The organism is Cohnella ginsengisoli, assembly GCF_029525555.1.
Lineage (GTDB): Bacteria > Bacillota > Bacilli > Paenibacillales > Paenibacillaceae > Cohnella > Cohnella ginsengisoli.
Genome location: NZ_JAPDHZ010000003.1, coordinates 741441 through 855236, shown reverse-complemented (window position 1 = coordinate 855236; position 113796 = coordinate 741441). Strand labels below are relative to the sequence as shown.

General features: G+C 59.6%; 106 protein-coding genes, 8 pseudogenes and 1 riboswitch (1 of these 115 cut by a window edge). Of the genes and pseudogenes, 76 read left to right on the top strand and 38 right to left on the bottom strand.

What is annotated here, in order from left to right:
* Together OMP38_RS15355 and OMP38_RS15350 are read right to left on the bottom strand one after the other, a co-directional pair.
* A protein-coding gene (locus OMP38_RS15355; protein WP_277565917.1) for a cyclodeaminase/cyclohydrolase family protein crosses the window boundary here: on the bottom strand, window positions 1-33 show its beginning. It extends 627 nt beyond the left edge of the window; 33 of the gene's 660 nt are visible here — the first part of the coding sequence; the start codon lies at window positions 31-33; its stop codon lies off the left edge, out of view.
* Window positions 30-890, bottom strand: coding sequence for a bifunctional 5,10-methylenetetrahydrofolate dehydrogenase/5,10-methenyltetrahydrofolate cyclohydrolase (locus tag OMP38_RS15350; protein ID WP_277565916.1), 861 nt, complete (start codon window positions 888-890; stop codon window positions 30-32). The genes OMP38_RS15355 and OMP38_RS15350 overlap by 4 nt, the downstream gene beginning before the upstream one ends.
* A 91-nt stretch (window positions 891-981) precedes the next feature.
* A riboswitch (ZMP/ZTP riboswitch) is annotated at window positions 982-1066 on the bottom strand.
* Window positions 1067-1178: 112 nt separating this feature from the next.
* Here OMP38_RS15350 and OMP38_RS15345 point away from each other — a divergent pair.
* Together OMP38_RS15345 and hflX are read left to right on the top strand one after the other, a co-directional pair.
* Complete coding sequence (locus tag OMP38_RS15345) at window positions 1179-1610, top strand: DUF1801 domain-containing protein (RefSeq protein ID WP_277565915.1); 432 nt, start codon at window positions 1179-1181, stop codon at window positions 1608-1610.
* A gap of 404 nt (window positions 1611-2014) precedes the next feature.
* Window positions 2015-3301 carry a GTPase HflX gene (gene hflX / locus OMP38_RS15340; protein ID WP_277565914.1) on the top strand — a complete coding sequence of 429 codons (1287 nt, stop codon included), beginning with the start codon at window positions 2015-2017 and terminating at the stop codon, window positions 3299-3301.
* 76 nt (window positions 3302-3377) lie between these two features.
* Here the strand turns inward: hflX and OMP38_RS15335 are convergent.
* Window positions 3378-3734, bottom strand: a pseudogene (locus OMP38_RS15335) (MmcQ/YjbR family DNA-binding protein); the annotation flags it as partial.
* A 545-nt stretch (window positions 3735-4279) separates the two neighbouring features.
* Between OMP38_RS15335 and OMP38_RS15330 the strand changes: the two are divergent.
* Entirely contained in the window at window positions 4280-5134 is an 855-nt protein-coding gene (locus tag OMP38_RS15330) for an AAC(3) family N-acetyltransferase (RefSeq protein ID WP_277565913.1), read from the top strand.
* A complete protein-coding gene (locus OMP38_RS15325) occupies window positions 5124-5978 on the top strand; it encodes a hypothetical protein (RefSeq protein WP_277565912.1) in 855 nt (284 codons plus the stop codon). Before OMP38_RS15330 ends, OMP38_RS15325 begins: the two co-directional genes overlap by 11 nt.
* Window positions 5979-5988: 10 nt before the next feature.
* Here OMP38_RS15325 and OMP38_RS15320 read toward each other — a convergent pair whose 3' ends face one another.
* A complete protein-coding gene (locus OMP38_RS15320; protein WP_277565911.1) occupies window positions 5989-6456 on the bottom strand; it encodes a DUF4385 domain-containing protein in 468 nt (155 codons plus the stop codon).
* A gap of 235 nt (window positions 6457-6691) precedes the next feature.
* On the opposite strand from OMP38_RS15320, the gene OMP38_RS15315 reads away from it, so the two are divergent.
* From OMP38_RS15315 to OMP38_RS15275, 8 genes and pseudogenes are all read left to right on the top strand, one after another.
* Window positions 6692-8458 (top strand): sensor histidine kinase, encoded by a 1767-nt coding sequence (locus tag OMP38_RS15315; protein WP_277565910.1) that lies wholly within the window; start codon window positions 6692-6694, stop codon window positions 8456-8458.
* A complete protein-coding gene (locus OMP38_RS15310) occupies window positions 8445-10079 on the top strand; it encodes a response regulator (RefSeq protein ID WP_277565909.1) in 1635 nt (544 codons plus the stop codon). Before OMP38_RS15315 ends, OMP38_RS15310 begins: the two co-directional genes overlap by 14 nt.
* 104 nt (window positions 10080-10183) lie before the next feature.
* Window positions 10184-11609 (top strand): annotated as a pseudogene (locus OMP38_RS15300) (ABC transporter substrate-binding protein).
* Between the two features lie 97 nt (window positions 11610-11706).
* Entirely contained in the window at window positions 11707-12606 is a 900-nt protein-coding gene (locus tag OMP38_RS15295; protein WP_277565906.1) for a carbohydrate ABC transporter permease, read from the top strand.
* Between the two features lie 13 nt (window positions 12607-12619).
* Entirely contained in the window at window positions 12620-13534 is a 915-nt protein-coding gene (locus OMP38_RS15290; RefSeq protein WP_277565905.1) for a carbohydrate ABC transporter permease, read from the top strand.
* Between the two features lie 28 nt (window positions 13535-13562).
* Window positions 13563-14588, top strand: coding sequence for a glycoside hydrolase family 130 protein (locus OMP38_RS15285; RefSeq protein WP_277565904.1), 1026 nt, complete (start codon window positions 13563-13565; stop codon window positions 14586-14588).
* On the top strand, window positions 14585-15970 hold the full coding sequence (locus OMP38_RS15280) for an FAD-dependent oxidoreductase (protein ID WP_277565903.1): 1386 nt from the start codon (window positions 14585-14587) through the stop codon (window positions 15968-15970). The genes OMP38_RS15285 and OMP38_RS15280 overlap by 4 nt, the downstream gene beginning before the upstream one ends.
* Before the next feature lie 34 nt (window positions 15971-16004).
* Window positions 16005-16610, top strand: coding sequence for an SGNH/GDSL hydrolase family protein (locus OMP38_RS15275; protein WP_277565902.1), 606 nt, complete (start codon window positions 16005-16007; stop codon window positions 16608-16610).
* A 102-nt stretch (window positions 16611-16712) separates the two neighbouring features.
* Here OMP38_RS15275 and OMP38_RS15270 read toward each other — a convergent pair whose 3' ends face one another.
* Window positions 16713-17354, bottom strand: coding sequence for a DNA-3-methyladenine glycosylase family protein (locus OMP38_RS15270; protein ID WP_277565901.1), 642 nt, complete (start codon window positions 17352-17354; stop codon window positions 16713-16715).
* Complete coding sequence (locus tag OMP38_RS15265; protein ID WP_277565900.1) at window positions 17351-17725, bottom strand: hypothetical protein; 375 nt, start codon at window positions 17723-17725, stop codon at window positions 17351-17353. Before OMP38_RS15265 ends, OMP38_RS15270 begins: the two co-directional genes overlap by 4 nt.
* Before the next feature lie 203 nt (window positions 17726-17928).
* Between OMP38_RS15265 and OMP38_RS15260 the strand changes: the two genes are divergently transcribed.
* Window positions 17929-19560: a DEAD/DEAH box helicase gene (locus tag OMP38_RS15260; RefSeq protein WP_277565899.1), complete on the top strand. Its 1632-nt coding sequence runs from the start codon at window positions 17929-17931 to the stop codon at window positions 19558-19560.
* A gap of 366 nt (window positions 19561-19926) precedes the next feature.
* On the opposite strand, the gene OMP38_RS15255 is transcribed toward OMP38_RS15260, so the two are convergent.
* Window positions 19927-20220, bottom strand: coding sequence for a hypothetical protein (locus OMP38_RS15255; RefSeq protein ID WP_277565898.1), 294 nt, complete (start codon window positions 20218-20220; stop codon window positions 19927-19929).
* Window positions 20221-20338: 118 nt separating this feature from the next.
* Between OMP38_RS15255 and OMP38_RS15250 the strand changes: the two genes are divergently transcribed.
* Together OMP38_RS15250 and OMP38_RS15245 are read left to right on the top strand one after the other, a co-directional pair.
* Window positions 20339-21541 (top strand): IS256 family transposase, encoded by a 1203-nt coding sequence (locus OMP38_RS15250; protein WP_277564084.1) that lies wholly within the window; start codon window positions 20339-20341, stop codon window positions 21539-21541.
* Window positions 21542-21817: 276 nt separating this feature from the next.
* Window positions 21818-22987: a phosphodiester glycosidase family protein gene (locus tag OMP38_RS15245; RefSeq protein WP_277565897.1), complete on the top strand. Its 1170-nt coding sequence runs from the start codon at window positions 21818-21820 to the stop codon at window positions 22985-22987.
* Between the two features lie 57 nt (window positions 22988-23044).
* On the opposite strand, the gene OMP38_RS15240 is transcribed toward OMP38_RS15245, so the two are convergent.
* From OMP38_RS15240 to OMP38_RS15225, 5 genes and pseudogenes are all read right to left on the bottom strand, one after another.
* Window positions 23045-23617 carry a ferric reductase-like transmembrane domain-containing protein gene (locus tag OMP38_RS15240; protein WP_277565896.1) on the bottom strand — a complete coding sequence of 191 codons (573 nt, stop codon included), beginning with the start codon at window positions 23615-23617 and terminating at the stop codon, window positions 23045-23047.
* Window positions 23601-23723, bottom strand: a complete 123-nt coding sequence (locus OMP38_RS15235; protein WP_277565895.1) for a hypothetical protein — start codon at window positions 23721-23723, stop codon at window positions 23601-23603. Before OMP38_RS15235 ends, OMP38_RS15240 begins: the two co-directional genes overlap by 17 nt.
* A gap of 49 nt (window positions 23724-23772) precedes the next feature.
* A pseudogene (locus OMP38_RS35890) lies at window positions 23773-24135 on the bottom strand (FAD:protein FMN transferase); the annotation flags it as partial.
* A gap of 208 nt (window positions 24136-24343) precedes the next feature.
* Window positions 24344-24628: pseudogene (locus OMP38_RS35885) on the bottom strand (FAD:protein FMN transferase); the annotation flags it as partial.
* A gap of 56 nt (window positions 24629-24684) precedes the next feature.
* On the bottom strand, window positions 24685-25023 hold the full coding sequence (locus OMP38_RS15225; protein WP_277565893.1) for a hypothetical protein: 339 nt from the start codon (window positions 25021-25023) through the stop codon (window positions 24685-24687).
* Between the two features lie 255 nt (window positions 25024-25278).
* Here OMP38_RS15225 and OMP38_RS35880 point away from each other — a divergent pair.
* Both OMP38_RS35880 and OMP38_RS15220 read left to right on the top strand, forming a co-directional pair.
* Window positions 25279-25413, top strand: a pseudogene (locus tag OMP38_RS35880) (nucleotidyltransferase domain-containing protein); the annotation flags it as partial.
* Between the two features lie 415 nt (window positions 25414-25828).
* On the top strand, window positions 25829-26725 hold the full coding sequence (locus OMP38_RS15220; protein WP_277565892.1) for an ATP-grasp domain-containing protein: 897 nt from the start codon (window positions 25829-25831) through the stop codon (window positions 26723-26725).
* A gap of 85 nt (window positions 26726-26810) precedes the next feature.
* On the opposite strand, the gene OMP38_RS15215 is transcribed toward OMP38_RS15220, so the two are convergent.
* Window positions 26811-27200 carry a hypothetical protein gene (locus OMP38_RS15215; protein ID WP_277565891.1) on the bottom strand — a complete coding sequence of 130 codons (390 nt, stop codon included), beginning with the start codon at window positions 27198-27200 and terminating at the stop codon, window positions 26811-26813.
* A gap of 242 nt (window positions 27201-27442) precedes the next feature.
* On the opposite strand from OMP38_RS15215, the gene OMP38_RS15210 reads away from it, so the two are divergent.
* The 14 genes from OMP38_RS15210 to OMP38_RS15150 all read left to right on the top strand — a co-directional run bounded on the left by OMP38_RS15210 (window position 27443) and on the right by OMP38_RS15150 (window position 49668).
* Window positions 27443-30499, top strand: a complete 3057-nt coding sequence (locus OMP38_RS15210) for a PA14 domain-containing protein (protein ID WP_277565890.1) — start codon at window positions 27443-27445, stop codon at window positions 30497-30499.
* A complete protein-coding gene (locus OMP38_RS15205; RefSeq protein ID WP_277565889.1) occupies window positions 30496-32154 on the top strand; it encodes an S-layer homology domain-containing protein in 1659 nt (552 codons plus the stop codon). Before OMP38_RS15210 ends, OMP38_RS15205 begins: the two co-directional genes overlap by 4 nt.
* Window positions 32155-32208: 54 nt before the next feature.
* Window positions 32209-32481 carry a hypothetical protein gene (locus OMP38_RS15200; RefSeq protein ID WP_277565888.1) on the top strand — a complete coding sequence of 91 codons (273 nt, stop codon included), beginning with the start codon at window positions 32209-32211 and terminating at the stop codon, window positions 32479-32481.
* Window positions 32369-37948, top strand: coding sequence for a GH92 family glycosyl hydrolase (locus OMP38_RS15195; RefSeq protein ID WP_338130572.1), 5580 nt, complete (start codon window positions 32369-32371; stop codon window positions 37946-37948). The genes OMP38_RS15200 and OMP38_RS15195 overlap by 113 nt, the downstream gene beginning before the upstream one ends.
* Before the next feature lie 140 nt (window positions 37949-38088).
* Window positions 38089-38343, top strand: a complete 255-nt coding sequence (locus OMP38_RS35875; RefSeq protein ID WP_420869656.1) for an SMODS domain-containing nucleotidyltransferase — start codon at window positions 38089-38091, stop codon at window positions 38341-38343.
* Window positions 38344-38901: 558 nt separating this feature from the next.
* A complete protein-coding gene (locus OMP38_RS15190; protein ID WP_277565887.1) occupies window positions 38902-39546 on the top strand; it encodes a hypothetical protein in 645 nt (214 codons plus the stop codon).
* 114 nt (window positions 39547-39660) lie between these two features.
* Window positions 39661-41130 carry a type I restriction-modification system subunit M gene (locus OMP38_RS15185; RefSeq protein ID WP_277565886.1) on the top strand — a complete coding sequence of 490 codons (1470 nt, stop codon included), beginning with the start codon at window positions 39661-39663 and terminating at the stop codon, window positions 41128-41130.
* A gap of 213 nt (window positions 41131-41343) precedes the next feature.
* Window positions 41344-41745, top strand: coding sequence for a restriction endonuclease subunit S (locus tag OMP38_RS15180; RefSeq protein ID WP_277565885.1), 402 nt, complete (start codon window positions 41344-41346; stop codon window positions 41743-41745).
* Window positions 41732-42277 (top strand): restriction endonuclease subunit S, encoded by a 546-nt coding sequence (locus OMP38_RS15175; RefSeq protein WP_277565884.1) that lies wholly within the window; start codon window positions 41732-41734, stop codon window positions 42275-42277. Before OMP38_RS15180 ends, OMP38_RS15175 begins: the two co-directional genes overlap by 14 nt.
* A 39-nt stretch (window positions 42278-42316) precedes the next feature.
* On the top strand, window positions 42317-43930 hold the full coding sequence (locus OMP38_RS15170) for a DEAD/DEAH box helicase family protein (RefSeq protein WP_277565883.1): 1614 nt from the start codon (window positions 42317-42319) through the stop codon (window positions 43928-43930).
* A gap of 106 nt (window positions 43931-44036) precedes the next feature.
* Entirely contained in the window at window positions 44037-45668 is a 1632-nt protein-coding gene (locus OMP38_RS15165; protein WP_338130571.1) for a type I restriction-modification enzyme R subunit C-terminal domain-containing protein, read from the top strand.
* A gap of 226 nt (window positions 45669-45894) precedes the next feature.
* Window positions 45895-47262 carry a hypothetical protein gene (locus OMP38_RS15160; RefSeq protein WP_277565882.1) on the top strand — a complete coding sequence of 456 codons (1368 nt, stop codon included), beginning with the start codon at window positions 45895-45897 and terminating at the stop codon, window positions 47260-47262.
* Window positions 47259-48158, top strand: coding sequence for an McrB family protein (locus tag OMP38_RS15155; RefSeq protein ID WP_277565881.1), 900 nt, complete (start codon window positions 47259-47261; stop codon window positions 48156-48158). Before OMP38_RS15160 ends, OMP38_RS15155 begins: the two co-directional genes overlap by 4 nt.
* A complete protein-coding gene (locus tag OMP38_RS15150; protein ID WP_277565880.1) occupies window positions 48133-49668 on the top strand; it encodes a DUF2357 domain-containing protein in 1536 nt (511 codons plus the stop codon). Before OMP38_RS15155 ends, OMP38_RS15150 begins: the two co-directional genes overlap by 26 nt.
* Before the next feature lie 561 nt (window positions 49669-50229).
* Here OMP38_RS15150 and OMP38_RS15145 read toward each other — a convergent pair.
* Window positions 50230-51771 carry a bifunctional folylpolyglutamate synthase/dihydrofolate synthase gene (locus tag OMP38_RS15145; protein ID WP_277565879.1) on the bottom strand — a complete coding sequence of 514 codons (1542 nt, stop codon included), beginning with the start codon at window positions 51769-51771 and terminating at the stop codon, window positions 50230-50232.
* 305 nt (window positions 51772-52076) lie between these two features.
* Window positions 52077-53226: pseudogene (locus OMP38_RS15140) on the bottom strand (zinc-dependent alcohol dehydrogenase).
* A gap of 143 nt (window positions 53227-53369) precedes the next feature.
* Here OMP38_RS15140 and OMP38_RS15135 point away from each other — a divergent pair.
* The 4 genes from OMP38_RS15135 to OMP38_RS15120 all read left to right on the top strand — a co-directional run bounded on the left by OMP38_RS15135 (window position 53370) and on the right by OMP38_RS15120 (window position 55492).
* Window positions 53370-53858: a general stress protein gene (locus OMP38_RS15135; RefSeq protein ID WP_277565878.1), complete on the top strand. Its 489-nt coding sequence runs from the start codon at window positions 53370-53372 to the stop codon at window positions 53856-53858.
* 158 nt (window positions 53859-54016) lie between these two features.
* Window positions 54017-54235: a hypothetical protein gene (locus OMP38_RS15130; protein ID WP_277565877.1), complete on the top strand. Its 219-nt coding sequence runs from the start codon at window positions 54017-54019 to the stop codon at window positions 54233-54235.
* Between the two features lie 80 nt (window positions 54236-54315).
* On the top strand, window positions 54316-55053 hold the full coding sequence (locus OMP38_RS15125) for a hypothetical protein (RefSeq protein ID WP_277565876.1): 738 nt from the start codon (window positions 54316-54318) through the stop codon (window positions 55051-55053).
* Complete coding sequence (locus OMP38_RS15120) at window positions 54938-55492, top strand: SEC-C metal-binding domain-containing protein (RefSeq protein WP_277565875.1); 555 nt, start codon at window positions 54938-54940, stop codon at window positions 55490-55492. The genes OMP38_RS15125 and OMP38_RS15120 overlap by 116 nt, the downstream gene beginning before the upstream one ends.
* A 106-nt stretch (window positions 55493-55598) precedes the next feature.
* Here OMP38_RS15120 and OMP38_RS15115 read toward each other — a convergent pair whose 3' ends face one another.
* Window positions 55599-56972: an FAD-dependent oxidoreductase gene (locus tag OMP38_RS15115; protein ID WP_277565874.1), complete on the bottom strand. Its 1374-nt coding sequence runs from the start codon at window positions 56970-56972 to the stop codon at window positions 55599-55601.
* A gap of 680 nt (window positions 56973-57652) precedes the next feature.
* On the bottom strand, window positions 57653-57865 hold the full coding sequence (locus OMP38_RS15110) for a hypothetical protein (protein ID WP_277565873.1): 213 nt from the start codon (window positions 57863-57865) through the stop codon (window positions 57653-57655).
* A 163-nt stretch (window positions 57866-58028) separates the two neighbouring features.
* Between OMP38_RS15110 and OMP38_RS15105 the strand changes: the two genes are divergently transcribed.
* The 10 genes and pseudogenes from OMP38_RS15105 (at window position 58029) to OMP38_RS15060 (ending at window position 68912) form a co-directional block, all read left to right on the top strand.
* On the top strand, window positions 58029-58325 hold the full coding sequence (locus OMP38_RS15105) for a late competence development ComFB family protein (protein ID WP_277565872.1): 297 nt from the start codon (window positions 58029-58031) through the stop codon (window positions 58323-58325).
* A gap of 189 nt (window positions 58326-58514) precedes the next feature.
* Window positions 58515-59321, top strand: a complete 807-nt coding sequence (gene speD / locus OMP38_RS15100) for an adenosylmethionine decarboxylase (RefSeq protein WP_277565871.1) — start codon at window positions 58515-58517, stop codon at window positions 59319-59321.
* A gap of 27 nt (window positions 59322-59348) precedes the next feature.
* Complete coding sequence (locus tag OMP38_RS15095) at window positions 59349-60392, top strand: GTPase (RefSeq protein WP_277565870.1); 1044 nt, start codon at window positions 59349-59351, stop codon at window positions 60390-60392.
* Window positions 60389-61054, top strand: a complete 666-nt coding sequence (locus tag OMP38_RS15090) for a GTPase domain-containing protein (RefSeq protein WP_277565869.1) — start codon at window positions 60389-60391, stop codon at window positions 61052-61054. The genes OMP38_RS15095 and OMP38_RS15090 overlap by 4 nt, the downstream gene beginning before the upstream one ends.
* 404 nt (window positions 61055-61458) lie before the next feature.
* Window positions 61459-62913 (top strand): nicotinate phosphoribosyltransferase, encoded by a 1455-nt coding sequence (locus OMP38_RS15085; protein WP_277565868.1) that lies wholly within the window; start codon window positions 61459-61461, stop codon window positions 62911-62913.
* Between the two features lie 325 nt (window positions 62914-63238).
* Entirely contained in the window at window positions 63239-64939 is a 1701-nt protein-coding gene (locus OMP38_RS15080; RefSeq protein WP_277565867.1) for a peptide ABC transporter substrate-binding protein, read from the top strand.
* 130 nt (window positions 64940-65069) lie between these two features.
* Window positions 65070-65996: pseudogene (locus tag OMP38_RS15075) on the top strand (ABC transporter permease); the annotation flags it as partial.
* A 7-nt stretch (window positions 65997-66003) separates the two neighbouring features.
* Window positions 66004-66918 (top strand): ABC transporter permease, encoded by a 915-nt coding sequence (locus OMP38_RS15070; protein WP_277565866.1) that lies wholly within the window; start codon window positions 66004-66006, stop codon window positions 66916-66918.
* 13 nt (window positions 66919-66931) lie between these two features.
* A complete protein-coding gene (locus tag OMP38_RS15065; protein WP_277565865.1) occupies window positions 66932-67963 on the top strand; it encodes an ABC transporter ATP-binding protein in 1032 nt (343 codons plus the stop codon).
* Entirely contained in the window at window positions 67956-68912 is a 957-nt protein-coding gene (locus OMP38_RS15060; RefSeq protein ID WP_277565864.1) for an ABC transporter ATP-binding protein, read from the top strand. Before OMP38_RS15065 ends, OMP38_RS15060 begins: the two co-directional genes overlap by 8 nt.
* A gap of 566 nt (window positions 68913-69478) precedes the next feature.
* Here the strand turns inward: OMP38_RS15060 and OMP38_RS15055 are convergent.
* Window positions 69479-70147, bottom strand: a complete 669-nt coding sequence (locus OMP38_RS15055; RefSeq protein WP_277565863.1) for a DUF559 domain-containing protein — start codon at window positions 70145-70147, stop codon at window positions 69479-69481.
* A 164-nt stretch (window positions 70148-70311) separates the two neighbouring features.
* On the bottom strand, window positions 70312-71229 hold the full coding sequence (locus OMP38_RS15050) for an aldo/keto reductase (protein ID WP_277565862.1): 918 nt from the start codon (window positions 71227-71229) through the stop codon (window positions 70312-70314).
* A 334-nt stretch (window positions 71230-71563) separates the two neighbouring features.
* On the opposite strand from OMP38_RS15050, the gene trhA reads away from it, so the two are divergent.
* The 8 genes from trhA to OMP38_RS15010 all read left to right on the top strand — a co-directional run bounded on the left by trhA (window position 71564) and on the right by OMP38_RS15010 (window position 79803).
* Window positions 71564-72211, top strand: coding sequence for a PAQR family membrane homeostasis protein TrhA (gene trhA, locus OMP38_RS15045; RefSeq protein WP_277565861.1), 648 nt, complete (start codon window positions 71564-71566; stop codon window positions 72209-72211).
* Between the two features lie 60 nt (window positions 72212-72271).
* Window positions 72272-73846, top strand: coding sequence for a diguanylate cyclase domain-containing protein (locus OMP38_RS15040; protein WP_277565860.1), 1575 nt, complete (start codon window positions 72272-72274; stop codon window positions 73844-73846).
* 98 nt (window positions 73847-73944) lie between these two features.
* On the top strand, window positions 73945-74784 hold the full coding sequence (locus OMP38_RS15035) for a sugar phosphate isomerase/epimerase family protein (protein WP_277565859.1): 840 nt from the start codon (window positions 73945-73947) through the stop codon (window positions 74782-74784).
* A 171-nt stretch (window positions 74785-74955) separates the two neighbouring features.
* Window positions 74956-76260, top strand: coding sequence for an AAA family ATPase (locus OMP38_RS15030; RefSeq protein ID WP_277565858.1), 1305 nt, complete (start codon window positions 74956-74958; stop codon window positions 76258-76260).
* Between the two features lie 99 nt (window positions 76261-76359).
* Window positions 76360-77649, top strand: a complete 1290-nt coding sequence (locus OMP38_RS15025) for a homocysteine synthase (RefSeq protein ID WP_277565857.1) — start codon at window positions 76360-76362, stop codon at window positions 77647-77649.
* Between the two features lie 133 nt (window positions 77650-77782).
* Window positions 77783-78718 (top strand): metallophosphoesterase family protein, encoded by a 936-nt coding sequence (locus tag OMP38_RS15020; protein ID WP_277565856.1) that lies wholly within the window; start codon window positions 77783-77785, stop codon window positions 78716-78718.
* A gap of 336 nt (window positions 78719-79054) precedes the next feature.
* Entirely contained in the window at window positions 79055-79522 is a 468-nt protein-coding gene (locus OMP38_RS15015) for a DUF1904 family protein (protein ID WP_277565855.1), read from the top strand.
* A 20-nt stretch (window positions 79523-79542) separates the two neighbouring features.
* Window positions 79543-79803: a DUF1294 domain-containing protein gene (locus OMP38_RS15010; protein WP_277565854.1), complete on the top strand. Its 261-nt coding sequence runs from the start codon at window positions 79543-79545 to the stop codon at window positions 79801-79803.
* A gap of 18 nt (window positions 79804-79821) precedes the next feature.
* Here the strand turns inward: OMP38_RS15010 and OMP38_RS15005 are convergent, their stop codons facing one another.
* A complete protein-coding gene (locus OMP38_RS15005) occupies window positions 79822-80916 on the bottom strand; it encodes an LCP family protein (RefSeq protein WP_277565853.1) in 1095 nt (364 codons plus the stop codon).
* Window positions 80917-81140: 224 nt separating this feature from the next.
* On the opposite strand from OMP38_RS15005, the gene OMP38_RS15000 reads away from it, so the two are divergent.
* The 3 genes from OMP38_RS15000 (at window position 81141) to OMP38_RS14990 (ending at window position 83034) form a co-directional block, all read left to right on the top strand.
* Complete coding sequence (locus tag OMP38_RS15000) at window positions 81141-81488, top strand: Dabb family protein (RefSeq protein ID WP_277565852.1); 348 nt, start codon at window positions 81141-81143, stop codon at window positions 81486-81488.
* On the top strand, window positions 81478-82239 hold the full coding sequence (locus tag OMP38_RS14995) for an SDR family NAD(P)-dependent oxidoreductase (RefSeq protein WP_277565851.1): 762 nt from the start codon (window positions 81478-81480) through the stop codon (window positions 82237-82239). The genes OMP38_RS15000 and OMP38_RS14995 overlap by 11 nt, the downstream gene beginning before the upstream one ends.
* A 156-nt stretch (window positions 82240-82395) precedes the next feature.
* Window positions 82396-83034, top strand: coding sequence for a TVP38/TMEM64 family protein (locus tag OMP38_RS14990; protein ID WP_277565850.1), 639 nt, complete (start codon window positions 82396-82398; stop codon window positions 83032-83034).
* A gap of 1051 nt (window positions 83035-84085) precedes the next feature.
* Here the strand turns inward: OMP38_RS14990 and nagA are convergent.
* The 3 genes and pseudogenes from nagA to OMP38_RS14975 form a co-directional block, all read right to left on the bottom strand.
* Entirely contained in the window at window positions 84086-85288 is a 1203-nt protein-coding gene (gene nagA, locus OMP38_RS14985) for an N-acetylglucosamine-6-phosphate deacetylase (protein ID WP_277565849.1), read from the bottom strand.
* Entirely contained in the window at window positions 85285-86013 is a 729-nt protein-coding gene (gene nagB, locus OMP38_RS14980) for a glucosamine-6-phosphate deaminase (protein ID WP_277565848.1), read from the bottom strand. The genes nagA and nagB overlap by 4 nt, the downstream gene beginning before the upstream one ends.
* Window positions 86010-86874 (bottom strand): annotated as a pseudogene (locus OMP38_RS14975) (MurR/RpiR family transcriptional regulator). The gene nagB and the pseudogene OMP38_RS14975 overlap by 4 nt, the downstream one beginning before the upstream one ends.
* Window positions 86875-87151: 277 nt before the next feature.
* Here OMP38_RS14975 and OMP38_RS14970 point away from each other — a divergent pair.
* On the top strand, window positions 87152-87493 hold the full coding sequence (locus tag OMP38_RS14970) for a hypothetical protein (RefSeq protein ID WP_277565847.1): 342 nt from the start codon (window positions 87152-87154) through the stop codon (window positions 87491-87493).
* Window positions 87494-87781: 288 nt separating this feature from the next.
* On the opposite strand, the gene OMP38_RS14965 is transcribed toward OMP38_RS14970, so the two are convergent.
* Window positions 87782-88735 carry a D-2-hydroxyacid dehydrogenase gene (locus OMP38_RS14965; RefSeq protein WP_277565846.1) on the bottom strand — a complete coding sequence of 318 codons (954 nt, stop codon included), beginning with the start codon at window positions 88733-88735 and terminating at the stop codon, window positions 87782-87784.
* Between the two features lie 131 nt (window positions 88736-88866).
* Window positions 88867-89445: a hypothetical protein gene (locus OMP38_RS14960; RefSeq protein WP_277565845.1), complete on the bottom strand. Its 579-nt coding sequence runs from the start codon at window positions 89443-89445 to the stop codon at window positions 88867-88869.
* A gap of 190 nt (window positions 89446-89635) precedes the next feature.
* Here OMP38_RS14960 and OMP38_RS34710 point away from each other — a divergent pair, with 190 nt between their 5' ends.
* The 3 genes from OMP38_RS34710 (at window position 89636) to OMP38_RS14950 (ending at window position 93047) form a co-directional block, all read left to right on the top strand.
* On the top strand, window positions 89636-90349 hold the full coding sequence (locus tag OMP38_RS34710) for a DEAD/DEAH box helicase (RefSeq protein WP_338130518.1): 714 nt from the start codon (window positions 89636-89638) through the stop codon (window positions 90347-90349).
* Window positions 90255-92195, top strand: a complete 1941-nt coding sequence (gene hrpB / locus OMP38_RS14955) for an ATP-dependent helicase HrpB (protein ID WP_338130517.1) — start codon at window positions 90255-90257, stop codon at window positions 92193-92195. Before OMP38_RS34710 ends, hrpB begins: the two co-directional genes overlap by 95 nt.
* 93 nt (window positions 92196-92288) lie before the next feature.
* Window positions 92289-93047: a tetratricopeptide repeat protein gene (locus OMP38_RS14950; RefSeq protein ID WP_338130516.1), complete on the top strand. Its 759-nt coding sequence runs from the start codon at window positions 92289-92291 to the stop codon at window positions 93045-93047.
* On the opposite strand, the gene OMP38_RS14945 is transcribed toward OMP38_RS14950, so the two are convergent.
* Entirely contained in the window at window positions 93044-93370 is a 327-nt protein-coding gene (locus OMP38_RS14945) for a hypothetical protein (RefSeq protein ID WP_277565844.1), read from the bottom strand. The genes OMP38_RS14950 and OMP38_RS14945 overlap by 4 nt on opposite strands.
* A gap of 492 nt (window positions 93371-93862) precedes the next feature.
* Between OMP38_RS14945 and OMP38_RS14940 the strand changes: the two genes are divergently transcribed.
* Window positions 93863-94111 (top strand): hypothetical protein, encoded by a 249-nt coding sequence (locus tag OMP38_RS14940; protein ID WP_277565843.1) that lies wholly within the window; start codon window positions 93863-93865, stop codon window positions 94109-94111.
* A gap of 207 nt (window positions 94112-94318) precedes the next feature.
* Window positions 94319-94987 (top strand): RluA family pseudouridine synthase, encoded by a 669-nt coding sequence (locus OMP38_RS14935; RefSeq protein WP_277565842.1) that lies wholly within the window; start codon window positions 94319-94321, stop codon window positions 94985-94987.
* A 16-nt stretch (window positions 94988-95003) separates the two neighbouring features.
* On the opposite strand, the gene OMP38_RS14930 is transcribed toward OMP38_RS14935, so the two are convergent.
* From OMP38_RS14930 to OMP38_RS14910, 5 genes are all read right to left on the bottom strand, one after another.
* The gene (locus OMP38_RS14930) at window positions 95004-95357 is read right to left on the bottom strand and encodes a hypothetical protein (RefSeq protein ID WP_277565841.1); all 354 of its coding nucleotides are present in this window, start codon (window positions 95355-95357) and stop codon (window positions 95004-95006) included.
* 486 nt (window positions 95358-95843) lie between these two features.
* Window positions 95844-97184 (bottom strand): hypothetical protein, encoded by a 1341-nt coding sequence (locus OMP38_RS14925; RefSeq protein WP_277565840.1) that lies wholly within the window; start codon window positions 97182-97184, stop codon window positions 95844-95846.
* Entirely contained in the window at window positions 97174-98355 is a 1182-nt protein-coding gene (locus tag OMP38_RS14920; RefSeq protein ID WP_277565839.1) for a glycosyltransferase family 4 protein, read from the bottom strand. Before OMP38_RS14920 ends, OMP38_RS14925 begins: the two co-directional genes overlap by 11 nt.
* 43 nt (window positions 98356-98398) lie before the next feature.
* Window positions 98399-99385 carry a nucleotidyltransferase family protein gene (locus OMP38_RS14915; protein WP_277565838.1) on the bottom strand — a complete coding sequence of 329 codons (987 nt, stop codon included), beginning with the start codon at window positions 99383-99385 and terminating at the stop codon, window positions 98399-98401.
* A 300-nt stretch (window positions 99386-99685) separates the two neighbouring features.
* Window positions 99686-99850: a DUF1328 domain-containing protein gene (locus OMP38_RS14910; RefSeq protein WP_277532899.1), complete on the bottom strand. Its 165-nt coding sequence runs from the start codon at window positions 99848-99850 to the stop codon at window positions 99686-99688.
* A 383-nt stretch (window positions 99851-100233) separates the two neighbouring features.
* Between OMP38_RS14910 and OMP38_RS14905 the strand changes: the two genes are divergently transcribed.
* The 6 genes from OMP38_RS14905 to OMP38_RS14880 all read left to right on the top strand — a co-directional run bounded on the left by OMP38_RS14905 (window position 100234) and on the right by OMP38_RS14880 (window position 104157).
* On the top strand, window positions 100234-100809 hold the full coding sequence (locus OMP38_RS14905; protein WP_277565837.1) for a DUF948 domain-containing protein: 576 nt from the start codon (window positions 100234-100236) through the stop codon (window positions 100807-100809).
* A gap of 77 nt (window positions 100810-100886) precedes the next feature.
* Window positions 100887-101213, top strand: coding sequence for a YflT domain-containing protein (locus tag OMP38_RS14900; RefSeq protein WP_090108540.1), 327 nt, complete (start codon window positions 100887-100889; stop codon window positions 101211-101213).
* A gap of 183 nt (window positions 101214-101396) precedes the next feature.
* Window positions 101397-102545: a PP2C family protein-serine/threonine phosphatase gene (locus OMP38_RS14895; protein WP_277565836.1), complete on the top strand. Its 1149-nt coding sequence runs from the start codon at window positions 101397-101399 to the stop codon at window positions 102543-102545.
* Between the two features lie 146 nt (window positions 102546-102691).
* The gene (locus OMP38_RS14890; protein WP_277565835.1) at window positions 102692-103279 is read left to right on the top strand and encodes a CheR family methyltransferase; all 588 of its coding nucleotides are present in this window, start codon (window positions 102692-102694) and stop codon (window positions 103277-103279) included.
* Window positions 103225-103500 carry a CheR family methyltransferase gene (locus OMP38_RS14885; RefSeq protein WP_277565834.1) on the top strand — a complete coding sequence of 92 codons (276 nt, stop codon included), beginning with the start codon at window positions 103225-103227 and terminating at the stop codon, window positions 103498-103500. Before OMP38_RS14890 ends, OMP38_RS14885 begins: the two co-directional genes overlap by 55 nt.
* Window positions 103501-103605: 105 nt before the next feature.
* Entirely contained in the window at window positions 103606-104157 is a 552-nt protein-coding gene (locus OMP38_RS14880; RefSeq protein WP_277565833.1) for a hypothetical protein, read from the top strand.
* Between the two features lie 35 nt (window positions 104158-104192).
* Here OMP38_RS14880 and OMP38_RS14875 read toward each other — a convergent pair whose 3' ends face one another.
* On the bottom strand, window positions 104193-105263 hold the full coding sequence (locus OMP38_RS14875) for an NAD(P)/FAD-dependent oxidoreductase (protein ID WP_277566820.1): 1071 nt from the start codon (window positions 105261-105263) through the stop codon (window positions 104193-104195).
* On the opposite strand from OMP38_RS14875, the gene OMP38_RS14870 reads away from it, so the two are divergent.
* Window positions 105175-105414, top strand: a complete 240-nt coding sequence (locus OMP38_RS14870; protein WP_277566896.1) for a hypothetical protein — start codon at window positions 105175-105177, stop codon at window positions 105412-105414. The two genes, OMP38_RS14875 and OMP38_RS14870, sit on opposite strands and share 89 nt — an antisense overlap.
* Before the next feature lie 63 nt (window positions 105415-105477).
* On the opposite strand, the gene OMP38_RS14865 is transcribed toward OMP38_RS14870, so the two are convergent.
* Window positions 105478-105630: a hypothetical protein gene (locus OMP38_RS14865; protein ID WP_177244169.1), complete on the bottom strand. Its 153-nt coding sequence runs from the start codon at window positions 105628-105630 to the stop codon at window positions 105478-105480.
* Between the two features lie 159 nt (window positions 105631-105789).
* Between OMP38_RS14865 and OMP38_RS14860 the strand changes: the two genes are divergently transcribed.
* From OMP38_RS14860 to OMP38_RS14845, 4 genes are all read left to right on the top strand, one after another.
* On the top strand, window positions 105790-106116 hold the full coding sequence (locus tag OMP38_RS14860) for an STAS domain-containing protein (protein ID WP_277565832.1): 327 nt from the start codon (window positions 105790-105792) through the stop codon (window positions 106114-106116).
* 46 nt (window positions 106117-106162) lie between these two features.
* Window positions 106163-106606: an anti-sigma B factor RsbW gene (rsbW, locus tag OMP38_RS14855; protein WP_277565831.1), complete on the top strand. Its 444-nt coding sequence runs from the start codon at window positions 106163-106165 to the stop codon at window positions 106604-106606.
* Entirely contained in the window at window positions 106603-107385 is a 783-nt protein-coding gene (locus tag OMP38_RS14850; protein WP_277565830.1) for a sigma-70 family RNA polymerase sigma factor, read from the top strand. Before rsbW ends, OMP38_RS14850 begins: the two co-directional genes overlap by 4 nt.
* An 86-nt stretch (window positions 107386-107471) precedes the next feature.
* The gene (locus tag OMP38_RS14845) at window positions 107472-107822 is read left to right on the top strand and encodes a hypothetical protein (RefSeq protein WP_277565829.1); all 351 of its coding nucleotides are present in this window, start codon (window positions 107472-107474) and stop codon (window positions 107820-107822) included.
* Between the two features lie 84 nt (window positions 107823-107906).
* Here OMP38_RS14845 and OMP38_RS14840 read toward each other — a convergent pair whose 3' ends face one another.
* Window positions 107907-108191 carry a hypothetical protein gene (locus OMP38_RS14840; RefSeq protein ID WP_277565828.1) on the bottom strand — a complete coding sequence of 95 codons (285 nt, stop codon included), beginning with the start codon at window positions 108189-108191 and terminating at the stop codon, window positions 107907-107909.
* 78 nt (window positions 108192-108269) lie between these two features.
* Complete coding sequence (locus OMP38_RS14835; protein WP_277565827.1) at window positions 108270-108581, bottom strand: YtxH domain-containing protein; 312 nt, start codon at window positions 108579-108581, stop codon at window positions 108270-108272.
* Between the two features lie 164 nt (window positions 108582-108745).
* Between OMP38_RS14835 and OMP38_RS14830 the strand changes: the two genes are divergently transcribed.
* From OMP38_RS14830 to OMP38_RS14820, 3 genes are all read left to right on the top strand, one after another.
* Window positions 108746-109888, top strand: coding sequence for a glycosyltransferase family 39 protein (locus tag OMP38_RS14830; protein WP_277565826.1), 1143 nt, complete (start codon window positions 108746-108748; stop codon window positions 109886-109888).
* A gap of 145 nt (window positions 109889-110033) precedes the next feature.
* Window positions 110034-110540 (top strand): dolichyl-phosphate-mannose--protein mannosyltransferase, encoded by a 507-nt coding sequence (locus tag OMP38_RS14825; RefSeq protein ID WP_338130570.1) that lies wholly within the window; start codon window positions 110034-110036, stop codon window positions 110538-110540.
* Window positions 110541-110585: 45 nt separating this feature from the next.
* Complete coding sequence (locus OMP38_RS14820; RefSeq protein ID WP_277565825.1) at window positions 110586-111581, top strand: glycosyltransferase family 2 protein; 996 nt, start codon at window positions 110586-110588, stop codon at window positions 111579-111581.
* 76 nt (window positions 111582-111657) lie between these two features.
* Here OMP38_RS14820 and OMP38_RS14815 read toward each other — a convergent pair whose 3' ends face one another.
* The 3 genes from OMP38_RS14815 to OMP38_RS14805 all read right to left on the bottom strand — a co-directional run bounded on the left by OMP38_RS14815 (window position 111658) and on the right by OMP38_RS14805 (window position 113738).
* Window positions 111658-112569 carry a LysR family transcriptional regulator gene (locus OMP38_RS14815; protein WP_277565824.1) on the bottom strand — a complete coding sequence of 304 codons (912 nt, stop codon included), beginning with the start codon at window positions 112567-112569 and terminating at the stop codon, window positions 111658-111660.
* A gap of 27 nt (window positions 112570-112596) precedes the next feature.
* Complete coding sequence (locus tag OMP38_RS14810; protein WP_277565823.1) at window positions 112597-112764, bottom strand: hypothetical protein; 168 nt, start codon at window positions 112762-112764, stop codon at window positions 112597-112599.
* A 149-nt stretch (window positions 112765-112913) separates the two neighbouring features.
* Window positions 112914-113738 (bottom strand): AraC family transcriptional regulator, encoded by an 825-nt coding sequence (locus OMP38_RS14805; protein WP_420869696.1) that lies wholly within the window; start codon window positions 113736-113738, stop codon window positions 112914-112916.
* Between the last annotated feature and the right edge of the window lie 58 nt (window positions 113739-113796).

Here is a 113796-nt window from a genome sequence, read left to right as displayed (position 1 = left end):
CCGAATCGATTGATCCCACGAGATGTCGCTCATTCGCCGGTCGCCTCCTTTTGCTGCCAATCGATCGCGTCCATCAAGTTCCTGAACACGATCGCGGTCGTCAGCGTACCGACGCCGCCGGGCACCGGCGAGTAGGCGGCAGCGCGATCGCCCGCGCCAGCGGCGACGTCGCCGGCGATGCTGCCGTCCGCGAGCTCGTTGATGCCGGCGTCCACCAGGACGAGGCCGGGATGGACCATGTCCGCCGTCACCGTATCCGGACGGCCCACGGCCACGAAAGCGAACGCCGCGCGAGTCAGATGAGCCGCGATATCCCGCGTGCGGGAGTGGCAGACGGTGACGGTCGCCTGCTCCCGCTGCAGCAGATGGAAGAGCGGCAGCCCGACGGTCTGGCCGCGACCGACCAGCGTGACGTCGGCGCCTTCAAGCGCGTAGCCGAAATGCTTGACGAGCGCGATGCAGGCCTGGGGCGTGGCCGGGTAGAGGCCGGCTTCGCCCGTGACGACGGCGAGCTTGTTGGCGGGCGTGACGCCATCGACGTCCTTGGCCGGCGCGATCGCCCGCTCGATACGGTGCGCGGACAAATGGGCGGGCAGCGGCAGCTCCAGCAGGATGCCTTGAACGGCGGGATCCGCATTGCAATCGGCGATCAGCTGCACAAGGGACGCTTCGGTCGCGTTGGCCGGGAGCTCATGAAGGCGGTAGGCGATGCCGAGCCGTTCCGCGATTTTGCGTTTCGCCTGGGCGTAATATGCGGAAGCGGGGTCCCCCTCGACTAGAATAACGGCCAGCTGCGGCTGCGTGCCGGCTTCCTTCAACCTGTGTACACGCGATCGGATATCGTCGTAGATGCGTTCCGCCGCTTCCTTGGCTTTCATAATCGTCGTCATACCGTGGTCCTCCTTGAATGGGAATGCCGATTTTTAAACGAAAAAGGACCCGCGGCAGGCTCGTATGCGCATACGAGTCCTGCTCGCGGATCCTTTTCTCCCAGGCGAACGGAAGGGTCCCGCCGCATGCTCCCTCGTGGTCGATTCCACTGATCTCGCCAGTCGCATGCGGCTCTATTGCCTCCATAGTACCAGACCGGGCTGCCATTGAAAACCGTTGAGGAGGCGAAGATTGATGTCGGGATTAGGAAGCGGATGGTAAAATAGGGCGTGAGCAGGCTATTGCGAATGAAAAGGAGAGCGGAGCGGATGCAGGAGGAAAAGGTAACGGCGGCGGCGGCGGCGGAGGTAGCCGACTTCATGGACAAGCTCGAGCATCCGATGAAGCGGGAGATCGAGGCGCTGCGCGCGATTGTGCGCGACGCGGACGCCCGGCTCGCCGAGGGCATCAAGTGGAACGCGCCCAGCTATAGCGTTGACGGCGAGGATCGGATTACGTTCAATCTGCGGGGCAAGGGGATGATCCGGCTCGTCTTCCATGCCGGCGCGAAGAAAAAGAATTTGAATATCCGCGCGGCGTGGGGCGAGGACAAGTCCGGACTGCTTGAATGGGCGGCCGACGACCGGGCGATCGTCAAGCTCGCGGGCATGGACGACGTCCGGGAAAAAGAGGACAGGCTGGCGAACGCCATTCGGCGTTGGCTTGAAGCGACGAGCTGAGGGCTGCCGCCGTTCGCTAACCTTTCCCGAGGAAGCGTTTGCCATCTCGAGACGACGTGTGTTAGAATCGAGGTACTTTACGGAACGGAGGGTTGCCGTGTGATAGACTACATCCGAGTTCGCACTTTGGTCGGCTAATGATTAGCGCCCAAGCTCTGCCTGCAGGCAGGGGACTCAGATGAAGTCTGTCTACATTCGAAGGCAACCCGCGCGGGAGCTGCGCCGGTTCGCTTGTTCGCGGATGTTTTGTCGTCCGCCGGCGGCCGGCCTTTGGATAGGCACGATTTCGAGCGCGATTTTCCCATGTCGGGGGGAATCGTGTTTCCTCGATCTGATCACCCTGAACGCAGGCGGACGATGCCTGTGTTTTTTTGTTTTACCGATCATGAGAGGATGATGAGTATATGGAACGAGAAGATATCGAACCGAACGGCCTGGCGCGCGCGATCGTCGTCGGCGTTCAACTGAACAACGCGCCCGGATTCGAATACGCCATGCAAGAGCTGCGCAACCTGGCCGACGCGTGCGGCATCGAGACGGTCGGCGAGCTGACGCAGAAGGCGGAACGGGTGAATTCAGCCCACTATATCGGCAGCGGCAAGGTGGAGGAGCTGAAGGCGATCGCCGCGGAGCTGAACGCTTCGACGGTCATTTTTAACGACGAGCTGTCGCCTTCCCAGATCCGCAATCTGGAGTCCGCGCTGGAGCGCCGGGTCATCGACCGCACGATTCTGATCCTCGACATCTTCGCCGAGCGCGCGCAGACGAAGGAGGCGCAGCTGCAGGTCGAGGTGGCAAAACTCCAGTACATGCTGCCTCGGCTGGTGGGCTTGCGCGAATCGCTCGGACGCCAAGGCGGCGGGTCCGGACTCAAGAACCGGGGCGCGGGGGAGACGAAGCTGGAGCTCGACCGCCGGCGGATCGAGGAACGCATCTCGCATATGCAGCAGGACCTCGAGAAGCTCGTCGCCCGCCGCCAGGTCCAGCGCAAGCAGCGCCAGAAAAACGAGGTGCCTGTCGTCGCCCTCGTCGGCTACACGAATGCGGGCAAGTCGAGCCTCATGAACGCTTTGCTCGCCGCCTACGAGCCCGAATCCGGCAAGCGCGTGCTGGCCAAGGATATGCTGTTCGCCACGCTGGAGACTGCCGTCAGAAGCATCTCGCTGCCGGACCGCAAAACGTTTCTGATCGCGGACACGGTCGGCTTCGTCAGCCAGCTGCCTCACCATCTCGTGAAGGCGTTCCGCTCCACGCTCGAGGAAGTGTCCGAGGCCGATCTGCTCATTCACGTCGTCGATGCGGCCAATCCCGAATTCGAGCAGCATATCGCCGTCACCCGGGAGACGCTGAAGGATCTGGGGGCGGACGGGATTCCGGCGATCTATGCGTACAACAAGGCGGATCTGCTGCCGGACAGCGACTTCCCGCGCGTTGACGGCGACATCGTCTATCTGTCCGCGGCAAGCGGCCAAGGCGTCGAGGAGCTCGTGCAGGTGATCCGGGATTGCGTCTTTGGCGACTATGTCGAGGGAGAAGTGCTCATCCCTTACGATCAAGGCCGGCTCGTCGCTTACTTCAACGAGCATGCAGACGTACGAAGCACGGAGTACGAGGAGACGGGCACGCGCCTCTCGCTAAGCTGCCGGGCGGCGGACTACGAGCGGTACCGCGATTTGTTCGTGGAGCGCTAGAAAAAAGGACGGACCGCCTGACGGCGGTCCGCTTTTCGATCCAGCGGAAGCAAAAGCTCGCATAGCGCATACGGACTTAACGACGGGCGTCCCCGTCCTTTGGAAAAGGGGCGAGTCGCATCTGGAGCGCTTCGCGATCCGCTTTTTTCAGCTTGCTCACGACTGCGTCGTAGGAATGATCGACCATGGCCTTCAGGTCCGCGTCCGGCACGGTGCCGTCGAGGCGAACGGTGTTCCAATGCATCTTGTTCAAGTGGTAGCCGGGGATGACGGCGGCGTATTGCTGCCGGAGGCTTTCTGCGAGCACAGGGTCGCACTTCAAGCTGACGGAGGCCGGCTCGCCGCGCTCGTCCACCAGCGCGAACACTTTGCCCGACACCTTCAGCACGAGCGGCTGGTCGCCGAACGGATAATCTTTAACAGCGCCTTTTTTTGGTCAGGATGTACTTGACCAGCGACGGTACGTTCAAAGGGAGTCCTCCATTTCGAAAACGCATTTATCCTTCAGATATACCACGCCGGGCGGCAAAAGTTAAGTCTTTCCGGTTCGCAAATGGAAGCTTGCTGGGTGCGAAATGCCTGTCGACGGCACGGTACGCTTTCGCGGGGTACGCTTTGCCGTAAAGCTTGCAAATATACATCTCATTCCGCCGATGGCGGCCCTTTTAAACAGGATACCTGCATATGCGCATTTATTTTTTACATCGGCCCCGTTTTCGGCTTTTGCCTTTAAGTTTGCCTGCACATTTGCAGGTTTTTCGTCCGGTGTCGCTGGTCGACAGAAAATACATGTACGGATGCAGGTTTCAACCCGCAAAGCATCGAAAAACGCCGGCACGCACCGAAGTTGCGCTTGCCGTCAATAATCGCCGCCAAACCGGCGCCAAACCTGACGTCACACCTGCCGCCAATCGCCACCGGAGTTGTGATGTCCGACTTCTCTATGCTTTCTAATTCGTAAGAAGGAGCTGTTACGCGATGAGCGAAAAAGACATCGTCGACCGCACGAGGCGGCCGAACACGATCTCGACAATGGCGACGCAGATGGGGCAGCTCGGCGTTCGGCACGGCGACACGCTGCTCGTTCATTCCTCCCTGTCCCGCATGGGCTGGGTATGCGGCGGTCCGCAAGCCGTGATCCTGGCGCTCCTGCAGGCTGTCGGCGAGAAGGGCACGATCGTCATGCCTGCGCAGAGCGGCGACTGGAGCGATCCGGCCGAATGGCAGCATCCGGCCGTGCCGGCGGACTGGCTCGAGACGATCTATCGCGAGATGCCCGCGTTCGATCCGGCGCTGACGCCGACGCGGGGGATGGGGCGGATCGCCGAGCTGTTCCGGACCTGGCCGGGCACGCTGCGCTCCGACCATCCGCAAGTCTCCTTCACGGCCAACGGCAGGCACGCCTCCTGCATCGTATCCGAGCATCCGCTGACGCCGCAGTTCGGGGAGTCCTCGCCGCTCGGCAAGCTCTGCGGGCTGGATGCGAAGGTGCTGCTGCTCGGCGCCGGATACGATTCGTGCACCTGCATGCATCTGGCGGAAGCCCGGCTCCCCGGCATGCCGAAGAAACGCATGGGGACCGCCGTCCTGTCGGATGGGGAGCGGTCGTGGCATTGGTTCGAGGACTATGCGTACGACGCAGACGATTTCGAACGGATCGGCATCCCCTTCGACAAGAGCGGGCATGTCGCGTCCGGCCGAATCGGAGAGGCCGAGTGCCGGCTGTTCGGGGCCAAAGAGGCGGTCGACGCCGCGGCGTCATGGCTGCGCGCGAACCGAATTCCTGGCAGCGACTTGTCAAAAAACGGGAGGGAGGGCAGTCATGACGCTTAAGGAAAGGCTGTTCGACGTCTATATCGGCGTCGACTACTCGGGAGCGGGGCTTCCCGACAAAGCGATCTCCGGGCTCGCGGTCGTAAGCGCCGTTGGCGACGAGCGGGCCACCGTCGTGCGCAATCCCCGTCACCCGCAGGGAAGGTGGTCGCGGTCCGCGCTGCACGGGTACCTGATGTCGGAGCTGGCGCAGACGGACCGGCGCGTGTTCGTCGGCATTGATCACGGCTTTTCGTATCCGCTCTCCGAGCTGGATTATTACGGGCTGCAAACGTGGGACGAATTTCTCGGTTGGCTCTCTCTTCATTGGGACACGCGCCAATCGTCCGTCGACGCATGCAAGAAGGGCGGGGCGCCCTACCGCAACGCCGATCTGCTGCGTCTGACGGAGGCGCGTTACGCCGTCGGGGCCAGCAGCGTGCTGGACCTGGATCGTACATTCGGGCACATGACGAAAACCGTCTCCTACTCGACGCACGCGGGTCTGCCCTGGTTGGCCGAACTCAGGGCTCGCTCGGACCGCAGCAAGGTTCAATGCTGGCCCTACGATCATATTTTCGCGCCCGCTGGCGGGGAGCCCGAGGTCCGGCCGATCGGCGGGCATATTGTGGCGGAGGTTTATCCGAAAATATGCAAGGAACGTCTCGCATACAAGGCCTCGCCTCCGTCCGCGCGGTACGGCAAGGCGCTGTCGGACCACGAGACCGACGCCTTCGCCGTCGCGGAATGGGCGCAGGGGCGCGACCGGGAAGGCGCATTCGCGCCGTATTTCCGACTGGAGACGCTGACGCCAGACGAGCTTCGGACGGCCGCGCTGGAAGGCTGGGTGCTGGGCTGTCTGTAAGCGGGACGGCTCAGGACGGCCCGTCGCGTTCGTACCGCTCGCGATGACGCTTCTTCATCGCCAAATAGTCGGGATCGGTGCGCGCCTCGTCCCACTTCTTTTTGAAGATCGCGGCGGACGCCGCCTTGACCGCGTCGTACCGGTCGGGCAGCTCGGCGCCCCCGTCTGCCGCGTACTTCCGGCCGCTCTTGTGGTTCGCGTAGCGGCGGGCACGGGTGAAGCCCATTTGCAAAAACTTGCGGGCCATGTCCATGCCGACGAAGTCGTACGCGGCTTTGTAGGCCAGGAACATCTCGTAAATTTTCTCCGACGATGCCGCAGCTTCCTCCGGCGTCTTGAATCGCCAATGCGGCAATATCTCGCTTTTGTACGGCTCCACCATCAGCACGCCCTGCTCGCCGCGGCCCACCGCGTACAGCTCGGGATGCGCGCGCAGGTCGAGGCTGGCGTAGTCCAGCGAATAGTCGAACGGTTTCATGCGTTCGCTCCTCCTTCCGGCGGCTCCATGCCGCGCTGCACTTCCTATTCTTTACCTATGCTTTACCCCGTCGGCATCCTTCTCCTCGACTCCGTCGAATCGTATCCCTTTACCGTACGTTCACCGCTCCCGTCCATCGGCAGGCTTGTTTATACTTGTTTATATTTGTAGGTACCCGTTCACAGTGACATAATCGGAGATACAACCGACTTCATTCGCGAGGCGTGATCCATCGATGAACATCTCCAAGCTCTCCTTTCGCAACAAGCTCAAGTCGGCCTTCCTGGTCATCTCGATTTTGTCGATTCTGATCACCGGCCTGTTCTCCTACACGACGACCGCGCGCATCCTGGAGGACAAGGCGCTGACGCTGACCCAGGACACGGTCGCCAAGTCGGCGCAGGTCGTCGACGAGAAGCTGAACAATCTGATGATCGTCATGATGACGTTCATGATCAGCAATTCGTTCCAGACCATGCTGAAGGACGCGGCGAGCGGCAATACGAACGCCTACTTCACGCATCTGTCCAATATGGACAATGTATTCTCCCAGGCCCGCATCGCCGAGCCGCTCATTCAATCCATCTACATCTCCACGCCGATCGGCGACTTCTATCCGTTGTCGATGAACTTGAACCGGTCCGTCGCGTTCAAGGACACGGCGCTCTATGCGCGCGCCGCAAAGGCGAAGCGCAACATCTGGATCGAAGGGCACGAGGACCCGCTGTTCAAGGGCAATCCGCGCGTCGTGTCCCTGATCTTGCTGCCGATCGCCGAATTCTCGACGCGCGACGTCTATGTCGTCGTCAACATCCGCGAGAGCGGTCTGCGCCAGATCGTCGGTTCGCCGGCATCGAGCGGCTCCGAGCGGTTCCTGCTCAATGCGGACGGCGGACTCGTCTACGCCGACGACGATCCGCTTGCCGGACAGACGGCGCACAGCGGCCGCGCGTCGGCATTTCTCAAGAGCGAAGCGGAAGCGGGGTACACGACGGTCCGGCTCGGCCGCGCGGACTATCTGCTCAACTACGCGCGTCTCGGGCTTAACGACTGGACGATCGTGGCGGTGCAGTCCAAGAGCGAGGTGCTGAAGGATCTGGACGCGGTCAAATGGGCGATCCTGCTCATCACCGCGCTCAGCTTCTTCGTTACCTTTCTGCTGTCCGGCTGGTTCACCCGCTATCTGCTCCGCCCGCTCAAGGGACTGCAGCTCGTCATGAAGCGGGTCGAGGGCAACGATCTGACCGCGCGCTTCGAGAGCGACCGCGAGGACGATCTGGCGCAGGTGGGCTACCGCTTCAACCGCATGCTGGAGCAGATCGTCGTGCTGATCGACGAGGTCAAGGCGGCCGAGGCGAGCAAGCGTAACGCCGAGATCAAGTCGCTGTCCGCGCAGATGGATCCGCACTTTTTGTACAACACGCTGAACACGATTTATTGGAAATTGAATCTGGGTCAAATCGAGCCTTCGCAGCGGATGGTCGTGGCGCTGTCCCGCTTGTTCCAGCTGGGCCTGAACAAAGGGCGGGAAATGACGACGCTGGACAAAGAGCTGGATCATGTCCGCAAATATCTGGAGCTGCAAAGCTGGTGCTACGAAAATCTGTTCGACTTTGCCATGGACGTCGAGGACGGCGCGCTGCTCGCCCGTTCCGTTCCCCGGCTTATTTTGCAGCCGCTCGTGGAGAATGCGATTTTGCACGGCTTCAAGGACATGGAGGAGGGCGGCCGCATCGTCATCGAGGTACGGCGCGATCCGGGCGGGGAGGCATGGATCCTCGAGGTCAGGGACAACGGTCGCGGCATGGACGCGGTCGACGTCAAGCAGCTCAGCCGCGCAGAAGGCGAGAGCGGCGGCTACGCGTTGGACAATCTGGTCAGCCGCCTGCAGCTCGTATACGGCGACGAGGCGCGGCTCTCCATCGAGAGCGCGCCGGACAGCGGCACGAAGATCGCGCTGCGCATACCGCTGAGAGGAGAGAGTAGCGATGAAAGACGCTGAACAAGTACGCATGATCGTCATCGACGATATCCGCAGCGTCGTCGCGGGCCTGACCGCGATCGACTGGGCGTCCCGCGGCATCGAACTGGCCGGCTCCGCCTACAACGGCGAGGAGGGAATCGCGCTCGTCGAACGGACGAAGCCCGATATCGTCGTGACCGACATCCGGATGCCCCGGATGGACGGGCTGGCGATGCTGAAGGCGGTTCTCGCGCTGAAGCCTTCGTGCAAGGTCGTGCTGATCACGGGGTACGCGGAGTTCGACTATGCGCAGCAGGCCGTGCAGCTGGGCGCGTTCGACTTCGTCCTGAAGCCTTTCACCGAAACGGAGATCGCGGACGCTGTGCTGCGGGCGAAGGAGAAAGCGCTCGAGGAGCGAACGCAGTCCCTCGGACGCAAGGAGCTGGAGCGCAAGGTGCGCGAGAGCATGCCGCTGCTCCGGCAGGAATACTTTTCGCTGCTCGTCCGCCATCGCACGCCCTGGGAGAGGGCGGAGCCGCGCTGGACGTTTCTGGGCGTTGAGCTTGCGCCCCGGGGCTTCACGGTCATGCTGATGAAGATCGACGGCTTCCCCGAGCAGGTGGCGGACTTGTCCATCCGCGAGGTGGAGCTCATCCGCTTCTCCCTGCAAAATATCGCGGAGGAGACGATCGCGAGGCATGCGGGGTGCGTCGTCTTCCGCGCGGGCGACGACCGGTTCGCCGCCGTGCTGAACGACCCCGGCCTTTTCGGGGCGGACGAGATCGGGGAGCGCGTCTGCCAGAACGTGGAGCGGTACACGAAGTTCACTGTGTCGATCGGCACCGGCGGACGCGTCGAGGAGGTGGCCGAGCTGCCGGACTCTTACCGGCAGGCGGAGACCGCGCTCGCCTACCATTTATATACGGAGGGCAACGGAGCGATCGGCTACGGCAGCCTGCCGAAGAACGATCGGCAGGAGCCGGTCGCCCTCGAGCACAAGGACGAGCTGCTGCTCGTCCTGCGCGCCGGCGGCGCCGACCGCGCGACCGCGCTGCTGGCGGATATGGCGCAGGCGCTCGGGCGCCTTGAGCCGCAGCCGAACCCCGACTATCTGCTCGGCCTGTACGAGGAGCTGGCCGCCGCGGCGATCCGTACGCTGTACGAGCTGGTGCCGCAGCCGGAGCTGCAGCCGCTCGTCGACCGTTACAAGACGCAGCGCGCCTCCGCCGGCGCGACGCTTGCGGGTCTGCAGCAGCAGCTGCGCCTGCTGTGCGCGAGCGGCGCCGAACTGGTGCGCAGCCATGCGCGTTCGGAGGGAGAGGCGGTCATTTACAAGTCCCTCGAGTATGTGCAGACCCGTCTGGACCGCAACGTGACGGTGAGCGAGTGCGCTTCGCGCGCGCACTTAAGCGTCAGCTACTATTCCAGCCTGTTCAAGCGCGTCACCGGCCTGACCTTCACGCAATATGTGACCGGCGAAAAAATAAACCGCGCCAAGCAGCTCATCCTGAGCGGCAAGCCCGTGCAGGACGTCGCGGCCGAGGTCGGCTACGAGGAACGGCGGTACTTCAGCGAGACGTTCAAGCGGGTGACGGGGATGACGCCGTCCGAATTCCGCGACAGCTACGTCTCCGGCGGCGATAGGCCGCCAAGACCGTAAGATTGTCGCCCTGGACAGTCGACTCGCCGTACGTTGCCGCAGCCGGTCCGCGCCTATAATGAACACGTAGCGACAATATACGATCTCAAAAGGGGTAGTTACACATGTGGAAAAAGAGCCTGGGTCTCGGCTTGACGGCCGTACTCGCGATCGGCACGGCAGCGTGCGGCAATTCCTCGAACAACGGTGGCGCAAGTTCCTCCGCTCCGGCTTCGTCCGCGTCTTCATCGTCGCCCGCCGCATCGTCCGCCGCGCCTTCCAAGGCGGCTTCCGGCGACAAGGCGGTCATCACGTACTGGACCGACGACCGTCACGACCAAGAGTATATCAAGTCGCTCATCGAGAAGTTCAATGCCGAAAATTCGGACAACATCGAGGTCGAGCTCACCGTGCTCTCCGAGAATTACAACCAGAGCGTGGACATCGCCTTCTCGAGCAACAAGGCGCCAGACGTTCTTCGTCTGAAGAGCGCCAACACGGAAACGTTCGTCAAAAAAAGGCTATTTGGCGCCGATCGATGAATACGTCGCGGACGACATGAAGACGAAGTTCTCCTCGCTGCTGCTCGACGGCGTCAACATTTTCGGCGGCAAGCTGTACAGCCTCCCGAACTCGGGGCAGACGCTCCGTCTCGTCTACAACAAAGACCTGTTCGACAAGGCCGGCATCGCCAATCCGCCGCAATCGCTGCAGGAGATGGTCGACGACGCCAAGAAGATCACCGCTGCGGGCAAGAGCGAGGGCGCCTACGGCTTTGCGCTCAACTTCAAAAATCCGAAAAGCGCGTTCGACCGTTCCATGCGCGAAATTTTGTCGCTCAGCGGCTATCAGGGTCTCGGCTACGACCTGAAAACCGCGCAGTTCGACTTCAAGCCTTACAGCCAGGTCGTCGAATACTTCAAGCAAATGTGGGACGACGGCAGCGTGCTGCCCGGCGCGGAGACGCTCGACATCGATCCGATGCGCGCCCAGTTCGCGGCCGGCAAGATCGGCATGTACCTCTCGTTCGCCACGGAGCCCGGCGTGTACAAGGATCAATTCCCGACGACGATCAACTGGGGCGCCGCGCTCGCGCCGACGCTCGAGGGCAAGCAGGTCGGCACGTCGGAGATCGTCTCCGCCGGTACCTGGCTCGGCATCAGCGACAAGTCGAAGCATAAGGACGCTGCCTGGAAGTTCATGGAATACATGTATCAGGACGATATCTTAACCGCTTATCACGAGCAGGGCTTCGGCATTTCGGTCGTCCCGAGCATCGCGGAGAAGGCCAAAAACCCGGACATCCCCGGCATGGAAGGCTTCCTGGTGGGCGAGCACGATTCGATCTGGCCGGTCTCTCCGAGCGTGACGCCCGAAGGCGCGAACTATGCCGACGCGTTCTTCAAATACATGCTGAGCGGCGGCGACGTGAGCAAGATCGTAACGGATCTGAATACGCGCTACAACGACGCCTTGGCCAAAGCGGTCGAGAAGGGCGACGTCAAGACGCAGCCGAATCCGTCCTTCGATCCGTCGAAGCTGGGGTCGTAATCTCTAAACTGTAATCGCAAAACTATAGAGAAGGAAGCGGGGGCTTTCGTGCGCGATCGGCGAAGGCCCTTCGTTATCCCCGGAAGGAGTGGAAGACATGACGCGCTGGACCCGTCTGAGAGAAAACTCGCTGCTGCTGCTCCCCAGCGTCATCCTGACCGTCGCGCTTGGCATTTATCCGTTGATCTGGGTGTTGCGCTATATGTTTTACGACTATCCCGGCTACGGCGCGGAGACGTTCGTCGGGCTGGACAACTTCAGGCGGCTGCTGCGCGATGCGGCATTCTGGGAATCGGTGCGCAATACGTTCGTATTCGCGGGCGGCAAGCTGCTCATCACGGTGCCGCTGTCGCTGCTGCTGGCGGTCATCCTGAACGGCAGGCTTCGCGGGCGCCATTTCCTGCGCGCGGTATTTTTTATGCCGACGGTCATCAGCACCGCGGTTATCGCCGTCGTGTTCTACCTGATCTTCAACTCGTACAACGGCATGGTCAACCAGCTGCTCATGAAGTATCACCTCATCGGCAGTCCGTTCGAATGGCTCGGTCCGAAGCATGCGATGCTGACCGTCATTCTGGCGGCCGCGTGGGGCGCGGTCGGCAACTACATGCTGCTGTTCCTGGCGGGACTGCAGAGCATTCCGCACGACCTGTACGAGGCGGCGTCGATCGACGGTGCGGGCCCCGCGCAGCGCTTCTGGCGCATCACGGTGCCGATGCTCGGGCCGGTCATGCAGATCATCATCATGCTGGCCATCATCGCTTCGCTCAAAGGCTACGAGAGCATCATGGTCATGACGGAAGGCGGCCCGATCGGCAAGACCGAGGTCATGTATCTGTATTTGTACAAGCTGCTGTTCCCGGTCGCTACGTCAGGCGCGGTCGTCGACCAGCAGTTCGGCTACGGCAGCGCGGTCGGCTTTACGACGGCCGTCATCGTCGGCATCATCACGGCGGCGTATTACGCGATGAGCCGGAAAATGAACAAGGTGTTCTAAGGAGGCGATTCGCATGAATGAACAAACGGCTGCCATGGGCAAGCCGGTCCCGCACAAGCGCCGGGACGGCGCCGCCTCCGGCCTGGCAGGCGCCCGGCTCGCGGCTGTCGCGGGCCGGACGGTTCTCTGGCTATTTCTGCTGATCGTCGCCGCCCTGACCTTGTTCCCGATCCTGATGACGGTGACGGGCTCGTTGATGACCAACTCGGAGCTGATGGGCGGCGGACATATCCTGCCGAGCGATTTGCAATTTCAAAACTACGCGGAGGCGTGGCGCCAGAGCAACTTCGCCCGCTTCACCTGGAACAGCGTCTATATGAGCGTCGCGGCGACGATCGGCACGTTGCTTGTCGCGGCCGCGGCCGCTTACGTCGTCGACCGCCGGAGCTTTCCCGGCAAGACGCTGTACATCGGGCTTCAGGCGTCGACGATGTTCATCTCGGTCGGGGCGGTCGTGTTGCGGCCGCAGTTCGACCTGATGGTTAAGCTGCACCTGAATTCCTCGCTGTGGGGCGTCATTCTAATCCTCATCAGCGCGCACGCGAGCACCTTTTTTATCCTGCTCGGGTTCTTCAAGGCGATCCCGCGCGAGCTCGACGAGTCGGCGATGCTGGACGGCTCCGGCTTCATCCGCACCTTCTACCGGATCATCCTGCCGCTGCTCGCGCCGGGACTCGGCGTATCGGGCCTGTTCGCCTTCCGCCACGCGTGGAACGAATACATCCTGCCACTCGTGTTCACGCTGACCGATCCGCATCTGCAGACGCTCACCGTCGGCCTTGCCAATCTCCGATACGGCTCCTCGGCGGCCATGCAGCTCAACCTGATGATGGCGGGCGCCTGCCTGTCCATCCTGCCTATGCTCATCGTGTACATGCTGGCGAACAAATCGTTCATGCAGGTGACGGCCGGCTCCGTCAAAGGCTAGACATAGAGATCGTTTAGGAGGGAAACCCATGACTGTATCGACGATCGGCGCGCTGGCGTCCAGCACGCTCGTCCGCCGGCACCCGGCGAATCCGATTCTGAAGCCGGAGGACGTGCCGTACGGGCCGGCGATGGTGTTCAACGCAGGCGTGACCAAGTACGAAGGCAAATATGTGATGGTGTTCCGCAACGACTACGGCAATGCCGCGCTCGGCACGATCGAGCCGCACAGCACGACGAATCTGGGGCTCGCCTACAGCGACGACGGCGTGACTTGGGAGGTTCAGCCTGCGCCTTGCTGGAGCTGGCACGACGAGGAGGTCACCCGCGTCTACGATCCGCGGCTCACCGTCATCGACGGCCGCTGCCATCTGTGCTTCGCGGTCGACACGCAGCACGGCGTGCGAGGCGGCATCGCGGTCACCGACGACTTCAGCCGCTTCGACGTTCTGAGCCTGTCCGTGCCGGACAACCGCAACATGGTGCTGTTCCCCGAGCGGGTCGGCGGCAAGTACGTGCGGCTCGAGCGTCCGTTCCCGGTATACAGCCGGGGCGGCCTGGACCGCTTCGACATGTGGCTGTCCGATTCGCCGGACCTGCGCTATTGGGGCGCTTCCCGTCTCGTCATGGGCGTCGAGCACGTCCCGTTCGCCAACGACAAGATCGGTCCCGGTGCGCCGCCGGTCAAGACGGACAAGGGCTGGCTGACGACGTTCCATGCCGTGGACATCGATCCCGCGCGCGGCAAGAATGGCTGGGAGCCCGCCTGGAGGAAGCGCTACTCGGCCGGCATCATGCTGCTCGACCTGGACGATCCCGGCAAGATCGTCGGCATGTCCCGCGCGCCGCTGCTCGCGCCGGAGGCGCCATACGAGACAGGCGGCGGCTTCCGCAACGACGTCATCTTCCCCGGCGGCATGATTCTGGAGGAATCCGGCGAAGTGAAGATCTATTATGGCGCGGCCGATACGGTGGAGTGTCTGGCAACGGCGGACGTGGACGATCTGATCCGGCTCTGCCTCGAAGGCGAAGCGGGAGGTGCCGGAGTATTATGAGCATCGATAGAGGAGTCGGACCGCATGGGAAAAGCGTGACGCTGCCTGCACAGTCGGTTCCCGTCTCGCACGAGGCCGACGTCGTCGTCGTGGGCGGCGGCGCGTCCGGCATCGGGGCGGCGATCGCCGCCGCCATGAACGGCGCGAGCGTGCTGCTCGTCGAGCAGCGCGGCTACCTCGGCGGCATGGGGACGGTGTCGCTCGTGCCGGCCTTCTGTCCGTTCACGGACAAGGAGAAGCCGATCGTCCGCGGCATCGGCATGGCGCTGATGGAGCGGATGAAGCAGGCGTGCAACGCCGACTACCGCAGCGAGTACAAGGACACGCTCGACTGGGTCCCGATCGACCCCGAGACGCTCAAACGCGTATATGACGACGCGCTCGAGGAGCACGGCGTCCGCACGCTTTTCCACTCCTTCGTCTACGACGTGCTGAAGTCGGCGGACGGCCGGCGCATCGAAGGCATCGTCGTCGTCAACAAGACGGGGCGCTCGGCGATCCGCGCGCGGTACGTGATCGACGCCACGGGCGATGCGGATATCGCCGCGCTGGCCGGCGTTCCGTTCCAGAAGGGCGGGGATGAAGGCGAGCTGCAGCCCGGGTCCATGTGTTATTTGCTGGCGAACGTGGACCGCGCGCGCTTTAACCGCTATCTGGAGGAGACCGGAGACTCCGGACAGCTGCACGCGACGGTCGAGCGGGCGATCGTGGAGGGGGCGCTCCCCGAGGGACGCAAGTCGATCTCCGGCCTGGCCTGGGTGAACGACTATCTCGTCGGCGTCAACTTCGGCCACGTGTTCGGCATCGACGGCACGAAGGCCGAGGACCTGACGCGCGGCGCGATCGAGGGACGGCGGCTGGTCGAGCGGCAGCTGCGGTTTTTTCAGGCGTACGTGCCGGGCTTCGAGCGGGCGCACCTGGTCGCGAGCGGCGAGCAGGTCGGCATCCGTGAGACGCGCCGCATCCAGGGCGACTACGTCCTGACGGCGGACGACTTCATGAACGCCCGCTCTTTCCCGGACGACATCGCGCGCAACGCTTACTACATCGACATTCATCTGGCGAACAGCAAAGCCAAGATGACCTTCACGCACCTGAAGCCGGGGCAATCGCACGGCGTGCCGTACCGCGTGCTGCTGCCGGTGGGCCTCGACAATCTGTGGGTGCCGGGACGCGCCGCCTCGTCGGACCGCGCGGTGCAGGGCTCGCTGCGGGTCATGCCAAACTGCTTCGCCATGGGGCAGGCTTCGGGCACGGCGGCGGCGCTGGCCTTGCGCAACGGGACGGGCTCGCGCGAGGTGCGGTTGCCCGAGCTTCGGCGCCTGCTCGTGGAGCAGGGCGCGTGGCTGGGCGAACAAACGGCGGCCTCGGCGGCGGAATAAAGAATCGGTCATACGGATTGGAGCGTGCAGCGGGATGAAGGGGCAAGGAAAACGCTGGGGGACGCTCGGGGACAGCATTACGGCGGCAAACGGCTACCAGCCGATCGTGCGGGCTGCGCTGGGCTTCTCGGAGGTGCTTAACTACGGCAGGGGCGGCTGTCCGATGACGGCCGGGGGCGCGACCGACGAAGGCGCCACCGTCAATATGGCGGCGGGGATCGATGCCGGCTTGGATTGCGTCACCGTTTTCGCGGGAACGAACGACTACCGGCTCGACAAGCCGCTCGGAAGCCGGGACGGGTACGACCCGCTCACGTTCGTCGGCGCTTACAGGACGCTGATCGAATCCCTGCTGGCTGCGAATCCGGGCTGCCGCTTAAGCCTATGGACGCCGCTGCAGCGCGACAAGGACGGCTACGATATCGTCCGGCCCAATGCGCCGGGACATCGGCTCGGCGACTATGCGGAAGCGGTCTCCGCGCTCGGCCGCGAATATGCGCTTCCCGTACTGGACTTGTATGCGGAGAGCGGGCTGAACCGGCTGACGCTCCCGCTGTTCACGGACGACGGCTTGCATCCGAATGAACGGGGACACGCCCGAATCGCCGCGATCGCGATTCCGTTCCTGGAGCGGATTTAATAGAGTTCTTAACGACGGCCGCAGCACGGCCGGTCGGGAAGCAAGCGCAGGCGATCGCCTGCGCTTGCTTTCGTATTAAAGGGGAAATTCCCGACTACGCTGTTACAGCTCCGACCGCCCGTCCACATAGCCGTCGTCGATGGCCCGCCATAAATAAAGGCAGGCGATGCTGCGGTAAGGACTCCACCGATCCGCGTACCGCCCCAAGCAGCCGGGCGCCTCCTCGGGATTTATGCGTTCGTAAAGCCATTGGGCGGCGCGCTGCAAGCCGGCGTCTCCGAGCGAGAGGACGTCCGGCCGGCCAAGCGAGAAGATCAGGAACATCTCGGCCGTCCATTTTCCGATCCCCTTCACCTGCGTCAGCATGGCGACGGCTTCCGCTTCCGGCAGAACGCCGAGCGCTTCGTAGTCCAACGCGCCCGACAAAGTCCGCCGGGAGAGATCGTGGATCGAACGGATTTTGGCGTACGAGAGCCCGATGCCCCGCAGCGCCTCTTCGTCGTGCGCAAGCAGCGACTCGGGCGTGAGCGGCCCGCCTATTAACGTCGACAACCGCTGTTTGATCACGCCGGCGACTTTGGCGGATAACATCTGAGAGACGATAGAGCCGACGAGGGATTCGTAGGGCGTGCGGCTGGGCGACAGACGAATCTCCCCGACGCGCTCGATTAGCCGCGCCAGCACGGGATCCGATTGCCGCAGATAAAGTCCCTCGGGTGATTCGGCGTGTACGATCAAAGTCATGGGACGAGCCACCCCTCGGTTTGAGCGCTCGGAGGGGGCGGGACGAGGTACCGGACCGGGACGCCCGTTCGCGTCGCGTATTCAATCTCTCCTCTCGTGCTCTCGCCGATATAACCGCCCGGATTGACGACAAAGATCTCGTCGGCCATGTCGATTTTTTGCAAATGAATAAGGTCCAGCAGTTGCTTCTGGGATTCGGAAATTTCGGGACCTTCCGCATGAACGAAAACGCCGACAGAGATGACAACGTTGCCCGCAAGCGTCAATTCGGCGTTGATTCGTTCGAACTCGGACTTGAACCGCGTGGACCCGCACAGCGTGACGACCTTAAAGCTGCCGTTCGGATGTCCCGGGGCATCGTTTATCACCATGGGTAGCCTCCCTCTTGAAACGGGTACAGTTTATTTAATAGTAGCAGAATCGGAAGGCGAACGCTTCGCGGGCCCTAGAAAATTGCCTTTTTTTGCATTTTTGGACGGCGATATGGCGCCTGCGCCTTTCAATCCCAGTCTCAGGTAGGGTATAATGCTTGGCATGACCATTGTACGATACGCTTTAACATAAAGGAGATTCCATGAACTTCAACGACCTTAAGCTCAAGCCGGCGATTCTTAAAGCGCTGAGCGAAGAAAATTATACGACGCCCACGCCGATCCAGGAGCAAGCGATCCCCGTCGTGCTCGCGGGCAGGGACCTGTTCGGCTGCGCGCAGACGGGCACGGGCAAGACGGCCGCGTTCTCGCTGCCGATGCTCCAGCTGCTGAGCGATCAGCAGAAGCCGCCGGGCAAGCGCCGGCCGATCCGTTCCCTCGTGCTGACGCCGACCCGGGAACTGGCGATCCAGATCTACGACAACGTGCGCGCATACGGACGGCATGTCGACATCCGCAGCATCGTCATCTTCGGCGGCGTGTCCCAGAAGCCGCAAGAGGAGGCGCTCGCGCGCGGCGCGGATATTGTCATCGCCACGCCCGGCCGCCTGATCGACCTGATGAACCAGGGATTTATCGATTTGTCCCACGTTCAGATCCTCGTGCTTGACGAAGCCGACCGGATGCTCGACATGGGCTTCGTGCACGACGTGAAGCGCATCATCGCGAAGGTGCCGCAGAAGCGGCAGACGCTGCTATTCTCCGCGACGATGCCGACCGAGATCACCAAGATGGTGCAGACGATACTCTTCAACCCGGCCAAGGTCGAAGTGACGCCGGTGTCCTCCACGGCCGAGCGGATCGAGCAATCGGTCTATCTGGTGGACAAGGCGAACAAGCAGACCTTGCTGCTGGATCTGCTTCGCGACAAGAAAATCACTTCTGCGCTCGTCTTCACCCGCACCAAGCACGGCGCCGACCGCGTCGTCCGCCATCTGGCCAAGGCGGGCGTCTCGTCCGCCGCCATCCATGGCAACAAGTCGCAGAACGCCCGGCAGAACGCGCTCGCGGGCTTCAAGAACGGCACGACCCGCATCCTGGTCGCGACCGATATCGCGGCGCGCGGCATCGACATCGACGAGCTGCCGTACGTCATCAACTTCAATCTGCCGAACGAGCCGGAGACGTACGTGCACCGCATCGGCCGTACTGGCCGCGCGGGTCTGAGCGGCACTGCCATCTCGCTCTGCGAGGAAGAAGAGCTCCCGTACCTGCGGGATATCCAGAAGCTCATCGGCAAAAAGATCCCCGAGATCAAGGGGCATCCGTATCCGCTGGGCTCCGCGCCGGCCGAGCCGAAGGACGAGGCCGACCAGCAGCGCGGCGGGGGCGGGCGCGGCCGTCAGGGCGGCGGCCGTCAGGGCGCCGGCCAAGGCGGGCGGGCTGAGGCCGGTCGCGGCGGCGGCCAGGAAGCGGGCCGCCAAGGCGCAGCCGGCGGCAGGCAGGAAGCGGGCCGTCAAGGCGCAGCCGGCGGCAGACAGGAAGCGGGTCGTCAAGGCGCAGCCGGTGGCAGACAGGAGAGCGGCCGCGGAGCGCGGCCGGAAGCGAGCCGCGGCGGTCGGCCCGACGCGCCGCGCGGCGAGAGCCGGCCGGGCAGCGGCGCCGGCCGGAGCCAAGCGCCGGCGGGCCAAGGCGGTCGCGGAGGCGCAGCCTCGCAAGGGCGCGCGGGCCAGGCGCAGGCCGGCGGCGGGCGCCAGCAGCAGGCAGGGCGGCCGTACCAAGGGCCGCGGCCGTTCTCGCTGAAGGCGCAGCCGACGGATACGCGACGCTCTTAATTGCGGCGCGAATAGCAGGGACGCGCGATATGGAGCCAGCCGCTAGCGCAATAGAGCCGCTTGCACGCTCCATTCGCCCCGGCGCACGTATCCTGCAAATGTGCGCGATACAGCAGGTGCGGCGACTACCGACCGAGGCTATCCTGCAATTCTGCACGATGCAGTGCCGATTCTCACCGGAAACAGTTGTTTGCTGACTTGTAGCATGCAGATTTGCGCGATGCACAAGGCTCAACACGTTACTGGGTTTGCCTATCGCGCACTTTTGCAGATGCCTTTCGAAGGAATGTCTTGCGCGACCCATGGTCGATGCGGACATTCCTTTTTGCCATGTCCGGAGCAGCCACCCTTTCGCCCAAAAAAGGCTCAACCGGAAAAAAAATCATGTCCACACGCAACTCTCATCGACGAAAAAGTCTCAGCTGGAAACAAACCGCATTCAACCGCCGTCCCCATCGCGAAAGAAGTCTTAACCAGAAACAAACCGCGTTCAACCGCCGTCCCCATCGCGAAAGAAGTCTCAACCAGAAACAAACCGCGTTCAACCGCTGTCCCCATCGCGAAAGAAGTCTCAACCAGAAACAAACCGCGTTCAATCACCTCCCCCATCGCGAAAGAAGTCTCAACCAGAAACAAACCGCGTTCAACCGCCGCCCCCATCAGTTGAGTCCATATAATTGTGTAAAATGGATGGCCTCTTGAAAATAAGGAGAGCCATGAAATAGAACCTCGTCTAGAATGGAGTTGTCGAGACAACATTCAAGGGAGAGGGCTATTCATGGCTCAGTATCAGATTACACTAGACGAGGCACTATTGCATCAATTGTTTATTGGACAGGCACGTGACGAGGGAGTGGCCAAGCTGCTGGAGACGGTGCTCAACCAGGTGTTGAAGGCGCAAGCAACAGATCAACTGGAGGCCGAACCTTACGAGCGTACGCAAACCCGTCAAGGCCAGCGAAACGGCAGTTATGCGCGAGGATTAACGACACGGGTAGGCAAGCTGCAGCTGGAGGTTCCGAGGTTTCGAGACGGCCAGTTCTCCACAGAGCTATTCGCCCGGTATCAACGTAGTGAGCAGGCGCTGGTGACATCCCTTATGGAGATGGTCGTGAACGGCGTCTCGACGCGGAAGGTTCAGCGGATTACAGAGGAACTTTGCGGTACAACGTTTTCGAAATCCACAGTGAGCGAGCTGTGTAAGCAGTTGGATCCGCTGGTGGAGTCTTGGCGCACGCGTTCCTTGGAGGAAAAGAGCTACCCGTTTGTCATTGTGGACGCCATGTATGTCAAAGTTAGAGAGAACGGTCGGGTGCGCTCCCGTGGCGTGTTAACCGGCTACGGCATCAACGAGCACGGTAACCGTGAGGTGCTTGGAATTTCCATCGACGATACCGAGTCCGAAGCGAGCTGGAGTGCATTCTTTGAGGGCTTGAAGCAGCGTGGACTCCATGGCGTAGACCTGGTCATCAGCGACACGCATGGCGGCCTTGTCCAAGCGATTAAGCATCACTTTCAAGGGGCGACATGGCAAAGGTGTCAGACGCATTTTACGCGAAATATTCTAGATGTCACGCCGAAGGCACTACAATCCGAAATAAAGGCGGCTCTGCGCTCGATATTCGAAGCGCAGAACCTGGAGAGCGCGAGAAGGCTGCTGGAAGAAACGCAAGAGATGTACCAGGAGAAAGCGCCAAAGGCCATGGAGACGCTGGAGCGAGGATTTGACGACGCCACAGCGGTACTGGCATACCCGGAAGAGTACCGGGTAAGAATCCGGACCTCGAACGGCATGGAGCGAGTCAACCGGGAGATCCGTCGGCGAGAATCGGTTATACAGATTTTTCCGAACCGTGAATCGGTTATCCGATTAATCGGTGCCGTGCTCATGGAGCTCGAAGAATTATGGAGCAACAAGCGCTTCATGGACATGACAAGGTACCATGCGTGGCAGAAAGAGCGTGCGAAGAATCAAAAGTAAGCAACAAAATTCGTCGACGAGGATTTTACACATAAATATGGACTTGCCCCCCCCATCGCGAAAGAAGTCTCAACCAGAAACAAACCGCATTCAACCGCCGCCCCCATCGCGAAAGAAGTCTCAAACAGAAACAAACCGCGTTCAACCGCCGTCCCCATCGCGAAAGAAGTCTCAACCAGTAACAAACTGCGTTCAATCACCCCCCCCCCTTCTTTGATGTTGGCCGCCCGCTGCCGATAAAGAGAAGAGATTAGGACAGAGGAGAGACTTACACAAATGAAAAAACGGTGGTTATGGTTGATGATCGCCTTCGCGGCATTCGCGGTCTTCATGACCTCGGCCCCGCCGGTCGCTCAGACGGTCTCCGCGGTGACGGCGCCTGCCAAAGGCATGATCTACGTGGACGCGCAAGGTAGATCCTATATCACGCTTCGTTCGCTGGACGGTTTCGCAGGCGGGCGGATCGTGCAAGGAGAGAACGGACGTGCCGTGACGCTATCGCTAGGCGAAGATGCGACGCTCGACATGTCGCCAGGCAGCACAGTCGCGACGCTGAACGGGGTCCCCGTGACGCTGAAGGCAGCGCCGTTCAACAAAGGCGGCAGCCTGTACGTTCCATTGACAGCGGTGACTTCGGCGTTCGGGTGGATAGTGCGATGGGAGCGTGACATCGAAGCGGCGCAGCTCGTGGCGCCGGACGGCGATTCGCTGAGACTGCCCGTCGCGAGAGGGAAGCACCCGGCGGACATGAAGCCGGTCGAGCAAGCGTCGGTGCGCTTCAAGGTCGGCGGCAGAACCTACGTTTCGCAAGTCGTGACTGTCGCGCTGCTGCATCCGGAAGTTCGTCTGGACACGGTGCTCGCCGGGAACAAGATCGGCAAGGTCGAGGAGCTGGGCAGTATGGCAAAACGGGCGAAAGCGAGGGTTGCGATCAACGGCACCTTTTTCGACGCCTACACGGACAGCGACTTCAAGGTGCCATACGGCTATATCGCGGGCGGCGGCAAGTTGAAGAAGAACAGCTCCGGCGACAAGCGGGCGACGTTCTTGTACGATGCCGATCAACTGGCGGAGATCGTCCCCGGCCTTTCGTTCATGGAGCGCTTTAACCAAGGCACCGTTGAGGGAGCCGTTCAAGCGGGCCCGCAGCTCGTCGCAAAAGGCAAAGTCGCGCTCGATATCGCCGGCGAAGGCTTCAAGGATCCGAAAATCTTGACGAACGGCGGGGCTCGCAGCGCAATCGGAATCACGCACGACCATCTGCTGCTTCTGCTGACGACGGGCGGCGCCACGATTCCGCAACTGGCGGAAATCATGAGGCAAGCCGGCGCTTGGCAGGCGATGAACCTCGACGGCGGCGCTTCGAGCGGGCTGTGGACGGACGGCAAATACTTGACCAAGCCGGGGCGATTGCTGAGCAACGCGCTCGTAGTGCGAGTCGGCTGAACAAGAAAAGCAGGCATGATATCCCAAAGGGGCCATCATGCCTGCTTTTCTTTGGCCTCAAGCCGCCGCCTTCGCTCTCGTCTTGGCGACGCCCGTCGGGCTCGGGACGGCGATGCGGAAAATGGTGAGCGCCACGACGAGTCCGGCGGTCGCGATATAAGTCCATTTCATCCAGGGCTGGCTCGAATCGGTGCCGAGGAGGAGCCCATGGACCAGGCCCATGAAGAAGCCGGGGAACGCGAGAAAGTGGATGGCGCGCCAGGTTTTTTTGCCGAGCCGCTTCATCATGTCCGACGAAGCGATCAGGATGAGCGTGATATAGAAGCTGAGCGTGCCGATTCCCATCAAATAAGGATGGGTGCGAGCTGCAAAAGGGACGAGCAGCTCCATCGGGCTGTAGCCGACGTACTTGTCGAACATCAGCACCGATCCGTGCAGGGCGCCGAACAAGAAGCCGAACCAGCCGGCGGATTGGTGAAGGAATAGCACGCCTGCGCGGGTTTTCGGCCCGAACAGCTTGAGACTCGTCAAAATGCCGGCGCCCGTCGACACGAACAACAGCAAGTAACAGGTAATGCCGGCCGCGCGGGTCGTCGTCCACACGGTCAGCCAATCAGCCAATCCGTTCATAGCTATCACGCTCCTCCATGACATACGTTTCCAGATCGCCGCCGTAGACGAGCGCGCCGTCGTTTTGAACGCCGATCATCGCGCAGCGGGGGGTTCGCCCGTTCAAGCCATGCCGGACCTTCGTCGGCGCCGAGCAGAAGCGCGCATTTGGCATAAACTTCGGCCATGACCGCGTCCGGCGCGATCACGGTCACCTGCGCCAGATCGGTGCGCGCCGATTGGCCTGTGCGCGGATCGACGATATGATGGCGCACGCTGCCGCCCTGGTCCTGCCAGCGGCGCTTGACCGCGCTGCTCGTCGCGATGCCGGCGCCTCTGCGAAGCGTCAGGCCGGTCGCGTCCCGCTCCGGGCGCCAAGGATCCGCGACGCCGATCCGCCAGCCGTCCGGCGGACAGCCCCAGAGGATCAGGTCGCCTCCGGCGCCGACGGCCCCGATCCGGACGCCGTCCTGCCGGGCCAGCTTCGCCAGATGCCGGGCCGTCCAGCCTTTGGCGATGCCCCCCGAGATCCGCTGCAACGTCCGGTCGCAGCCGGATCGCGCGGCTGCCCGGATCCAGCTCGGCGGCGGAGAGTCTGACGCTCGCCTCCCGGGCTCTGTCGCCGAGCTTATTCGTATCCCTTAACCTGGCGCCGGCCTCATTCGCATCAAGCCTACCGCCGCCATGCGTATTCGCTTTCGCCACCGCGCCGGCAGCGATGCCCGCCGTGCCTTCTTCCGCTTCGGCGGGGCTCAGCCGCTCGAAGCTCTCGCCATATCCGAGCCGCTCCATCACCTTGCCTAAGTAGGGGCTGAACAGTCCGCCGGTCTCGCGATGATAGCGGTCCGCCTCGGCGAGCACCTGATAGAGCAGCGGCGTCGCCAGAAACGGCTTGCCCGCGGCCCGGTTCAGCTTGGACAGCTCGCTGTCAGGCTGGAAACGGCTCAGTTGCGCTTCGGCGAACGCGAACCAGTTTCTCGCTTGCGCCCGCCAGCGAACCGGCAGACCCTGCGTGGCGATCGTCGTATTCATGGCCCTGAAGCTGTCGGTTTCCATTTTCGCCGCCTCCTTTGCGTTAACGATGTGCGTTAAGATGCGTGGGTCCGCATGCTGCCCTGGCTGTCCGAAGGTATCTGATTGTCCGATCCGATGCTGCCCGAGTCCATATCGCCGAATCTGCCTCTGCCGCGGCGTCCGAAGCCGCCCGTCTGGCCATCGTTCGTTTGACCATCGTCCGTTTGGCTCTGCCACTGGTCGGTCACCTGATCGTCGTCTTGCGCGATCGAACTGTTCGATTGACTGCCCGATTGATCGGTCGTCGCGGCCGGCTTCGTGTCGCCGTTGGCCGATACCAGTCCGACGAATCCTGTAAATAAAGCGACGCCCGAGAGCCCGACGATCCATTTAATCCACTTTTGCTGGGCCATAAACGCCCTCCTCTTTTATAAAAGCCTTTAGGCTTGGATCGATGATAAAACTCATTATGCGCCGTCAACCTTAAACGCCCTTTAAACGCGACTGAAAGTTGGCTGAATAAGCGGACGAAGCGAGGCGGTGCCTGCTGAAGATCGCTTCGCAACGCACGCGGCTTCCATTACAATAGAAGAATCACGGACGAACGGGTGAAACGGATATGACAGAAGCAGCTTACATATGGGCGCCGCTTGGCGTAGAGGAGATCCATCGGTTGTTCGAGGACTGGCAGGGGGGCTTGGGGCATCGCGGGCGGATGGGCGCTGGACCTGCACCTCGGCAGGCAGAGCCGGCCACACGACGATATCGACGTGCTGCTGCCGCTTGCGGATTACGGTTCGGTCTATTCGCGGCTGGCTTCGGAATGGGAGCTTCACCTGGCGGAGAAGGGGCGGCTGACCCGGCTCGGCGCGGAGGATCGGCTGACGGAAGAGACCGACATTTGGGCGAGACGCGATTCGCATTCGCCTTGGGCATTTCAACTCATGCTGATCGACGTCGCGGACGGCTGGTGGACGTATCGGAGGGAACGGTCCATTCGCAGGCCGGCGGCCGAACTGTTTTTGCGAACGGAAGGCGGAATTCCTTACCTTAGGCCAGAGATTCAGCTGCTGTACAAAGGAGGGAGCGTCGCTGTGCGCGACAAGGATCAGAGGGATCTAGACACGATGCTCCCGAGCCTGAATGAGGGGGGAGCGCGACTGGCTGCTAGAAGCGGTGCGGGCTCGATTCCCCCAGGGACACGGATGGCTGGAGCGGTTGGAAAAAAAGTCAGCGGCCGGAGGACGCGAAAAGCCGGCGGCGAGCGAGCGTCGCAAAGGGGCGAAGGAGCCAGGGACCGCGGAATCGGCAGGCGTCACGGCCCGGCCCTATCTGAGGCTGATCCAGCGCGCCGGCGAGGCGGACGGCGTCTCGTTCGAGACGATCACGCCGGACCTGACTTACCGCGCGCGAAGGGGCGAGGCGAGCTTCCTGATGACGGACGCAGAGCTCGGCCTTAATCCAAGCTCCGCGTCGGCGCTCGCGCTGAGCAAGTCCGCCGCCTCTGACGCGCTGCGGGCGGACGGCGTGCCCTGCGTCGAGCATGTCTTCCTGCCGCATCCGGGCTATCGGTTCGGCCGCGGCGGCGACGCGTACTTGCGCGCCGAAGCCACGTTCGCGGGGTTCGGCGGCGACGCGGTCGTGAAGCCCGACGACGGCGCGCAGGGCCGGCACGTTTACCGCGTCCGCAGCCCGGAAGAGCTGCGGGAGGCGCTTCGCGCCGTTTTTGCGCTCGAACGGCATGCGGCGATCTCGCCTTATCGGGAGGCGGAGCTCGAATACAGGATCGTCGTGCTGGCCGGGGAAGCGCGCGTCTGGGTGGGCAAGCGGCGGAGCGGGTCCTGGAAGCACAACCTCGCGGAAGGCGCGCGATCCGTAGAGGTACCGATTGCGGTGCGAGAGCGGCTGTCTCCGCTTGCCGTGCGGGGCGCGGCGGCGCTGGACATGGTCTTCTGCTCCGTCGATATCCTTGATACCGCGCAGCACGGTCCGCTCGTTATCGAGATCAACCATAAGGTCATGCTCGGCGACCATTACAAGCAGCATCCGGAGAGGGAAGCGGAGCTGTCGGCGCTATACAGGGACGCGATCGCTTTGCGGTTCGAGCGTCGGTGATCGGGACGTTTAGGATCGAAAAAGGCCGTCTGCTTCCGATGAAGCCATCGGAGCAGGCGGCCTTTGCGCGTCTGGATAGGACGATTTATTGGAAGCTCCTGTTCATGCCGCCCATCGGCGAGAGGTGCTGCTGTTGCTGCGGGAACGAATTGAACCCGCCGAATTGCGAGTGGATCGGCTGCGATTGAATCGCTTGCTGCGACATTTGCATGTTGACCGTTTGCTCCAGCTGGCGACAAATTTGCCCGACTTGCTGCAACTGCTGGATCGCCGTTTGGTGTCCGTGCAGCGCTTGCTGGATCATCTGGGCGGACTTGTGCTCGCGTTGAGCCAGCTCCTCGAGGCGCGAAGCGTTTTGCTGCTCCTGCTGCTGCAGTTGCTGATACATCTGGCTTGCTTGTTGCGTTTGATTCACCAGCTGCTGGATCAGGTGCTCGCATTGGTTGATTTGGCTGGATAGGTTGAAGTTATTCATGTGGCAATTCCTCCCGGACTTGTTGTGGTGAGCCGTGGATTAGCATGGCTTCGGCATTTCCGAATTATGCATAACCCTCTGCATTCCTTCTCTTACAAAAAATGTTTCTCTATGAGGCTAACAATCCAACTATTTTTTACCGAAAAATGATCTCCTCTTTACATTCCGTGTCTAGTTGCGCAGCGCTTCCAACGCGTAAGGTTACCTAATGAATGGCGATTTTTTCATTGGGAGGAATGGAAGTGAAAAGAAATCCCGCGCGGACAAGCCGTCTTCTGGCGGCTGTCTTGCTGTGGACTTCGGTTTTTTCCGGAGGCTATTACCTGGTGCAAGCGGCAGGAAACGACGACTCGACGGGAGCTCCGGAGGCCGTGACAACGGCCGCTTCGGAGACGGGCGCGAATCTGATTGGAGCGACGCAGGCCGTAGGGGGGGGCCAAGGTCTGCTTGGCGAGTATTTTGCCGGCACGGGCAGCTTCGACTTCGGCGACTACAAGGGTACGACGATCGATTCGCAGATCAACTTTACGAATCTCGATCCTGTGCTGCAGAATTTGACGGGCAAGCAAGACAACGCCAACGCGCGTTGGACAGGTCAGCTCGCAGTGCCGCAGACGGGCGATTATACGTTTTACATGATCGGCGACAACGGCTTCAGATTGTGGATCGACGACCAGCCGGTCATCGATCACTGGGTGAACGACTGGGACAAGGAGCAGACGAGCGTGCCGATCTCTCTCCAGGGCGGTACGAAGCACAAGATCAAGATCGAGTACTTCGAAGACTTCGGAGGCTCGAACCTTTACCTCAGGTGGTCCACGCCCACCTTGGCCAAGGAGATCGTGCCGGCCTCGGCGTTTTATCTGCCCGAAGATTATGCGGGACCGGTGTCGGGCTTCATCCCCGCGGACGGCATGAGCGTCACGATGGCTACATATTCGGAACTAAACGCGCCGCCGGCCGGACTGAAGGATCATCTGACCGTGACAGCCGACGATCAGCCGATTCAGCTCCTCGCCGCGGGAGCCGGAACGACGCCATCGTCCCTGACGCTCAGCCTGGGAACGGTCGTGAAACCCGGTCAGCGGCTGAACGTCTCCTATGACGGCCAAGCGGGACTGCAGCTGTCGGACGGCACGCCGGTAGCGGCCTTCCGCTTCACGCCGTCCAACAACTCGGAGGCGGCGAACTTCGAGCCGATCGCCATCGCGATGTCGCTGTACGGCAGCGCCAAGACGAACCGCTCGTTCGCCTGGTACACCCCGTACGACAAGCCGAATGCGGCGCCGGCCAACATTTTGGACAGCATCGTCGAAGTCGTCCCTGCAGGCAAATCATTCGACTCGCAGGACGCGAAGCGCTACGTAGGCAAGCCCGAAGAAACGCGGGTGTTGACGAACCTCAAGATTACGGGCTCCACGACAGGATCCTTTATTAGCCACAAGGTGCTTGTCGACGGTCTGACGCCCGGCACGGCGTATCAGTATCGGGTAGGCAACGACGGGCACTGGAGCGAGGTCGGCAGCTTTACGACGGAGGGGAACGACGACCACAATTACGAGTTCCTCTACATGACCGATTCTCAAGGGGCCAACACCAACGATTACGAAGTGTGGGCTCGAACGCTGGGCAACGCGATGGACGATTATCCGAACGCGAAGTTCATGGTCATGACCGGCGACCAGGTCGATGCGGGCGCGCTCGAGTCGCAGTGGCTGGATTACTTCGGCAAGCCGCAGAAGCTGCTGATGAACCTGCCGCTAATGGCCGCGGTCGGCAACCACGAAGGGCCTTATAACGACAATTACTACTACCATCTCAACTATCCGAACAATTCGATCGAGAAGCCGCTGCCGCCGGGCAGCGTATACGCGTTCGACTACGGCGACGCGCATATCATGGTGCTGAATACGATGGACATGGCTTGGGACGACAATCAAAAGGAATCGTTCAGACAGCAAATCGAGTGGCTGAAAAGAGAAGTCGCGCAGACGGACAAGAAGTGGAAGGTCGTCGCGTTCCATAAGGCGATCTATTCGCTCGGCAACCATGCGGAGGACGACGATATTAAGGCGCTGCGCACGATGCTCTACCCGGCATTCGACGAGCTGGGCATCGACGTCGTGCTGCAGGGTCACGACCATACGTTCATGCGGTCCTTTCAAATGTATGACAACAAGCCGGTCGCCAGCGTTCAGAAGGACGCTAACGGCAACCCGCTGAACCCGGACGGCACGCTGTATATGATCAACAACTCGGCCGGGACGAAGTATTACGACCTCAAAAACGGCGTGGATCGCTATTATGCCGCCGTCTTCGAGCAGCCGTACAAGCCGATCTACTCGGGTATTCGGATGACGCAGGACAGCTTCACGATCGATTCCTACAAATCGGGCGAAGACAAGCCGTTCGATACGTACACGATCGTCCGCAAGGACAGCAAGCCTGCCGCGGTAGAGCGACTTGAGGCTATCCCTGCGGAAACCGGCAAAACGAAGCTTTCCTGGCGCATGCCTGCTTCCAGCGCGGACGACGCGATCCGCGGTTTCCGGATCTATGAAGCGACTGGCAAGCTCGGCGTCAATTGGAGCGTATATGTGCCGGTGGCCGCCGGCCAGACCGACTACAGCTATACGGTGGAAGGGACGAGCGCGTCCAAGGGCTACAAGTTCGCGGTGCGCGCGGTGGACAAGCGCGACAATTCGGATGCGGCTTTCGCGAGCACGGTGGGTCTCGCGCCTGCGGCTCCGACCGCGCCGAAGGTCGACGACGGACGCAATACGTTCGGCTGGAAAAACGTGCCGGACTACGACAAGATTTCAGACTATGAATTCAGCGTCGACGGCGGCGTCTCCTGGCAGCGGGCCACATCCAATCCGCAGCCGGTCGGCGACCGGGATTATACGGCCGGCCAAGTACAGGTTCGCGTTGCAGCCGATGAAACGGTTGGCACCGCAGCAGGCGAAGCGCTGCTCTCTGATACGCCGTTTACGGTGAACGGCAAGCTCGATACGTTTCAGATCGCAGGCGAGCTGAAGCGCGGGGACAAGCTCCAGGCGAACGTTACGGTGGAGCGGCTGGAAGCGTACGACGGCGATGCCTATGTCGTGTTCCAACTGCTCAAGGGAGACACGCCGCAATTGATCAACGCCGTGCCGCTCAAGAAGGACAAGCTCAGCATCGCGCAATACTTCGACGTGAGCGGCGCGCAGTACAGCGTGAAGGTGCTCGTGCTGGATCAGTTCGATAACAACCTGAGCCTGCCCGAGCAGTTGGCGAGAGCGAAGGTGCTCCAGTGACGGAGAGAAAGAGAGGAATGAACGCGGTGAAGAAATATGTGGCGGCCATCATGTTATGGATACTCGCGCTATCGCCGGCAGCCGGCTACGCAGCCGCGCCCTTCGAGCTTGCCGTAAGCGCGAAGGAGGTGCTGCGCGGCGGCACGATCACGCTGTCCGGCACGGGCACAGGCAGCGGCTCGCAGGTCGCGGTGAAGATCGTGAGCCCGGCCAAGACGACCTTCTACGTCGACGTGCTCACGGCAGTGAACGGGAGCTATGCCAAGACGCTGACGATTCCGTCGGATCCGGATCTGGCCCCATACGGCACTTACACGGTAATCGCTGGCTACGGCTCGGACTCGGCGCAAAAAACGTTCGCGGTCGTCGAGAAGCTCGGCGGCGGCAACGAGAATCCAGGCAACGAGAATCCTGGCAACAACAACCCGGGCACTACGCCTGCCAACGGCTCGGCCATTCCTTCGGGAGCCGGCAAGGCATCCGGTTCCGTCGCGCAGCCGGAGCTCACGCTAGACGGCCGTTATATCGTCGGCGCCGATACGATGAACGCCGCCATCAAGCAGTCTGGCGGCGCCGTCACGATCGAGCTACCTGCGGCCGCCCTCAAGAGCGGCACGCCGTTAGAGCTGCCCGCTGCCTCGTTCAAGTCGCTAAACGACAATAACCGGGAGCTGGTCCTGTCCGCAGGCGATGTCGCGATCCGACTGCCGGCCGGAGCGATCTCCGCTTCCGGAGACGCGCAATCCAAGGTGCGGCTGACGCTGAATACCTCGTTGACGGACGATATGCAAGGCCGGCTCGATCGCTTGATCCGGTCCGATGCGTCCTTCAAGTCCACGGGCGTCATCCTTTCGGTAGACATCCAGCTCTTGTCCGGCAGCGCGAGCTCGGACATCCACGACTTGGGCAAGCCGGCCATGGTGACAATCAAGTTGACGCCCGAGCAGGCAGCGGCGATCTCTCGGCAAACGGCAGGCGTCTATTACTTGAACGGCGAACAGGCCGAGTATGTGGGCGGTACGGTCAGCGACGGCGTCTTTACCTTTAAGCCGAAGCATTTCTCGACGTATGCCGTGCTTCAGTACGACAAGCGCTTCGTCGATCTGGCGTCGCATTGGTCCGAGACGGCCGTTCGTTCGTTGGCGGCCAAGCATATCGTCACCGGCGTGGACGCGTCGCATTACGAGCCGTCGCGGAGCATCACCCGCGCGGAGTTCGCCACGATCCTGATGCGCGCGGTCGATTGGAAGGGCGAAGCGCCTACGACGGCCGAAGGTTCGGCCCAGCCGTTTAAAGACGTCGCGGCAAGCCAGTATTATGCCGAACCGGTCGCCATGGCATCCGCGCTGGGCATTCTGTCCGGCTACGACGGCGCTTTCCGGCCCAATGACAAGATTACCCGCGAGGAAGCGGCGGTGGCGCTGGTGCGCGCGGCCAAGTACTTCAGCCTGAGCGGCGGAGAAGGTATCGGCGCAGGCAAATCTTCATTTGCCGACCAAGCCGACATCTCCGCCTGGGCAACCGTAGCCGTCGAGCAAGCGTCGACGCAAGGCCTGATGCAAGGCGACGGGAAGCAGTTCAACCCCAAGAGCCCCGTGGTGCGCGCCGAAGCCGCCGCGATGATCGACCGGCTGCTGCCGGTCGCCACGAACTAATCCAAGTGCGGGAGGATTCGAACCCCATGTTAAAAAAGGTGGATTGCGGCCGCGATGGCTGCGCTGGTGCTGTACGGCGTCTTGTCGTCGGCGGCGCCGGGCGCGGCGCAGGCGGAAGAGACCGCTGCCGACACATATACGAAAACCTGGAACGTCGCCCTGAATTCGACGGCCACGGCTTCCGGCAAGTGCAACGCCAACGAATCGGCGTCCGCTGCCGTCGACGGCAAGCTCACGACCAAATGGTGCGACAATACCAAGGTTAAAAAAGAAATGGCTGAAGCTCGATCTGGGCAAAACCTACAATATCAACCAGTGGGTCGTTAAAAACGCGGCCATCGGCGAATCTGCGAACAGTCCGTTTTGGAATACGAAAGACTACCGCCTTCAACGCAGCGACGACGGCACGGCCTGGGAAGATATCGACGTCGTGCGGAACAACGCGCAGACGCTCGTCGACCGCCAGGTGCCGACGTTTTCCGCGCGGTACGTCCGCGTCTATATCGATCAGGCCGCTTACGACAACAATACGGCGCGCCTCTACGAGGTCGAGATCTATGGCGTCGAAGCGGACCAGATTCCCGCGGTTCCGGCCGCCGATCTGCTGCCCGTCGATTACGTCGATCCGTTCATCAACACGCTCGGCGACAACGGGCAGACCAATCCGGGGCCGACGATGCCGTTCGGCCTGGCTTCCGTCGGTCCCGACGGCGACGGCGGCGCCTTCAGCGGCTACTACTATCAGGACCGCTTCCTGAAGGGCTTCTCCCAGCTTCGCTTCAGCGGCGTAGGCTGCAGCGGCGCCGGAGGCAACATCCTGATGATGCCCGAGACGCGCTCTTTTACGAAGAATAGCAGCGAATACAAGCAGCCATACGACAAACGCAGCGAATCTGCTTCTCCCGGCTATTACGGCGTGACGCTGTCGAGCGGCATCAAGGTCGATCTGACCGCCTCGGACAACGTCGGCTTTCACCGCTATACGTTCCCGGGGACGGATACCGGCTCGGTGCTGGTCGATCTGTCTAACTCTTATGCAGGCATGGTGGACGCCAACCTGAAGGTAGAAGGCGCGAACGAAATCAGCGGCATGATCCAGTCCAAAAACGTTTGCGAACACGGCTATTATACGATCTATTACTCGATCCAATTCGATCACGACTTCGACTCGTATTCGTCCTGGCAGGGCGATTCGGTCGGCGCCGTGGCGACCCGTACCGGCTCCAAGAGCGGCGTATGGTTGAACTTTAACACGAAAAACAACGCCGTCGTCCAGGCGAAGGTCGGTCTGTCGACGATCAGCGTCGAGCAGGCGAAGTACGAGCGTTCGCACGACATCCCGGACTGGGACTTCGAGGCGCAGCATCAGCGCACGCGAAGCGCCTGGAGCGACGTTTTGAGCAAGGTCGAGATCAAGGACGACGACGAGGAAAACAAGCGGGTGTTCTACACCCAGCTTTACCATTCCTTCCTTCATCCGAAAAACGTAACGAGTTCTAGCGGCACGTTCCGCGCGGGCAGGGACGAGAACACGATCCGCCAGGCCGCCGAGCTGGGCGAAGACTTCGAGTATTACAACGGCTGGTCGACCTGGGACGACTTCCGCAAGTATGCGTTGTATTCGGTGCTCGATCCGAAGCGGTACGAGAACATGGTGAAGTCGATGGTAGACTTGTACAATACCAGAGGCTCATATGTGCAGTGGGGAGACGGCTACTGGCCGAGCCCGACCGTGCGCAACGAGTTCAACGGCGCGGTCATTCTGGACGCCTACGCGAAGGGCTTCGCCGACTTCGACGCGTACAAGGCGCTTCAGGGCATGGCGGTCGACACGGACAACTATACGGTGAGCAACGGCGAGATTTCCGGCAAGCTGGAAAAGGCGTACAGCGCCTACTTCCCGATGAAGCTCGCCGCGATGCTCGGAGACAGGACGACCTACGAGAAGTACAAGGCGATCGCTTTGTCTTACAAATCGCTGTGGAACGCCAATCAGGAGGACGAAAAAGGCGACAAGCGCGGCTTTTTCACCCCGAACGCCCAGACGGTCGCGAGAGGCGACGTCACGGCGGTGGACAAGTACGCTTACCAAGGGAACCTGTGGACGTATCGTTGGTTCGTGCCGCAGGACGTCGGCGGGCTGGCCGAACTGATGGGCGGCAAGCAGGCGATGGCGCAGGATCTGCAGCATTTCTTCGCGATCGACGAATACATGGCGATCAACGAGCCGGATTTGCAGGTTCCATATCTGTTTAACTACCTGGGGCACCCTTACCTGACCCAGTATTACGCGCGGGAATTCACGACGGAAGCCGTCACGCAAAAGTATCACAACCATGGTCCGTATGCGTATCCGATTCAGTCGCGCGTCTACCGCGACGATCCGGAAGGCTACCTGCCATCGATGGACGACGATGCGGGCGGCATGTCCTCCTGGTTCGTCTACAGCGCGATGGGTCTTTACCCGGCCAATCCGGGCGATCCGTATTTCCTGATCGGCTCGCCGATCTTTGACGAGTTGACGCTGCACCTCGACGGCGGCAAGACGTTCACGATCAAGGCGAACAACGTTTCGAGCGAAAACCGCTTCATTCAATCGGCGAAGCTGAACGGCGCCGACTTCAATCAGGCCTGGATCAACTACGACGACATCATGGCCGGCGGCACGATCTCGTTCGAGATGGGCGCGACGCCTAATACGAGCTGGGGCGCTGCCGCAAGCGCAGCTCCGCCGATGGCCGACTATGGCGCGACCGTAGACAATGCGCTGGCTCGCCGGACGCTCGTTCCCGCGGGAGCGGAGTGGAAGTATCTGGACAAGGGTCAGGCGGCAGCAAGCGGCTGGACGGGACTCTCGTTCGACGATAGCGGCTGGGCCGCCGGTGCGGCGCCGCTCGGCTACGACAGCAAAAACTATGCGAAAACGAAGACGAGCTACGGCCCGGATGCCAACAACAAGTATCCGACCACGTATTTCCGCAAGACGTTCGAGGTGGCGGATCCCAAGGCCCCGATCCAGCTGAACGCCAGTCTGATCCGCGACGACGGCGCGATCGTGTACCTGAACGGGCGCGAGATCATTCGCACGAACATGCCGTCGGGGGCCGTTAGCTACGGCACGTATGCTAATGCGACCGTCGGCGACGAGCGCAATACGAACGTGTATTCGATCGATCCTTCTTACCTGGTCGCAGGCCAAAACGTGCTTGCCGCAGAGGTTCACCAGGTGAATGCGACCAGCTCGGACATTGCCTTCGATCTCGGGCTGGAGGCCGTCGTTCCGATGGTCAAACCGTCGGCGCCGACCGCGCCGGTTCAGGACGATACGGCCAATACGTTCGGCTGGACGTACGTTTCCGGCTTTGAACAGGCCAAGGATTATGAGTTCAGCGTGAACGGCGGACAGAGCTGGAAGCCGGCGACCGCCAATCCGCAGACCGTCGGACCGCTCGCCTTCCGTGCCGGTCAGGTGCAGGTGAGGATCAAGGCCGACGATACGAGGGGTGTGACCTCGGGGGCGGCATTGCTCTCCGATGCGGCTTATACGTCGGATATTCAGTGGAACGTATATGATCTGCAGGCTGACGTCGGGCGTGAAGGCAATATGGACGTCCGCGTCACGGGTACGCTGAAGGGCGATTATGAGGGATCTGCATACGCGGTCATCCAATTGATGGACGGCAACGACCAGGCCTGGGTGAGCAGCGCCATGCCGGTCGAGGCCGGCGGGTTCGAGGTATCGCAGATTTTTAACGTAAACGCCAAAAAGTTCAAGGTAAACGTATACCTGGTCGACGCGTTTGACGGCGACATCTACGATTCCTTATGGCTCGCCGAGCCGGTCGTATCGGAGCCGGAGCAGAAGCCCGCGCCGGGCGAAGTTCCGCCCGAGCAGCCGGAGCCGCTGCCCGATCCGCTGCCGATTCCCGTCAAGCCGCCGCTGCCGCCGCTCGATCCGATTCAGCCGGACGAGCCGCCGGCGACGGAGCCCGGTCTCGTGCAGTTCGAGAGCCGCAGCGAGTGGAGCGCGGCCGTGAATACGTTTAACAACCGGCCTTTGCAGACGGAAGACGGCAACGGCGGCACGGTCGTCGCCAATACGTTCGACGGCGCATGGCTCGCGTATACGGATGTCGATCTGGGTACCGAAGGCGCCAACCACGTTACGGTCGAATACGCGGCTCCAGCCGCGAAGGTCCCGACCGACGCCAGGCTGGAGGTTCGCCTCGGCAGCGTGGACGGCGAATTGCTTGGCACCGTCGCTCTTCCGAGCACGGGCAGCGCGTGGACGTCGTACAAGACGGCGGACGCGCAGTTTGCGAAGACCGTGGCCGGCAAGCAGACGCTGTATATCGTGATGCATGGCAGCACAACGAGCGGATTGCCATACATCGGCAACTTCGACCGGATGACGCTCTCCAACTGGAAGCTTCGCAGCGACTACGCCAAGCTGGAGCTGGAGAAGTACGATGAATGGTCGAACGACTTGAATCCCGGCAACAGCCGACCGCTAAATGTCGAGGACTTCAATGGCAGGAAGCAGGTTGCAAATACCTACAACGGCGCTTGGCTGGCCTATAAGCATCTGGACTTTGGCGATACAGGCGTGAATAAGTTTAGTATCGAGTATTCGGGCAATAGCGGAAGAGTACCTGCAAATGCAGCTGTAGAAGTACGGTTGGGCGCTGTGGACGGTCCGCTGCTTGGCAAGGTGGCAACGCCGCCAAATGCGAGCGCATGGGGAACGTACAGTACGGTTTCGGTCTCCCTGTCGCAGACACTCAAGGGAGTCCAGGACATCTATCTCGTGCTTACCGCCTCGACGGATTCGACCTATCCGTACGTCGGCAACTTCGACAACGCGGCATTTACGTTCGAGACGCCGCAGCAGCCGGTGCGGACCGACTATGCCAAGCTGGAGCTGGAGAGCTACGACGCCTGGTCGACCGCGTTGAATCCGTACAACAATTCGCCGCTTGGCACCGAGAGAGGCAATAGCGGCATGCAGATTAAAAATACGTTTAACGGCGCGTGGCTGGCATTTAAGCGCATGGACTTCGGCATTGCCGGCGTCGACCAAGTCGCGATCGAGTATAGCGGCAATACCGCCAGCTGTCCGGCGGATGCGGCGGTCGAAGTGAGGCTTGGAGCTCCGGACGGCGAGGTGGTCGGCAAAGTTCTGACGCCGCCGACAGCCGCCGGATGGACAACATACAAGACGGCAACGGCTAACCTGACGAAGAAGCTGTCCGGCGTAAAGGATGTGTATTTCGTACTCACGGGCACGTCGACCTCCACCTACAAGTATATCGGCAACTTCGACAACGCGGCCTTCGCGCTCAGTGAACCGGACCTCAACGTCGAGTTCGAGAGCCGCAGCGAGTGGTCGCCGGACAAGAACACATTTAATAACGATCCATTGAAGACAGAGACCAATAACGGCTTGACAAACGTCGGCAACACCTTCACTGGCGCGTGGCTGACCTACAAGGATCTCGAATTCGGCACGCTCGGCAAAAATTACGTCGACATCGTCTATGACGCGCCGACGAACCGGGTGCCCGCCGACGTCGTCGCAGAGATTCGGCTGAACGACAAGAACGGCGAGCTCGTCGGCACGGTCAGCCTGCCGAATACGGGGGGCGGGTGGGGCTCGTACAAGACCGCCGGCGCCGCGCTGAACCGGACGCTGACCGGGAAGCAGACGCTCTGCGTCGTATTCAAGGGCAGCACGACATCCAGCTTGCTGTATATCGGCAATCTGGACATGATGATTTATTCGAGGAAGGGCTAAGTAAGGTTAGACGCCGCGGCATTGCCTTCGGGTATGCCGCGGCGTTTTTGTGTATTTATCTGAATTGTAATACTTCCGCCATGTATCTATTTGTCCCGTGTTGATAAGCTGATTTCAGCTTAGATAAGGGGGCAACGGAAATGTCGGTCAATTCCTACTTAAGTTCATTAAGCAGTCTGCTTGTCATTAATGACGAGGAGCGTAACAAAATTACAACTTCAATCTCCACCCTGTCAAAGAGATTGCAAACTTACTTTGGAAGCAGTATTTCCGCACATTTCGTGTTTGGCTCCTATACAAGAGGAACGATTTTGCCCAGGAAGGCTGACGAGGAGTCGGACATTGATATAATGGTCGTTTTCAATGACAGTGTTCGAACTGGTTCCAGCTATTAAGAAATGGTGGGAAACTTTATGCATTCCATCCCGGAATAATCCACTTGGTGAGTGGATAGAGACAGATCCGAATCAATTTAACGCCCGATTGACCCGAGTAAATCAGCAAAATGGGAATTTAATTAAACCACTCATTCGTCTGGTTAAGCGTTGGAATGTAGTAAACGGATATCCTTATCCCTCCTACCTTCTGGAAAAGCAATTAAGTGAACGACATTATTTTTTTGACACAAGTATTAAGGACTATCTGGTTACTGCTATTACTAGTCTTAGCTATAGTTGGATGGATCCACAATCAAAAAAAAGATAAAGTGGACCGAGCTAAACGAATCATCGGGAACGTGGTTTCCTATGCAAATGCAGGTCGCGGAGATCTAGCTGAATCCGAAATCAAAAAAGCTTATTCCAGATTTCCATTAGGAGGTGAGAGTCTGATGAGCCAAACCCGCGTCGATTCGTTAAGTAAGTACTACAAACAAGCGCAGTCTTCTAATTTGGCCGGATTGATTTTTTTCTGGATTTCAGTCGCAAGTTCGTTTGTCGTTCTCTTCTTGCAGGATGGTACAGTTAGAGATACGACTAATATTCTTTTTTGTTGTAGCTACCTTCCTGTATGCTTTCTTTTCAAATTTGACGAGCCTCTATTTTTTAAGAAAAGCCGAGACAAAGCGTGCTACCCATCTGATTTCCAATTCGTTAAATGTCAGTTTAGATGAAGAAGAAACCAACTTGTATTATAACAACCGCCAAGTACCGTCTATTGTTCGTTTGGGATTAAACGTATTTGAAAATAGTCTGCACTCCAAGGGAACAGCTTCAATAATGGTCAAACGCAACTTGTCCGTTATTTTAGTCTATTTGGTGATTTGGTTATTCATGTTGCTTAACCGTGAATCTTCGCTTGATTTGCTAGCCTTGCTGTCCCAAACCTTGCTTACTACTACGATTATTACAAATTTCATAAAGCTTGTTGTGCTAATGTTTGGGTTCGAGCGTTCATTCCAAGACTGTCGAAATTTATTTTTGACCGGCATTCAAGAAACACCAGAGTTTTACGCTCGAATATTGCAAATTTTTACGTATTACGAGTCTCTTAAAGCAAGCATGGGTATTACGCTTTCCTCCCGTATATTTGATAAATATGTAAATCCGACATCAACCATTAAGTGGGAACAGATCAAACACAATCTTCAGATCGAATGACAAGACAATTGAAATATAAAAATGGCGACTTTTTTCTCTGTAATGGTATAAAATAGGATAAGATAGGACTCGAAATGCAACCAATGTACTACTAAGAGAATGGGAGCTATAACAATGCTGACAGGCGAAGTGCGCAACAAAGTAGACAAGATATGGACCGACATCTGGGCGGGCGGCATCACAAACCCGCTGACCGTTATAGAGCAGCTTACTTATCTGATGTTCATCCGTTCGCTCGACGAGAAAGAGTTGGAGCGCGAGAGCTTCGAGGCGATCAGCGGCGAGCAGGCGGACAAGATCTTCCCACAGGACGAAGACGGGCAGAGCATGCGCTGGAGCAAGTTCAAGACCAAGGATCCCCGCATCATTTTCGATATCGTCGGCACCAAGGTATTTCCGTTTATCAAGGCGATGAACGGCCAGGAGGCCTCGGCCTTCTCCCGCTATATGCAGGACGCGATGTTTCTGATCCCGACGCCGCAGGTACTGCAGAAAATCATTACGGGTCTCGACGAGCTGTACGAGCATGATATCCAGAACCTCGACATGCAGGGCGACCTGTACGAGTATATGCTCGGCAAGCTCGCGACTTCCGGCCAGAACGGCCAGTTCCGCACGCCCAAGCATATCCGTGACATGATGGTACGGCTAATGGCACCGACGCCGGAGGACAAGATCTGCGATCCGGCCTGCGGCACCGCCGGCTTCCTCGTCTCGTCCGCCGAATACGTGCGCGAGCGTTACGAAGCGGAGATGACGAGCGAGCAATGGGACCATTTTGCCGGCGACATGTTCACCGGGCTCGACACGGACCGCACGATGCTGCGCCTGTCCGCGATGAATCTCATGCTGCACTCGATTACGAATCCGCACATTAACTACGTGGACAGCGTGTCCAAGCAAAATCTTATCTCCGCCGAATACGACGTGATCCTCGCCAATCCGCCGTTCACCGGCACGGTCGATGCCGAGAGCATCCACGACAACCTGAAGGCCGTCACCAATACGAAAAAGACCGAGCTGCTGTTCGTCGCGCTCTTCCTGCGTATGCTGCGCAAGGGCGGCCGCTGCGCCTGCATCGTGCCAGACGGCGTCCTGTTCGGGACGACTAACGCGCACAAGTCGCTGCGCAAAGAGATCGTTGAGAACCACCAACTGCAGGCGGTCATCTCGCTGCCGAGCGGCGTGTTCAAGCCATATGCGGGCGTCAGCACAGCCATCCTGATCTTTACGAAGACGGGCGCGGGTGGTACCGATAAAGTTTGGTTCTATGACATGAAGACTGACGGCTACTCGCTGGATGATAAGCGCTCACCGATCGCGGCGAATGATATCCCGGATATTTTGGCGCGCTTCCATAATCTTGAGAACGAAGCTGGCCGTCTGCCCACCGAGCAGAGCTTCTTAATCGACAAGTCGGCGATTGAGGCGAACGACTATGATCTGTCGATCAATCGGTATAAGGAAGTTGTGTATGAGAAGGTTGAGTACGATCCGCCGGCAGTGATCATGGCGCGGCTGGATGAACTGAACGTGAAGATTTCCGCCAAGATGGAGGAATTAAGGGGGCTTCTTGGTGAGTAAGTGGGAGAAAGTGAAGTTGGGAGATATATGTGCTATTAACCCTCCAAAAAAATTCATTGGAAAAGAGTATGGAAGTATCCTTTATTCCAATGTCTAATGTATTTGAAGATGGAAGGATCATTACTGATAAAAAGAGAGTATTTTCTGAGGTTAGCAGTGGTTATACACATTTCATTGAGGACGACATCCTTTTTTGCGAAAATAACTCCATGTATGGAAAATGGAAAGGGAGCGATTGCACGGGGACTGGTTAATGGATTTGGAGCGGGCTCAACAGAATTTTTTATCTTGCGGCCTGAGAGGCAACGAGTATCTAGTGAATGGATATATAGAGTTATATCTCACGAAAAGTTCCGCAAATTAGCTGAAAAAAATATGACAGGCAGTGCAGGACAGAGAAGGGTGCCAAAAGCTTTCCTTGAAAACATTCTAGTTCCACTGCCTTCAATCGTGGAACAAGATCATATTACGAAGACGTTACAGACTGTCTCAGAACTCGTTTATATGTACAAAATGAAGCTTGTTGACTGTGAAAACCTAGCAAAGTCAACTTTTAATGAAATGTTTGGCGACCCGATTATTAACGAAAAAAAAATGGGATATGAAAACTATTAATGAATTGTGCAGCAAAATTACTGATGGAGAGCATTTGAACCCTGTTTTCGCAGATTCTGGTGTTAAAATGCTCATGGCAAATAATATTCAAGATGAATTGGAGTTAACAAATTGTAAATATATTTCAGAAAGTGATCATAATAAATTTACTATGAAATGTAATCCTGAATTTGGTGATATTCTTATGGTCAGTAGAGGAGCGACAATTGGACGAGCTTGTATAAATAACACTACCGAAAAATTTAGTTTGATGGGTAGCGTAATTCTAATTAAGCCAAACATCAGTTTTATCACTAATCGTTACTTATTGGCTTGGTTAAGACACGATCAGATTAGAGACCGCATTGCTAATACTTCATCAGCAAGTGCGCAACAAGCAATTTATATGAAAGATTTAAAGAAAAAAATAATAATGTGCCCACCCCTCCCCCCTCCAAAACCAATTCGCCGCCATCGTCGCCAAAATCGAGGAGCAAAAAAGCCCTCGTCAAGCAGGCGATCGACGAGACGCAGCTGCTGTTCGACAGCTTGATGAGCAAGTATTTCGACGACTAAGCCGGGAGGTAGCGCGATGGCTGCCAACTTTGAATTTCTGAAGGGACAAGCCCAATACAAGCTGTTCGCCGAGGCTGCGATCGAGGCGGAGAGGGTGCTGGAGACTTCCCCCGCTATGTCGGCGGTGGGGAGCCGCAAGGCGTTCGAGCTGGCGGTGAAGTGGGTGTATGCAGCGGACCGCTCGATCACAATGCCGTACAAGGACAATCTGCAGGCACTCATCCATGAACCGTCCTTCCGCTTCGCGATGGACAACCGAACATGGGGCAAGCTGCCTTATATCGTGAAGCTGGGCAATCTGGCAGTTCATACGGACAAAGCAGTCAGCCGCAGCGATGCGGTGCTGTCTTTGTCGTCTCTGTTCGAGTTCATCCAATGGCTTGACTACTGCTACGGCGCGAACTACGAGGAGCGACAGTTCACCGAATCGCTGATTCCGGCGGCCAAGGTCGAATTGGACGAAGCCCGCATCAAGGAAAAGGACAGTCTCATCGAGCAGAAGGACTCCGAGATCGAGGCGCTCCGCGCGAAGATCGCGGCGATGAGCGAGCAGCTCACAGCGGACAAGGCGCAGCACCAAGAGGAGCGCAGCTTCACGCCGGAGGATGTCTCGGAGTTCATCACGCGTAAGAAGTATATCGACGTCGATCTGAAGCTGCTCGGCTGGACGTTCGGCGACGATGTGCGGGAGGAGGTGCCGCTCGTCGGCATGCCGAATCCAGAGCAGACGGGCAAGGCCGATTATGTATTGTACGGTCGGGATGGCCTGCCGCTCGCGATCATTGAGGCGAAGCGCACCTCCAAGGATCCGAAGATCGGAACCCAGCAGGCCAAGCTATATGCCGATTGTCTGGAGCGAATGACGGGCAGACGCCCGATGATGTTCACGACGAACGGCTTCGAGACGAACCTGTGGGACGACCTGTCCTCGCCGCAGCGCCGCGTGAGCGGTCCCTTTTCCAAGTCCGATCTGGAAAAGCTCATGCAGCGCCGCAGCGAACGACGTCCGTTAAGCGACATTCCGATCAACGACCAAATCACCGACCGCTACTATCAGAAGGAAGCGATCCGCGCGGTTTGTGAAAACATCGGCACCGGACATCGCAAAGCGCTGCTCGTCATGGCGACGGGCACCGGCAAGACGCGGACGGCGTCCAGCCTGACCGATGTGCTGTCACGCGGCGGCTACGTGACGAACGTGCTGTTCCTGGCAGACCGTACGGCGCTCGTCAAGCAGGCCAAGGAGGACTTCAAGCACTATCTGCCTGACATGTCGCTGTGCAATCTGCAGAGCAACAAGGAGGACAAGTCGGCGCGCATCGTGTTCTCCACCTATCCGACGATGCTGAATGCGATAGACTCGGCCAAGACTGACGACGGCAAGCGTCTTTTCACGCCGGCCCACTTCGATCTCATTATCGTCGACGAAGCGCACCGCAGCATTTTTAAAAAAATACCGGACGATCTTCGAATACTTCGACAGTCTCGTCGTCGGCTTGACGGCGACGCCCAAGACCGAGGTCGATCGCAATACGTACGACTTCTTCGAGCTGGAGAGCGGCGTGCCGACGTATGCCTATCCTTACGAGACGGCCGTCGAGGTCGATCATGTGCTCGTTCCGTATCATAACATCGAGGTGACGACGAAGTTTCTGGAGAAGGGTATCGCATACGACGACCTGTCGGAAGCCGACAAAGCCCGCTACGAGGAGGACTTCACGGACGAGGACGGCGAGATGCCGGATTATATCCCGTCCCCTGCCGTCAATGAATTCATCTTTAATCAGGATACGGTCGACTACGTGCTCGAGACGCTGATGAACCGGGGCATCAAGGTGGCGGGCGGTGACCGGCTGGGCAAGACGATCGTATTCGCGCAGAACAAGAAGCACGCGCAGTTCATCGTCGATCGGTTCAACAAACTGTACCCGCAATATAACGGCAAGTTCGCGAAGCGAATCATCTCCGAGGACAGCTATGCCCAGTCGCTTATCGACGATTTCAAAGTGGAGACCAAGGAACCGCATATCGCAGTCTCGGTCGACATGCTCGATACCGGCATCGACGTGCCGCAGATCGTCAATCTCGTGTTTTTCAAGCGCATCCGCTCCAAAACGAAGTTCTGGCAGATGATCGGACGCGGCACCCGGCTGTGCCGCGATCTGTTCGGTGACGGGCAGGACAAGACGGGGTTCGTCATTTTCGACTATTTGGGCAACTTCGAGTTTTTCCGCCAGCACAAGGAAGGACTGCCCGGCAGCGAATCCCAAAGCTTGTCCGAGGCGATCTTTGCGAAGCGCGTGCGTCTGATCCATTATCTGCAAGAAGCGGCATTCGCAGAAGACGCCTATCAGGCGATCCGCCAGTCGATGGTAGATACGGTGCTCCAGCAGATCCGCGCGCTGAATCCGGAGCTTGTGTCGGTCAAGCTACAGTTGCAGCATGTCGAGAAGTTCAAGCATGCTGGCGCGTTCGTCTGCCTGTCCGACGAGGACAAGCGGCACCTGATCGCCGGGCTTGCGCCGGTTGTCTACATGGACGACGCTGACGAATATGCCAAGCGCTTCGACAGCTTCATGTACGGCTTGATGCTGGCGCAGATCGAAGGAACGGCGCAGTTCAACCGGGGCAAAAAGCAGCTCGTCGAGACGGTCGGTCAACTCGCGAAGCGAGCGACCATCCCGCAAATCAAGAGCAAGCTGGCGCTTATCCAGACGATCGCGACGGACGAATTCTGGCAGTCGGCCGACGTGCTGACCTTTGAAAAGGTGCGCGCAGAACTACGGGACCTGATCAAGTTCATGGCCGAAGAAGGCGGCGGGAGCCGATTCGTCTATACGAATCTGGCGGATGAGGTGCTCGCCGTCGAAGAAGGCAAGGCGATGTACCAGGCGTACGAGTTCGAAAACTACAAGCTGAAGGTGAACCGCTTCATCGAGCGGAACCGCGATCATCTCGCGATTCACAAGCTCCGTCACAACCTGCCGCTCTCGGCCGGCGACTATGAGAGTCTGGAGCGGATCTTCACGGGCGAGCTCGGCACCGCGGAAGACTATGAGCGGGAATACAAAAACACCCCGTTCGGCCTGCTTGTGCGCAAAATCGCGAAGCTGGAGACAGAGGCGGCGAACGAGGCGTTCTCCGCGTTCATCAGCGACCAGTCGCTCTCCCAGCAGCAGATCGTGTTCGTGAAGAAGGTCATCGACTACGTCGCGCAGAACGGCTACATTGATCAGGTGTCCGAGCTGGTCAAGCCTCCGTTCGACAAGCCGATGAGCTTCATCAAGCTGTTCGACGGGGCAAAGCAGCGGCAGCTCGTGGAGGTTGTGAACCGGATTAAGGATAATGCGGTGAAGGTGCTGGGCTGAGCTTGTTTCAACTCCGCCCCGGCCCTAATGAATCTATACAATCCCCCCTCTCTCGATAACGGTCTTCGTTTCGAAGACGGGGGGATTTTAACGATGTACGCCGATCAAGCGTTAAGAGTGTCTATTCACTCCGAATTTACGTTTCCTGACAGGATGGTTGCCGCAGGAGCGATATACCGGTGCAAGATGCTCAGACACAATCTTACGAACACTAACGGAGGCACGCATGGACATTCAAAGAGTTGAAGAAATATTCGCCATTCCAGACACGGCAGAGCGGTGTCAACGCGTGCGCGATGAGGTGCAGCCGATTCTCAAAGAGATGATGAGTTCTTTTCAGATTGCTTATGGGAATCAAGCATCGGAACTACTGGATTATCACCTTCAAACACCTGAATCGACGCTCCGAACAGCGATGGGTGATCTGCGCAACCCGAAGTATGCCGACGGGGCGCGAAATGCCGGGAGGCAAGCGTTTGCGAGACTGATCGACAGGCGGTATTTTCAAACGGAATTCGGTGTGCTTACGCTGGAGCTGAATGGTCCGGAGAGGGTCTTTAGAATTATGATGGCGAGCAGCTTTTATCCGTTCTGGGACGGTGTTCGTTCCCTGGAGCGCCAAGCTAAGTTAGAACAGATTATCTCGCTGCTTCCCGCCGGGGCAGAGATCTGGGCAGGCGACAAAAACGTCAAGCTAGGTGGCAAAGAAGAGCTTGTTCCGTACATATTGAAGGCGGAAAAGGATCGCGGCAGGCCATGGATCTATGTAGGTCGACAAATTCCATTCGACCGTTTCGCCGAGAAGGAGCAGGATTGGAGCGCGAGAATCTGGGAAATCTGGTGCGATCTGAAGCCGATTCGTGATTTTATCTCACAGGAAGCCTCCGTCCACGCGTTGTCGGTTCGCATCGCGGATCAGCTGAATCAGAACGAGGAGACGCTATCGGTTCAACTCTATGGACGGAGCTACGAGATCGTGTTCGAAGCGACGAGCAATAAGAGGTCGAACCAGCCCCGGCAGAGGTTCGGTATTTACGACAAGGGCCAACTGTTGACGAACGGCACTTTGCAGAGTTTGTTGCGGGAGCCGCATGAGGTGCTGGGCGTCGTAGTCGACAATCACGGCCATCTATATACTCAGCTGCGCAATCTGCATGGAGAAGGGAAGGTCGAGTGGTCCGGGACGAAGAGCTTCAGGTACCCGAGAGTTAACGGACAAGATTTGAATAAATGGTATCAGGAAAGGGCAATTGAAGCGCTTCAGGCGCACGGGTTTCGACTGGAGGGAAACGAATTTTATATCGGGACGTGGGACAACGATCAATTCCGGTTCGAAGAGTCGGTAGCCGAGATCAAGAGGCGGCTGATTGTGGCAGCCGTTCTGTTTGCGGACTGCGCGGAGAAGATCATGCTTCCCCGTGCGTCTGTCGAGAAGGCTTCCACGGCCGATGCGCCCGAGCAGGCGTTCGATGAGTACGAATTGGCGATCAAGCAAGAGACTTACGAACACAACTTCGATCTGATCTCTATTCTCTCTAAGTACAGGATAGCCCTTATACGTATCCCACTTCGATCGTCCGAGATTTCCACTTGAATCTGGTCAGTCTGGAGGACAAGCACTTCGTCATTCTGAACGGGATCTCGGGGACGGGGAAGACGAAACTGTGCCTGCTCTACGCCAACGCCGTGTACGGCAGGCCGCTGGATGCGCCGAACCCCTATCTGAAGGTGATTCCCGTACGACCGGACTGGACGGATTCGACTTCGCTATTCGGATACTACAGCGCATTAGAGAAACGTTATGTGCGCACGCCCTTCCTCAACGCGGTACTCCAGGCCGTTCAGGAGGGCAAGCCAATGTTCATCGTCCTGGACGAGATGAATCTGGCGCGTATCGAGTACTATCTGAGCGATTATTTAAGCGCCGTAGAGTCTCGGCAACCCATTCGCTTGCATGCCGAGGATCATATTAGAGACGTGCCTCAAGAGCTGCAGATACCGCGTCATTTATATGTGATCGGCACGATTAACGTCGACGAGACGACGCATGGGATCTCGGACAAGGTGCTGGACCGGGCATTCGTCATGACGTTGTCGGACGTCGATCTGGAGGGGTACTGGCTTCGCGCGCCGGCTAAGTTCAAGTCTGCATTGCCGGAGGAATGGAACCTGATTCAGAAGCTTCATGACGAATTAAAAGCCTACGACCTGCACTTCGGCTATCGGACGGTAGACGAGATGCTCCGCAAGCTACATGCCAACGCCGAATTGCCGCAGGAGATTCGCATGGAAATGAAGAATGCAGTCGATCGCGTCATAGCGGAGAAGGTGCTTCCCAAGATTCGGGGCGATGAGCGGATCGGCCATTTGCTGGAACAGCTCATCGCGTGGTCTGGTTCCGAATTCGGTGAAGCGTCGGAGTCGTTGGGGCATTTGCTTCGAATGAAAGGAGAACTGGATCGATATGGCGCAGCCCAGTTCTGGAGATGATCTGGAATTCTTGTGTCCGGATACCCACGTCTGGACACAGCTTGAAGATATTCGGCTGGAAGAAGCAAAGGTTTATCGATGGAGATCGACTTATTCGTTGCCGTTCCGGCTCCTGATCAACGGCATGCCGCTCCCGATGTCGAAGACGGCCTATGGCTGGGAGGGCGAATGGGGATCTCCCTTCCAGTCCGGACAGGTCACGTTCATCATCGAGCAGACAGAACGGAGAGCGCTGCCGGCCTTTATTTATTCGGACAACCGCAAGTTGACGGAATCCGAATATGAGCGGATGATCGCCGATATTCTCGAGGAAGCCGCCGCTTGTTATGCTCATCAGGGAGCCCGTCTGGGGTTCGACGGCGACGGGATCGCGCGCCGAATCTCGCTTGCGCAGTGGGATTACATCGATCGCTCCTTCCATCGCCTGCAGCGCATCTTCCGCGATATCCAGTCGAAGCCGCTGCGAAGGCTGAAGCGGACGGAGCAATGGATTCGCCGGGAGAACGTCAAGCATGTGACGCCCGGACTTCTCGCCTGGTCGGAAAGACATGCGGGGGGCGGCATGACCGAGGAGATCCCTGTGCCTGAACTGATCTGGGACGGTATCCGGAAAGACGACTGCGATGTATACGAGAATCGGGTGCTCCGCAGGCAACTGCAGGAACTGTCAGGGTTTCTTCGGCAATACCGAGCACTGGAAATGGAAGGCGTCAGTGACAAGGCAGCATTATACGACGACCGCATCGCCTACTGGTTGCGATCCCCCTTCCTATACCAAGTGCGATCGCACGAAGGTCCCATCGTCATCTCGCAGGCCTTTCGCAAGCACCCTTCATACCGCCTTTGGTTCGATTGGTTCAATCGACTGCTCTGGTTCAATACGTTCAAGGTCGGTATGAAAAACGCAATCCCGCTTAAAAACACCTACGAGTTATATGAAATCTGGGTGTTTATGAAGATGGTGGGCTGGCTCCGGCAAGCGGGATGCCTACAAGACGCCTCGGAGCTCTTCTTGCTGGAACAGGATCGGCTGGTGCTCAACTTGTCCAAGAAAAAGGAGAGCAGGATCCATCTCTTGGGCGGCGCGACTCTGGCCTATCAGCGCGAGTTCAAACGGTCATCTGAAAACTACGTCACCTATACGCACGCCATGTATCCGGATATTGTCCTCGAGTCGGATGACAAACTCTATGTATTCGATCCCAAATACCGGCTGGATCACAACCTTCCGATGGCGCTGGGCGAAATGCACAAATACCGGGATGGCATCATCCGCGTAACCGATGGAACCAGGGCTGTGGAGGAAGCGTTCATCGTGACGCCTGCTGAGGGCGTAGACAGCTCCCGACTGTTCGAAGAGGACTATCGCGATCGGCACAGGATGGGGGCATTCCGGCTGCGTCCAGGCTTGGAGGAATCGGTAATGAAGAAGCGGTTATTGAGCTTGTCCGCCACTAATAACTTGCGTAAGGGTGAGGATCATGCAGAGGAAATTTCCGCAAATCATTAGCGGGAGAATACGTCGCTTTAAGTCGCAAGATGATAGTTATCATTTCGATGAGACGGGCCAATGTTATTTAGTTCGGGATAAGACATCCATTCATTTTGGAAATTCAGGAAAAGTAATCTGTAACGTAGTCATGACTCATCCTGGCTCCTTCGCATTTGTGAAGCAAAAAGGATGGATTCATTTTTTGAACGGTAAAGGAGATAATCACGCCTTTGAAAATCAAGGATTCCCGGTCCCCCCACCATGCAGAACTTGACTGCTGTATTGATGCGTGCCGCGAATGTGAACTCGTGTCATCATCGGCTTTTTAAAGGAAAGTTTGTGCCGATTGTCGATCAGGTTCTTAGGGGGCAGATCGGTATCCTTCCAAGACCATTATGGCTTTAGAAAACAATTGGCCTTCCCATCCGGTGAATGGGTTGAAAAACGACACTTGGGCGATCAAGCTGTCGAAAAATAGATGGGATACCGAAGTTAGCTCGATCCATTATGCTGCCCTTTGTTTGCAATGCGATGGCCTGTTTGGACAATTCGAGGTGCTGCGAAGAGCAACCTCGTGGGCTAAGTTCCACGATTATAACCTAATATGCTTTGAGAGAGCCAACTGCAGAATAAGCCTAGAACACTGGAGAGCTTGTTTACTCCCCCGATATCCTCCAGCCCCTGCCCGTACAGCCGCTGGGCGTTGCCGATCAGCGTCTGCGTGCCGACGATGAGGATGCAGTCGGGCACGGGGCCGGCACGCAGCGCCTCCAGCGCGTCGGCGAGCAGCGGGTAGGCGGCGCTCCCGTCCGGGCAATAACGCCTTGCGACATCCAGCGCATCTTCGGGGAACGCAAGATGGCTCACATCAGGCCGCGTCACGAGGATGCGGCTCGCTACCGAGGCCAGCGTCTTGATGACGCCGGCATAATCCTTATCCTTCGGCACGCCGACGACGGCTGCGACTCTCGCGCCGGCGCCAAGGCCGAGCGAACTTACGACGCTCGCCAGGTAGGCGGCGGAGTCGCGGTGGATCGCGCCGTCCACGATTGTGAGCGGCTCGCGGCTCACGATCTCGCAGCGGCCCGGCCATTGCAAGCCGGCGAAGCAAGTCGCGACCGTCCCGGGATCGAGCGCTGTGCCCGCGATATCTTCGCAGACTTGGACCGCGATTGCGGCGTTGTCGGCCTGGAACGCGCCGAGCAGCGGCAGCGCGAGGCCCCGGTACAGCGCTCGTTCGGTGCGGACGTCGAACGTCGTTCCGCGCGCGGACATCGCGACATGCTCGGCGGCGAACGCCTCGCCAGCGATCGATATGCGCTCGCATCGACAGGACGCGCCATTATGCGCGATCGTCGTATCCATCGCCGCAAGCATATCTCCATTCGCCGATTCCGTTTCCGCACGGTCATGCCCGATCGCCGAATTTTCGGCCGCCGCCAACGCCTTCTTGATGGCGTCGAGCGCGTCCTCGCGCTGCGCTCCGACGTACAATCGCGAGTCCGCCGACTTCACGATCCCCAGCTTATGCCGCACGATATCTCCGAGGCCTGGACCAAGCTCGCGGACATGCTCCTCCATGATCGCCGTGACGACGGCCGACTCGTTCGCCAGCACGTTTGCGTCGTCATACCGCCCGCCTCTCCCGCATTCGACGACGTTGATGTCGGTGCCCTGCTCCGCAAACCAACTGACCGCAATCGCCAGCGACACGCCGACAGGACCTTGATAAGTCGCCGCGTCCAAGCCGCGTTCGACTTCGGCCCATGCGGGCTCGATCCGCTGCGCGACCCGCACGAAGTCGGCTTCGCCGATCGCGCGCCCGTCGATGCGAATCCGCTCCCGGTAGTCGACGAGATGAGGAGACGTGAACAAGCCCACCTTATAGCCGAGACGACTCAGCAGGGAGGAGACGAGACGCGAGGTCGAGCCCTTCCCCTTGCTGCCGGTCACGAGCACGAAGCGTCTCCCGCGGTCCGGCGCGCCGAGCAGATCGAGCAGGCGGCGGGTCAGCTGCGGCTTTCGAACCCGCTCATCGCCGGCAGACGGCAGATGGGGAGCCGCGCGCAGATACGAGCGGTAGATAAGGTCCTCGGCCTCGCGTTGATTGGCGATCGGCATGGGTGTACGGACGCTCCTTTTATCGTCAGGTGGGATGCGGCGAAGGGGCGAGACGGACACAGGAGCCGCTATTTGCGCGTAAATCCTGTTCCTGCACGCGGTTATGGCTCAAATAACGGATGCTCGGTCCGCCGCGGCAATGTGAATCGCTCTCCGGCCGCTAATCTATTCCGTCCATTATAGCAAAGCCTGCGACCTCCGCCATAACAAGAAGCTGCTACGCCGGCCGTCCAACGCCACCATCCGCCAACGCTAAACAGCCCTCCGCTCGACCCCGAGCGAAGGGCTGTGCGCCATCGTACCGCTTAAGGCTTCAGCACGACCTTGATGCACCCGTCTTCTTTGTCGTTGAAAATCTTGTACGCGTCGCTCGCCTGGTCGAGCGGGACGCGGTGCGTCACGATCTCGGTCGGGTCGAACTCCCCGTTTACGATCATGTCGAACAGCTTCGGCATATAATGGATGGCCGGCGCCTGTCCCATTTTCACGGTCAGGTTGCGCTCGAACATGTGGCCCAGCGGAAACATGTTGTACAGCGCGCCGTACACCCCCGTCAGCTGGATCGTGCCGAACTTGCGGACCGCGTCCATCGCGATATCGATCGCGCTTAGCGTGCCGCCTTGCAGCTTCAGCTTCTGGCCGATTTTCTCGAGCGCGTTCTTCTTGCCGTCCATGCCGACGCAGTCGATGACGACGTCCGTGCCGCCGCGGGTGATCTCGCGGATGTGCATGGCGACCTCGTCCTGTTCGTCGAAATTGATCGTTTCGACGTTGTTCATCTTACGCGCGTGCGCGAGCCGGTAAGGAACGTTGTCGACCGCGATGATGCGCATCGCGCCCTTCATGGCGGCGAACTTCTGGACCATCAGCCCGACAGGTCCGCATCCGAGCACGGTCACGGTGTCTCCGGGCTTCACGCCGGCATTCTCGACGCTCCAATAGGCCGTGGGCAAGACGTCGGACAGGAAAAGCAAAGCTTCATCCGGCAGCTCGCACGACTGCGGAATGACAAGCGGCATGAAATTGCCGTAAGGGACATGCAAGTATTCGGCTTGACCGCCCGGGTAGTTGCCGTAACGCTCGGTGTATCCGAGGTAGCCGCCGGAGTCGATCTCTTTGAGCGGCGGGTGGGGATTCGAATTGTCGCACTGACTCTCCATATCGTGTTCGCAAAAATAACATTTGCCGCATGACACGTTAAAGGGGATGACGACCCGGTCGCCTTTTTTTGACGCGGGTCACTTCGGGTCCGACCTCCTCGACGATGCCCATCGGCTCGTGGCCGATGACCGCGCCCTTATGCGCAGGCATGCCGCCCAGATAGATGTGCAGATCGGAGCCGCAGATCGCCGTTGACGTGATGCGCACGATGATGTCGTCCTTATGCTTCAGCTTCGGATCCTCGACCTCTTTGACCTGGATGTCTTTGCTTCCCTGAAAAGTTACCGCTCGCATGCTCGCATATCCTCCTTCGGCGTATTGGATTTCTGGCGAATCCTTATTAAGTACCCTGTAGGATGACAAATTCAGCATGGATTAATCCGGGAGCGCGAGGGGTAAAGTTGAATATCACCTGACAGCAAACGGAGGTATCCCATATGTCCATGACCGTATACGGCGTATTCGACACGAGCAAGGAAGTCATCGACGCGATTCAGTCTTTAAAAATCAGGGGGCATTCCGACCACGATCTGACGGTCGTCGCGGACCGCGAAGAGTCGTGGAGCCTCGGCAACCTGGGACAAGCGGCGGATCTGGTCGAGGTGGAAGGCGCGGGGGCAGGCTCGGACTCGCTGCTCGGCAAGGTCAAGCGGATCATCAAGGCGGGCGGAGACAGCGAGCTGTCCGGCCGCCTCGAGGAGATCGGGCTCACGAACGGCGACGCGATGGAGTATGCGCCGGAAGTGGACAAGGGGCGTTTTCTGCTGTTGATCGGCCATGACAACGGGCTGGTCGACGATGTCGTTGCCAGCTCCTCCGCCGACGACAACGTCGCGGACAGCGCGATCCGCAATCAGGCGATCGACCGGGAGCTGCCGCGCATCCTGTCCGAGGACGGACCGCTGCCGCCAAGCGAACGAATCTGACTTCGAACTCGAACGGCTCGGCGCCACCGCTCCGGAGCTGACGACCGGTCGACGGAGCCGCGTCCTGTAAGGGGGCGTGGCTCTTTTTGCGTACCCGCGTTATAATGAAAAAAGCTTGCAGCGCGACAAATCGCGACTAACAATGGGGTGCGATGAGTATGACACAATCCAGCGACTCGAATCCGTCCGCGTCCGCGGACAAGCCGGAGCAGAAAAAGATCAGTCTGGCTGAAGCGATGAAGCAGCGTCTGGCTCAGAAAAAGCAGGCCGCGGCACAAGCCGGCGGACAGCAGAGCGGCTTTTCGACCGACGTGAAGCAGATGCGCAGCCAAATCAAAAAGAAGCCGAACAACCAGAAGAAGCGTACTGGCGTCTGAAGCGTTCTTCGCAGGGTTCGGCCGAAGCCCGGACGATTGGCGGTCGGGCTTGTTTTTATTAAAACGGAAGTAGGATGAATATGGCAGATCATATGAAGCTAGACGGCGAGTGGCCGGCTTTGGATTGGCCGCAGGCGCTGAAGGATGCTTTGATGCCGCAGACTCGCGAATCGCTGCAAAGAATGGCGAGGCTGCTGAGGATATACGATTGGGAGAACGAAAAGGACAAAGACGCGCTTATCGACGGGCTCGCGCCTGTATTGGCCGATTATGCGGCCGAATCGACGGCGCTGTGGGACGAGGAACGGTGGGCGTTGATTCGCAGGTTGGTGAAAAATAACGGCCTGATGGCGGAGCCGCCGCAGTCCGGCCCGGTCGCTTACTATTTGGCCGAACGCGGGATCGCGTTTCCCGGCGAGGTGAAAGGCAAGAAGTCGCTGGTTATGCCGACCGAGCTGGTCGAGCGGTTCGCCAAGCTGGAAGGGCTGTCCGGCACGCCGGCGCAAGTGAAGCGCAACACGGAACATATCAAACTCACCCAGGGGTTGCTGTACTATTACGGCATCCTCGAGGAACCCGAGCTGGAGGCCCGCTTGATCGCGCTGACGGGAGAGACGCCGGAGGACGGCCCTGACATGTTCGAGGTGCTGGTCGACGCGCTTGACTTCCGAGCTATGTACGATCTCGACGAGGATGGTCTATTTGCGAACCTCGACGTCGAAGAGCCGCAGGAACTGCTGCGCATTCAACAGGCGCGGGGGGAATCTGCCGTATCGCGAGTTTACCAAGGCCGAACTGCTCAAAGCGGGCGAACCTGAATACGTCGAGCGGACCAAAGCACACCAGGAGCTGGCAGGGTATTTAGCCCGCGAGTACGCGGTGGACAAGCAGGAAGCGGACATGATCGCGGAGATCTGCGCGGATACGTTCAAGAACGGCAAGTCGATGAGCGCGGCATTCGAAATTTTGCAATTCGAGTATTCGATCGAAGACGCGCAAACGGTCGAAGAAGTCGGCGCGCTGCTCGCCCGGCTGAACAACGGCACGAGGCAATGGGTGTTGAAGGGGCATCGCCCGGACGAGCTCAACATGAGCGTCGGCGGCGGCGTGCCGTCCAACGTTCTGGCGATGCCGCAGCGATCGCACCACGCGGACGTCATCTCGATCCAGACCGGCCGCAAGATCGGCCGCAATGACCCTTGCCCCTGCGGCAGCGGCAAGAAGTTCAAGAAGTGCTGCGGCGCCGTCGGAGACTGAGCCGCGAGCAACCGAAAAATACCCTGAAGGTCTTCCGCTCCGGATGGAGAGCGGCGGCCTTCAGGGTATTTTGCAATGATTCACACCAGCGTCGTCCGCAACGCCTTTACGCTTTAGCCTTCAACGATTCGGCTTTGGCTGCCTCCAGCTCCGCCGCCGCCTGCAGGCCTGCCTGGTTCAGCAGGTTCCAGGGCTTGTTGTAGTGCGGCTGGAAGAAGAAGTCGACGAACCCGAGCTCTTCCACGGTCATCCGGTTCTGGATGCAGACCGACAGCGTGTTGGCCGACTGCGTGAGGTCCGCCTTCGACAGTACTTGCGCGCCGAGGAGGCGTCCGCCGTCCGCTTCATAGACGAGCTTGATCAGCGCCCGCTCGTAGGTCGGCATGAACTCCGGACGGTAGTTGTCGCTGACCGTCGTCGTCCGCACCTTCAAGCCCGTATCGATGGCGGCTTGTTCGGTCATGCCGGTCGAAGCGATATTCAGGTCGAACATCCGGATGCCCGACGTGCCTTGCGTACCCATATACTTCACGCGCGGCTCCATGATGTTCATGGCGACGAGCGTCCCCATGCGGACGGCGTTGGTCGCCAGCGGGATATAGGCGGCCTTGCCCGTCGGGTTGTAGCGGATCGCGCAGCTGTCGCCGGCGGCGTACACATCCGGGCAGCTCGTTCGCATGTACTCGTCGACGACGATCGCGCCGTTCGGGAGCATCATGACTTGACCTTGAAGCAGCTCGGTATTCGGGCGGAAGCCGATGCAGAGGATGACCAGGTCCGATTCGTACGAGCCTTCCGTCGTGACGACGCGGGCGACTTGGCCGTCCTGCCCCTCGAGCGCTGTCACCGTCTGGCCGAGCGCGAGCCGCACGCCGCGTTCTTTCATGTCAGCCTCGACGATGTCGGTGAACGCCTTGTCGAGATACTTGAACATCACGCGCGGCGTATTGTCGATGAGCGTCACGGTCTTGCCGAGCTGATGGAACGCTTCGACCAGCTCGACGCCGATATACCCGGCGCCGACGACGGTGATCCGCTTGGCGGTGGCGGCCTTTTCGATAATCGTCTGGGCATGCGCATAGTTTTTGCAGAGCAGCACGCGATCCAGATCCATGCCCGGCATCTGCGGGACGATCGGCCACGAGCCTGTCGTGACGACGAGCTTGTCGTAGCTGTCGACGAGTACCTCTTCGGTCTCCAGATTGCGGACGGTGACCGACTTGTATACCGTGTCGACGGCGAGCACGTCATGGCGCATACAGGTGTTCACGCCGAGCTCGGCGAGCGTGTCGGGATGGGCGTAGAACAATTCTTCCGCGTTGCGCACGACCCCGCCCACATGGAGCGCGATGCCGCACGACAGGAACGAGATATTATCATTGCGCTCGTACACGGTAATTTGAGCGTCGGGGTAACGTTTGGCCATTTGGATGGTGGCGGCGGTGCCGGCGTGGGTGCAGCCGATGACGACGATTTTCATAAGGAAGTCCTCCTTGGATTCTTTTATTGTGATAAATTTCACATACTTGGTTGAAAGGGGAGCAAAGGTCCATATCTGCATGATACAGCTCTTTGCCCGACTAGGTTGTGATATAAATCACAATGTCTTGTTGAATCCAATATACGCCACCTACGAACGGAATGCAATAGGGGTAGTGAAAATAATCACAAACTTTTTTTGGTTGTAAACTTCGCGATTGTGGGGACTTTGGATTTGGGTTCGAGTATGCGCACAATGCCGAGTCGGAAGTCGGATAACAGGTGCTCCTGCGAGAACTCTAACTGTATGCTGACGGGCAACGTAAACCCTTATCCTGCAAAAGTGCAGGATAGAGCGACGGCATCGTTTGTCGTTCGGAGCCATCGTGCAAATGCGAATGTGCATCATTCAGGGGCGTGGTTTTGCGATGGGAGCTGTATTCGAGCATGTATCATGCAGATTTGCGCGATAAATACGCCAAAACCGTTTTGTCGGCTCGCTATCTTGTATTTTGCACGATGGGGGGAGGGGGACCGGTGCGGGGGAGTTGGGATGGCCAGCAAATACGGCGATCCCGCGACCAGCCGCGAAGCGCGCGGCGGCCTCCGACGCGCACGCGCAAGAACCGCACAATAAATGCGCGGTTCCTCATCGCTTTTGCTATTTGATCTGCCGCCAAGTCACTTCGGCTGCTCCGGCGGCGTCTCCGGCGGGATCGCGTCGGGCTTAACGTCCGGCGGCACGGCGTCCGGCTTGACCTCGGGCGTCGGATTTTGCACGATCTCCGGATTCGGCACGACCGGCGAGATCTCGGGGGAGGTCGGAGGCGTGATCTCCGGGGTACCCGGATCGAACTGCGGCAGCTCAGCGGCATAATCTTTATATTCGGACATGTGGCAGCACTCCTTTTTTTGTCGCTTGGTCTCCATTACCCAATCGCAGGGCAGCCTTAACGGGAACCGGGACAACAAACATTGGCACTTAGGTCTAATGACGGCAGGCTCGGCGCTGTGATATGCTGAATGAAATAAACGGCAACAGGGAGTTTGACACGCGATGGAATTTGCGAGAGCTTCATCTGTATTCAACGCGATGGAACCGATCGTCGTGAGTTTCTTCGAGGAGCATATTCTGCCCAACTATCCGCTGAAGTGCAGCTGCGAGAAGTGCACGACGGACATCATCGTCCTTACCTTGAACCACCTCAAGCCGCAGTACACGTCTACGCAAGCGGGCCAAGCCTACATCAAGGCGCTCTATATGAATCCCCAAATGCAATCGGACATTTTGCAGGAGCTCGCGCGCTCCGTACAAACCGTGGAGTCCAAGCCGCAGCATCAGCCCCACGAATAGCCCCGAACCGCCTCGAAGGCCCGCCTTTCTCGGGTCTTTTTTTTTGCAGCCTGCACCGTACGAATCGCGTCCGTCCCTCGCGCATGCTCCGGTTTGCCGCATTCGGGGTAATACATAAAGGAGGATTGAGGCCTCGGGCCTCAGCCATAATAAGGAGACGATCCGAACAGAAGCGAGGGGACCGACGATATGGCGCTTACCGACGAGCAGCGCATCACGCTTCACGGGTTCAACAACCTGACGAAGACGCTGAGCTTCAATATGTACGACATATGCTACACCAAGACGAAGGAAGAGCGGGAGGCGTACATCGCCTACATCGACGAGCAGTACAACTCCGATCGGCTGACCAAGATTCTGAACGCGGTGGCGGAGATCATCGGCGCCCACGTGCTGAACACGGCGAAGCAGGACTACGTGCCGCAGGGAGCGAGCGTGACGCTGCTCGTCTCGGAGGGGCCGATCGTGGAGGTGCCGACGGAGTCGTACGAGGAGTCGCCCGGTCCGATGCCGGCCAATGTCACGTTGCAGCTCGACAAGAGCCACATCACCGTTCATACGTACCCCGAATATCATCCGAGCGAAGGCTTAAGCACGTTCCGCGCGGACATCGACGTCTCGACGTGCGGCGAGATTTCTCCGCTCAAGGCGCTGAACTATCTCATCCACTCGTTCGACACCGACATCATGACGATCGATTACCGGGTGCGCGGGTTCACGCGGGACATCAACGGACACAAGCTGTTCATCGACCACGATATCAATTCGATCCAGAATTACATTCCCGACGGCGTGATCGAAGCGTATGATATGATAGATGTCAATGTGTACCAAGAGCATATCTTCCATACGAAGTGCAAGCTTCGCGAGTTCGATCTCAACAACTACCTGTTCGGCTACACCAAGGACAAGCTGAGCGAAGCCGAGCAGCAGGAGATCGCGGAGCGGCTGAAGATCGAGATGGACGAGATTTTCTACGGGAAAAACATTCGCTAGTCGCAAATGGCGAGGGGGGGAGCTGCGATGGGACTTAGAGAGGACGCGGCAAGGCTGAAGCAGGATATCGAAGACGAGCAGAACGCCAAGCTCCGGATCGCCCTGTTCGGGCAGCCGGGCTCGGGCAAGTCGTCGCTCATCAACCAGATCGTCGGACAGCCGGTCGCGCGCACGGGCGTGACGACCGACACGACGGTCGAAGCGCAGGTCATCGCGCACGAGGAGCTGCTGCTCGTGGACTTGCCGGGGTACGGGACGTCCCGGTTCCCGCCCAACGAATGGATGGACCGGTTCCGGCCGGAGGAGCTGGACCTGTTCCTGTGCGTGTTCGCGGGCAAGTTCCACGAGGCGGACACCGCCTTCTTCAAGGAGCTGCGGGAGAAGGGGCGGATCTGCCTGTTCGTCCGCAACAAGCTGGACGATCTGTGGGAGGAAGGCCGCACGACGGAGGAGCTGCAGGCGGAGATCGCGGCCGACGTGGCGCGCCAGATCGGAGAGCCGCAGCAGGTGTACTTTGTCAGCTGCCGGACCCGCGAGGGCTTAAGCGAGCTGGTGGATGGGATCAAGGCGGCGCTCGAGCCGGCGCTGCGGGAGAAGTACGCGCGTTCGGCCAAGGCGTTCAGCCTCGCGCATCTCGAGGCGAAGAAGGAAGCTTGCGAGAAGTCCGTATACAAGTACGCGGGGCTCGCCGCCGCCAATGGCCTCAATCCTGTGCCCGGCGTGAACGTCGGGGTCGACATGTCCATCATGTACAAGATGTTCGCCGAGATCCGAGCCTCGTACGGACTCACGGACGAGAAGGTGAATAAGCTGATCCCGTCGCTCTTGCCGCTCGGCAAGCGGGTGCTCGATTACGGCACGAAGGAGGGCATCATGCTGCTCCTGAAGAAGTTCGCGGGCAAAAGCGCGTCCACGGCCGTCGGCCGCTTCGTGCCGATCGTCGGCCAGGCGATCGCGGCCGCCGCGGGCTTCGGCATGACGCTCGCCGCCGGCAAGTCGTACCTCAACGACTGTCACGAGCTGGCGGAGCGGATTCTGGAGCGTGAGCTCGGAATCGAGCGCCAGCCGTGAGCGCGAAGGCGAAGCGCGCGGCCGGAGGCGCGGGCAAGGGCGAGGTGAAGGGAGAGGTCAAGGGCAAGAGAGAGGGCGCTGGCGCTGGAGCGGAGCCGACGGTGCTGGAGCGCAATCTGAGGCGGCTCGCTTCGGAGCTCGCCGTCATCCCGCGCACCCGCAAGGTCGCTATATTGGGCCAGCCGGGCGCGGGCAAGTCGGCGCTGCTGGACCTGCTGACCGACCGAAGCTGCATGCCGAGGCCGGTCGTCGGCCAGCGCACGGACGCGACCTCTTGGGCGCACGACCCGCATACCGCGCTGATCCATAAGTGCGGGGAAGCCGTCTTCGTCGATGCGCCCGGCTATGGCACGGCCGCGCATCCGGCGGAGACGTTTTTTCGTCTGTTTCCGTACCGCTCGTTTGACCGTCTCGTGCTCGTCTTCAAGGATAAGCTGCATGCCGCGGACGACCGGCTGCTGGCCGGCATCGCGCGGACGGGACTCGCGGAGCGAACGCTGCTCGTCCGCAGCTTCGCCGACGGGCTGCTGCCCGAGGAGCGGGAGCCGCTGCGGCTAGAGCTTGCCGGGCGCTTCGCCGGACCGATTGTATTTTACAGCGCCAGAGACCGCGGCGGATTGGACGAGATCGAGCGGTTCTCGCTCGGCCCGTCGGCCTCCTGAGATTCGTATCGTTCCGGTTAGGGTATGATTTAGACAATCGTCCGCGCATGGCGGATACGCGTCTGATGTCTCATGCCAAAGGAGCGACCGGGATGGATAGGGATCGTACCCTGCAGGCGCGCAAAGAACGGCTTTGGTGCGTAAACCGGTTAAGCGACGAAAGGCTGTATGCGCGAGTCGCCCCGAGCGTCGTCGTCGGGGAATCGCGATTTTTGAACGGTTTGGCCGGGCGGCTTCGCCCGGCTCTTTGCGTTGCGTTGCGCCGCGTCGAGTCGCTATTCGCATCCAAGCTTTCCTTGGGAATGAACGTCCAGGCGAGCACGCATAATACAGGAAGATCGGAGCGGAAAGCCGGCGCTGAGCCGGACCGCCGCGCCTGACCCTGGCCCGAAGGAGGATGAACGATGGACGAGGGAGGCCTCACGCTTCATACGGACAAGTATCAGATTAATATGATGTATGCCCATTGGGTACAAGGGACGCTTAACGAGCGGGCCGTGTTCGAGATCTATTTTCGCAAGCTGCCGTTCGGCAACGGCTATGCCGTCTGCGCCGGCCTCGAGCGTATCGTCAGGTACATCGAGACGCTCCGGTTCGGGGAACGGGAGATCGAGTACCTTCGGCAGCAAGAGGAAAACTATGCGCCCGGTTTTCTCGAAGCGCTCCGGTCCTTCCGCTTCACGGGCAGCCTGCATGCGATGCCGGAAGGGACGCTGGCCTTCCCGAACGAACCGCTGGTCCGCGTCGAAGCGCGCCTCTTCGAAGCGCATCTGGTCGAGACGGCGATGCTGAACTTCCTTAATTATCAGACGCTGATCGCGACGAAGGCTTCGCGAATCAGGCAGGTCGCCCCGAATGACCTGCTTCTGGAATTCGGCACCCGACGGGCGCAGGAAGCGGACGCCGCCGTATGGGGGGCGCGCGCGGCCTATCTCGCGGGCTTCCATGCGACGTCGAACATGCGGGCGGGCATGCTATTCGGCATCCCGTCTAAAGGCACCCACGCGCATGCCTGGGTTCAGGCGTTCGGCACGGAGGAGGAGGCATTCCGCAAATACGCCGAGGCGCTGCCGGATCAAGTGACGCTGCTCGTGGATACATACGACACGCTTCGCAGCGGCGTGCCGAACGCGATCCGGATCGGCAAGATGCTCGAGGCCTCCGGCAAGCGGATGGTCGGCATCCGGCTGGACAGCGGCGACTTGGCTTATCTCTCGCAGCGGGCGAGGGAAATGCTGGACGACGCGGGGCTCACGTACGTCAAAATTACCGCCTCCAACGACTTGGATGAGCACATTATCGACAACTTGAAAAGCCAACGCGCGCGGATCGACGTCTGGGGCGTCGGCACGAAGCTCATCACGGCCGCCGACCAGCCTTCGCTTGGCGGCGTGTACAAGATGGTCGCCATCTCCAGGGACGGCTTCATCGAGCCCGTGATCAAGATCTCGGCCAATCCGGAAAAGGTGACGACCCCAGGCCTGAAGGACGTGTACCGGATCATTAGCCGCGACACGGGGAAGGCGGAGGGAGATTACATCGCCCTCAAAGACGAAGAAGACATTCGCGAAGGACGCCGGATCAAGCTGTTCGACCCGGTGCATCCCTACATTCACAAATATATCGACCATTACGACGCCGTACCGCTGCTGAAGCCGGTGATCGTCGATGGCGAACGCGCGGGTCCGCTGCCTTCGCTCGACGAGATTCGAGATTACCATGACGAACAGATCGCTCAATTTTGGCCGCAATACTTGCGAAAGCTGAATCCCGAGCTTTATCGAGTCAACTTGAGCGAAAAAGCTTGGAAGCTGAAGATGGATTTAATCGCTAAACATACACAAACCGAACAAATGTAATTTCCAGTTACAAACATTTAATGGTAACTGACATGTCGATGACATGTAATAGGAAGGTGGGAGGATGAATTGTGGATAAACCACAAAAGAATTCGCTTTCATTTATCACTTTCCATCGGTAAAGGAAAAACGCGTTAAAGAATAGCCGCTTTTATACGCTAAATCGTGTAAAAATTATTTCAACGTTTGATTAAAAAATGTGCAAATAATCATAGATTTCTTCAGAATCTTGCTTTATAATCGCCTAGGAGAGAGAGCATCCGCTAGAAAACTGGAAAAAGTATATGCGAATTTTGCTCGATCAAAAATCTGGGGAGGCCAGTACATGAAGACAAGGAAGATTGTGTCAGGTATTCTTACGTTGACGCTGCTCGGCGCTTCGTTGGTTGCTTGCGGCAACAACAATAACAACGCAGGCAGCAGCGCAAGCGCTAGCTCCGGCGCAAGCTCGTCCGCAAGCGCGAGCGCGCCATCCAGCTCCTCCGGCAAGACCGAACTCGTAATGAACTACCGTGCGGATCCGCCGGCGCTGGACGTATCGATCGCGGAGAGCGCCGCATCGTTCACGATCCTCGGCGCCATCAGCGAAGGTCTGTATCGTTTGGATAAAGATTTGCAGCCGCAGCCGGCGCTTGCCGACGGCATGCCGACCGTCTCCGCAGACGGACTGGTCTACACGGTCAAGCTGAAGTCGGGCCTCACTTGGGCGAACGGCGATCCGCTGACCGCGAAAGATTTCGTATATTCCTACAAGCGCACGCTGGATCCGAAGACCAAAGCGACTTACGCGTTCATGGTCGCTTGGATCAAGGGCGGCAACGATGTACTGACCGCCAAGGACGACGCGGCCGTCAAGGCTGCGCAGGACAAGCTCGGCGTCGTCGCGAAGGACGACACCACGCTGGAGATCACGCTGGACCACCCTGTTCCTTTCTTCACGGCTCAGCTGGCGTTCCTGAACTTCTACCCGCAGAACGAGAAGTTCGTTTCCGCGCAAGGCGACAAGAGCGGCGCGGACGCGGACAAGGTGCTCGGCGCCGGTCCGTTCAAGCTGACGAAGTGGGACCACGAGCAGCAGCTCGTGCTTGAAAAGAACGACAAGTACTGGGATGCTGCCAACGTCAAGCTGACGAAGGTCACGCTGAACATCGTTAAGGATACGGCCACGGGCCTGAACCTGTACGAGACGGGCGCCTCTGATTATGCCGACGTCAAGGGTGACCAGATGCTCGCTTACCAAGACAAGCCGGACTTGCAAATGAAGAAGGAGCTCGTGACGGGCTACCTGAACTTCCAAGCGACGAAGGTTCCGGCGTTCGCCAACGTCAAGGTTCGCCAAGCGTTCACGATGGCGATCGACCGCGCAGGCGTAGCCAATCTCGTTCTCAAGAACGGGTCCGTCCCTGCGACCGGCTTCGTGCCGGCCGGCAACCAAGACGGCAACGGCAAAGACTTCCGTACGGTCGTAGGCGACACCGAAGCGACATTCGACGCGGCTAAGGCGAAGCAACTGCTGGATGAAGGCCTCAAAGAATCCGGCGCTACGTTGCCTAAGCTCTCCATCATCGGCGACGACACGGAGACCGGCAAGAAAATGCTCGAGTACCTCGTTTCCCAATGGAAAACGAACCTGGGCGTAGACGTCACGACCGAACCGCTGCCGCACGCGAACCGTCTGGATCGCGAGCTGTCCAAGAACTACCAAATCGTCAGCTCCCTGTGGGGCGCGGACTACAACGATCCGATGACGTGGCTCGACATGTTCCTGACCGGCGGTTCGTTCAACACGCAAGACTGGTCGAACGCCGAGTACGACAAGCTGGTCAAGGCCGCTCAACTCGAGACCGACAACGCGAAGCGCGCGGACGAAATGGCGCATGCCGAGAAGATCCTGCTGAGCGAAGCCGCCGTCACGCCGCTGTACTTCCGTTCCTCGCCGTTCGTCATCAACCCGAAGCTGAAGGATCTCATCCTGCCGCCTTACGGTCCTGATTTCGAACTGAAGTGGGCTCACTTCGAAGGATAAGAAAAGCGTCAAGCTTGCATTACGACTAACGCATCTGGTACAGTCAACGCCAACCATGAGGGAGGCCGTTCTTGAACGGCTTCCTTCCTGTGCTTGACGCTCGTAAATTCCATTGAAGGGAGGGTTTTCCATGCTGAAGTACACCTTGCGCAGATTTATTTATATGATAATTACGCTGTGGGTCGTCGTCACCGTCACGTTTTTCCTGATGAAGCTGCTGCCGGGCAATCCGTTCGGCGAGAACGCATCGAAGCTGTCGCCCGAAAATCTGCAGATTTTGCGGGAGCAATATGGCCTGGACAAACCCGTCTGGCAGCAATACTTGAAGTACATGGGTCAAGTCGTTCAAGGAGACTTGGGCGTCTCTTATCAATATCCGACGCGCGATGTCGTCGATATCATTAAGCACAACTTCCCGGCATCGCTCGAGCTGGGGATCGAATCGTTGATTTTTGCCGTCATTATCGGCCTCTTACTTGGCATTTTCGCGGCGCTGAGGCACAACAAGGCCGGAGATTACACCGCGATGCTCATCGCGATCATCGGCATCTCCGTACCTTCGTTCGTCATCGGGCCGCTGCTCTCATACTTTGTCGGCGTTAAATTGGGTTGGCTGCCGCCCGGCTTGTGGAACGGACCGGAGCACCGCGTGCTGCCGGCCCTCGCGCTTTCGTTCGGCACGATCGCGATTCTGGCCCGCATGATGCGCGCGTCGATGCTCGACGTCGCCAGCCAGGATTATATCAAGACCGCCAAGTCCAAAGGGATCGGCGGAAACGCCATCGTCTGGAATCACATGATCCGAAACGCCATTTTGCCGGTCGTCACCATTCTCGGTCCGATCGCGGCCAACGTCGTCACGGGTACGCTCGTCGTCGAGACGATCTTCTCCGTGCCGGGACTCGGCCATCAGTTCGTGCAGTCGATTCTGACGACGGACTACACGATGATCGCGGGCCTCGCGATTTTTTACGCGGCTATATTGATTTTCGTCATGTTCATTACGGATATCGCGTACGGCCTGGTCGATCCGCGGATTCGGTTAGGGGAAGGGGAGATAAAGAGTGGAGGAAATCGCAAAGAGCCAATTCGAGCCGGCGGTCAAGTCTGGCGACAGAGAAGCGATTCTTCGCCCTTCCGTCAGTTACTGGCAGGACGCCTGGCGGCGTCTGAAGAAGAACAAGCTGGCCATGGCCGGGCTTGTCGTCATGATCATCGTTACGCTGCTGGCCTTAATCGTTCCTCTCGTCAGCGGGTACGACTATGAGACGCAGAACCCTAGCGCCGTCAATCTGCGACCTTCTGCCGCCCACTACTTCGGCACGGACGATTTCGGCCGGGACCTGTGGACGCGCGTCTGGTGGGGCGCCCGCATTTCCTTGTTCATCGGCATTATGGCTGCCTTGCTCGACCTCGTAATCGGCGTTCTGTACGGCGGCATCTCCGCCTACTTCGGCGGCAAGGTCGACAACATCATGCAGCGCTTCATTGAAGTCATTTACTCGATCCCGTATCTGCTGCTCTCCATCTTGCTATTGATGGTGCTCGGACCGGGCGTATCGACCATTATATTGGCTTATGCGATCACCGGGTGGGTTTCGATGGCCAGGCTCGTGCGCGGTCAGATGCTCGTGCTCAAGGAGCAGGAGTTCGTGCTGGCTGCCAGGGCGCTAGGCGCGAAGCCGTTCCGCATCATCCTGAAGCACCTGATCCCGAATGCGATCGGCGTCATCGTGGTACAGATTACGTTCGTCGTGCCGACGGCAATCTTCGCCGAAGCCTTCCTGAGCTTCATTGGCCTCGGCATCAAGCCGCCGCTGGCATCGCTGGGCAACCTGCTGAGCGACGGCGCGGCATATATGCGCTATCATCCGCACCGGCTCGTATTCCCGACGATCGTATTCAGCATGATTTTGCTCAGCTTCAATCTGCTCGGGGACGGCCTGCGGGACGCGCTCGATCCTAAGATGAGAAAATAAGGAGGAGAGTCCGATGAGCACGCCTCTATTGGAAGTGAACAACCTGCGCGTATCGTTCAAGATGCACGCGGGCGAGGTACAAGCGGTTCGCGGCGTCTCCTTTAGATTAGATAAAGGCGAAGTGCTCGCAATCGTGGGAGAATCGGGCAGCGGCAAGTCCGTCACGGCTCAGACGATTATGCGTCTGACGCCGACGCCTCCCAGCTATATTAAAGAAGGTTCGATCGTATACGAAGGCAAGACCGATATTACCAAATTGAGCGAGTCTCAGATGGGCAAGGTTCGCGGCGCCGAGATGGGCATGATTTTCCAGGACCCGATGACGTCGCTGAACCCCACGATGACCGTCGGCATGCAGATCGCCGAAGGCATCCGCAAGCACGAGAAACTCTCGAAGAGCGCGGCGCTCGCCCGGGCGATCGAGCTGCTGAAGCTCGTCGGCATGTCGAATCCGGAAGGCCGCATCCATCAATATCCGCATGAGCTGTCCGGCGGCATGCGTCAGCGCGTCATGATCGCGATCGCGCTGGCCTGCCATCCGAAGCTGCTGATCGCCGACGAGCCGACGACGGCGCTCGACGTGACGATCCAGGCGCAGATCATGGACGTCATGCGCGACGTGCAGGAGAAGACCGGCACGTCCATCATTTTGATCACGCACGATCTCGGCGTCGTCGCCGAGCTCGCGCAGCGCGTCATCGTCATGTACGCGGGACAGGTTGCCGAACAGGGCAGCCTGCACGATATCTTTTATAATCCTCGTCATCCTTATACCTGGGGACTGCTTCAATCGGTGCCTCGCCTCGACAGCGACAAGAAGAGCGAGCTGTCGTCCATTCCGGGCACGCCGCCGGATTTGTATGCGCCGCCTAAAGGCTGCGCGTTCGCGCCGCGCTGTCCGTACGCCATGAAGGTGTGCATGGACAACGATCCGCCGCAGTTCGAGATCGACGGACCGGCCCACACGGCCAAATGCTGGCTGAATCATCCGGACGCCCCCAAGGTAGACAGGCCGATCGAGACAGGGGGTGCCGCAAATGTCTAATGCGCCTATTTTGGAACTGACGGATCTGCGCAAGCATTTTAATCTGTCCGGCGGCCGCGTGCTCAAGGCCGTCGACGGCCTGAACTTCAACGTGCTGCGCGGCGAGACGTTCGGCCTGGTCGGCGAGTCTGGCTGCGGCAAGTCGACCGCCGGCCGTACGATCATGCAGCTGTACGAACCGACGTCCGGCAGCATCAAGTTCGACGGCCGCGACGTGAGCAAGCTCACGAAGTCGGAGCGGATCAAGTTTACCAAGGAAATGCAAATGGTGTTCCAGGATCCGTACGCTTCGCTCAATCCGCGTATGACCGTCGGCAAGATCATCGGCGAAGGTCTCGAGATTCACGGGTTGGCCTCCGGCCGCAAACGCACGGAACGCGTCGCGGAGCTGCTGGACGCGGTCGGCTTGAACGAAGAGCACGCGAACCGCTTCCCGCACGAATTTTCCGGCGGTCAGCGCCAGCGGATCGGCATCGCGCGCGCGCTCGCCATCGAGCCGAAGTTCATCGTGGCGGACGAGCCGATCTCCGCGCTCGACGTGTCGGTACAGGCGCAGGTCGTCAACCTGTTCAAGAAGCTCCAGCGCGAGCGCGACCTGACCTATCTGTTCATCGCGCATGACCTGGCGATGGTCAAGCACATTTCCGACCGCATCGGCGTCATGTATCTGGGCAAGCTCGTCGAGGTCGCCGAGTCGGACGAGCTCAACGAGAACCCGCTGCATCCGTACACGCAGTCGCTGTTGTCCGCGATCCCGCTGCCCGATCCCGAGCAGCAGAAGTCGCGCGAGCGCATCATCCTCAAGGGCGAGATCCCGAGCCCGTTGAACCCGCCGAGCGGCTGCCCGTTCCGCACGCGCTGCCCGCACGCGATGGACGTCTGCGCCAAGACGATGCCCGAGTTCAAAGAAGCGAAGCCAGGCCACTACGTGGCCTGCCACCTCTATTAATAGTAATCGTATGCCACGCGCCGGAGGATACGCCTCCGGCGCGTTTTTTTTGTCCGTCCTCCGGTACGTCCGTTGGCTTCAGGTGAACCATATGCGCCGTAACTTCGATTAGCTCAAAGTACCCCCCGAGTAACCCAGGCAACCACCGAGCAACCCAGGCAAGCCAGGCAACCCCGGCAACCCCGGCAACCCCGGCAACCCCGGCAACCCCGGCAACCCCGGCAACCCCGGCAACCCCGGCAACCCCGGCAACCCCGGCAACCCCGCGAGTCTTGCGGTAAATAAGTGTCGAAAAGCAATTAATTTTCTGCCTGGTCATATAGCTTTCAATATAAGTGTTAGAAAGCAACTAATTTCCGAATTTTGGGCATTTCCCGACATGTTTTCGTGAATTAATTGCGTTTGAACACCTATTTCATCGAATCTGCGATTATGCGTCGAAATAACTGCTTTCTAACACTTAAATGTTACGCACTGCGATGACCCCCTACGAGTCAATCGGAGTTACTCCTTCTAACTGGAAGCTTACAGTGGAGCATGGACCGGGCAGCATTGTACTTTGCGCTTCATAACCATTTCCAGGCGGATTCGTTGGCTTCATATCGAACGATGCGACTGCCCTCGGCTCCGCGCGATTCGGTAAATAAGCCTGAACGACAGAGATAGACAAGCGCGGCTTTAGCGGCTCGGTGGCCGATTCGCAGATGCGTCATCACGTCGATGGGACGAATCGGGCGCGCGAGCATGACGGACATGCGGATAATTTCTCTCTCGATCAGTTTGTCCGTCCCGAGCGGACTCGCTTGCGTTTGAAAACGGGCGAACAACAAGCGCAGCAGCGTCACGCACAGCTCCGGCCTCGCGGCCACATCGTCATAGGCGAAGCTAACGACTTGATAGCCCATCGCGGTCAGGAACGTCTCGCGGTTCAGTTCATTGCAGTATTTTTGCCGGTCCATATCGCGCACGTGCGGGCCGAAGCCCTTAATCTCGATGACCAGCTTCACCGCTAGTCCGATCCATACGAAGTCGCAAAAGTACGACAATCCGCGCCAATCTCTCACCTCGTACTCCGGGTGCAAACCGTCAAAGTGTCCGTGCAGCTTCCACCATACGTTTTTGCAAAACAGCTTCTCCGCCTCGCGATGCCCTCGCTCGAGTCTGCCTCTTCGTTCGCCCGATCGTGCAGACAGATGCTGCGCGATAAATGCCTCGTGCGCCTGCTCGAATCCCATCGACTCCAACCTCCCGGCCAAAATAAAAACGCCCCGTCGGCAATCCCCGAAGGGATGCAGGCGGGACGTTCTTCGTCTCGATAGTTACATTATAGAAGGGAGACCGTATGCCGGCAACCTGAGATTGGACGCGTTCGTCAACTCCTGCTGCTTCTGCTGGTCTGCTAGTCTGCTACTCCTACTTCAACCCCGCCCAAGCCGGCTCCCGGATCTCCAGCCAGCGGTTGCGGATGTCGAGAATTTCCCGGTCGGGGAGCTTCCCCCTTGGCCGCATACCCGATGTTTTGCCGGAAATGCGCCAGATTGGTCGTGCCTACGATGGCGCTGTCGACGTAGGGGACGGATAGTACGAACCGGAGCGCCTTCTCCGCGATAGCATCGGAGTCGTTTTTCAGAAACGGATAATTAAGCTTCTCCAGCCGTTCTACGTATGGATCCGGCGCATTCTCGAGACCCTGCCTGACCCAGACCGCATTGGCGATCGGCCGCTTCGCGATGATGCCCATGTCTCGCTTGGCCGCCTCGCTGACGGTGAGCTGCAGCGCCTCCTGGTCGGCGATGTTGATCGACGTCTCAAGCGCATCGAAGACGCCGGTATTTACCGCGTACAGCGCATCCGTGCTGTCGCCGCTGTAGCCGATGTATCGCGTCAGGCCTTCCCGCTTCAGGTCGCGCAGCGCCTCGATCAAGTCGCCTTGGCGAAGCACGGCCTCCGAGCAGCTGTGGATCATCATCAGGTCGACGTAGTCGGTTCGCAGATCCCGCAGCGTACGCTCGATGCTGGGCCGCACGTTGCGAACGTCCCAATCCGGATAGGGGAGGCCGACGCTCTCGCCTTCGCCGAGCTTGCTGAAGACGTAGTATTCGCTGCGCCTGCTCGATACGAGCTGGCCGATCAGGCTCTCGCTGCGCTTGTAGCTCGACGCGGAATCCAGCACGTTGACGCCTTTGTCCAGCAGCGCATTCAAGAGATCGCCGACCTCGCGGTCGGTTGCCTTCGAGCTATCCATGCCGATCTCGGCGCTGCCGAAGCCGAGCACGGACACCTTCATATCGGTTTTGCCGAATTTACGCGTCTCCAAATCCCATTCCCTCCTATGAGTCGGATTCTTGATCGTGCTACCCCTTTGTACCCTTGAAGGCGGTCCCTCACGCATGATAACCGTCGAAATGCCCGCACGAGGCGCTCACCTTTGGGCTGGTCCCCGCATATGTTGAAGCAGGAACATTGCCTGAACGCTTTGCCTGGACGCTTTGCCTGGACGCTTTGCCTGCACGCTTCACCCGGACGCTTCGCCTGATCGATTTTCCGCCTAACGCGTTTTCCGTGCGACCGAAGAGGCCCGGTTTCGCTTTTTTATACCGCCGATGTTAAAATGTAAAGAGCTAGTCCGCATTCGGAAGGAGATCTGGAAGATGGCGAACACCTACGTGTACACTCGCAGAGAAGAAGTGGCCAACGCCATTACGCACGGATTGGGCGCGGTGCTCAGCGTCTCGGCGCTGACGATCCTGATCGTCTACGCCAGCCTGTACGGGACGGCCTGGCACGTGGCGAGCTTCGCGATTTACGGCACGACCATGCTTCTCTTGTATACGGCTTCGACGCTCGTTCACGCCCTCCGGGAGGGCCGTCTGAAGGACTTGTTCGAGACCTTCGACCATTCGTGCATTTATTTGTTCATCGCCGGCACGTACACGCCGATATTATTGACCGTGCTTCGCAGCCCGCTGGGCTGGACGCTTTTCGGCCTCGTATGGGGGCTTGCGATCGGCGGCGTTATTTTTAAAGCGTTTTTTACGAAAAAATTCCTGTACTTGTCCACGTTGGTCTACATTCTAATGGGATGGATGATCGTTTTCGCCTGGGGACCGCTGACCGCGGCGTTGTCGACGGGCGGGATGCAGCTGTTGATCGGCGGCGGACTGCTGTACACGGTCGGCGCGATCTTCTACGTTTGGCGCGGATTTCCCTACCACCACGCCATCTGGCATCTATTTGTGCTCGGCGGCTCGATCGCGCACTTTTTCGCCATTCTATTGTTCGTTCTGCGGATTTACTGATATTTCCCCCGGAAATGGTAGAATGGCCCACTAAACCGTATTTCTTACCGGGGGCAACGCATGATTAATACGCTGATCGCCAACTTTGCTTTGCTGACCGCTTTCCTGTTTTTCTTTAACGCCCTATACGGCAAGCACGAAGCCGACGGCGCCAAGCCGCGGCGTATCGTCGTCTACGGAGCGATCTCCTACGGTTTGTTCGCCCTCGTGCTCATGTACTTCAGCGTGCGCCTCGACGCGCATGCGCTTCTCGATTTCAGACAATTAATGATTATTTGCTCGGCGGCTTTCGGCGGACCGCTCGCAGCGCTGATTACGGCGGCGTTCGTCATGATCGGCCGCATCCTGATGTTCGGCGGCGTCAACGACGCATCGCTGATCGCCAGTATCTCGGCGCTCGTATTGGCCGCGGGCAGCGGCGCCATGAGCGGCTGGCTGCCTCGGCGGCCCGGGCGCTTTTGGCTGTACTCGATCGCGCTCTGCATGCTTTGCACGGCGATTACGTTCTCCATTCTGCTCGGGGAACGCGCCATGGACATTTTGCCTCCTTATTTTGTTATCATGGCCATCGGCGGCATCGTCGTCAGCGGTTTGACGGCTTACTTCTCGACGGCTAACCGGCTGCAGCTGGAGCTTCGCGCGAGCGAGAGGCGCTTCAGGCAATTGCATATGCTGCAGCAGTCGATCTTGCAGTCCGCATCCGAAGTGGCGATCGTCGCAGCCGATCTGACGGGACGGGTCACGCTGTTCAACAAAGGCGCGGAAAAGCTGCTCGGCTACGATGCCGACGACGTCGTCGGACGTGCGATACCCCGATTGCAAGCGGCGGTTGGCGTCGATATTGCAGCGGACAAGCCCGGCTTTACTCAGGCAGGAGCGCGCGACACCGACGCGCTCTCCGCTTTCGTGCAGCGGATGATGTACGGCAGCGCGGAAGAGCAGGAATGGACGATCGAGCGTACCGACGGCACTGCCTTCGCCGCGAACGTGATCGTATCGCACGTGCTCGATTCAGATGGCGAAGTCATCGGATATATGAGCGTGTCCACGGATATCACCGAGCGTAAGCTCGCCGAGGAAAAGCTGAAGGAAGCCAACAGTCTGCTGCAGAAGCTTTCCCTGCTCGACGGCCTGACGGGCATCGCGAACCGGCGGCGATTCGATCAGGCGCTTCGCGCGGCATGCATGACGGAAGGCTCGACGTTATCGCTTATTCTTTTCGACATTGATTATTTCAAAAAGTATAACGACGCGTACGGCCACCAGGCCGGCGACGATTGCCTGATTCAAGTCGCGGCGTCCACGATGGCTTGCCTGCGTACGGGTACGGATACGGCGGCCCGGTACGGCGGGGAGGAATTCGGGGTCATATTGCCCGGCGCGGAATCGGCGGAGGCGATGGCCGTCGCCGAACGAATCCGCAACGCCGTATTCAACCTCGCGATCCCGCACATCAACTCGCCCGAGGGCGTCGTCACGCTTAGCCTGGGTGTCGCGTCCCATCGGACCGTCGGCGCCGGCGACGAACAGCGTCTGATCGCGCTAGCGGACGCCGCCCTTTACGAGGCGAAGCAATCCGGCAGAAACCGCGCAATAATGGCCAAGACTTCCGCTTACAGACCTTCGTCCCTTTGACCGTGAAAGCGCTACTTTAAGTGGAGTCGGTTTGGAATGCGCTTTCCGCGTTTAATTAGGGGTATGCGGTTTGACCATGCTCGGCGGGGGGGGCGATCGTGATAAAGCATCATATCAATAGCTGGACGTTTGAAAAATGGATGGGCCCGTTGACGTACGTAGAGTGGGATGCGCGCGCATCGGCGCTCGCGACGAACGTCGAGGCGCAGCCCGAGCGGCTTGGACTGGCTGAACTAATCGCCCGTCTCGGCGCCGAAGGATATGGCGGTATCGAACTCGCCTATCCGCATCTGAAGGACCGATCGGCCGAGGGCCTGGCCGAATTAAGGCGGATCTCGGCGCTCGCCGGGGTGGAGCTGAACTCCCTGCTGCTGGACTTCGGCGATCCGGGCACGGCCGACGCAGCCAGGCACGACGCGGAAATGGCGTTGTACCGCGAATGGATCGACGCCGCCGCCGCGGCGGGGTTCCGCAGAGTTCGCATCGGAGCGGGCGACGGCGACGACGATGCGTCGTTCGCCCGGGCGGCCGAGTCGCTATCGCTGCTGTCGGCTTATGCGGGGCATGCGGGGGTCCGGGTCGTCACGGAAAATCTCGGTGCTTTGCTAAGCCGATCCGACCGGGTGCTGCGCTTGCTCGAGGAGACGGACGGCAGCGTCGGACTTACGGCTGACTTCGGCAATTTCAAGCAGGACAAGTATCGCCAGCTCGAAGCGATTCTTCCGCATGCCGAGACCGTCCATGCCAAAGCGCGGGAGGATGGAGGCGGCCGGCTGGATTCCATGGACTTCAGGCAATGCGTCCAGCTCGCGCGGCAGGCGGGCTACGAAGGACCGCTCTCGTTAACGTATTTGGGCGGCGGGGAGCCTTGGGCCGTGCTAGCCGAGATGAGAGAGCTGGCGGCGATCAAGCCTTCGGAAGCCCTGAGACCCATGTAGCCGCGCTTTTAACAATTGCATATAGACAAGACCGCATACAGCCCGCACGCTTCGTTATTGGAGCCGCGATCATGCGCGTCTTGAACGACCGCGGGCTGGAGCCTGCGGTTTTTTGCTACGATTCGACGCCAGGCGTTTTCCGCACACCCTACAACCAAGGAGGAGATTGGCATGCAGAGAGGAACGACCGCCGTACAGACGCCGGCATTCGTCGCTTCGTACGATTATCGCGCCCAGGAAGGAACGGAGCGCTACTTCGATTATGCGAGGACCGTCGCGAGAATCGCGGGCTTGCTCTCGGACCGCTTCGGTTGCGAATTCAAGCGCTACGACCAGGCCGATCAGGGAGACGTATGGGACGGATTGGCCGAGGACATCGAGTCGGATTATCCGGGCCTTGTTCACCTTGCATCCGTCTTTGATCTGGTCGAATCCAGGCAGATCTCATTCGAGCCGAAGCTCGGCGAGACGAACTACCGGATGCGGCCCTCGGTTCGCAACAACCTGTTCGTTTATCCGGAATACCGCGTGGCGCTGGTCCGGATGCCGATGCTCGTCCACTTGGGGCTGCTGGCGACCGAAGATTTGATCTTCGCGCCCGACGACGAACAGCTCAGCGCCTGTCTCCAGGCGATGCAGCTGCGACGCTCGGAGGAGCGCAAGATGCATGTGTACACCGACACGCGCGAAGGTCTTCAGCATTGCCGCGAGCCGATCTCCCAGGCCATCCCGCGGGAAGAGGTGGTGATGGACGAGACGCTCAAGCAGCAAATCTTCCGCTCCGTCGACGAATTTTTCGGCGGCGACCGGACGTTTTTCGAACAGTACCAGATTCCTTACAAGCGAGGCATCCTGCTCTACGGCAAGCCGGGCAACGGCAAGACGACGCTCGTCAAATCGATCGCGGGCAGCGTCGAGTCGCCGGTCTTTTACTGGCAGATCACCGAATATACGAACAGCGAGTCGATCCGCGAGGTTTTCGCCGCCGCCGTCAAGCAGGCGCCGTCCGTGCTGGTCATCGAGGACATCGATTCGATGCCCGATTCGTGCCGGTCGTTTTTCCTGAATATTCTGGACGGGGCAACGGCCAAGGAGGGCGTATTCCTGATCGGAACGACCAATTATCCGCAAAAAATCGATCCCGCGCTGATCAATCGCGCCGGCCGGTTCGACCGCGCATACGAGGTCAAGCTGCCGGACGAGGCGTTGCGCCTGGCGTATCTGCGCCGCAAGGGGTTGCCCGAATTGGCCGGAGAAGAGCAGGCCGTCCATGCGGCGGAACGTACCCAAGGCTTTTCGCTTGCGCAGCTCAACGAGCTGTACGTATCCGCGGCCTTGCAAAAGCGATACGACGATCGCATCGACCTGGAGCAGCTGGTGCTCGGACTGCGCAGCGACCTGGACAAAGGGCGCAAGCGGGATTGGCTGAACGGCACGGACTGGGGCGGCGCATCAAATCGCATTGGATTCCAATAAATTTACTTGGAATAATGTTTAGCGTGCAGGAATTTGGCGATAAGAATCGAATTGATACATTGTCGAATCTTACCAATCCTGAGGAGCGTGACCTTACTCATGTCCGAGCAACAATATCAACCCGAAACGCTGGCCGTCCATGCCGGCCAACAGATCGATCCGACGACCTTGTCGCGCGCTGTGCCGATCTACCAAACTTCGTCCTACGGCTTCCGCGACGCGGAGCACGCGGCGAATCTGTTCGCGCTGAAGGAGTTCGGCAACATCTACACGCGGCTCATGAACCCGACCTCGGACGTGTTCGAAAACCGCATCGCCGCGCTCGAAGGCGGCGCAGCCGCGCTCGCGACGGCGTCCGGCCAGGCCGCTATCACCTATTCGATCTTAAACATCGCCGGCGTGGGCGACGAGATCGTGTCGTCCTCGACACTGTACGGCGGCACTTATAATCTTTTTTCCACGACCTTGCCGAAGCTGGGCGTAAACGTCAAGTTCGTCGACGCTTCCGATCCGGAGAGCTTCCGCGCGGCGATCACCGACAAGACGAAGGCGCTGTACGCCGAGACGATCGGCAATCCGAAGGGCGATGTGCTCGACATCGAAGCGGTCGCCAAGATCGCGCACGAGAACGGCATTCCGCTCATCGTGGACAACACGTTTCCAAGCCCGTATCTGCTGCGTCCGATCGAGTGGGGCGCGGATGTCGTCGTGCACTCGGCCACGAAGTTCATCGGCGGCCACGGCACCTCGATCGGCGGCGTCATCGTCGACGGCGGCAAGTTCGACTGGGCGGCCAGCGGCAAGTTCCCGGGACTCACGACGCCTGACCCGAGCTATCACGGCGTCGTCTATACCGATGCTGTCGGTCCGATCGCGTACATCATCAAGGCGCGCGTGCAGCTGATGCGCGACATGGGCGCCGCGATCTCGCCGTTCAACTCGTTCTTGCTGCTGCAAGGTCTGGAGACGCTGCACTTGCGCATGGAGCGCCACAGCTCGAATGCGCTTGAGGTAGCGCGCTATCTGGAGAATCACCCGCATGTGGAGTGGGTCAGCTACACCGGCCTGCCAAGCCACGAATCGTACGAGCTCGCCAAGAAGTACCTGCCCAAAGGCCAGGGCGCGATCCTGACGTTCGGCATCAAGGGCGGCGTAGAAGCGGGCAAGAAGCTGATCTCGAGCGTGAAATTGCTGTCCCACTTGGCGAACGTCGGCGACTCGAAGTCGCTGATCATCCACCCGGCCAGCACGACGCACCAGCAGCTGTCCGAAGAGCAGCAATACGCGAGCGGCGTCAGCCCGAACCTGATCCGCCTGTCGATCGGCACCGAATCGATCGTCGACATTTTGGCGGATCTCGGCCAAGCGATCGAAGCGAGCCAGCAGTAATTCATAGCTTTGCGTTTTCGGAAATTTACGGACGATCTCCGCGGCTGCCCGTCGGCTGCGGAGGTCGTTTTCCTTTGCGCGGGGAATATATAAGGAGTAGGCCCTGCAATCGGCGAACGGAAGGCGGTCCGACATGGAGAATAAGCTTCGGTTCCGCAAAGACGGAACATTCAAAATCGTACAATTCACCGATCTGCACTGGCAGAACGGCGAGACGGATGATCTTCGGACACGACGACTGATGGAACGGGTGCTAAGCGAGGAAAAGCCGGATCTGGTCGTCTTTACGGGCGACATTGTCTTTAGCCTGGGCTGCCGGGATCCGTATGCGTCCGTCGCGCAGGCCGTAGCGGTCGTGGCGGAGAGCGGGACGCCGTGGGCGGCCGTCTTCGGCAATCACGACAGCGAAGGCGACGTCTCGCGCGACCGGCTGATGGAGACGCTGGTCCGGCAGCGGGGATGTCTGGCGAGCGCCGGGCCCGAATCGGTCCAAGGCGTCGGCAACTATGCCCTAACGATCGGCGGATCGAACGGCGATGCGCGCCATGCGCTTTATTTTCTCGACTCCGGCAGTTATTCCGACCTGGACCGGATTCCCGGCTACGGTTGGATCCGCAAAGATCAGATCGACTGGTTCAGGGAGAAGGCCGCGACGTTGCGGCCGCAGGGCGCTCCCTCGCTGCCCTCCCTCGTCTTTTTCCATATTCCGCTTCCCGAGTACAAGGAAGTCTGGAGAACGCGGCCTTGCAACGGACGCAGATTCGAGGATATTTCCTGCCCCAAGCTGAATTCGGGCATGTTCGCGACGCTTGTCGAGGCGGGCGGCGTGCTCGGCACGTTTTGCGGTCACGATCATATCAACGATTTTGAAGGGACGCTGCACGGCATCCGGCTGACTTACGGGAGATCGACGGGCTATCATACCTACGGCAGGCTGGGATTTAAACGGGGAGCGAGAGTGATCGAACTGAAAGAGGATGGCGCGCGTTACGAGACTTGGATCAGGCTGGCCGGAGGCCGCAAGCTCTCGGCGCCGAGAATCCACAAGTCTCGCAAGAAACGCCCGTAAAAAAAAGGATCAGCGCCCTCGCTTGTGCCCGGCTTGCGGCAGAAGGAGCGGCGCTGATCGGCCTTCTTATTCGGTTGGACTTGGGTATACGGCTTGCGGACCCACTCGCTCCGCAGCGCTTCGGGATTCAGTTTGCCTTCGCGCACGGCTTTTTGCCTCGCTTTTTTCGAACCTGACATTCCCATGCGGGAACACCTCCGTTAATCAAGATTAAGCACGATTGTATCGCATCGTTCCGCGCTTCGCAATAGGAATCCGATCGGCCGCCGATTCGCTCTCCAGGCCCATTGCGGACTATAATAGAAAGAACGATAGAGCGAGGAGCGCTGCATAACGATGCCCCACTTATACTTTAGAGGCTTGTCCGTCGAACAGGTTCAAGCCATCGGCGGTTCGCTGGAAACCGAGCTGTCCGCCATCATAGGCTGTGAGCCGAGCGATCTTATGTTGGAGGTCGTCCATACGACCTGCATAGCCGGAGGCCGGATTGCGCCTTCCTATCCCTTTGTCGAAGTCGCTTGGTTCGAACGCGGCCGCGAAGTCCGCGACGCGGTCGCGCGCTGCCTGGACAGGCATATCCGCGGCAGCGGCGTGCCGGAAGTCGAGGTTGCGTTCCGCAGCTACCGGCCGTCCGATTATTACGCGAACGGCGAGCCGTTCGGCGCCGATCCTGCGGAGGAGCTCGAGGCCTTGCTCGCGGACAACGCCAAGCTGAAGGACGATTTGGCCCGCGCGCGCAAAGCAGCGGCCGCCGCGACCGCGGGATCGATGTCGACCCGCCTGCGGGACGCATTGAGAGAGTAGCCGACCGGGAGGATTCATAGATGATCGTTTTTTACTACTTGCTGGCGGTCAACCTGATCGCGTTCCTCATCATGGGCTACGACAAGACGAAGGCGATGCACAAGGAGAGGCGCGTGCCGGAGAAGCGGCTGTTCCTGATCGCGACGATCGGGGGCGCGCTCGGCATGCTGCTGGGCATGCGCTTCTTCCGCCACAAGACAAAGCACCGCTCCTTCACGGCGGGCATTCCTGCCCTGCTCGTGCTGAACGCGGTGCTGGTGATGGTCTGGTTCGGTCGTTAGTCTAGCGCGGCGGCCAAGTTACCTGGCGTCGTCCGGATCCGGGGACGGATCGAGTCCGACGACGTCGGCCAGCTTCAGGTCGCTCGGCTCATGAATGCCGGCCTCGGCGCGCAGGGCGTCGAGCGCTTGCTCGAGATCGTCCTCCTTGACGATAATATAAGGGCTTTCCCAGCGGCTCTCGAGGGGCAGCACGTTTAGCGTGTCCGGCTTCATTTCCTTCACGTTGTAGATATAGTCGCGGAGGATCGATTTGGGAATGTCGGTCTGCACGTTTTTGCCGAGCAGGTCGAGCACCTTGCCCCACTGCAGCACCCCCTGGAAGGAAGCGAGCTTGTCGGTGAGCTGGCTCAGCACTTGCTGCTGGCGCGCGTTGCGGGCGATATCCGAAGATTCGGCGGTGCCGCGGTTCGACTTGCGGTACCGGACGAAGTCGAGGGCTTTGGCGCCGTCCAGATGCTGATAACCCTTTTTCAGATCGATGTTCGTGCCGTCGGCATTATCAACGTACCGCATATCCATGTCGACGTCGACGTCCACGCCGCCGACCGCGTCCACCAGCTTGCGCAGCCCGTCGAAGTTGATCATGATCATGTAATCGATCGGGAAGTCGAACAGGTCGCTGTAAAATTCCTTCGTGTTTTCCATCGCGGTATCTTTGTCTTTGTTGTAAAAATAGGCGTAGTAGTAATTGGCCTTGTGGGTGCCTAGGTCCTCGGGCTTAAGCTGAAGGTCGCGCGGCAGAGAAATCAGGCTTGCCGAGTTGGTCTGCGGATTAAGGCTGCCGAGCATGAGGACGTCCGTATTGAGCGTGCCGCCGCTGCCTTCTCTGAAGTCAATGCCCGCGAGCAGGAAGGTGACGGGCTTCTTGATCAGCTCGCTATCGCTTGCGTAATCCGCGTCAATCCGTTGTTCGTCGGATGTTCCGGATACAAAGGCGGAAGGGGAAGGAGAAGGCGCGGGCGCGTCGCCGGCCATGAGGTTGATGGTATGATTCGCTTTATACACCAAGTATCCGGCATAGCTGCCGACGATGACGACGAGGGCACCGACGACGATCCCCGCGTATTTTAGCGTTTTGCGCACCCATGTGCGTTTGTTTTCGGGCGTATTCATTATGATCCTCCGCATGATTTAAAATTAAAATGACGGCAACCCTTTCTATTTTAGGGCAAACGCCCTAAGAGTAAAGAAAGAAATTCCACATTATTTGACGATTTGAAGACCGGGCGGGTTGCGGATTTCGGATGCCTGCCGAGATGTTTCGATAAATGCAGTTTTTGTTATAATAAAGATTGTTGTTTGTAACTAATGATGTGTATGCGAAAAGGGGGATATCGGTGAGCAAACCTAATCATTCGGCGATCCGTCATCAGGTGATCTTCGATCTGAAGCATGAGAAGGGGTCTGCGGAAGCGGATCGATTCCTGAAGGACGGTTGGCGTATACTTACCTCCATTCCGGCCGTGCGAAACTTCGAGGTATTGAAGCAAGTCAGTCCCAAAAACGATTATACATACGGCTACTCGATGGAGTTCGCGTCGCAGGCCGATTATGACAGCTACAACGCGCATCCCGCTCATGTCGCGTTCGTCGCCGAGCGGTGGGAGAGCGAAGTGACGCGGTTCCTGGAGATCGACTTCGTCCGTGATTACGGCGCCGAGGAGGGTCAAAGCGATGCAAATTAATCTGTCGGGCAAAACCGCGCTCATCACGGGCGCCTCCGGACAGCTCGGCCGCGTGATGGCGCGCACGCTGGCGAGCTGCGGCGCTAACGTCGCGATTCACTATCGGGGCAACGCCGCCAAGGCGGAGGAACTCAAGTCAGAGCTCGAGGAGATGGGCGTGCGCGCGCTGACCGTGCAGGCGGACGTGACCAAGCTGGACGACGTGCTGGCGATGAAGGACACGGTAAATGCCGGACTGGGCGCCGTCGACATCGTCGTCGCCAACGCGGTTATCCAGTATCAATGGACGAGCGTACTGGAGCAGGCGGTCGAGGACTACGTCGGCCAGTTCGAGTCTTGCGTGCTGCAGAGCGTGCATCTGGCCAAAGCGTTCGTACCGGACATGATCGCGAAGGGCGGCGGCCGGCTGGTCGGCATCAACACGGAGTGCGCGATGCAGAACTTTCCGACGCAGTCCGCGTACGTCGCGGGCAAGCGGGGAATGGACGGCGTGTATCGGGTGCTGGCCAAAGAGGTCGGCGAGCATCAGATCACCGTCAACCAAGTGGCGCCCGGCTGGACGATCAGCGAGCGCGACCGGGAAGCCGGCACGGAGCGGAGCGAGTCCTACGAGAGCACGGTTCCGTTGAAAAGGCGCGGCACCGACCAGGAGATCGCCAACGTCGTCGCGTTTTTGGCCTCGGACCTTGCGAGCTTTATTACCGGCGCCTACGTGCCGGTTAGCGGCGGCAACGTGATGCCGGCGATCTGATGCCAGCGATCTGATGCCAGCGATCTGATCCGGCCGACGCGGTTATAAGGCAATTTCGCGTCAATCTTAAGGTTGTGGGCATCATGGATTTCCGCGCCGATATCGGTTATGCTGTCGTTGACGAATCGACCGATGGATCTAAAGGCGGGACGCGAGATGGAAATCCTGAACGAATTGCGGCACATAGATGAACAGAAATTGTTGGAATGGCTTGACCAGTACCGCGCTTACGGCCCGTTGCCGGGCGTTTTACTCACCTTCCTGAAGTCTTTCGTGCCGCCGCTGCCGACCATCCTCATCGTGGGCGTGAATGCGGCGGTGTACGGCTTATGGCTCGGCTTTCTCTACTCTTGGATCGGCATCGTGCTGGGCTGCCTCGTCACGTTCGCCGTCATCCGCAAGATCGCGGACCGTCCGTATTGGCAGCGCTGGGCGGAGCGCCCGCGGGTGAGCAAGGGCATGCGCTGGGTGCGCCGCAATTCGTTCAGCTACGTATTTTTGCTCAGCCTGTTCCCGGTCGGACCCTTCGTCGTCATCAACATCGCCGCGGCGCTGGCCCGCATGCGGTTCCGCTCGTTCCTGGTCGCGATCATGCTGGGCAAGGCCGTCATGGTGTTCGTAATCTCCTTCATCGGCCACGATCCCGCCCAGTTCCTCCGCCATCCGGAGCAGGCGCTGTACGCGCTGCTGTTCGTCGCCGCCACCTGGTGGATCGGGCGCTGGGTCGAGACCTACGGGATCAGAAGGACGGAGAGGCGTGAAGACGGTTTGGCAGAGGAAGAGAGACTCGCTTAGCGTGGTTTCTGTAAACGAGAAATGCGCGGCTGCGGCCGTCGGTTGAGCGGCGAAGGCGGCTGTAAGCGAGGAATGCACGGATACTGCAGAATCATGCTACTGTAAGCGAGAAATGCGCGGCTGCAGAGGGCTAAAGAGCAGTGAAGGTAGATGTAAGCGAGGAATGCGCCGTTGCGGCGGAGTTGCGTAAAGTTTTCTGGACAAACTTCTCCCGACCGGCATACAATAATTCCTATAGGTTGCAGCGTGAAGCACACGCCGTTCGTCTCTTCGGAGCGGGCGGCGTTTTTGCGTTCAGTTATTTGAATCGAGGCAAGGAGGAATGATTGTGGACGCCAATGCGCAAATCGAGCAATTCATCGAGAGGCAACGAAGAGAGGCCCGCGGAATGAGACGGGAGATGCTGGAGAAAGATCTCTACGGGACTCGCATCTTACTATCGAAGCTGCTGTTTCCGGTCCCTGAAAACGCTCGAAGGCCTTGTACTGGAGTATGAGATTTTATCGCAAAACGGTGTGAAACTTTACGCGGATGCCTTCTTTGAACCGCTGCAGCATGTTTACGAGTGCGAGGGATTCGTGCCTCACGTGGAAATGAAGACGAGAGAGCGCCATGATTTTGCGCAGAGCAGACTGCGTACATTTGCTGCCAAGCGTTTTGTCTATGTGCCGTTCAGCAGAGACGAGTTGGAGAAGAAAACCGAATCATGCAGGCGTTCGTTGTACGAGATCATCGGTGAACAAGCGATGTCGCAGCAAAGAGGCAAACTGTACTTGCTTCCGATTGTCGAGCGGGAGCTTCTGCGGTTTGCGCTTCACGTTTCGAACCGTTTTTCGCTGCCTGCCGCATGTCAAAGTCTCGGCATAGGAGAAACTTCTGCTAGAAGGCATTTGCGCGCGTTGCATGACAAACGGCTGCTTCGTTCAGTAGGGAACGGAGATCGGCGCCTTCATTACTATCAGAATACGGACGCGGGTCGGGCGTGCTTTTTCTGACAGTTATAAAAAAATCCCCCCGAACCCCGCACCAGCGGAGTTCGGGGGATTAAAAATCAATCCTGCAGCCGGCCGCGCGCCCAGACGCCGCGCAGCTCGAGCGCTTCGTCCAGCAGGAGCACGTCCGCGCGCTTGCCGGCTTCGAGCGAGCCGGTGACGCCGCCGAGTCCGAGCTGGCGGGCGGCATTGCCGCTAGCCATGGCGCTGGCGGTCGGAATGTCGATGCCAACCTCGCGTACCATGTGGCGGAACGCGCCGATCATCGTGAGCGTGCTGCCCGCGAGGTTGCCGCCGTCCTTCAGGCGGGCGACGCCGCATGTCAGGACGACGGGCAAGCCGCCGAGCTCGTAGCCTTCGCCGTCGGGCATGCCTGCCGCCGCCATCGCGTCGGTGACGAGGATGACCTTGCCGTTGCCTTTGGCGCGGGCGAGCACCTTGATCGCGGCGTGGTGGACGTGATGGCCGTCCGCGATGACCTCGGCGCTGATCCGGTCGTCGGAGAGTACCGCGCCTACGGTGCCGGGATTGCGGTGGTGAAGCGGCGTCATTGCATTGTAAGTATGAACGGCGTGCCGAAGTCCGCGGTCCGCGGCGGCGACGATCTGCTCGTACGTCGCGTCGGTATGTCCGGCCGACGGCACGATGCCGTGCGCAGCCAGCCGCTCGATATAATCTAGCGCGCCGGGCAGCTCGGGCGCCAGCGTCTGCAGCTTGAGGACGCCCGGATAACGGGAGACCCATTCGTCCAGCCATTCGAGCTGCGGCGGGCCGATGAAGTCCGGATTTTGCGCGCCTTTCCACTTGAGGCTGACGAACGGGCCTTCGAGATGAACGCCCAGCACCTGAGCGAACGGCATATCGCCAGCCATATACCGGCTTGCCCGGTCGATCATGGCCGTCAGCTCCTCGCGCGACGCGGTGAGCGAGGTCGCCAGCAGGCCGGTCGTGCCGTGCCGCGCATGGAACCGCGCGATTGCGGCGATGCCCGCCAGCGACTCGTCGGCATCCATGAAGTCGTGCCCGGCGCCGCCGTGCACGTGGACGTCGACGAAGCCGGGAAGTACCCAGCCGCCGGCGCCGTCGACCCGCTCTGCGCCTGCCGCCGCATCCGGCAGCGGATCGGAAGGCCCTCCGATCGCGGCGATCTCCGCGCCGCGCAGCCAGATCCAGCCGCCGTCCAGGACGCCGTTCGGCGCGACGATGCGGGCGTTCGCGATTAGCGTCCCCTTGCCGCCGGCTTGACCTTCGGGGCCGCTCATGGCAAGAGCCTCGCGGCGGCGCGGTCGAGCAGCACCGTCAGACGCGGATGCGTCTGCAGCAGCGAAGCCGGCACGTCGGTCGTGATCGGGCCGGTCAGCGCCCGCTTCGCGATCTCCGCCTTATCCGCGCCCCGGATGACGAGCAGGATCGTCTTGGCCTTCAGAATGCTGCCGATGCCCATCGTAATCGCCCGCTTCGGCACGTCGTCGATCGAGTCGAAGTACCTTGCGTTCGCCTTGAGCGTTTCCTCCGCGAGCGTCACGACGTGCGTGCCGCGAACGAGATCGGTATCCGGTTCGTTGAAGCCGATATGGCCGTTATGCCCGATACCGAGCAATTGAAGGTCGATCTGTCCCGAGCGCTCGATCATCTCGTCGTATGCCGCGCATTCTGCGTCCGGATCCGCGGCGTTTCCGTTGGGCAGATGCGCATTGGCCCAAGGGAGGTCGATATGGTCGAACAGGTGCTGGCGCATGTAGGTGTGGTAGCTCTCCGGGTGATCCTCCGGCAAGCCGACGTATTCGTCGAGATTGTAGCTGACTGCGTTTCGGAAGCTCACGAGCCCTTGCTTGTAGTTGCGGACGACCTGCTCGTAGATGCCGACGGGCGTCCCGCCGGTCGCGAGGCCGAGGACGGCCCGCGGATTCGTCTGAACCAGGCTCACGATGATATTGGCGCCCGCTTCGTTCAGCTTTTCGTTGTCGTCAAATACCAACAGATTCATGACGGATTTCTCTCCCTTTTACCTGTATATTGGCGCACGGTCTGGAACGATCGCTCCAGCCTCGGCACATACTCGTCGAAGTGCTCGCTCACGAGACCCGTGAACAGCACGTCTACCACATGAAGCTGCGCGATCCGGGAGGCCATGTCGCCTCGACGCATGCCTGCTTCCGAAGATGAGGTGAAAAGGCGAATCGAAGCGTGCGAGGACAGCGTCGATTGCCCGAAGCGCGTGATGGAGATGGTCGTGGCGCCTCGCTCCGCGGCATAACGGAGCGCGTCGATGATTTCGAGCGTCTCCCCCCGAGTACGAGATGCCGACGGCGACATCGCGCTCGGTCAGCGAGGCCGCGGAGGTCAACTGCATGTGATGGTCGGAGAAGACGGCGGCCGCCTTGCCGATACGGATCAGCTTGTGGAAAAAGTCCTCCGCGACGAGCCCGGACGTCGCCACGCCGTACAAGTCGATCCGCCCGGCTCCGTGAAGCGCCGAGATCGCCGCGCGCAGCTGCTGCAGGTCGAGCAGGTTGGTCGTATCGGTCAGCGACCGGACGTGGTTCGCCGTAATGGCCGACACGATGTCCGACAGCGGATTGCCCGCGACGATATCCTGATACTGCCCGGCCGCAGGCTGGCTCGCGAGCTCGGCCGCCAGCTTCATCTTGAAGTCGGCGAAGCTCTGGAACTGCATCGCGCGGCAGAAGCGGGACACGGTGGCCGAGCTCGCGCCCGTCCATTCGGCGAGCTTCGAGATCGTCATGCCGACCGCTTCGTGCGGATGCCCGAGCAGCTTCTCGGCCAGCTCGCGCTCCTTCGGATGCAGCGCGTCCAGCCGATCCTCGATCGCTTGCAGAATGCCCATGCGACCTTGCCTCCTTATTGCTCAAGAAAATATGTTACTTATAATTCGAATTATATAAGAAAAAAAATTTCTTGTCTATTAATAGATAACAACTATCAAATCTATAATTTATATATATTTATATCGATAAGCCGAATTTGATAAGCTGTCGGTAAATCAATCCGACATTTTGAAAGGCGGCAAATCGCATGAAAGAGAACAATGCAGGGAGGCAAGGTGCTTGTCGCGGATTATAACCACGAGAAAATCGAATGGTCCCCCCGAGCCGCCGGACAGCATGAAAAAATTTTACGCGGCTTATATGAAGTGGCGCGCGGACGCGGGCTTGGACAATGCGATCGCGGACCGGCTGCCCGCTTTGATGCGCGACGCGGGCTTGCGCGACATTCGGATTTTCCCCCAGCACGAAGAGATGAATCGGGGACAACCGGACTTTGAGGCAAGGGCGTCCATATGGGCGGACGCGGCAGCCAGCAGGGGGCCTCAGATGGCGCGGGACGGATACGGCACGCCGGAAGCGTGGGAGCAAGCCGAATCCGAGTACAGACGATGGGTGGCCGAAGCGGCGATCTCGATCAAAATGTATATGCTAGCGGCGGAAGGCATCAGGCCCGCATGAAAGGTCATTTTCCCGTACAAGTCGCACCCACAGCTTAGCCATTCCCGCCGGGAACGGCACAATACGTCGACCGGCGGCTTCGTCAACATGCATGGCGGACGCCTATACGGCCCCGGCCAATACGGCAAAGGTACGCGTATCTCTTTACATCACGGGGCTGAACGGCACGTTCTACTTGGACTTTCTCGCTGACTTGATTCATGGGGGTTGGATTCGGCTTGTTAAAAAGAAAGCCCGCCTTCCGCGATTAGCGGAAAAAGCGGGCGTTTTCATGCGGATGAGCCGAAATCAATAGCTTTTCTCGTAATCCACGATATTCCTCGCAGGCTTTCCCGTCGCCAGATAAGTTTGCAGATTTTCGACGAACAGATCGGTCATGCGCGCCTTGTATTGATCCGTGGCACCGCCGATATGCGGCGTAATAATGACATTGTCCATCGCCCAGAGCGGATGGTCCGCGGGGAGCGGCTCCGGCTCGCACACGTCGAGACCGGCGCCGGCGATCGTGCCGTTCCGTAGCGCCTCGGTCAATGCGTCCGTATCGACCGCCGTGCCGCGGCCGATGTTGATGAAGAGGGCGGACGGCTTCATCGCCGCGAACCGCCCGGCATCGAACAGTCCGACGGTCTCCGCGGTATGCGGCAAGACGTTCACGACGACGTCGCTCTCGGCCAGTACGTCGTCCAAGCGTTCCGGAGGATACATGGCCTCCACATGCGGGGCGGGACGACCGCTGCGTCTAACGCCAAGCGTCCGCATGCCGAACGCCTGCGCGATGCGCGCGAGCTCCGCGCCGATCTCGCCTGCGCCTATGACGGCAAGCGTCCGGCCGCGCAGCTCGCCGTAGCCGTCCGAACGCGCCCATTTGCGCTCATTCTGATTGCGTACGGCATGATGCAACTGGCGGGCGAAGGCTAACAGCATCGCGAACGCCGTCTCGGTCATCGGCACCGGATGCACGCCGCTCGCGGTCGTCAGCACGACGCCGCGCGCTTCGAGCTCGCTAAGGGGCAGGTTGTCGACGCCGGCTGAACCTGTCTGCACCCATTTCAGCTTGCGTGGGTTCCCGGCGCTCTTTTCCCAAGCGGCCTTCCACCATCCGCACAGCACCTCCGCTTCCTCCAGCAGACCGGGGTCCAGCTCCGCCGGCTTGCCGAAGATGACATTGCAGCCGGGCGCCGCGGCTTGAATCCGCCGTTCCTGCTCGGGATCGAACCCGAACAGGCTGACGATCGTGCGCATATCGATTCCTCCTTCCGATTTCTCCTATTGTACCGCGGAAGGCGCTTTTTCCCAAAGCACAAATGACCGAGCCCGCCCTTGCGGGCAGTTCGGTCATTTGTGGAGTCCGCGACGGGCTTAAGCGCCCGGCCTCAAGCGGCCGGCAGCGGCAGCAGCTTCGCGAGCGAGGCGCTGTCTATTTTGGACAGCCTGACATAGCCGCTGCCGTTCTCCTTCACGAGCTCGTAAGCGTCGGCATCGCCGGCCCATACGTAGTAGACATCCGTCACCCGGTCGCCGGCCAACGCCGACAGCTTGTACGAAGGGGAGGACGACATGGCGACGCTCTCCTTCTTTTCCCAGTCTGCGCCGTCGAGTACCGCGTCGACCTTCTTGGCGTTCTGTTCGCTGATCTGCATGAACGGCTTGAAGTCGCTGCCCGAAGGCAGGCTGATCAGAAAGCCCGGCGCATCGGCAGCCTCGCCGTCGGAGGCGGCAGGGCTGGAAGCCGAGTCCGGGCCGGATGCCGTAGGTGTTGCATCCGAGGCCGAAGGCGAGGCAGGCAAGGTCGCGGATGCCGTCGCAGAAGCGGATCCTGAGGCTGGCTGGGTGGCTTCGGGCGCCAGGGAGGCGGACGAAGACGGATCGGCGTTCTTATCGTCATTCGTGCAGCCGGCGGCGGCTAACGACACGGATAGGAGCAGCGCTGCAGTCGTAATTCGGAGTTTCATGGCGGTTCTCCCCTTCCGGAGCGTGATACTTTTTAGACGAATGCCGGACAAAAGAAGTTGCGAGTATGGGAGAAATAGGAAAATGCGTAACCGTTCGAAACGCGCTGCATATAGACGAAGCCGGCTCCTGCTGCATCTTGCGGACGTGTTATACTGTTGGTTACACAGAGATGAAAAAGGAGGCGTTCGCATGTCGGCGATGCCGGTGGACCGGACGATCCCGGATATTAAGGCGGCGCTGCGAGACCGGGGAGGCGCCGTGTTGGTCGCCGCGCCGGGCGCGGGCAAGACGACGCGGGTGCCGATCGCTTTGATGGGAGAGCCGTGGCTCGCGGGCCGCAAGATCGTCATGCTGGAGCCTCGGCGCATCGCCGCCCGCAGCGCGGCCGAATACATGGCGGCGGGACTCGGGGAGCGCGCGGGAGCGCGCGTCGGCTACCGGGTCCGGATGGATACGAAGGCGGGTCCGAAGACGGTCGTGGAGGTCGTGACCGAAGGCGTGCTCACGCGAATGCTGCAGCAGGACCCGTCGCTCGCGGACGTAGGCCTCGTTATTTTCGACGAGTTCCATGAGCGGAACTTGAACGGCGATCTCGGACTCGCGCTCTGTCTGCAGGCGAAAAACCTGTTCCGCGACGATCTTCGCCTGCTCGTCATGTCTGCCACGCTCGAGCCGGGGCCGGTCGCCGGCATGTTGGGCGATGCGCCCGTTATTGAGAGCGCGGGCATCATGTATCCGGTCGATACCGTCTATCTCGATCGGAAGTCTGACGCACCCGTCGAGCGGCTGGCGGCGGAGATGACGGCGCATGCGCTTGCGCGGCATGAGGGAGATGCGCTCGTCTTTTTTGCCGGGTTATGCGGAGATCCGGCGAACGGCCGCGGCCTTGTCGGCGCGTCTTGACGGCGCGGGGATGCAAGGCGTGGAGATCGCGGCGCTCCATGGCAGCATGCCGCCGGGAGAGCAGGACCGCGCGCTCGCGCCGGCCGCGAACGGCGGTCGGAAGATCGTGCTCGCGACGCCCGTGGCCGAGTCGAGCCTGACGGTCGAAGGCGTTCGCATCGTCGTCGACGGAGGGCTGATGCGGGCGCCCCGCTTTTCGCCGCGGACAGGCATGTCGCGGCTTGAGACGGTCCGCATTCCCGCGTCTTCGGCCGATCAGCGCCGCGGTCGCGCAGGACGCGTGGCGCCGGGCGTCTGCTACCGGCTGTGGACGGAAGAAGAGCACCGGCAGCTCGCGCCGGCCGGAACGCCGGAGATTCGCGAGGCCGATCTCGCGCCGCTGGCGCTCGAGCTGGCCGTGTGGGGCGTGTCCGATCCGGCGGAGCTGGATTGGCTGGACGCGCCGCCGGCCGCGGCCTATACGCAGGCGCGGGAGCTGCTGTCCGCGCTGGGCGCCATCGGCGCGGACGGCGCGCCGACGCCGCACGGCGCGGCCATGGCCCGCTTGGGCGCGCATCCGCGGCTCGCGCATATGATGCTGCGCGCGCAGCCGCTAGGCCTCGCGGCCGATGCCTGCCGGATCGCCGCGCTGCTCGGGGATAGGGACCCGCTGCAAGGCGGCGACGCGGACTTGTCGCTAAGGCTTGCAGCGCTGGCGGCGGGGGACGGACGCATCGAAGCCGGCCGCCGGGAACGTCTGCTGGCGGAAGCGCGCCAGTTCGAGGCGCAGCTCAAGACGGCGGGCGGCGAGGCTGCAGGGGCCGGTTCAGGCGCGGGAACCGGCCCGGTCGCGGGTTCCGGCTCGGTTGGGAAAACCGCGGGCCGTTCGGCGCAGCATGCCGCGTACGATTGCGGCCTGCTGCTGGCTTTCGCTTATCCCGACCGAATCGGCAAGCTCCGCGGGAGCGGCAAGTTCACCCTGTCGGGCGGCAGGGGGGCCTACGTGCCCGAGGGTCAGCCGCTTGCCGGCGAGCCCTGGATCGTCGCGGCGGAGCTCGACGACCAGGGGACCGAAGGACGGATTCGCCTGGCGGCGCCGCTGCGCGCCGACGATCTCGAGCGCCATTTCGGCGATCTCATCGCCGAACGTCGGGCGATCGCCTGGGAATCGGGGGCAGGCGCCGTCCGGGCGCGGCGGACCATCTCCCTTGGCGCGCTGACGCTGCGCGAAGGGCCGATTCCCGATCCGGACCCGGTCGCCGTAAGCGAGGCGCTGCTGAGCGGGATTCGGCTCGAAGGGCTCGACCTGCTTCCTTGGTCCAAGGCATCGCGCCAGTGGCTGGAGCGCGCGAGATTTTTGGGGCTTCACGATCCCGCAGGCTGGCCGGATCTATCCGACGCAGCGCTGCTGGACGGTCTGGCGTCTTGGCTCGGACCGTTCGTCGCCGGCATGCGAACGAGAGGAGACCTGCAGCGGCTGAGCCTGTCGGAGGCGTTGTCCGCGATGCTCTCCTGGGAGCAGCGGCGGAGATTAGACGAAGAAGCGCCTACGCATGTCACCGTGCCGAGCGGTTCCCGATTGCCGGTCGATTACGGCGATCCAGCCGCGCCGGCGCTGCACGCGAGGCTTCAAGAGCTGTTCGGATGGCCCTCCTCCCCGCGGATCGCGGGAGGGCGGGTGCCGCTCACGCTGCACCTGTTGTCCCCGGCGCAGCGGCCGGTTCAGGTCACGCGAGATTTGGCCAGCTTCTGGCGGGAGGCTTACTTCGAGGTTCGCAAGGATTTGAAAGGGCGATACCCCAAGCATTACTGGCCCGACGATCCCTTGCAGGCGCAAGCGACGAGCCGGGCGCGCCCTCGAACATAGACTCCCTTTATTTTCCTAGTATGTGATATGATCGGTTCAGGCGCGCACGCGCCGGCTTATCGTCTTGCGCGATGGCGATCGGGAGGTTGCTCGATGAAAATTTTCTTTATTTTTGTTCTGCTTTCATGGCTGCTCGGCAATCCGTTTTTGGCTCTTATCGTTATGCTCGTCATTTTATACTTGCTCGACCGCCGGTTTTTGGGCATTACGCCGAGCCTGCTCAAGCCGTTTAAGCGACGCAGCCGCGTAAGCAAGCTGAAGCGTCAGTTGCTGTTAAATCCGCACGACACGCCCGCGAAGTCGGAGCTCGCGCATGAGTGGATCGGGATGCGCAAGTTCGAGGAAGCGCGGAGCTTGCTGTCAGGCATGGAAGACCGAATGACGCAATCCGCCGAATATTGGAGCGATCTGGGACAATGCGAGCTGGCGCTGGGGCATTTGGAAGCCGGGGAAAAGCATATGCTCGAGGCGTTGGAGATCAATCCGCGCGTTAAATTCGGTCTGCCTTACTTGCTGCTCGGCGATGCCTGGGCGGGCAAGGACGACGAGAAGGCCGCTTCTTATTTGCGGGCGTTCCAGGACGTGCACGCTTCGTCATGCGAGGCTTACTACCTGTTGGGGAAAATCTACGATAGGCTCGGGGACCGGGCCGGCGCGAAGCAGGCCTATCGGGATTGCGTGGGCGTCTATCGGACGCTTCCCCCGTTACATGAAGCGTCGCGAGCGCAGATGGGCGCTGCTCTCCTCCGTTCGCAGCCGTTGAGTCTTGCCGCCGCCCTGTCGCGGAGCCGGCCATTAAAAATGCAGCGGGACCATGAATCGCGGTCCCGCTGTCTTTCATTATTTTTTTAATCCGCCAGCGCGTCTTCTTCTTCGGATGCGTCGTCCTCCGCCGAGGCTTCGGCATCGTCCTCCGCCACGGCTTCAACTGCGTCTTCCGCGTCCGATTCGGCCGCCTCTTCCATTTCGATCGATGCGGCAGGCGCGTCAGCTTGGACGGCCCAGTCGTCCGTCAGTACGGCGTCTTCGACGGCGGGAGCCGCTTCGACCTCTGCTTCGTCCGAATCGTCAGCGGACGCGACGTCCTCGGTATCCTCTGCGGAAGCCTCCTCGCCAAGCTCTTCCGTATGCGCTTCCAATACCTCTTGGTCCAGTTGCTCTTCATTCGTACTCATAGCGCTCTGCCTCCTTGGCGATGTTCGGGGCATGTCCCCGATTTCAAAATAACACGAAGGTCCCGGCCTGAATACGGGTGTAAATTGACGCTATTTGTCCGGAAGCATCGAAACGGCAGTCTGTAATCAAATTGTAATCCGATCCGACCGGAACCGACAAAACCTTCCTTTCGCGGCGTTTGGCAGGAATCGACGAAGGGACGCGAACGAAGCCGGACGCTGGCGAAATTGACATCCATAAGCGGTTCACTTATATTGTGCGAAGAAGAACCTAAGAGAGTACGGAGTTGAAGCGCATGAGCGGGGCCGGACGCAATCGGCAGGGCAAGCCGAAGCAGCATAAAGGACAGCAGCAGGGAAGCCGGGGGACGTCGCAGGGCGCGCGCTTCGGCGGCGACGCGAATCAGCAGCGGGGACGGGGCGGTACGGGAGCCGGAGGCGCGGGGAGCCGCAGGGGGCAATCGGAGCAAAGCCGGAGCGGGACGGGCAGAAATGGATCCGATCGGCCGAGAGCAGACCGGAGCGGCCGCGACGGTGTCGGCAAAGGCGGGCGCGAGCAGGCAAGACCGGTTGCGGACCGAGGATTTTCCGGTGCGGGACGCGGAAGCGGCGGTATTCGAAGCCGCGCGAAAGGCAATCCGCTTGCGGACGGATACGGCGCAGGGGGCAAAAGCGACAAGGGCCGCGGCCGGACTGAGCCGCGTGCGTCCGTCCTTGCCGGCATGGACGATTCCTTGCTGAAGCTCGGGCGCCGCAAGGCGGAGTGGATGGAGCTTCGTCTCCCGGGAGAGCTGGCCGCAGCGCCGCTTCAGCAGATCATGAAGCATACACCGCTGGCGCCGAAGCTCGTTTCGAAGATTGCGCAGACTAAAGGCATCGTGCAGCAAGGCTCCTCGCTGAGGCTTGCCTTGTTTCCGCGCGAGGCACGGGATTTTCCCCCCGGACTGGATGGAGCTGAACGTGCTGTACGAGGACGACTTCACGCTCGTCGTGAACAAGCCGTCCGGCTACGAGGTTCATCCGAGCGAGCGCGGCCAACGGGGAACGCTAGCGCACGGCGTCGCCGCGTACTACGAGATGACTGGACAGGACGTGCGCATCAGGCACATTCACCGCATCGACAAGGAGACGACGGGGCCCGTTTTATACGCCAAAAACGAATTCGCGCACTACCAATACGACAAAGCGATGCGGGAGAAAGAGATCGAGCGCATTTATCTCGCGCTGGCGGAGGGAGAGCTCGCGCAGGATCGGGGTACGATCAACCTGCCCATCGGACAGGATCGCCACCATTCGACGCGCCGCCGCGTGAGCGAGACCGGCGATCCGGCCGTCACGCATTACGAGACGGTCGAACGATTCGAAGGCTACACGCTCGTGCGCTTGCGCCTGGAAACCGGCCGTACCCATCAGATCCGCGTGCATCTCGCCGCGATCGGACACCCGCTGGCGGGCGACGGTCTCTATGGCGGCAAACGGACGGTTATTTCACGGCAGGCGCTGCATGGCGAGCGGCTGATCTGGCCGCATCCATGGACTGGAGAGCGGCTGTCGGTCCGCGCTCCGCTGCCTGCGGACTTCGAGGCGGCGCTGGCCAAGCTGCGTGCTGGAGAATGAACATTCGCTTGCTTCTTTACGCTGCAGATTGTATTTTATAAGCAAACGAAAGATTGCATGGTCCTGAAGCACAGGCCGTTCGTCGGAGCAGATCCGGCGGGCGGCCTGTTTTGATTTTCAGAGGGAAGAGATGATGAGCATGAGCACGGATCCGGCATTCGAGCGCGCTTATGACGAGATGATGGAGAAGGCGATCAAGGCGAGCGCTGGGGAGCGGAAAAGGAGGCTGCTGCTGGACAGGTTTAACGAGAAACTGCTGGCCCAGCAAGTTTGGTGGGAGGTAAGAGGCGATCTCGCGGGCTTGATTCCCGAGATGGATATCACGGATCTCAAGGACGGCACGCGATTTAGCGATTACGGCTTCCTCCATCCGATCTGGCGTCCTCGAGGATTGCTGATGGAGGCAGATGCCTTCGGCACGCACTTACGCGACGTGAGCCGATGGAAGTATGCCGACAATCTGGAGCGACAGAATCATTTGCTTATCGATGGCTGGCACCTGCTCCGCTTTTCGCGCGACGACATGCTCGAAAAACCGAGGCGCTGCCAGCAAACGCTGCTCGCTGCGCTGTCGGCCTGGGGCTTCATCGCTCCCAAGGACCGGCCGAGGCTGAACGTGTACGAGCGGGCGATCTTGCATTATGCGCGGGAGCAAGCCGGTAACGTGAAAGTTGGGGAGTTGGTCGAACAGCTGCAGGTCGGCTATCGTTCAATCGGAAAGCACACACTCGCACTTGAGCAAAAAAGGGTTGGTCATTCTAGAGCGCTCTGCTGCCGAGCGAAAGCACACGCACACTTACCGCTAAAAAAATCCCCCCGCCTCCCGGCAGGGGATCCATTAAACGTGTCCAAGCCTTCAGCGGCACAAGGCCGCCGTCAGCAGATAAGAGATGGTAGACTCCGCGCCGCAGTTGACGTTGGGGCCGTTCTCCTGAAGGCCGTCGCAGCCGCTGCCGTCGCGTTCGTCGGCCATGATGGCGCCGAGATCGTTGTCGCCGAAAAACCATTGGAGGCAGCGATTGCGCGCGACCCGCAGCTGCGCCGCGTAGTCGGCGACCTCGATCGCATGCGCGTCGGCTTCGCTTGCCGTTTTGGCTTCGCCGCGCTCCTCCGCCGGGCCTTCCTCGGTCTCGGAACGGACGGCGAGCGCGATCCCCACCTCCGGCGCGCGGATGGCGCCGGTGCCGCGGAATCCGCTCGTGCCGCGGTCTCCGCCCGTCGGTCTAGCATCCGCGCCGCCTTGCGGAGGCACGGCTTGATCGTAGGCGAGCAGCAGCGCGACGCCCTGCTTGCCCGCTTCCTCCAGCGCGATGGCGCCTTCCTCGAGCGCCAACGCCAGCTTGAGGATCTCGAGCGGCTGCTGGTCCCATTTGCTGCTGCGCGCACGGTTGCGCCAGCCGGCATTGCCGATCGGCCGGAACCACCCTTCTTCCGCGGTCATCGCCGCTTGCAGGGAGGAAAGGCTGTCGAGACCGATCTCCAGCGCTTCGGGCGCATGGGTCACCCGGTAGGATCGCAGCAGCGCCCAAGGAAGCACGCCGTTGCCGTAGCTCATCTGCGGCTCGAACCAGCGCCATTCCTCGTCCGAGTGGCGCAGGAACGTTTCGATCAGCTCGTCTTGAAAACGCACCACGTGCGTCTTGAGCTGCTCGCGCCAGCCCGGCTTGAAGGAGATCGCGCCGAGACGTTCGCTCTCGAGCGCATGCGCGCAGGCCGACAGCGCGTAGGCTTTGCCGCGCAGCGAACCGAGTCGCCCCAGCGTAGGCATGGCGCATTCGAACATTGACTTCGCCGCGTCCTTGTGCGAATCGGGCAGTCCGACCCAGGCGCTGACGCAAGCCCAGATCGAACGTCCCTGGCAGTCGTACGAGACCGATTCGGACTCCGGAGAGCGATCATAGGCGACGTTGTTGTGCCACCAGCCGTCTTCTTTTTGCTGCCACAGCATGAACGATAAATAAATGGATGCCAGTTCGAGCAACTGAAGCCGATCGGCTTCGCCTACCTCCGCGCCGGGCACGTCCCGCAGCCATTCGGTGACAGCCCAAAGCGATCGCGCATTATCGTCCGTCGTATAACCTTCGCGTCTGCGGGGCGTTCGCCCGAGCGCGTGCTCGAGCAGCCCCGTATCGTCCGTCATTCGCCGTAAATGGGTAAAAGAGGGCGGATGGCTCCGCCCCTTCGGGTTATATAACATCGGCCATCCTCCAACGTTTCTCCGCAGCGGTACGTTCCAGCAGCTGCAGGTATTCTTGGCCCACGACCGGCCATTGCATGCTTTTGCCGATATCGGCAACCATCTTCTCGCACAGCTTGAGCTTCTCCGGATAGGAGAAGAGCTCGATCAGCTTCACGCTCCAAGCCTCGACGTCGCCGTACGGGAGCAGGAGCTCCTCGCAGCCTTGAAGCAGATCCTTCGCGTAAATATAAGGCGTGCTAAGCACCGGCCGGCCTAATCCGACCGCGTAGGCTAGCGTGCCGCTCGTGATCTGCTGCATGCCGGGATACGGCGTCACGTACAGATCGCACGCTTGCAGCAGGGACGTGAGCTCTTCTTCCGGGATATAACGATCGATCATGCGCACATGATGCTGCAGGCCGAGTTCCTCGATCAAGGCGTTCAACTCTTCACGGTAGGCTTCTCCTTCGTGCTTGCGCACTTCGGGATGCGTCTGTCCGGCCAGCACGTAGAGCAGATCTGGCACGGCCTTCACGGCGGCGGCCATGGAGCGCAGGATCAGCTCTACGCCTTTGCTGCGGCTGAGCAGGCCGAATTGGAAGACGACCTTGCGTTGCTCCCAGCCGTATTCGCTGCGCGTCCGGATCCGGTCCGCTTTGCTCGGTACGGGCGTTCCGTGCGGGATATAAGAGATCTTCTCCAGCGGGATGCCGAAGTTGTCGTTCAAATAACCGATCGCCTTGCGATTCATGACGTGAATGCGGTCGCTTCGGTTCGCGATTTCGGCTTGAACGGCGGCGTAGGGCTCTTGCGGGTTTTCGAATACGGTATGGAAGGTCGTGACGACCGGTTTGTTCAGCCTGTTCAGCAGCTCAAGCGCGTAGGAGCCGGCTTCTCCGCCGAAGATTCCGAATTCGTGCTGAAGGGATACGATGTCGACGGCGCTTCGGTTCAAATAATCCGCCATTTTGCGGTATTCTTCTTTATCGTTTTTAAGAAGGGGATAGTGCCAGCTTTCATTATAAAGCTCCAGCTCGTCTTCGTTGCACATGGCGACGATCGGATCCGGAAAAATGCCGTTGTGGGCTACTCGAACCGCTTCCCGAAGATGGTGCGTGTACGTGGCCAAGCCGCATTTCTTCGGAACGTAGGTGCTCACATAGGCGATTTGAAAGGTTTTTGGACTCATTAAAATGTCGCACCTCCAGCTTGTAGTAGCTAATCTGCTAACTTCAAAGAGTAGCTTCGGCGACTGAGACGCCGGAGCCGTAAGCATGCTCGCTGATCCGCGACGAATCGGCGACGACGGATCGGGCAGGCACGATCGTTTTGGAGATTCTGGCGCCTTGGCCGATGCTGCTATGGGAGCCGATGACCGAATACGGACCGACGATCGCTTTGTCGCCGATCTTGGCATACGCTCCGATCACGACGGGGGGCACGAGCAGCACGCCTTTGCCGATGACCGCGCCTTTGCCGATCCAAATGCCTTGTTCGTTCATTTCCGTACCGCTGATCGAAAGCGGAAGCTTGCGGTCAAGCAGGTCCCAGTGAAGCTGGGCATAGCTCTCGGGCGAGGTTGCCATCATGCAATAGGTATCCGGTATGTAGCCGGAAATCTTGCTTCCATTGCCGATCAGGAGAGGAAATGTTTCGTTTTCCAATGAGACGTGCCGTCCTTCCGGGATGTGCGACAGCGCGGATTTACTCATCATATATACGCCCGAGTTGAGAAGGTTAGACGGCGCATTCTGCGGGCTTGGCTCCGGGACGAGCGAGAGGACGTCACCTTCGGATCCGACCTTGGCGATTCCGTACGGCGAATCGCGTCCGCTCGGCGTCAGACAGAGCGTCGCCAGCGCGTCCCGTCCGGCATGGAACGCCATCGCCTCGTCGAGGCGAAACGCGTGAATGGCAGCGGGGTGAAAAACGGCGAACCGGTCCCGAAGCAGCGGCTCGGCCACCTTAATCGTACCCGCCGTGCCGAACGACTCCCAACCGGTTAGATAAGCGACGCGCATGCCAAAACGGGATCCGTCTCCAAGCAGTCCCATCAGTTCTGGCCCGTCTTGCTGACCGACCGCGACGACGAGTTCGAGGACGCCTTGCTCGCGTCCCCGCGAGACCAAATGCTCGATCCATGGGCGATTGACGACCGGGGTCGTCCACGCTCCAAAGCGGCTTGCCGCCGGATTCGCGCCGAGTAACAATGCTTGCATGGGCGTGTCGACCTCCGTGACGGGGATTGCCATCGCCATACGGCGCAAGCGGCATGTACTTTACTTAACGCATTTCGACGGCCGATGAAACAGGAATTGTCAGAAATTCATGCATTTCGGTTCCCTCATCCGAACGAACGGTCGGGCGAACGCAGCAAAAAGGCAATCGTTGCGGAATGGCCCCGCAGCCGATTGCCTTTTGCGATCTTGCCCTTTCTCGGGTACAAACGCTTCTTATATATATGCGCATTTAAGCATTATATTAAGAAGCGATTTACCGGTCGCCGGCGCGTTTGCGCGTTATAAATTCCGGCGACGGCCGAAGATGAGCGAAATGACGAACAGGATCAGGAACAGGAAGAAAAGGAACTTGGCTACGCCGACAGCTGCGCCGACGATGCCGCCGAATCCGAAGATGGCAGCGACGATGGCGACGAGCAGGAAAATAAATGCCCAGTATAACATAAGAACGCCTCCTAAGTATGAAAGATGGTCATACCTTGCGGGATCGTGGCGGGTCGGGGATGGCCGAGCTCTTTCAATGAACGACTCTACCGCCTTGCCGAACGGACGCCGCGAATTTTCGCGAATTTCATATCGTCCTGTCCAGCCCCCGCTAGTTTCGAGCATCGGTATGATCTTGCTGCATCCTTACCACTGCCCTGACCCGCTGAATCACCTGCGGATCGAGGCAAATTAATCCTACATTAACTTCTTGATTTTACGTGCGGGAGGACTTTAAGCTTCGCCCCGGAGAAGCCAGGAACGTCGTTTCGCCGCCAGGCGGCAAGGGTAATTGACGATATGCAAGAGACATTCGAAATTCCCGAGAAAGGAAGGTGATACGCATGAGCAACCAGGCATTGATGGCTTGGAGCGTCGTCGTCGTCGCGATCAGCTTCGCCGCCCTTTGCGTATACTTGATCGTCACCTTGAAGGCGGCCCGGGAGACGCTGGTCTCCGTACAAGGCACGATCAAGGAAGCGAATCAGACGGTAGGGATGCTGCATACGAAGGTCGAGGACTTGACCAACAACGTTAAGGTCATTTCCGAGGACGTGAAGAACAAGATTCGTTCGACGGACGACTTCTTCCACGCGGCGCGCAATGCCGGAACGACGCTGAAGGAGACGACGGGGGCCGTAAGGGATATCTCGTCGACCTTGTCCCGTGCGGTCAGGCAGCAGGTAGCCGCTCTCGAGCCCGGTCCCGAACACAAGAAGACATGGACCGAGTGGTTCAAGATTGGCATGAACGTCGTATCGGCCATTCGAAGCGCCAAGCAGCAGAACAAAGAGGAAAAAGCGGTGCTCGCGGCAGAACGGCAGGAAGAGGAACATCGCTTGTACGACAGCGCCGCGTACGTTCCGGAACCGTTTCAGCCCGGCTCGCATCGGGTATATAACGGTCACAGTCACAACTGACGATTTTGATTGAAGGTATAGTCTTAGCCGATAAGAAGTAAGACAAAAATAAGAAGAACGGACGAGGAGGAATCGATATGGATAGGGCTTATGCCAAGCTGGTGAACAACGGACTCGAAGCGTTTGACACGGTGAAGGATTTGCACCGCCAAGGCTATAGGGAAGAGGAAATTTACGTCCTGGCGCACGGCGAGAGCCGAACGGACCGAATCGCTGACGTGGCGAACGCCAATACCATCGGCGCCTCCGAAGAGGGCGTGATCCAATCCGTGGCGAACTTGTTCAGGGACCGTGGCGACGAGCTCAGGTCGAAAATCAAGTCGCTCGGATTCGACGCCTCCGAGGCGGAGCAGTACGAAGCGGAGCTCGATCGGGGCAAGGTGCTCGTTCTCGCGAAGCATTGATCTCAAAGCATTGATCTCGAAGTTGCATTTCTCGCTTTCCAAGATTAGGGAGGCTGGTTGACGGGAATAAGGAATGAGAGGCATTCGCCTGCTCATTCCTTATTCCCGTTTGCCGGCTTTGCTTTACACCGGCCATCCGCTGCGATAACTTTAACGTATGATACAGGCGAGGAGAATTGGACAATGAGCATTTTAGTCGTAGACGACAATCCGATGAACGTGATGGTTGTCCGGGAGATGCTGAACCGATCGGGATACGAGGACGTGCAGATCGCCTATTCTGCCGATGAGATGTTCGATATCCTAAGGTCTGACAATCGAAGCGCCCAGGCGCCCACGGCGATCAATCTAATCCTGCTCGACCTGATGATGCCCGGCATGGACGGCATCGAGGCATGCGGCTTGCTTCAGAAGGACGAACGCCTCCGCGATATCCCCGTCATCATGGTTACCGCGATCGGCGATTCCCGCAAGCTGGCGGAGGCACTTGATGCCGGAGCGACGGACTACGTGACCAAGCCGATCAACAAGATCGAGCTGCTGGCGCGAATTCGATCGGCCCTTCGCCTGAAGACCGAGCTCGACTGGCATAAAGAGCGGGACCGGAGGCTGCACGAGGAGCTGAGCCTGGCAAGGCAGGTCCAGGAAGCCGTCATGCCCAACGACGTCGACGGCGAAAATCTGAGCGTGCAGGCGTACTTCCGAGCGTCGGAAGGGCTGGCGGGAGATCTATATGCCTGGCATGCGCTCGATTCGAATCATTATTTGATCGCCATCATGGACGCGATGGGGCACGGGATCTCTTCCTCGCTAATCAGCATGTTCACCGCGTCGGTACTGCACGAAGCGATGCGCACGACGGTGACGCCGAAGCGCATCGTCCACGAGCTGAACCGGCGCCTGCTGCAGCTTCAATACGAGAACGAAATGGTGCAATACTACTGCACCGGCATTTGCGCCTGGATCGATCTGGAGAACGGGATCATCGAATACGTCAACGCCGGCCACCCGCCGGGCCTTATCACGAGAGGAAACGGCGGCACGCAGCAGCTCTCCGCGACGGCGCCCCCGATCGGCATGTTCGAGCAGATGAACGTGCAGATGGAGACGGCAAGCATACGAACGGGAGACGTGCTTCATCTGTTCACAGACGGGTTGCTCGATTTGTTCCCGGGCGACATGGAGCAGCGAATCGAGCAGCTTACGGGCACGATTATGGAGTCCGAGGGCGACCACCAAGCGCTCGAAAGCCTGCTCGTCCAGGAATCTCTGGACCGGCGGCCGGACGATCGCTGCCTGGTCAGAGTCGAAGTGAAAAAGGCGATGCGATAGAGGGCCGCATAACGTTGATGGCATCTTTACATAGCGAGAATGAGTGACATCTCCTTCTCGCCTGGCAGGCCGACCGACGGCGAATCATATAAAGCGTGGTGTTATATTGACCGATTTTTTTAGATATAAGTCCCTATGACGAGCTCTTGGAAAAAATCGAGATCGAAAGCCTCCTGGAGGCGGTGTTCAAGCGGTACGGCTACGATTTCCGCAATTATGCTTATCCGTCGCTACGCCGCAGAATATGGCATCGCGCGTCGATCGAACAGCTCGATACGATATCCATGCTGCAAAATCTCGTGCTTCACGATCGCGACGCGTTCGAGCGGCTCTTGGCCGATCTGGTCATTCCGGTCACGGAGATGTTCAGGGATCCAGGCTTGTTTCAGGTTCTCAGGTCGCGCGTCATGCCGATCCTGAAGCAGGCGTCGTTCATTCGCGCCTGGCATGCGGGCTGCGCGACCGGCGAAGAAGCCTACTCCATGGCCATTTTGCTGGACGAGATCCGGATGCTGAATCAGGCCCGCATCTATGCGACGGATATCAGCGAAACGAGCCTTCAACGCGCCAGGCAAGGCTTGATCGCGCAGGAGCGGATGAGCCTTTACGCGCATAACTATGCGCTGTCCGGGGAAAAGAGCCTTTCGAATCCTTTTACGAAACGAATCACGGGCAAGCGATGCTGCATGCCAAGTATCTTGAACGAATCGTCTTCGCCGAGCACAATCTGGTGACGGATCGTTCGTTTAACGAATTTCAGATCATTTTTTGCCGGAACGTCATGATTTACTTCGATACCGGACTACGCGAACGGGTGCATTCGCTGCTTTACGAGAGTTTGTCGCCCGGCGGCTTTCTCGTTCTCGGCAACAAGGAATCCGTCGCCTTCACGAGCTTCGCCGGACGCTATGAGACTTGGAACGACGAGCACCGGATCTATCGCAAGCCCGGCTGACACTAGCGTAGGAATCGGCGCGCGCACGGTTCAAAGCGCCATCCCTCGGGTAAAATTAAAAAAAAGGCGATGGATTCGTTTACCGCCTATAAGGAGGGAATGGCCATGGGAGTCACGATCGGCATTTTTGAAAGCGAACAACGCGTGTTGGACGCCGTGGAGCTGCTCCGCGCGAACGGCGCGCATCGAGACGACGTGCGCGTCATCGTCAAGAGCGAGGAGAACGTGCCGCTGCTGTCCGCCAGCGATGCGATCCAGGTCGAGAGCATCGCCGGCATCCAAGAAGCCAGGGATCGGTCCTATGGCGACCGCGACGGAGACGGTTCGTGGGGCGATGAAGGCGTGCTTCCGCTTCCGGCGGCGGGCCTCCTGGCAACGCCGCAGGTTAGCGGAACCGGCGGATACGTCGGCGGCGTCGTACCGGCGGGCTTAGCGGCAACGGGCTTGGTCGGGCGCGGCGGCGGATTGCTGGACCTGGACGGCGACGGACCGCATACGGATGACGTGCTGTCTGATCTGGGCCTGCCGAACGGCGACGCGGACCGACTCGCCGACGAAGTGAACGGCGGCCGATACCTCGTGGTCGTCGGCGAGCGCCCTGACGACCAGGCCGGCAGCCTTATGAGCCAAGCGGGGGCAGTCGAAGTCATTCATTGACGTCAGCCGCAACTCAAAAAAAGAACCGGTCTGCGTTACTTCGGCAGACCGGTTCTTCGATTGCGGAGCCCGACGAGATCGTCCAGCGGACTGATTTTGCCTTGAAGCGCGTCCAGCAGAACGTCGCACGCGAGCATGCTGTATATGGCGCCATTGCCTCCGTACCCTAGCGCGATATAGCGGCCCGGTCGCTCCGGGTCCTCCCCGATCCAAGGCAGATTATCCTTTGATTCGCAGAATGCGGCGTTCCAAGCGTACGCCGGTTCGAGCGGCAAATCGGGAAAAAGTTTACGGGCTTCCTTGAGCAACCGGTCCGCATATTTGTTCAATTCGCTTTGGGACGCCACGGGCTGGCGGATATCCTCGTCGAAGCCGCCGATCACGACGCGGCTGTCAGGCGTCGTCCGGGCATACAAATAAGGCCTTGCGGTTTCCCACAGCAGCCATCTCTGGTGCCAGTCGGCCAGCGAAGGCACGATTCGGGTCGCGATGGCATAGGTACGGACGAACTTGACGCCGAGCATGCTAATGTCGGCTATCTCGGGACGATACCCGACCGCGTAAACGACGGACGAAGCCTTGATGGCGCCCCCGGAAGTATGGCACAGCAAATCGCCCTTCGGTCCTTCGACGGACTTTAAGGCCGTATTTTCGTAAATGCGCGCGCCCTTTTCCGATGCTTGTTCGGCGAGCCTGATCGCGAAGCGGTAGGGATTCAACTCGCCGTCGCCGTTCGTTACGATCGCCGCAGGCTTGGCGAACGGGAATATCGCGCGAATGCCGCCCTCGTCCAGCCAGTCGACGCTGAAGCCGTTCGCGCGAAGGATTTCATATTCTGACTTAAGCTTCTGGACGTCGGCGGAGGAGCTGGCAAAGTAAAAGCTGCTGCGCCTCTTGAAAGACACGTCCGCCGGGAGTCTCTCCGCGAACTGGCACAAACGCTCTAAGGCATTTTTGCACGAGCGATAAAAATGCACGGCCCGATCGTCGCCAAGTTGAGACAAGAGGTCCGTCAGCATGATATCATTGGAATATTGTAGTAAACCGGTGCTGGCGGCAGAGCTGCCTTCGCCGATTCTTCCTTCGTCGATGAGGACGACTGACATGCCGGCTGCGGTCAAGACGTCGCATGCCAGCGTGCCGGTCAAGCCCCCCGCCGACGATCAAAACGTCGCACCGTCCGGATTCGCCGGAGAGGGGCGGGTACCGGGCAGGCTCGCCGCCGGCGGAAGGCCAGAGCAAGGAACCGAAGTATAGCGGGTGCAATCGAACGCCTCCGTCAAGTGGGATTCGTCCAAGTATTACCCAAACGGGCGCCGCTTAGACGAGCGGCAGCAAGTAGTAAATTACCAGATACAGTACGCCGAAGAAAATGATCAAATATGCGGCATACTTGATGAAGGTCGACCAAACCATGCTGGAATCCGACTTTTCCTGCACCTCGTGCCTTTCGATGTCGACATCCTTGTTCATGTTGTTCAGCTCCTTCGTGAAATGTTATCCTGCGTTGGGATATGCTTCTTTACCCGACCGCCAACGGCCCCAAACAAAGGGCTTTTCCCAGGATAAGGCTGTTTCAATAGGCGAAAGCGAGGGGTAATAAAATTTATGAATAACGGAGAGGGGTTTCGTATGCAAAACGAAAAATTGACTTTTCAAACAGAAAATCTGGACGGCCTGACCGTCGTTCGGATCGCGGGCGAACTCGATCTCGAGGTTGCATCGCAGATGCGCTCCGTGATGGAGCCCCTAGTGGAATTGTCCGACCGCAAGCTCGTACTTAATCTTCGGGACCTCAAATACATCGACAGCACCGGCATCGGTATTCTAATCAGTATCGTGAAGGCCCGTCATGCTCGCAACGCCCCGTTCGGAGTAGAAGAAGTGCCTTCGACGATTCAAAAATTATTCGACATGACGGGGATCACCCCGTTTTTGGCCGCTACTCCAAATGCTTAACGCGAGCGAGCAATTACATTCCGAAGGGAACGAGGACGAAACAACGATGAGAAACGATGGGACAGTGACGCTGACGGTACCCGCCAAAGCCGAGTTCGTTGACATTATCCGCTTGACCTTGTACGGCATAGCCGCCAAAATGAAATTTTCATTCGAAGAGATCGAAGATATGAAGGTTGCCGTCTCGGAGGCTTGCAACAACGCCGTTTTGCATGCCTACGACCATTCTCAGCCGGGCCAGATCGAGGTATCCTTCACCATCATGAACGAAGACCGTCTCCAGATCGCGGTGAGCGACTCGGGCGTCAGCTTCGAATCGGTGACCGATCGGTCCACGTCCACCTTGCATGGAAAGTCCATCGATGAAATCCAGTCGGGCGGATTGGGACTTTACTTGATGCAAGCGTTGATGGACGAAGTGGAAATCCGAAGCAATCAAGGCACGAGCGTCATCCTGACAAAACGGCGGCTGGCGCAAGAAACGGTATGAGTCTTCAATCGAGCGCCCGTCTGCCCGACGACGCGATCTTGAAGCTGCTGGAATATCAGAAAACGCTGCGAAACGAGTTGGCCGAGGATCTGATCCGGCACTACGAGCCGCTCGTTCGCATGGCCGCGCACAAAATGTCGCGCAGCCATCTTAGCTTGCAAGAAGATTTGTTCCAGGTCGGCCGGATGACGCTGTTCAGGCTGCTCAAGCAGTTCGACCCCGATCTGGGCATGCCGTTCGAGCCTTATGCCATGAAGAGCATCGTCGGCCAGATGAAAAATTATCTTCGCGATAAGTCCTGGTACATTCAAGTGCCGCGGCGGATCAAGGAAAAGGGACTCGTCGTGCAGCAAGCGATCGACGAGATGACCGTACGCCTCGAGCGCTCGCCGAGCGTCGAGGAGATCGCCGAATTCCTGGAGATGAGCGTCGAGGATACGCTCGAGGTGCTGGCCGGACGCGAGCTGCATCACTACGTCTCGCTCGATACGCCGGTATCGCAAGAAGAAAACACCGCCACGCTCGGCGAACTGATCGGCTCCACAGCCGACGACTTTGCCGGCGTCGACCGCCGCATCGATCTACAGGAAGCGATGATGAAGCTGAAGCCCGAGGAACGGCAGGTGCTCTTGCTTCTGTACGAAGAAGGGCTGTCCCAGCGCAGCGCCGCCGACCGACTGCAGGTGTCCCAGATGAGCATCTCCCGCATCCAGCGTCGCGCCATCGAGAAGCTGAAGGGCTGGCTTACCGAACCCGGCGACGACGAGGATTCCGATTAATTCCAATTCGATCGACTGTTTCTATCCTCCCGCCGCCGGGTAATAATCGGTAAGCTACACCATTCACTTCGCCGAAGGCGGTGGACATGATGACAGTTAAATATCGAATCGAATGCTTCGAGTGCGACATCGTGGTCAGGCAAAAAGACGAGGCCCATACACTTAGCATCCAATCCCGCAAAACGCCACTTGGCAACGGCAACCGGTTAGCCGAATATGCATCCGAGCAAGAGGCCGTACACGCGGCGGATCAACTCTGCCAGTCGTATACCATTGCGAGGGAATTCGGCTACCATCTCTCCGGTGGGGAATTCGTCAGAGACGGCGTTCCTTCCATCGAAGTCGTATCGCTGCTCAATCAGGAACTTGACGCATCCGATCTGAAGTCGCTTCTCAATCGGGAAGCCATCAAGCACGGCATTCAGCAGACAGGATGAAACCGGTTGCAACATAAATGAGGGCCTCGTCAGAGGCCCTTTTTTTAATGCGCTTGTCGTTGCTCGCCTTCTGAGCTCGGGTCTTCAGGCTTTCTCCTGGATCGGATCGCTGACGAGGCCTTCCTCGCTTAGTTCGCTCCCTGTCTTGACGCGCTCCATGTCGCGGCCCAGACGCTTCAGATCGTCGAAGTCCTGCACCATCGAGCCGTTCATCGCTTCTTCTACGGAGCGAGTCTCGATCGGACCGGAGGGCCGGCTGTCTTCGTCAAGCCGGTAATCGGCATTGGCGTGGTCCGTCGTCGCATCCGTATTCACGACGGCACCTTCCGCGACGGCCTCCCGAACGTCAGGCTGATTGGATTCATTCATCTCGATCGCCCCTTATCGTGAATTCGCACAGACAAAAGCCAATCCCGAGCGAGCTCGGGGTTGGCTTTTGGGAGTTATTCAGTTCGGCTTCGTGGATTCCTGGAGGGAACCGGTGATGTCGTCCTTGGCGCCGTTCATGCTGTCTTTCGCGGTCGACAGTGCCGTTTTGGTCTGGCCGATCATATCCGAAGCCTGTTGGCCGACTTTGGAAGCCAACTCTTGCGTTTTGGTTCCCGCTGTGGAAACCCACTCCTTCGATTTATCCATGGATTTGCTATATGCGTTCATCAGATCCTGGCGCGTTTCTTTACCTGGCTTAGGAGCCAGAAGCAACGCTGCCGCTGCGCCAACTACGCCGCCGATAACAACACCTTTAACCATTCCTGCCATGTGAATTCCTCCTTGTAATGGCTAAGCCATTTTGTTATAAGCGTTAACGTCCTGCATGAGCTTTTTTTACCCTTGCGGGTAGGCGCTGAATCAATGCGGACTTTCCGCAGGGCGTGCTTTAGACTACAATAGGTAGCAGATGATCAAAGAGGGCGAGGACGTTCATGGAATCACAAGAATACGGCGGCAGCCTGTCTTCGTACGGCTTGCACCGCGGCGAATCGGAGCGGGACAGAAGGCCTTGGGGCCGGATCGACTTAATTCTGATCGGGCTTCTCATGCTCGTCTCGGCCTGGCTGTCGCTCCACGATCTGGGCAACCGGCATGCGCCGCAGACGTTCTGGCGCCCCGACGTATCGGGCGAGGGCTTCGTAGCCGACTTCGGAGAGCTGCGCCAGGTCGGCCGCATCAGCCTGTACGAAGGCCCGGGTGCCGCTGGCGAGACGCAGATCGATGCTTCGGCCGACGGCGTGAACTGGTCGCCATATCTGACGGTCGAGCACAAGACCGGACGGGTGTTCACCTGGATAGCGGAGGACAAGCCCGTCAGCGCGAGGTATATGAAGTTTACGGCCAAGCATACCGGATACAGTCTTTACGAAGCCGGCTTCTTCGAAGCGGATACGAAGGCGCGGATCGCCATCGCGAATATCGAGCCTGCCGGCGCCAAGGGAGAGACCTCGGCGGGCGGCGGCGAGCAGGTATTCGACGAGCAGGACGAAGCGCCGTACCGGCAGGACTACCGCAACAGCATGTATTTCGACGAGATCTATCACGGCCGTACGGCCTACGAATTCATCCATGAGATCCAGCCCTACGAATGGACGCATCCGCCGCTAGGCAAGTGGCTGCTTACGTTCGGCATCCGTCTGTTCGACATGACGCCGTACGGATGGAGATTCATGGCGGCCGTGTGCGGCACGCTCATGGTGCCCGTATTTTATGCAGCCGCAAGAGCGATGTTCCGCAGCACGAGGTATGCGTTCATCGCGGCGCTGCTGCTGGTGCTGGAGGGCTTCCATCTCGTCCATTCGCGGATGGCCAACGTCGACGTATTCGGCGTGACCTTCACGATATTGATGTACACGTTTATGTACAAGTACGGAGAGAAAAATGGGGAAGCGGGGGCTTCGGCCGAAGCTTCGGCTATCTGGCGCTGTCCGGCATTTTTTTCGGATGCGCGGCTGCGGTCAAGTGGAACTACATGTACGGCGGCGCGGGCCTTGCCGTCCTGCTCTTCCTGGCGCTATACAGACGCTGGCGCGAGTCCCGCTGGGAATACGGCAGCGCGTACTTCAAGAAGCTGACGCTTACGCTGCTGTCTTGCTTGATCTTGTTCGTGGCGGTCCCTGCGGGGATTTATGCGGCTTCGTACATTCCATATGAAAAGGCGACCAAGGCGGACGACGGGCTGAAGGATCTGCCGCGCTACCAAAAAAGACATTTACAACTATCATAAAGGCGTCAAAGAGAAGCACCCGTACTCGTCCAAATGGTATACGTGGCCCGCGATGCTGCGTCCGGTCTGGTATTACGGCGGCAAGGATCTGGCGAAGGGGGGATGCGCAGAGCATCGCGGCCATCGGCAATCCGTTGATTTGGTGGGGCGGCTTGGCGGCCATGCTGCTCTCCTGGTGGCTGGGCGCTCGCAACAGGGACAAGGCGGTGCTGACGATCGCGGTCATGTATTTGTCGTTTTACGTCCCGTGGATGGTCTCGCCGCGCAGCATCACGTTCCTGTACCACTACTTCCCGATGGTGCCGCTGCTGATCTTGTCCATCGTGTGGATGCTTCGCTGGGTGGAGCAGCGCTGGTACTACGGCAGGACGTTCACCGTGCTCGTCGTCGCAGGCGCCGCCGTCTTGTTCATTTGGTTCTATCCCGTCCTGACCGGCATGACTATCAGCCGCGAATGGATGAACTTCGGCATACGGTGGCTGCCGAGCTGGGGATTTTAATCGACATGCCGTGCCGTCGCTCAGGCGCGTGAAGGAGGAAGCCGCATGGCTGCTGTGGTGACGCTGTCCGTCGTCGTCCCGATGTATAACGAGGAAGAGGTCATAGAGACCACTTATGCGAAATTGACCGAGGTGCTGGAGGCGACGGACGAGAGCTACGAGCTCGTATTCGTCAACGACGGCAGCAGGGATCGAACGGCCGCCATCGTGCGCGGAATCTGCGCCCGGGACGCCAGGGTGAAGCTGCTCGACTTCGCGCGCAACTTCGGCCACCAGATCGCCGTGACCGCGGGCATGGACCACGCTTCCGGCAGGGCCGTCGTCCTGATCGATGCGGACCTTCAGGACCCGCCGGCGCTCATCCCGCAGATGCTGGCCCTCTGGCGCGAAGGCTACGACGTCGTCTATGGCAAGCGCATCTCCAGGCAAGGCGAGACCTGGTTCAAGAAAACGACCGCCAAGTGGTTCTATCGCACGTTGGCGGCGATGACCTCGGTCAACATCCCGGTCGATACCGGCGACTTCAGGCTGATGGACCGCAAAGTGTGCGACGCGCTGAGCGGGATGCGCGAGCGCAGCCGCTTCATTCGCGGCATGGTGGCCTGGGCGGGCTATCGCCAGATCGGGCTCGAATACGCGCGGGAAGAGCGCTTCGCCGGCGAGACCAAATACCCGCTGCGCAAGATGGTCCGGCTGTCGCTCGACGCGATCACCTCCTTCTCGACCAAGCCGCTCAAGCTTGCGGGCATTCTCGGCTTTTTGCTGTCGGCCGCGGGCTTCATCTACCTGATCGTCGTCATCTGCCAACGCATCTTCACCGACACGACGACCGCGGGATGGACGTCTCTTATCGTGATCAGCCTGTTTTTCCACGGGATCACGCTGTCGCTGCTCGGCGTGCTGGGCGAATATATCGGCCGCATCTACGAAGAGTCGAAGCGGCGGCCGCTCTACCTGGTGGCGGACAAGCTGAACTTCGAAGGCGCCAGCGAGGATTCGCGCGAGCCGCAGGACCGCGCGCCTTACGCGCTGCGGAGATGATCGCATCGTTGAAAATCAAAAAACGGGACATCGCGGAGCGTTAGCGCCGCCGTGTCCCGTTTTTTTTTCGCTTGTCCTATAGCGCTGCCGGTACCGCGTCCTCGCCTTCCCGCCCGGCCGCCTCGCGAAGCAGCTCGATCATATGGCGAATGGCGGGATCGCGCCATTTTTTGCGGTGAATGACGATCTGCGTGTAGAAGGTAATGTCCGGGTGGGAAAAAGGGAGCCGGATCAGCGTGCCCTCCGCGAGCTCCCGCACGACCGCGATCCGCGGGAGCAGCCCGATGCCGAGCCCGTAGGAGACGCACTGCTTAATCGCCTCGAGGCTGCCGAACTCATGGTGCACGTCGTATGCGACGCCGTGCTTGCCCAGCAGCTTTTCGAAAGCGTTGCGGTAGGTGCACGTATGCTCGGTCGCGATGTAGGACTGACCGTTCAAGTCGGCGGCGCAGATCTGGACGGCCTGCTGCAGCCGGTGTCCGGGGCTCGCGACCAGCACGAGCTCCTCTTCGCGCAGCTTGATCGCCTCGATGTCCTCTTCCTGGATCGGCTGGTCGAGGACGATGCCCAGGTCGATATCGCCGGCCTTGATCAGCTGCAGGATCTGGGTCTCCGTGATCGGATGCACCTGAAGGTTGATCTCGGGATAGACGCGGCGGTACTGGTGGAAGACGGGAGGCAGGAAGTAGGAGAAGAGCGATTCGATCGTGCCGATATCCAGATGTCCCTTGGCCGGCCTGGAGATCAGATGCTTGGAGCTCTCGTACAGCGCCAGGATCTGCTCGAACGTATCGCGAAGCTGCTCGCCGGCGGAGGTCAGCCTCATCGATCTGCCGAACCGTTCGAACAGGATCACGCCGTATTCCTGCTCCAGCTTCTGAATGTGCGTCGTGACGCTGGACTGCACGTAGCCCAGATTCTCGGCGGCCTTGGTGAAGCTGTGGCATCGGGCTACTTCTATGAACGACCGGATATAAATAAAGTCCAAGTTTGCCACCACCTGTCTAAGGACGGATCAGTGACTGCGCAGCGAGCCGAGCAGCATGAGCGCCAGCCGGTATGCCGACAGTCCGGCACGGGGGCGCCTCGTCTCGCGAACATGACGTTCGACGGCCCAGCGCCGCTCGCTAATTTTGATCTCGTTCTCCCATATTTTATAAGCCGTGCGGTCCTGGATCAACAATTAAATCGCCCCCCTCGGTCTTTGGTTGAGGAATATCTTAACACCCTCCTCAGACCGGCGGTTATCGAGCGATTTGCATGCCGATTATCAATATTTTCGATGGAAACGCCATCAACGGAACGCAGTCGGCGCTTGGGAGCGAATTCGGGTCAGGAACGCAAGGTATCCGTCCGATAGCTTGTCGGCGTCGCGCCGAACGCGCGCCTGAACTGCTTGGAAAAATACAAGGCATCCGGGAACCCGACCGAGGAGGCGACCTGCTCGACCGTCAGCTCGGGCCGCTCTCGCAGGAGACGCTTGCCGCGGTCGATCCGGATGCGCGTCAGAAATGCGATCGGCGTCACGCCGGCGTGCCGCTTGAACAAGCGGGACAAATAGGCCCGGTTGTAGCCGAGCGTCTCCGCCATCGCCTCGATCGACACCGGCTCGGCGTATTGGGTGGACAGATAGCCGATGACCTGGCGAACGAGCTCCTCGCCGTGCGTATCGGCCATCGGCGGCTGTTCCGCGCGCTCCGCGTCGGCCGACATGAGAGAGGCGAGCAGCAGATGGAGCCGGCCCGCGGCCTCCAGCGAAGCCGAAGGGCTCCTCGCGCGGAAGGCGTCGTAAATCTCGCGGCATCGTTCGCCGGGCGCCCGGGCGGGCCCTGTATCGACGATCAAGCGCTCCGTGCCGAGGCCCGCTTCGGCCAACAGCGACTCCGCCCGATCTCCGGCGAAGGCGACCCAGCGGTACCGCCAGGGATCGTCCGCGTCCGAGGCGTAGCTGAACAGGCGTTTGGGGCGGATCAGAAACGTGTGGCCGGGACCGAGCGCGTGGACGCGGCCCTCGGTCTCGAAGACGCCATGCCCGGAGATCACATGGTGCAGCAAATAGTAATCGACGACCTTCGGTCCGACGCGGTGCGTCGGACGGGTCTGGCTCTCGCCCGCGAACAGCGCGGCAAGCCCTTGGGGGGAGCGTGCGCGCGGGATTGGAGGCTACGCGGTAGTCGGGGGCTCGGTTCATTGGGGATCCGTCTCCTTGTCGGGC

Bases quoted from the DNA above. Each gene is read 5' to 3' on its own strand.
- OMP38_RS15350 (WP_277565916.1), bottom strand. From the start codon at position 890: ATGACGACGATTATGAAAGCCAAGGAAGCGGCGGAACGCATCTACGAC.
- OMP38_RS15345 (WP_277565915.1), top strand. From the start codon at position 1,179: ATGAAAAGGAGAGCGGAGCGGATGCAGGAGGAAAAGGTAACGGCGGCG.
- hflX (WP_277565914.1), top strand. From the start codon at position 2,015: ATGGAACGAGAAGATATCGAACCGAACGGCCTGGCGCGCGCGATCGTC.
- OMP38_RS15330 (WP_277565913.1), top strand. From the start codon at position 4,280: ATGAGCGAAAAAGACATCGTCGACCGCACGAGGCGGCCGAACACGATC.
- OMP38_RS15325 (WP_277565912.1), top strand. From the start codon at position 5,124: ATGACGCTTAAGGAAAGGCTGTTCGACGTCTATATCGGCGTCGACTAC.
- OMP38_RS15320 (WP_277565911.1), bottom strand. From the start codon at position 6,456: ATGAAACCGTTCGACTATTCGCTGGACTACGCCAGCCTCGACCTGCGC.
- OMP38_RS15315 (WP_277565910.1), top strand. From the start codon at position 6,692: ATGAACATCTCCAAGCTCTCCTTTCGCAACAAGCTCAAGTCGGCCTTC.
- OMP38_RS15310 (WP_277565909.1), top strand. From the start codon at position 8,445: ATGAAAGACGCTGAACAAGTACGCATGATCGTCATCGACGATATCCGC.
- OMP38_RS15295 (WP_277565906.1), top strand. From the start codon at position 11,707: ATGACGCGCTGGACCCGTCTGAGAGAAAACTCGCTGCTGCTGCTCCCC.
- OMP38_RS15290 (WP_277565905.1), top strand. From the start codon at position 12,620: ATGAATGAACAAACGGCTGCCATGGGCAAGCCGGTCCCGCACAAGCGC.
- OMP38_RS15285 (WP_277565904.1), top strand. From the start codon at position 13,563: ATGACTGTATCGACGATCGGCGCGCTGGCGTCCAGCACGCTCGTCCGC.
- OMP38_RS15280 (WP_277565903.1), top strand. From the start codon at position 14,585: ATGAGCATCGATAGAGGAGTCGGACCGCATGGGAAAAGCGTGACGCTG.
- OMP38_RS15275 (WP_277565902.1), top strand. From the start codon at position 16,005: ATGAAGGGGCAAGGAAAACGCTGGGGGACGCTCGGGGACAGCATTACG.
- OMP38_RS15270 (WP_277565901.1), bottom strand. From the start codon at position 17,354: ATGACTTTGATCGTACACGCCGAATCACCCGAGGGACTTTATCTGCGG.
- OMP38_RS15265 (WP_277565900.1), bottom strand. From the start codon at position 17,725: ATGGTGATAAACGATGCCCCGGGACATCCGAACGGCAGCTTTAAGGTC.
- OMP38_RS15260 (WP_277565899.1), top strand. From the start codon at position 17,929: ATGAACTTCAACGACCTTAAGCTCAAGCCGGCGATTCTTAAAGCGCTG.
- OMP38_RS15255 (WP_277565898.1), bottom strand. From the start codon at position 20,220: ATGGGGGCGGCGGTTGAACGCGGTTTGTTTCTGGTTGAGACTTCTTTC.
- OMP38_RS15250 (WP_277564084.1), top strand. From the start codon at position 20,339: ATGGCTCAGTATCAGATTACACTAGACGAGGCACTATTGCATCAATTG.
- OMP38_RS15245 (WP_277565897.1), top strand. From the start codon at position 21,818: ATGAAAAAACGGTGGTTATGGTTGATGATCGCCTTCGCGGCATTCGCG.
- OMP38_RS15240 (WP_277565896.1), bottom strand. From the start codon at position 23,617: ATGAACGGATTGGCTGATTGGCTGACCGTGTGGACGACGACCCGCGCG.
- OMP38_RS15225 (WP_277565893.1), bottom strand. From the start codon at position 25,023: ATGGCCCAGCAAAAGTGGATTAAATGGATCGTCGGGCTCTCGGGCGTC.
- OMP38_RS15215 (WP_277565891.1), bottom strand. From the start codon at position 27,200: ATGAATAACTTCAACCTATCCAGCCAAATCAACCAATGCGAGCACCTG.
- OMP38_RS15200 (WP_277565888.1), top strand. From the start codon at position 32,209: ATGGCTGCGCTGGTGCTGTACGGCGTCTTGTCGTCGGCGGCGCCGGGC.
- OMP38_RS35875 (WP_420869656.1), top strand. From the start codon at position 38,089: ATGTCGGTCAATTCCTACTTAAGTTCATTAAGCAGTCTGCTTGTCATT.
- OMP38_RS15190 (WP_277565887.1), top strand. From the start codon at position 38,902: ATGGTACAGTTAGAGATACGACTAATATTCTTTTTTGTTGTAGCTACC.
- OMP38_RS15185 (WP_277565886.1), top strand. From the start codon at position 39,661: ATGCTGACAGGCGAAGTGCGCAACAAAGTAGACAAGATATGGACCGAC.
- OMP38_RS15180 (WP_277565885.1), top strand. From the start codon at position 41,344: ATGGAAAATGGAAAGGGAGCGATTGCACGGGGACTGGTTAATGGATTT.
- OMP38_RS15175 (WP_277565884.1), top strand. From the start codon at position 41,732: ATGAAAACTATTAATGAATTGTGCAGCAAAATTACTGATGGAGAGCAT.
- OMP38_RS15170 (WP_277565883.1), top strand. From the start codon at position 42,317: ATGGCTGCCAACTTTGAATTTCTGAAGGGACAAGCCCAATACAAGCTG.
- OMP38_RS15165 (WP_338130571.1), top strand. From the start codon at position 44,037: ATGCCGGATTATATCCCGTCCCCTGCCGTCAATGAATTCATCTTTAAT.
- OMP38_RS15160 (WP_277565882.1), top strand. From the start codon at position 45,895: ATGGACATTCAAAGAGTTGAAGAAATATTCGCCATTCCAGACACGGCA.
- OMP38_RS15150 (WP_277565880.1), top strand. From the start codon at position 48,133: ATGGCGCAGCCCAGTTCTGGAGATGATCTGGAATTCTTGTGTCCGGAT.
- OMP38_RS15145 (WP_277565879.1), bottom strand. From the start codon at position 51,771: ATGCCGATCGCCAATCAACGCGAGGCCGAGGACCTTATCTACCGCTCG.
- OMP38_RS15135 (WP_277565878.1), top strand. From the start codon at position 53,370: ATGTCCATGACCGTATACGGCGTATTCGACACGAGCAAGGAAGTCATC.
- OMP38_RS15130 (WP_277565877.1), top strand. From the start codon at position 54,017: ATGACACAATCCAGCGACTCGAATCCGTCCGCGTCCGCGGACAAGCCG.
- OMP38_RS15125 (WP_277565876.1), top strand. From the start codon at position 54,316: ATGGCAGATCATATGAAGCTAGACGGCGAGTGGCCGGCTTTGGATTGG.
- OMP38_RS15115 (WP_277565874.1), bottom strand. From the start codon at position 56,972: ATGAAAATCGTCGTCATCGGCTGCACCCACGCCGGCACCGCCGCCACC.
- OMP38_RS15110 (WP_277565873.1), bottom strand. From the start codon at position 57,865: ATGTCCGAATATAAAGATTATGCCGCTGAGCTGCCGCAGTTCGATCCG.
- OMP38_RS15105 (WP_277565872.1), top strand. From the start codon at position 58,029: ATGGAATTTGCGAGAGCTTCATCTGTATTCAACGCGATGGAACCGATC.
- speD (WP_277565871.1), top strand. From the start codon at position 58,515: ATGGCGCTTACCGACGAGCAGCGCATCACGCTTCACGGGTTCAACAAC.
- OMP38_RS15095 (WP_277565870.1), top strand. From the start codon at position 59,349: ATGGGACTTAGAGAGGACGCGGCAAGGCTGAAGCAGGATATCGAAGAC.
- OMP38_RS15085 (WP_277565868.1), top strand. From the start codon at position 61,459: ATGGACGAGGGAGGCCTCACGCTTCATACGGACAAGTATCAGATTAAT.
- OMP38_RS15080 (WP_277565867.1), top strand. From the start codon at position 63,239: ATGAAGACAAGGAAGATTGTGTCAGGTATTCTTACGTTGACGCTGCTC.
- OMP38_RS15065 (WP_277565865.1), top strand. From the start codon at position 66,932: ATGAGCACGCCTCTATTGGAAGTGAACAACCTGCGCGTATCGTTCAAG.
- OMP38_RS15060 (WP_277565864.1), top strand. From the start codon at position 67,956: ATGTCTAATGCGCCTATTTTGGAACTGACGGATCTGCGCAAGCATTTT.
- OMP38_RS15055 (WP_277565863.1), bottom strand. From the start codon at position 70,147: ATGGGATTCGAGCAGGCGCACGAGGCATTTATCGCGCAGCATCTGTCT.
- trhA (WP_277565861.1), top strand. From the start codon at position 71,564: ATGGCGAACACCTACGTGTACACTCGCAGAGAAGAAGTGGCCAACGCC.
- OMP38_RS15040 (WP_277565860.1), top strand. From the start codon at position 72,272: ATGATTAATACGCTGATCGCCAACTTTGCTTTGCTGACCGCTTTCCTG.
- OMP38_RS15030 (WP_277565858.1), top strand. From the start codon at position 74,956: ATGCAGAGAGGAACGACCGCCGTACAGACGCCGGCATTCGTCGCTTCG.
- OMP38_RS15025 (WP_277565857.1), top strand. From the start codon at position 76,360: ATGTCCGAGCAACAATATCAACCCGAAACGCTGGCCGTCCATGCCGGC.
- OMP38_RS15020 (WP_277565856.1), top strand. From the start codon at position 77,783: ATGGAGAATAAGCTTCGGTTCCGCAAAGACGGAACATTCAAAATCGTA.
- OMP38_RS15015 (WP_277565855.1), top strand. From the start codon at position 79,055: ATGCCCCACTTATACTTTAGAGGCTTGTCCGTCGAACAGGTTCAAGCC.
- OMP38_RS15010 (WP_277565854.1), top strand. From the start codon at position 79,543: ATGATCGTTTTTTACTACTTGCTGGCGGTCAACCTGATCGCGTTCCTC.
- OMP38_RS15005 (WP_277565853.1), bottom strand. From the start codon at position 80,916: ATGAATACGCCCGAAAACAAACGCACATGGGTGCGCAAAACGCTAAAA.
- OMP38_RS14995 (WP_277565851.1), top strand. From the start codon at position 81,478: ATGCAAATTAATCTGTCGGGCAAAACCGCGCTCATCACGGGCGCCTCC.
- OMP38_RS14990 (WP_277565850.1), top strand. From the start codon at position 82,396: ATGGAAATCCTGAACGAATTGCGGCACATAGATGAACAGAAATTGTTG.
- nagA (WP_277565849.1), bottom strand. From the start codon at position 85,288: ATGAGCGGCCCCGAAGGTCAAGCCGGCGGCAAGGGGACGCTAATCGCG.
- nagB (WP_277565848.1), bottom strand. From the start codon at position 86,013: ATGAATCTGTTGGTATTTGACGACAACGAAAAGCTGAACGAAGCGGGC.
- OMP38_RS14970 (WP_277565847.1), top strand. From the start codon at position 87,152: ATGAAAAAATTTTACGCGGCTTATATGAAGTGGCGCGCGGACGCGGGC.
- OMP38_RS14965 (WP_277565846.1), bottom strand. From the start codon at position 88,735: ATGCGCACGATCGTCAGCCTGTTCGGGTTCGATCCCGAGCAGGAACGG.
- OMP38_RS14960 (WP_277565845.1), bottom strand. From the start codon at position 89,445: ATGAAACTCCGAATTACGACTGCAGCGCTGCTCCTATCCGTGTCGTTA.
- OMP38_RS34710 (WP_338130518.1), top strand. From the start codon at position 89,636: ATGTCGGCGATGCCGGTGGACCGGACGATCCCGGATATTAAGGCGGCG.
- hrpB (WP_338130517.1), top strand. From the start codon at position 90,255: ATGCGCTTGCGCGGCATGAGGGAGATGCGCTCGTCTTTTTTGCCGGGT.
- OMP38_RS14950 (WP_338130516.1), top strand. From the start codon at position 92,289: ATGAAAATTTTCTTTATTTTTGTTCTGCTTTCATGGCTGCTCGGCAAT.
- OMP38_RS14945 (WP_277565844.1), bottom strand. From the start codon at position 93,370: ATGAGTACGAATGAAGAGCAACTGGACCAAGAGGTATTGGAAGCGCAT.
- OMP38_RS14940 (WP_277565843.1), top strand. From the start codon at position 93,863: ATGGATCCGATCGGCCGAGAGCAGACCGGAGCGGCCGCGACGGTGTCG.
- OMP38_RS14935 (WP_277565842.1), top strand. From the start codon at position 94,319: ATGGAGCTGAACGTGCTGTACGAGGACGACTTCACGCTCGTCGTGAAC.
- OMP38_RS14930 (WP_277565841.1), bottom strand. From the start codon at position 95,357: ATGGAGGAAGCCGTAATCGCTAAATCGCGTGCCGTCCTTGAGATCCGT.
- OMP38_RS14925 (WP_277565840.1), bottom strand. From the start codon at position 97,184: ATGTTATATAACCCGAAGGGGCGGAGCCATCCGCCCTCTTTTACCCAT.
- OMP38_RS14920 (WP_277565839.1), bottom strand. From the start codon at position 98,355: ATGAGTCCAAAAACCTTTCAAATCGCCTATGTGAGCACCTACGTTCCG.
- OMP38_RS14915 (WP_277565838.1), bottom strand. From the start codon at position 99,385: ATGCAAGCATTGTTACTCGGCGCGAATCCGGCGGCAAGCCGCTTTGGA.
- OMP38_RS14910 (WP_277532899.1), bottom strand. From the start codon at position 99,850: ATGTTATACTGGGCATTTATTTTCCTGCTCGTCGCCATCGTCGCTGCC.
- OMP38_RS14905 (WP_277565837.1), top strand. From the start codon at position 100,234: ATGAGCAACCAGGCATTGATGGCTTGGAGCGTCGTCGTCGTCGCGATC.
- OMP38_RS14900 (WP_090108540.1), top strand. From the start codon at position 100,887: ATGGATAGGGCTTATGCCAAGCTGGTGAACAACGGACTCGAAGCGTTT.
- OMP38_RS14895 (WP_277565836.1), top strand. From the start codon at position 101,397: ATGAGCATTTTAGTCGTAGACGACAATCCGATGAACGTGATGGTTGTC.
- OMP38_RS14885 (WP_277565834.1), top strand. From the start codon at position 103,225: ATGCTGCATGCCAAGTATCTTGAACGAATCGTCTTCGCCGAGCACAAT.
- OMP38_RS14880 (WP_277565833.1), top strand. From the start codon at position 103,606: ATGGGAGTCACGATCGGCATTTTTGAAAGCGAACAACGCGTGTTGGAC.
- OMP38_RS14870 (WP_277566896.1), top strand. From the start codon at position 105,175: ATGATATCATTGGAATATTGTAGTAAACCGGTGCTGGCGGCAGAGCTG.
- OMP38_RS14875 (WP_277566820.1), bottom strand. From the start codon at position 105,263: ATGTCAGTCGTCCTCATCGACGAAGGAAGAATCGGCGAAGGCAGCTCT.
- OMP38_RS14865 (WP_177244169.1), bottom strand. From the start codon at position 105,630: ATGAACAAGGATGTCGACATCGAAAGGCACGAGGTGCAGGAAAAGTCG.
- OMP38_RS14860 (WP_277565832.1), top strand. From the start codon at position 105,790: ATGCAAAACGAAAAATTGACTTTTCAAACAGAAAATCTGGACGGCCTG.
- rsbW (WP_277565831.1), top strand. From the start codon at position 106,163: ATGAGAAACGATGGGACAGTGACGCTGACGGTACCCGCCAAAGCCGAG.
- OMP38_RS14850 (WP_277565830.1), top strand. From the start codon at position 106,603: ATGAGTCTTCAATCGAGCGCCCGTCTGCCCGACGACGCGATCTTGAAG.
- OMP38_RS14845 (WP_277565829.1), top strand. From the start codon at position 107,472: ATGATGACAGTTAAATATCGAATCGAATGCTTCGAGTGCGACATCGTG.
- OMP38_RS14840 (WP_277565828.1), bottom strand. From the start codon at position 108,191: ATGAATGAATCCAATCAGCCTGACGTTCGGGAGGCCGTCGCGGAAGGT.
- OMP38_RS14835 (WP_277565827.1), bottom strand. From the start codon at position 108,581: ATGGCAGGAATGGTTAAAGGTGTTGTTATCGGCGGCGTAGTTGGCGCA.
- OMP38_RS14830 (WP_277565826.1), top strand. From the start codon at position 108,746: ATGGAATCACAAGAATACGGCGGCAGCCTGTCTTCGTACGGCTTGCAC.
- OMP38_RS14820 (WP_277565825.1), top strand. From the start codon at position 110,586: ATGGCTGCTGTGGTGACGCTGTCCGTCGTCGTCCCGATGTATAACGAG.